Here is a 114,811-nt window from a genome sequence, read left to right as displayed (position 1 = left end):
ATCACCCGGATCCGCGGGGCCATGATCGACGAACTGCGGGCCCTGGACTGGATCCCCCGGTCGGTGCGGCAGAAGGCGCGGAACGTCGAGCGGGCGTACGCGACGCTGGAGGCACGGCTCAGACGTACCCCCACGGAGCCCGAGGTGGCCGCCGAGCTGGGTATCGAGGTCGACGAACTGCACGCGGTCTTCAGCCAGTTGTCACTGGCCAACGTGGTGGCGCTGGAGGAGATGCTGCACGCCGGCGGTGAGGGCGGCGAGCGGCTGACCCTGATGGACACGCTGGAGGACACCGATGCCGACAACCCGGTCGAGGTGGCCGAGGACCGCGAACTCAGACGGTTCCTGGCGCGGGCGATCAACACGCTGCCGGAGCGGGAGAAGACCGTCGTGACGCTCTACTACTACGAGGGGCTCACACTCGCCGAGATCGGCAACGTGCTCGGGGTCACGGAGAGCCGGGTCAGCCAGATCCACACCAAGTCGGTGCTGCAACTACGGGCCAAGCTGGCGAGCTTCGCCCCCAGAGCGACAGATTTGTAAAGTTGTCGGCGTGCCAAGGATTCGAGCGGCCTCCGTGGCCGAGCACCGGTCGATGCAGCGAGCCGCCCTCCTGGACGCGGCGCGGTCCCTGCTGTCCGAGGGCGGGACGGAGGCGCTGACCTTCCCCGCGCTCGCCGAGCGGACCGGGCTGGCGCGGTCGTCCGTGTACGAGTACTTCCGGTCACGGGCCGCCGTGGTCGAGGAGCTGTGCGAGGTCGACTTCCCGGTGTGGGCGGCCGAGGTGGCGGCGGCGATGGAGCGGGCGGACACTCCCGAGGGCAAGGTGGAGGCCTATGTGCGCCGGCAGCTGGACCTCGTCGGGGACCGGCGGCACCGGGCCGTCGTGGCGATCTCGGCGAGCGAGTTGGACGCCGGGGCGCGGGAGAAGATCCGCGCGGCCCACGGAGCGCTGGTCGCGATGATCGTCGAGGCCCTGGGCGAGATGGGGCACGCGGAGCCCCGGCTCGCCGCCATGCTGCTGCAGGGCGTCGTGGACGCGGCCGTGCGGCGGATCGAGCTGGGCGCCGCCGAGCACCCGGCCGAGATCACGGATGCCGCGGTGGGTATGGCTCTGCACGGCGTACGGGGCTGACGCCGGCCGCGCCGTCCGCCGGCGCTACCGGGGCAGCGGAACGCCGAGCACCGGCAGCAGTCGCGACGGGCCGCTGCGCAGCAGCCACGGCGGGAGCAGGGACAGCGGGTCCAGATAGGTGTGCCCGCTGAGCAGGCCCCAGTGCAGGCACCCGCCCCCGCAGTGTCCGCCCGTGGACTCCACCCTGCCCACCATCTCGCCCGCTTCCACCGCGTCCCCCTTCCGCACGGAGGGCGTCACCGGCTCGTAGGTCGTGCGCAGGCCGGTGCCCGCCAGCTCCACGGCCACCACCCCCCGTCCGGCCACCCGCCCCGCGAAGGAGACCCGGCCCGCCGCCACCGCCCGCACCGGAGCCGGAGCGGCGGCCGCCAGGTCCACGCCCCGGTGACCGGGGCCGTACACCGACGCCGGGGGCTCCCAGCCGCGTACCACCGCCGGCCGGGTGCCCACCGGCCAGGCCCGCCCGATCGCCGGGACCGGTGGCTCGGCGGCCGGGGGTCCAGTGGTGTCCGCCCGCGCCAGGGAGGACAGGGCCAGGGGAGACAGGGCACTCACCGTCAGAGCCAGTGGCAGGAGCAGCCACAGGCCCGCGCATCGTTTCACTCGCATGCGAGAACCGTCCCGCACCGCCGCCGGCCCCCGCCCCGGTCTGTGGACGGCACACGGGTTGTGGACATGGGCGTCACCCGGCGGCCCGCCGGTCCCGTACACTTCTTGTGGCGATCCGGGTCACCGGGTCGACTTCGCACGCCCCGACGCGAGGCGTGACCGGCGACGGTCCGTTCGTGTCAGCGCCCCTCGGTCCTCATGTGGCAACGGCGCATCGCGGGCGTCAGGCGCGGGAGCCGTCCGGCATCCGCGGCACAACCGAGAAATTCAAGGAGATACGGCCATGGCCGTCGTCACGATGCGGGAGCTGCTGGAGAGCGGCGTCCACTTCGGTCACCAGACCCGTCGTTGGAACCCGAAGATGAAGCGCTTCATCTTCACCGAGCGCAACGGCATCTACATCATCGACCTGCTCCAGTCGCTGTCGTACATCGACCGCGCCTACGAGTTCGTCAAGGAGACCGTCGCCCACGGCGGCACGGTCATGTTCGTCGGCACGAAGAAGCAGGCGCAGGAGGCCATCGCCGAGCAGGCCACCCGCGTCGGCATGCCCTACGTCAACCAGCGCTGGCTGGGCGGCATGCTCACCAACTTCTCCACCGTCTACAAGCGTCTGCAGCGCCTCAAGGAGCTTGAGCAGATCGACTTCGAGGACGTCGCGGCCTCCGGTCTGACCAAGAAGGAGCTGCTGGTCCTCTCCCGCGAGAAGGCCAAGCTGGAGAAGACCCTCGGCGGTATCCGCGAGATGCAGAAGGTGCCCAGCGCCGTCTGGATCGTGGACACCAAGAAGGAGCACATCGCGGTCGGCGAGGCCCGCAAGCTCAACATCCCGGTCGTCGCCATCCTCGACACCAACTGCGACCCCGACGAGGTCGACTACAAGATCCCGGGCAACGACGACGCGATCCGCTCCGTCACCCTGCTCACCCGTGTGATCGCCGACGCCGTCGCCGAGGGCCTCATCTCCCGCTCTCGCGTCGCCACCGGTGACAAGGGCGAGAAGGCCGCCGGCGAGCCGCTCGCCGAGTGGGAGCGCGACCTGCTCGAGGGCGAGAAGAAGGCCGACGAGGCCCCGGCCGCCGCCGAGGCCACCGAGGCCCCTGCCGCCGAGGCCCCCGCGGCCGAGGCTCCGGCCGCCGAGGCTCCGGCTGCCGAGGCTCCGGCTGCCGAGGCTCCGGCCGCCGAGGGCGAGCAGGCCTGACCTCAGCGTTGACGGCGGGGGCGGCATGAAGTCCGCCCCCGCTGTTCACCCGTAGGTCAGCACCGGGTCCGCGGTCCGCGGTACTTCAGTAGACCGCAGACCGCGCAGATCTCCGATCTCCCAAGACTTCGAGAAAGACTCACAGACTCATGGCGAACTACACCGCCGCCGACGTCAAGAAGCTCCGTGAGCTCACCGGCGCCGGCATGATGGACTGCAAGAAGGCGCTGGACGAGGCCGAGGGCAACGTCGAGAAGGCCGTCGAGGCGCTCCGCATCAAGGGCCAGAAGGGCGTCGCCAAGCGCGAGGGCCGCTCCGCCGAGAACGGCGCCGTCGTGTCCATCATCGCCGACGACAACTCCTCCGGCGTCCTGGTCGAGCTGAAGTGCGAGACGGACTTCGTCGCCAAGGGCGACAAGTTCCAGGCCGTGGCCACCACCATCGCCGAGCACGTCGCCAAGACCTCCCCGGCCGACCTCGACGCCCTGCTCGCCTCCGAGATCGAGGCCGGCAAGACCGTCCAGGCGTTCGTGGACGAGGCCAACGCCAACCTCGGCGAGAAGATCGTCCTGGACCGCTTCGCGCAGTTCTCCGACGGCTACGTCACCGCCTACATGCACCGCACGATGCCCGACCTGCCCCCGCAGATCGGTGTCCTCGTCGAGCTCGACAAGCCGAACGCCGAGGTCGCCAAGGGCATCGCCCAGCACATCGCCGCCTTCGCGCCGAAGTACCTCGCCAAGGAGGACGTGCCGGCCGACGTCGTCGAGTCCGAGCGCCGCATCGCCGAGGAGACCACCCGCGCCGAGGGCAAGCCCGAGGCCGCGATCGCCAAGATCGTCGAGGGTCGGCTGAACGGGTTCTTCAAGGACGCCACGCTGCTCGGCCAGCCGTATGCGCTGGACAACAAGAAGTCGGTCCAGAAGGTTCTGGACGAGGCCGGTGTCACCCTGAAGCGCTTCGCGCGCATCAAGGTCGGCATCTGAGTCCGTACCGCGATCGACGCGTGACCCTGGGGAAATCCCGATAGGGTCGACAGCAGTCGTCCGCGTACACCGTCACACCCGGGCATGTGGCGGACGACAGCAGATCTGACGAGGAGGCCATTGCCGCGCATGGGAGCGAGAAGCGACCCCAACCGGCAGTGGCCTTCTTCGCATGTGCACCACGTAACAGAGGCGGGATCCCCATGACCACCAAGGACCAGAAGAGCGACGACGGCAAAGTACACGGCCGGTTTCTGCTGAAGCTGTCCGGAGAGGCGTTCGCCGGCGGCGGGGGCCTGGGCGTCGACCCGGACGTGGTGCACAAGATCGCCCGTGAGATCGCGGCCGTCGTGCGCGACGGCGCCGAGATCGCGGTCGTCATCGGCGGCGGCAACTTCTTCCGCGGCGCCGAACTCCAGCAGCGCGGCATGGACCGCGCCCGCTCGGACTACATGGGCATGCTCGGCACCGTGATGAACTGCCTCGCCCTCCAGGACTTCCTGGAGAAGGAGGGCATCGACAGCCGGGTGCAGACCGCCATCACCATGGGCCAGGTCGCCGAGCCGTACATCCCGCTGCGCGCCGTGCGCCACCTGGAGAAGGGCCGCGTGGTCATCTTCGGCGCCGGTATGGGCATGCCGTACTTCTCCACCGACACCACCGCCGCCCAGCGCGCCCTCGAGATCGACGCCGAGGCGCTGCTCATGGGCAAGAACGGCGTGGACGGGGTCTACGACTCCGACCCCAAGACCAACCCGGACGCGGTCAAGTTCGACGCCCTCGGCTACGGAGAGGTCATCACCCGCGATCTGAAGGTCGCCGACGCCACGGCGATCACCCTGTGCCGTGACAACAAGCTCCCGATCCTCGTGTTCGAGCTGCTGGCCGAGGGGAATATCGCGCGGGCCGTCAAGGGTGAGAAGATCGGCACGCTTGTGGGTGATCAGGGCAGCCGGGCCTGACCGGACCACCCGGGACCTCGCCGGGGGATGGACAATGACCTGCCGGTCGGGAACCGTGCAGGAAGAAGACGCGACGCAGCCGGCCGCCGCCGCCAAGGAACCGCAGCCGGGCCTACTCAAGACACGCAGGAGCAAGTGGTGATCGAAGAGACCCTCCTCGAGGCCGAGGAGAAGATGGAGAAGGCCGTCGTGGTCGCCAAGGAGGACTTCGCCGCGATCCGCACCGGCCGAGCACACCCGGCGATGTTCAACAAGATCGTGGCCGACTACTACGGCGCGCCGACGCCGATCAACCAGCTGGCTTCGTTCTCCGTGCCGGAGCCGCGCATGGCGGTCGTGACCCCGTTCGACAAGACCGCGCTGCGCAACATCGAGCAGGCGATCCGCGACTCCGACCTGGGCGTCAACCCGAGCAACGACGGCAACATCATCCGCGTGGTGTTCCCCGAGCTCACCGAGGAGCGCCGCCGCGAGTACATCAAGGTCGCCAAGGGCAAGGGCGAGGACGCCAAGGTGTCCATCCGTTCCGTCCGCCGCAAGGCCAAGGACGCCATCGACAAGCTGATCAAGGACGGCGAGGTCGGCGAGGACGAGGGCCGCCGTGCGGAGAAGGAACTCGACGACACCACCGCGAAGTACGTCGCCCAGGTGGACGAGCTCCTCAAGCACAAGGAAGCGGAGCTGCTCGAGGTCTGATGAACGACTCTTCCTGGGGCGCTCCGCCGCACACCGGGCCACCGGCCGGGTACTGGGGGCCCACCGACCGGGGGCCGGTCCAGGGACCTGCTCCGGCGGGGCCCGCGTACGATGCGCAGGACGCGCAGCAGACTCGCCCCATGCCCAGCGTGCCCGACGTACCCGCGTTCGGCGGAGACCAGGAGACACCGCAGGCCCACCCCTACGGACCGTATGACATGCCGCGGACATCGCCCCACGGGGCGGCGCCGCAGAATCCGGAGCCCATGCCCGACGCCCCGCAGCCGGCGCCCGCGCCCGCGCCGCAGAAGAAGAGCGCGGGCCGGGACCTGGGTGCGGCCATAGGGGTCGGCGTCGGGCTCGGTGTGGTGATCGTCGCCTCCCTGTTCGTCGTCAAGGCCGTGTTCGTCGGCGTCATAGCGGTCGCCGTCGTCGTGGGCCTGTGGGAGCTGACCAGCAGGCTGCAGGAGCGCAAGGGCATCAAGGCGCCCCTGGTCCCGCTGGCGCTCGGGGGTGCGGCGATGGTCGTCGCCGGGTACCTGCGGGGCGCGGAGGGCGCCTGGGTGGCGATGGCGCTGACCGCGCTGGCCGCGCTGGTCTGGCGGATGACCGAACCGCCGGAGGGCTACCTCAAGGACGTCACGGCGGGCGTCTTCGCGGCGTTCTACGTCCCGTTCCTGGCCACGTTCGTCGCGATGATGCTCACCGCCGACGACGGCCCGTGGCGTGTGCTGACCTTCCTGGCGCTGACGGTGGTGAGCGACACCGGCGCGTACGCCGTCGGCTGGCGCTTCGGCAGGCACAAGCTCGCCCCGCGGATCAGCCCCGGCAAGACGCGGGAGGGGCTGCTCGGCGCGGTGCTGTTCGCCATGGTCGCGGGCGCGCTGTGCATGCAGTTCCTCATCGAGGACGGCGCCTGGTGGCAAGGTCTCGTTCTCGGCCTCGCGGTCGCGGCCAGCGCCACGCTCGGCGACCTCGGCGAGTCGATGATCAAACGCGACCTGGGCATCAAGGACATGGGCACGCTGCTCCCGGGCCACGGGGGCATCATGGACCGCCTGGACTCACTGCTGCCGACGGCTCCGGTGGTGTGGCTGCTGATGGTGTTGTTCGTCGGCTCGGCCTGAGCCGCGCGCAGGACCGCACGGGCCCCCGTACCGCACCGGTACGGGGGCCCGGACCGCGTAGCCGGCCAGCGTGAGGATCTCCAGCAACGCTTGGCGCAGCGCGGCCCGGATCCCCTCGTACTCCGCGGCCCTGCCGGTGGCGCAGCACGCTGATCCGGGCCCCGTCGGCGAGCACGGCCTGGAAATCGTGATGGCCGTGTGCCCGAGCTTCGAGGTGCATCCGCGAGCCGGTGGGCAAACGCACCACCGCGGCGGTCATGCCGGCCTGACGACCCCACCGGTGACATCAGCGGGCATCAGCCCTGACGGGCCGCACTGCACCGCCCGGCGCCGCGCGGGCGTGGTCATCGGGTGGTTGTTGGGCGGCGGGTGTGCGAGCACCGGGCGCGGTGGCTCGGTCAGGTGGGTTGGGGGCGGCCGAAGAGCAGGTCGTAGCCTGCGGGGAGCTGGAGCAGGACCTGGGCCAGGAGGTCGTCGTCGGCAGCGTCGGCGACGGCGCTGAGGACGGCGCTGACGTCCCAGGCTGCGGTCTGCTCGGTGGCCCCCTCGATCCAGGCTGCCGTCGCCCGCACGAACCTCTCCGGCGGCAGCGGCTCGGCGCTCTGCAGGGGGTTGAGCAGGATCAGGGCGAAGTCTTCGGGCAGGCACGCCGCCAGCTGGGCGCGCACCTCGCCGACCAGATGTGCGCCCAGCAGCGCGAGGACCACGCGCGCCGCGCGCTGTGCTTCGTGCTCGGTTTCGTACTCACCGCGTTCCTTCACCTGGTCGAGGAACGCTTCGCGGCGCAAGGCCACGTCTGCCACCACCCTTCTTCAGCTCCTTGGCTCCGGTGAGTGCGGGCGAGGGGGAGGCCAGGTGCCTCGTCCGTAGTCGTGGGGAGGCCCCAACGGCCGGTCGGCCGACGGCGCAATCTCCTCCCGCGGCCCGCTGAAGGCGATTTTGCTCTCCCTCCTCGTCCTCACCTCGTTCTTCGCCTCACCGGCCGGGAATCCACCGGACCGGACCCGCACGCAGCGGCGGCTCGCGGCGGATGGCCCCGAGCGCCGCGGTGTACCTCCACGCGGGACGACCGGGCACCGGCCCTGGCTGATGCGCGTGGCGCTGGTCGTAGGCTGCCCGCAGGGCCGGATCGCGCAGTGTCTCGTACGCTGCCCGCACCTCGCCGAACCGTGCGGCGGTGGCCGCGTCCACGCGGGTGTCGGGGCGCAGTTCCCGCACCCGGGCGCGGAAGGCGGAGGTGATCTTTTCGGGCGTCGCCGAAGGCTGCACCCCCAGCACCGCGTACAGGTCGGATTGCGGCTCCCGCACCGGCACGTCCGGCCACCCCCTCGCCCATTGTGAACTGCTGTTTCTCTTCTGACTTGCCTACCCTTTGAGATAAAACCTGAGCCTTGTCTTGTCAAGCCTGTGCGAGGTATAGGGGAGGTGTCAGGAGTGCTCCCGGGACTGCGGGACGCAGTGCCGGTGGCGAAGGGGTTGAACGAGACGGCTGGGCTTCCTCGCGGCGCACTGGGAGAACAGTTGGGCCGTGATGGAGATCAAAGGCGCCCTGGACGGGGCCACTGCCCGGGAACTGCGTGACTTCGCTGCCTCCGTCAGCCCGTTCACCCCTCCCTGGGCGCAGCCCTGTCAACGCCCCGAACCGCGCCACTACACCGGACGGGAGGTGCAGTGCAGTGATCACCGAACTCGCTGTCGAACGCGTGGAGTTCACCTGCGGCTCGTGCTGGCACAGCTGGAGCGTCGACTACGACGTGCAGCGCTACCGAGACGCTCTCGACGCCGAATGGGAGGTCTTCTACCGCGACAACACCGCCGTACCTTCCCCCTACACCCCGCAGGGCGCACCACCGTGCGAGCACTGCGGCCGCCGCTGGGTCGGGTGCCTGGTAGCGCGCCGGCCCGTGCCGCTGCCCGGTGACGCCGAGGCGCCCCGCAGCCGTGTCCCGGCCGAGGGCGGCCACCGTCGCGAGCGGCACAGCGCGCCGATGCTGCGTGCCGCCGGTCACCCCCAGCCGCAGTCCGGCACGACAGGTTCCCAACGGTCGACCCACTCGTCCCCAACCGGTCGTTGACCGGGCACGCGCTCAGGCGCTTCAGTCCCCTGCGCAGGGAGGCGTCGTGGTCGGGCGTGGGTGTGAGCTGCGGCATTGCCGCCCTTCTCGTCCGGCCCCACCATGGCCGGACGGGACGTCAAGGAAAGCAGCTCCTCATGGGTGATCATGTGCATGTGCGGCTCAGCCAGGGTCTGAGCGTGTCCGAGACCGGGGAACTTGTCGAGCACTCCCGCTGCCGGTGCGGGGCCACCTTCACCAGGGTGTTCGACGCCGACGGCGGGGAGCCGGAGCGTCCGCCCCGCTCGTGACTCACCGGCACGGCAAAGGAGATCCCCCGCATGGCCTGCACAGGGCAGCGGTCCTCAGCCGTCGGGGCCGCCTGTTCCCGGACGGCGCCGCTGAGACGATGATGTTGTCCCCCTCACCTGCCCTCAACGAACGCCGACCGGGTTGTGGCCGTGCACGGCTGGGCCAGGGCACGGTCACGGGGACCGTCGCCTTCCCGCGTCCTCGTGACCGACGGTTGGTTGTTCCCGGGCGGGGCCAGGGACGGTTTCAGGGCCTCGGACTGCTGCCCGAGGCCCTGAGGCAGTGGTGTTGCTGTGGCGTCAGCCGCCCAGTTCCTTGTGGTCGCTGCGGCCGCTGATGGCGATCTTGCGGGGCTTGGCCTGCTCGGCTACCGGGATGCGCAGCTTCAGCACACCGGCCTCGTAGGAGGCTTCGATCTTCTCGGTGTCGAGGGTCTCGCCGAGGAACAGCTGCCGGCTGAACGCCCCCGCGGGCCGCTCGGTGACCACCGTTTCGGTGTTCTGGCCGTACGCCGGCTTGCGTTCGGCCTTCACCGTCAGGACGTTGCGCTCGACATCGAGATCGATGGACTCCGGGTCCACGCCCGGCAGGTCCAGCTCCACGAAGAACGTCTCACCCTCACGCCAGGCGTCCAACGGCATGCCCGCCGGGTGTGCGGCCGTGCCCCAGACCCGCTCGACGAGCCGGTCAAGCTCGCGGAAGGGATCCGTACGCATCAGCATCTTGAGTTCCTCCTTGGTGTCTCTCTCGCTCTCGCGTCCTTCGCTCTCCTTCTGATGTACCACTACGCCGGAAAGTTGACAACTGTGGGCTCAACTTTCTTTCCCGGCCATCCTGCGCCGACCACCAGACCGCCCCGGCGTCCGAAGCCGTCGGCGCAAACCAACACTCACAGCACGGGCAGGGAATTGAGCCTGCCATTGTCAACTTCATGCAGCCAACACTTGTCAGACAATCTTCTGAGGGGTTATACGAATGGTGGTACTCAATCGTGGGGCCGCAGTTCCTGCGCGGCTGCCTCAGGGAGGGAGAAATTGGACATGCTTGCGCGTCCGGGCGTTGTGGGTGATCTCGACTTGCTCGTGAATCAGCTCGCGCATGTCGGCGCATCGGCCGACAGCGTCATCCCGGCGGATGCCTGGCGTGACGACGAAGCGCTCTACCTGCAGTTCGACCTGCCCGGCATGGACCGCTCCACCATCGAGCTGACCACGCAGCAGCACACGGTGACCCTGACCGCCGAGCGGCCCTCCCCGATCCCGGTCGACGCCCGGCCCGTACTCACCGAGCGGCCCACCGGCCGCTTCGCCCGCCGCCTGGCCCTGTCCGACGCACTGGACACAGCAGCCACCGAGGCGGCCTACGACAACGGCGTCCTGACCCTGCGCATCCCGCTGGCCGCACACGCCAAGCCCCGCAAGATCGCCATCTCCGGCGGCGCACCCAAGCAGCTGAGCCCCTGAGAACTGCCTGTCTGCCCGACCGTCCCATCTCATCGAGGGAGGGTGAAGCCGTGGGCGCCCTGCTGTGGCTGCTCATACCGCTCGTCGCCGGCATCGCCGCAAGCGTCTGGGCCTGGGGCACCGGACGCCGTAACCCCAGCCCGCCCGACCACGACACCTGGGAAGACCTCGGCCGCTATCAGCGACTGCGGACCGTCCTGAGCACCAACGGTCATGGGGCTCGATGGTGACGGTGGGCAGGACCTTTATCCCGGCGGCGGTCACGGCGCGCTGCTTTTCGCCGCCACAGCAGTTCGGCCGAAGGCACGCCCTCATGCGTGGTAAGTGCGCCCTTCTGGAGCGGGAGTTGGGGGTCAGTCGGTGTCAGTGGGTCCCGGCATGATCGCGGTATGACCACTTCGATCGTGGAAGAGCTCGTTCTCCGGACGGCCGCGAGGCATGGCGTTCCCGGGCCGGTCGCACAGGAGCTGCTCGCCGGCTCCCGACCGTGCCTCCACCTGGTCGCTTTCCACGGCCTGACGCTCGCCCAGCGGGAAGAGGCCCGTCCTGCCGCGCGCACGGGAGGCCTCCCCTTCCTGCCGGACGGCGTCGACTGGCCCGATGGGCGCAACCCTCTGGTGCTGACCGTCGATTGCGCGGCGCTCCCTCGTGCAGCCCTGGACATCGAGCTGCCGTCAGACGGGAGCCTGTTGTTCTTCACCCAGATCGAGTACGAGCCGGAGTCGTCGGTGGTGCTCCACGTTCCCGCCGGCGTGCGGACCACGGAACGCTCGGCGACGTACGAGCTCGACGGGGAGCCGGAGCAGGTCAGGGTCTACCAGCCGGATGTTCTGTATCCGGTGCCGGGACTGACCGTCTCACCCGATTGGCGCGACTCCCCGGCGACCAGCGCGTTCCTGGACGGTGGCGCGGACCGGGACGACATCCTGGACGATTTCGAGGACGCCGTGCGGAGTGCGGCAGCGGGCGGCGCCTCATACGGAGTCGCCGTCCAACTGGGCGGTTTCTCCAGCCCTTGGCAGTCGGCTCCGGACGAGGGCGATCTCGTCCTCCTCGCGCAGATACACGGTCAGTCGATCGACCGCGACGTCTACACCCAGACGCTGATCGTCGGCACCCACGAGGACATCGCAGGGCGCCGGTACGAAGCCTTGGAGTTCGAGCAGCAGGTCTGAACAGCCACCGGTTTCCTCACCGCGGCTCTGGCTCCTTTCCTTCCGGTGGTGGCCGGTTCTGGTGTTCGCCACGGACCGGCGGGTTCGGGGTCCGTCGGTGCTCACCTGGGCCGTCGGCCGAGGATGCCACCTGGTGTCCCGGCCGGCCGTCCTGCGGGGACTCAGCGTGACGACCGGCGTCGTCCCGATCGGCCTGGGCGCCGCAGTGACAGCGGGAGTCTGAGCGCACCAGCATCAGCAGTTCACCCGACCCCCGATGATCACGCGATGGCCGTACCCGTTCCCCGCCGGGTCCGCGGCAAGATCGCGAACCCGGACCGAGGTATCAGGAGTGATCGAACAGAGTGACTGCGCTCTGCGGTGCCTCCCGGCCGAAAAAGACTTCCAGGTTCTGCGCCGAGCGCTCGGCGGCGTGGCTACTGCGAGGGAACAGCCGCTCTTCGTAGGCGCTGAGCGCGACCTCGATGTCGGGTTGCTCAACCAGCTCGCCGGCCAGGTCCGCGCCGTCGTACATGGCGAGGTTCGCGCCCTCGCCGGCGAAGGGTGACATCAGATGCGCGGCGTCGCCGACGAGCGTCACTCCGGGCACCCTGTCCCATGTGAGTCCGACGGGAAGGGCGTAGATGGGGCGGAGCCACGGCTGCGCGTCGCTCTCTGTCACGAAGGCGGTGAGCAGCGGCGACCAGCCGTCGAACTCGCCGGCAAGTTGGCGGAGGCCCGCGGACGGGTCGCCGAAGTCGATCGACCCCATCCACTCCTCGGGCTTGTTCAGCGCCACGTATCCGCGCACGCTCCCGTCGGCGTAGCGATGGGCGATGATGCCTTTGCCCGGCGCGACGGCCATCAGCGTGCCGCTGCCGATCGCAGCCACGCTCGCCCGGCGGTTCTGGCCGCCCGAGGCGAGGGCGATCTCGATGAAGCAGGTTCCGCTGAAGAGAGGCTCGGCGGGCGTGAGCAGCGGACGCACCTTCGACCAGGCGCCGTCCGCGCCGACGACGATGTCGGCGCGCGTGGCGGAACCTTCCGCGAAAGTGAGGACGTAGCCGCCCTCCGGACGGTGCCGGACCGAGGCGACTTTGTGACCCCACCTGATCGTCCCGGGCGCCAGCGAGTCGATGAGCAGGCGCCTGAGTTCGCCACGATCCACCTCAGGACGGGCTGAACCGGGGTCCGCGGGCATGTCGAACAGGATCGTGCCGTGACGGTCGACCACACGCTTGGCGTCCTCGCCCGGGCGGACCAGAGTGAGGAACTCGTCGTACAGACCAGCCGCGCGAAGCGCGACCTGTCCGGTCTCCTCGTGGATGTCGAGCAGGCCGCCCTGTGCACGGGTCGTCGCCGAAGCCTCACCCTCGTAGATCGTCGCGGCGACACCGTGAGCCTGAAGCACCCGGGCGAGCGTCAGCCCGCCCAGTCCCGCTCCGACGATGGCGATGGTCTTCTGCATGCTGCGCTCCCTGGGTAGCGCCGACACGCGTCGGCGATGGTCAGCGCCGTGAGCGGACGGGGTGTCCGGTCTCGGCAGGAGACGCTCACCGATCAGAACCATCTGCGTCGATGTATGTGCGACGCCCGGCGGGTGGACCCGCGAGACATCGTTTTTCGCGACCCCGCGACTATAGCCCGGCATCCGCCTCGCAGTGGCCGGGGCCGGGTCTGGGCCGTCCGAAGCCGACCAACGCTGACAGACAGCACCCACGGGTGACCGTCCCCACCCCGCTCCGGCCCGGGCCGCCGGAGTTGATCTGCGACACTGGAGGGGTTATGCCTGCACCCGGAGAACTCACTTTCGTCGCCCCGCGCGGAGCCAAGAAGCCGCCGCGGCATCTCGCCGACCTCACGCCTGCCGAGCGCAAGGACGTGGTGGCCGAGATCGGGGAGAAGCCGTTTCGTGCCAAGCAGCTCTCGCAGCACTACTTCGCGCGGTACGCGCACGACCCGGAGCAGTGGACCGACATCCCCGCCGGGTCGCGTGGCAAGCTGCGGGAGGCGCTGCTGCCGGAGTTGATGACGGTGGTGCGGCATCTGTCGACCGACCAGGGGACCACCCGCAAGACGCTGTGGCGGCTGTTCGACGGGACGCTCGTCGAGTCCGTGCTGATGCGGTATCCGGACCGGGTGACGATGTGCATCAGCTCGCAGGCGGGGTGCGGGATGAACTGCCCGTTCTGCGCGACCGGACAGGCGGGGCTCGACCGGAACCTGTCGACCGCCGAGATCGTCCACCAGATCGTCGACGGGATGCGCGCGCTCAGGGACGGCGAGGTCCCCGGTGGCCCGGCGCGGCTGTCCAACATCGTCTTCATGGGGATGGGGGAGCCGCTCGCCAACTACAAGCGGGTCGTCGGCGCCGTCCGGGCTCTCACCGACCCCGCGCCGGACGGGCTGGGACTGTCCCAGCGCGGTATCACCGTGTCCACCGTCGGGCTCGTCCCGGCGATCCACCGGTTCGCCGACGAGGGCTTCAAGTGCCGCCTCGCGATCTCGCTGCACGCGCCCGACGACGAACTGCGCGACACCCTCGTTCCCGTGAACACGCGCTGGAAGGTGCGGGAGGTGCTCGACGCCGGGTTCGAGTACGTCGAGAAGTCCGGCCGCCGGCTGTCCATCGAGTACGCGCTGATCCGGGACATCAACGACCAGGCCTGGCGCGGTGACCGGCTCGGGCGGCTGCTCAAGGGCAGGCCCGTGCACGTCAACCTCATCCCGCTGAACCCCACGCCCGGGTCGAAGTGGACCGCCTCCCGGCCGGAGGACGAGAGGGCGTTCGTGGAGGCCATCGCCGCGCATGGCGTGCCCGTCACCATCCGGGACACCCGGGGGCAGGAGATCGACGGGGCCTGTGGTCAGCTGGCGGCCACGGAGCGATAGGATCTGGCCACATCACATCTTCATATTCCGACAGGGGAGCGCCACAGCGCTGAGAGTGCGGCAGACGGGCCGCAGACCCTCTGAACCTCGCCCAGGTCATTCTGGGTAGGAAGTTCGGTCACCCACTCAAGCTGTTGTGCCCTGCCCGGACGTTCCGGGCGGGGCCGCGTTCTTCCTGGCCTACCCCAGGAGGACATCCAGTGCACCGCAAGACGTTCGTGGCCGCGGCCGCCGGGCTCGGCCTCGTGGCGCTGTCCGCTCTGACGGGGTGCGGGTCGTCCGGCGCCAAGGGGGCGGCGGACTCCAGGACCGTCACCCTCGTCAGCCACGACTCGTGGGCCGTGTCCAAGAGCGTGCTCGCGGACTTCGAGAAGAAGTCCGGGTACAAGGTCAAGGTCCTCAAGAGCGGCGACGCCGGACAGGCCGTCAACAAGGCCATCCTCACCAAGGACAACCCGCAGGGCGACGTCTTCTTCGGCGTGGACAACACCCTGCTCTCACGGGCCCTCGACAACGGGCTGTTCCAGTCCTACCGGGCCAAGGGACTGGACACGGTGGGCGCCGGATACCAGCTCGACAAGGGCAAGGACCGGGTCACGCCGGTCGACTACGGCGACATCTGCGTCAACTACGACAAGGCGTACTTCGCCCGGCACAAGCTGGCCCCGCCCCGGTCCTTCGCCGACCTGGCCAAGCCCGAGTACAAGAACCTCCTCGTCACCGAGAACGCCGCCACCTCCTCGCCCGGCCTCGGGTTCCTGCTCGGCAGCGCGGCGCAGTTCGGCGACCAGGGCTGGCAGGGCTACTGGAAGAAGCTCAAGGCGAACGGCGTCAAGGTCGTCGACGGCTGGGAGCAGGCCTACTACCAGGAGTTCTCCGGCTCCTCCGAAGGGAAGAAGGCCGGCGGCGACAGGCCGCTCGTCGTGTCGTACGCCTCCTCCCCGCCCGCCGAGGTGATCTACGCCAAGAAGCGGCCCAGCACCGCCCCGACCGGTGTGTCGACGGGCACCTGCTTCCGGCAGATCGAGTTCGCGGGACTGCTGAGCAACGCCAAGAACACCAAGGGCGGCAAGGCGTTCATCGACTTCCTGCTCTCCAAGGAGTTCCAGCAGGACATGCCGCTGAACATGTTCGTCTACCCGGTGGTGAAGGGCGCCGCCGTGCCCGCCGAGTTCACCGAGTACGGGCCGCCCGCCGCCGATCCCGAGACCATGGCCCCCGGCAAGATCGCGGCCAACCGTGACCAGTGGGTCAAGTCGTGGACGTCACTCGTACTGCGGTAGCACCCCGCAGAGGCGCGCGCGGGAACGCGGTGCGGCTCGGCCTCATGGCCGTGCCCGTCGCGTTCTTCGCCGTGTTCTTCGCCTGGCCCGTGGCCGCGATCGTCGCGCGCGGGCTGAAGGTGGACGGCGCCTGGCGGTTCGGGCGGATCGCGGACGTGGTCAGCCAGCCCGACATCCGGCACGTGCTGTGGTTCACCGTCTGGCAGGCGCTCGCCTCCACCGTGCTCACCCTGCTGCTCGCGCTGCCCGCCGCCTACGTCTTCGCCCGGCTCGACTTCCCCGGCAGGCAGGTGCTGCGGGCCGTGGTCACGGTGCCGTTCGTGCTGCCGACCGTCGTGGCCGGAGCCGCCTTCCTCGCGCTCGTCGGACACGGCGGGCTGCTCGACGACCTGTGGGGCGTGCGGCTGGACACCACCGTGTGGGCGATCCTGCTGGCCCACGTCTTCTTCAACTACGCCGTCGTCGTCCGCACGGTCGGCGGGCTGTGGGCGCAACTCGACCCACGGCAGGAGGAGGCCGCCCGGATGCTCGGCGCGTCGCCGCTGCGTGCCTGGCGGAAGGTCACACTGCCCGCCCTCGGGCCGGCCGTGGCCGCCGCCGCGCTGATGGTGTTCCTGTTCACCTTCACCTCCTTCGGCGTGGTGCAGATCCTCGGCGGGCCCGCCTACTCCACCGTCGAGGTCGAGATCTACCGGCAGACCTCCGAGATCTTCGACCTGTCCACGGCCGCGGTTCTGACGCTGGTGCAGTTCGTGGCGGTGGGCGCGATCCTCGCCGTGCACGCCTGGACGGTGCGGCGGCGGGAGACCGCCCTGCGCCTGGTGGACGCCTCGGTGACGGCGCGACGGCCGCGCGGCGTGGGCCAGTGGGCGCTGCTGGCCGGTGTCCTGGCCACCGTCGCCCTGCTCCTCGTCCTGCCGCTCGCCGTGCTCGTACGGCGCTCCCTCGACGCTCCCGGCCTCGGCTACTACCGGGCGCTGACGGACTCCGACGGCGGAACCTTCCTGGTGGCGCCGCTGAACGCCGTGTGGACCTCACTGGAGTACGCCGCCGCCGCCACCGCCATCGCCCTGGCCGTCGGCTCCCTGGCCGCCGCCGCGCTGGCCCGCCGGGACGCGGGGCGGATCGTGCGCGGCTTCGACGCGCTGCTGATGCTGCCGCTCGGCGTGTCCGCCGTGACCGTCGGCTTCGGTTTCCTCATCGCGCTGGACAGGCCGCCGCTGGACCTGCGCCAGTCCTGGATCCTGGTCCCGCTCGCGCAGGCACTGGTCGGCGCGCCCTTCGTCGTACGGACCATGCTGCCCGTGCTGCGGGCCGTGGACGGGCGGCTGCGGGAGGCGGCGGCCGTGCTCGGGGCGTCGCCCTGGCGGGTGTGGCGGGAGGTCGACCTGCCGATGGTGCGGCGGGCGCTGCTGATCGCGGCCGGGTTCGCCTTCGCGGTGTCGCTGGGGGAGTTCGGGGCGACCGTGTTCATCGCGCGGCCCGACAACCCGACGCTGCCCGTCGCGGTGGCGCGGCTGCTGTCCCGGCCCGGCGATCTCAACTACGGGCAGGCGATTGCCCTTTCCACGATTCTGATGCTGGTGTGCGCGACGGCCCTGCTGGTACTGGAGCGGCTGCGCACGGACCGGACGGGGGAGTTCTGATGCTGCTGAGCCTCGATGCCACGACCGTGCGCTTCGGCGGACGGGCCGTGCTCGACGCGGTCGGCCTGGACGTCGCCGAGCACGAGATCGTCTGCGTGCTCGGGCCCAGCGGCAGCGGGAAGTCGACGCTGCTGAGGGCGGTCGCCGGGCTGCAACCCCTCGACTCGGGGCGGGTGTTGCTCGACGGGCGTGACCAGAGCGGGGTGCCCGCGCACCGGCGCGGGGTGGGGCTGATGTTCCAGGACCACCAGCTCTTCCCGCAGCGGGACGTGGGCGGCAACGTGGAATTCGGGCTCCGGATGCACGGGATCCAGAAGGCGCAACGGGACACCCGGGTGCGGGAGTTGCTGGACCTGGTGGGCCTGCCGGGCGCGGCCCGCCGGGCCGTCGCCGGGCTGTCCGGCGGTGAACAGCAGCGTGTGGCACTCGCCAGGGCGCTCGCGCCACGGCCCCGGCTGCTGATGCTGGACGAGCCGCTCGGGCAGCTCGACCGCTCGCTGCGGGAGCGGCTGGTGGTGGAACTGCGGGAGCTGTTCGGCCGGTTGGGGACCACCGTGCTCGCCGTGACGCACGACCAGGGAGAGGCGTTCGCGCTGGCCGACCGGGTGGTGGTGATGCGGGACGGGCGGATCGCCCAGTCGGGCACGCCCCTTCAGGTGTGGCAGCGGCCGGCCGACGAGTTCGTGGCCCGCTTCCTCGGCTTCGACAACGTGACCGACGCGACGGTCGCCGGGGAGGCCGCGGACACGCCTTGGGGCAAGCTGCCGGTGCCGCAAGGAGCGCCGCAGGGGGCCCGTACGGTACTCGTCCGGCCCGCCGGGGTCCGGCTCGTCCCGGCCGGTGAGGGCCTGCGCTGCACGGTGACCGCCCGTACGTTCAAGGGCACCCATGTCGCCGTCCACCTCCAGCCCGAGGACGCCCCGCGCCTGGAGGCGGCGTGTGCGCTGAGGGACGCGCCGGAGGTCGGCGGCGCGGTCGGCGTGGAGTTCGACGCGGCCGAGATCGTCGTGCTGGACGGGGAACCGTCCGCGGACTAGGGGGTGTCTTGTGGATCAGGCCGGTTGAGACCGGCGGCGTCTTCCAGCCGACCCGAGCGGGGGCGATGGGGGTGCCCCCGCGCGAGTCTGTTCGAGCGTGGGGGAGTCGGGGACCGACGACAACGCCGGTGGGGGCCCCTCCCGCTCGAGCGAAGTCGAGAGTGGGGGAGTGCGTGCCGGACCCCGCGACCCCGGCGTGATCCACAAGACACCCCCTAGGGCCGGTCCGGCGGGTCAGGTCGCAGGAAACGGGCGGTGCCTCATCGCCGCGGATGGGCGTGCCGAGCCCCGCGTCTGCGGCATGATCCGCCGGACAGGCCCTTGACGCCAGTGGCCCGCCCCCGGAACGACGGGACGGGCCACGGAGGCGGACCGGAACTGAGAGGTCAGCGGCCGCTGTGCGAGCCGCGGCGGCGCATGCCGTAGAACACCGCGCCGCCGCCGACGAGTACCAGGGCGGCCGCGACACCGGCGATCAGGCCGGTGTTGGAGCTGGCACCGGTCTCGGCGAGGTTCGACTCGCCGACCGCCGGGGACGGCGCGTTGTCCGAGGTGCCGGCCGGGGCGGTGCCCGCGCTCTCCGACGCCGACGCCGAGACCGTCGCCGTGGCCGAGGGGCTCGCGGACTTGGCGGGGGCGGGGGCGTCGGCGGATGCCGACGCCGATGCCGACGCGGTCTCCGTCGCGGTCGCGGTCGGCTTCTCCGACTCCTCGGTCTTGCAGGCCGTGGAGGGGGTGGTCAGGTTGGGCGTGATGTCCTTGTCGACCTTGTTGCCGGCCTTGACGTGGACGCGGTACGTCGCGTTCGGCTTCCAGTCCTCCGCGAAGGTGACCGGGGTGCCCGCGGCAGAGCCCTTGACCTCCGTCGGCTTGCCGACCTTCTTCACGTCGGCGCCGTTGTTCTCCAGGAACACGGTGATGACGGCCGGGGTGCCGCCGGCGTCCTTGTCCGTGACGACGATGACGCCGTTGCTGCCGTCGCAGGTGGCCTCGGCGGAGAAGTCACTGATGTCGCAGGCGAGCGCGGTGCCCGCGACACCCAGCGCCAGAGCGGCGGTTGCGGAGGCGACACCCAGGACGCGCACGGAACGGCGAGAGCTGCGGCGAGTTTTGGACACGTTTGTCCTTTACAGATTGCATAGCTGCGGGGGGCTGGGCGGGAGATGGCGCGACGGCGGCATCGTGAGCCATCGTCAGCATCATCAACCCCTAGAGGCTCACAGGTTTATAAGCGCTCCATAAGTAGTGTCAACGCATCAGCATTCTACACGCGTTGGCTTTGCCCGCTTATTAACCGGCGAGACGTTTCAACGCCTCCGGAGCCTCCTCGATCCGGTCAACAAGGGCGATTCGGGACTCCATCGGCCGGCCCTGGCCGAGCGCCCGCAACAGGGGCCACACCGGCAGCCGCTCCGTCCAGTGCGTCCGGTCCACGAGCACCATCGGCGTGGGCTCGCCCCGCGACTCGTAGTAGTTCGGGGTCGCGTTGTCGAAGACCTCCTGTACGGTCCCGGCGGCGCCCGGCAGGAACACCACCCCCGCGTTGGAGCGGGCCAGCAGGCCGTCCTCGCGGGTGGCGTTGGCGAAGTACTTGGCGATGTGCGCGGCGAAGGCGTTCGGCGGTTCGTGACCGTAGAACCAGGTCGGGATGCCCACCGACGCGCCGCCCCCGGGCCAGCGGTCGCGGACCTCGAACGCGGCGTGCGCCCAGTCGGTCACGGACGGCCGGAACGAGGGGGCCTTGGCGAGGAGCTGGAGCGCCTCCTTGAGCATCCCGTCGTCGAAGGGCGCGGCGTACGCACCGAGGTTGGCCGCCTCCATCGCCCCCGGCCCGCCACCGGTGGCCACCGTGAACCCGGCCCGCGCCAACTCCCGGCCGAGGCGGGCCGCACCGGCGTACTCCTCGGTGCCGCGCGCCATCGCGTGGCCGCCCATCACGCCCACCACCCGCTCTCCGGCGAGGAGTTCGTCCAGCGCGTCGGAGACGGCGTCGTCGTGGATCGCGCGCAGCATGGACGAGTAGACGTCCCCGTCGGCCTTCGTCCGCTGGAACCAGACGTACGCCTGGGCGTCCGGCGTCGCCTCGTACCCCTCGTCGAGCGCCTCGAACAGCTCGTCGGGGGTGTAGACGAAACCCCGGTACGGGTCGAAGGGCAGGCCCGGGACGGGCGGGAACACCAACGCCCCGGCTGCACGCACCCGGGCGGTCGCTTCGGGGTCCATCGGGCAGCCGAGGAAGACGGCGCCCGAGGCGTCCAGGCGGAGCAACTCACTTGTACGGCCCGTCAGGTCGACGGCCTGCACACGGAACCGGGCGAGGGTGCCGTGCTCGGCGACCACCTCGTCGAACTCGGCGAGGGACTCGATCTCGTGGTCGTGGGCGGCGCGGTGGGGCTGGGCGGGTGTCGGATGCACCCGCCCATGCTGGCACAACCGCCCGCGCCCGGCTCCGGGTTCTCCGGTCTCAGCCCTGGACCGCCGCCGGGTCCATCCACATGATCTCCCAGGTGTGTCCGTCGAGGTCGTCGAAGGCGCGGCCGTACATGAAGCCGTGGTCCTGCGTCCGGCCCGTGTCGGTGCCGCCCGCGGCCACCGCCCTGTCCACCAGCTCGTCGACCTTCTCGCGGCTCTCGGCGCTCAGACACACCAGCACCTCGCTGGTCTTCGTCGCGTCGGCGATCTCCTTGTCGGTGAACGTCGCGTAGAACGGCCTGGTGAGCAGCATCGCCACGATGGTGTCGCTGATCACGACGGAGGCCGCGTTGTCGTCGCTGAACTGCGGGTTGAGCGAGTAACCCAGCTCCGTGAAGAACTTCTTCGAGGCGTCGAGGTCGTTCACGGGCAGGTTCACGAAGATCATCTGCTGGTACATGCCGGGTCTCCCGTCGGGGTGCGGTGCGCGTTACGGGGATGTGGACCGGCGACCGACGCGGAACTCATCGGCGGTCGGAAAATTTTCTTCCCGGCTTTCTCAGCTCTGTCAGCTCTGCTCAGCGCGCCAGGGGAAGCGCGGCGAGACCGGCGACCACCAGGGTGAGCGGGCCGAACAGGGCGAGCAGCGCGCCCGCGCGCAGGGCCGCGGCGGCGCGCAGCACCGTGGCGCGGGCACCGAGCCGGAGCAGCGCGGCGGTGGTGTCGGCGCGGGACTCCCTGGCCTCCACGGCCGCCATGAGCAGCGTGGCCATCGTGCAGCCGGCCACCAGGAGGGTGCCGAGACGGGTCAGCGGACCGAAGGACGCCAGGTCGCGGTCGTACCGTGCCGTCATCGCGTACACACCGGACACGACGGCGCAGACGACGCCCAGGGGGCGGCCGATACGGGGGGACTCCGCCATCAGACCGCGGCCGGCGAGCAGCCTGAGCGCGCCGGGGCGGACCGCCTGCAGCAGGCGCCCGCACAGGTGGGTGAGGCCGGGGGCGGCGAGCCGGAGGCCCAGGGCGGTGAGGATCCAGCCGGCGAGTACCGCCGCGGGGCCCTCCGGGAGGGCGGCGGTGGAAGGGGCGGCGTAGGACTCCACGGCAAGGCCTGCGGCCAGCACGGCGATGCCCCAGGGGAGGCCGCCGGGGGCTTCTCGGGGCGGCGGGTGGCTGCCGGGGGCGTCGGTCCGGTAGGCGCCCGGGGCCGGTGTCTCGGGGTCGGTCACCTCGTCCGGGGACTGCTGTGCGCCGTCGGCGATGGCGGGGGCACCGGGCGCGCGACCCGGCACTGACAAGGGGCCGCTGCGCCCACCCTCCCCCACTCCCGGCTTCGCTCGAGCGGGGGTACCCCCATCGCCCCGGGCGGCACGACTGCCCGCAGCTACGGCAGTTGCGGCAGCTACGGCGGCATCGGCGGCAGCCGCGGGCGAGGACACCCGGACCCGGGCGTCCCGGGGCCGCAGTACCAGTGCCACCACCGCCGAGGCGGTGACCGGGATCAGGGCCAGCAGGGTGAGGGCGGCCGGGACGGGCAGGGGGCGGTCGGCGGCGAGGAAGGCGGTGGCGCCGTCGAAGGGCGTGCCCGGCAGGTCGCCGCGCAGGTGCAGGAAGAGCACGAGCGCCGTCGTCGAGCCGAGCGTGCAGGACAGGGCGGTCGTCAGGGCGGAGACGGCCATCAGCCGGGCCGGACCCAGCCCCAGCGCCGACAGGCCGGTCCGGGGCCTGGTGCCGGGATCCGCGCGGGCGACGGCCACCGCGAGCTGGACGGTGGCCGCCAGCGGGAGCGCGCACCAGCCCAGGCGGAGGAGGAGCGAGGTGGGCGCCGCGTCCGGGTGGCCCAGCGCGTAGCCGAGGGTGCACAGCAGCAGGAACCCCGTGCCCGCGGCGGCCGCCGCCACCAGGAGACGCCGCAGCTGGACGGCGGGACGGGCGAGCCGGGTCAGACGGACAGCGAGCACGCGGCCCGGCCTTCCGCCTCGGGCGAGCCCGGCAGGTGCACGGTCTGCACGCGCCGCCCGTCCAGCAGCGCCACCGTGCGGTCGGCGAGGGCCGCGGTGTCGGCGTCGTGGGTGGCCAGCACCACCGTGATGCCGTGCGAGCGGGCCGCGGTGGTCAGCGTCCTGAGCACATGCCCGCGATCGGCGCGGTGCAGGGGAGCCGTCGGCTCGTCGGCGAAGAGGACCGTCGGCGCGGGGGCCAGCGCCCGGGCGATCGAGACGCGCTGGCGTTCGGACTGCACCAGCTCGTGCGGACGCTTGCGGGACTTGTCGCCGACGTCCAACCGCTCCAGCCACTCCTGCGCGGCCGCCTTGGCCCGGCGGCGGCCGGTGCCGCGCAGCATCAGGGGGAGGGCGGTGTTCTCCCAGACGGTCAGCTCGGGGACCAGCACGGGTGCCGGGTCGATCCAGCAGAAGCGGTCCCGGCGCAGCCGCTCGCGGCGCATGGGACCCATGGTGTGCACCGGCACGCTGTTGAACCAGACCTCCCCGGCCTGCGCCCGCAGCTCGCCCGAGAGGCAGCGCAGCAGGGTCGTCTTGCCGCTGCCGCGCGGACCGCTGACGGCGAGGATCTCGCCCTCCCGCACACCGACCGAGACACCGGCCAGCGCCGGCGAGCCGTCGGGGTGCGTGTACTGAAGGGAGCGTGCCCAGAGCACGTCGTTGTCCGGCGGGGCCTCCATGGGCGTACACCTCGGTTCTGATCCTCGATTCCCGTGCCAAGTCCCTCGTACGGGGGAACGAAGGCGGGGACGATCGGTCACTCGGCACGCTAGGCAGTGCACCGGGGGAGGCCGGACAGCACACGGCCCCGGGCCGCCCTTTCTCACTCGAACGGGCGGCCCGGGGCCGTATCTGATCACACTGTCAGCCGATCACAGCTTGGTCCACGCCTCCGTGAGCGTCGCGCGCAGGATCTGCTCGATCTCGTCGAACGTCCCCTGGTCGGAGATCAGCGGCGGGGCGAGCTGGACGACGGGGTCGCCGCGGTCGTCGGCACGGCAGTACAGGCCGTTGTCGTACAGCGCCTTGGAGAGGAAGCCGTACAGGACGCGCTCGGTCTCCTCCTCGTCGAAGGACTCTTTGGTGTCCTTGTCCTTCACCAGCTCGATGCCGTAGAAGAAGCCGTTGCCGCGGACGTCGCCGACGATCGGCAGGTCGTGCAGCTTGCGCAGCGTGCCGAGGAACGCGGCCTCGTTGTCCAGCACGTGCTGGTTGAGGTTCTCCCGCTCGAACAGGTCCAGGTTGGCGAGGCCCACCGCGGCCGACACCGGGTGACCGCCGAAGGTGTAGCCGTGCAGGAAGGTGTTGTCGCCCTTGTAGAACGGCTCGGCCAGGCGGTCGGAGACGATGCAGGCGCCTATCGGGGAGTAGCCGGAGGTCATGCCCTTGGCGCAGGTGATCATGTCCGGGACGTAGCCGAACTTGTCGCAGGCGAACATCGTGCCGAGCCGGCCGAAGGCGCAGATGACCTCGTCGGAGACGAGCAGCACGTCGTACCGGTCGCAGATCTCGCGGACCCGCTGGAAGTAGCCGGGCGGCGGCGGGAAGCAGCCGCCGGCGTTCTGCACCGGCTCCAGGAAGACCGCGGCGACCGTGTCCGGGCCCTCGAAGAGGATCTGCTGCTCGATCTGGTCGGCGGCCCAGCGGCCGAAGGCCTCCGGGTCGTCGCCGAAGATCGGGGCGCGGTAGATGTTGGTGTTCGGGACCTTGTGCGCGCCCGGCACCAGCGGCTCGAAGGGGGCCTTCAGGGCCGGCAGGCCGGTGATCGACAGGGCGCCCTGCGGGGTGCCGTGGTAGGCGACCGCGCGGGAGATGACCTTGTGCTTGGTCGGCTTGCCGACCAGCTTGAAGTACTGCTTGGCGAGCTTCCAGGCGGTCTCGACCGCCTCGCCGCCGCCGGTGGTGAAGAAGACCTTGTTCAGGTCGCCGGGCGCGTAGTCGGCGAGCCGCTCCGCCAGCTCCACGGCCTTGGGGTGGGCGTAGGACCACACCGGGAAGAAGGCCAGCTCCTGCGCCTGCTTGAAGGCGGTCTCGGCGAGCTCCGTGCGGCCGTGACCGGCCTGGACCACGAACAGACCCGCGAGACCGTCGAGGTAGCGCCTGCCCTTGTCGTCGTAGATGTAGGTGCCCTCGCCGCGCACGATCGTGGGGACGGGGGAGTTCTCGTACGAGGACATGCGGGTGAAGTGCATCCACAGGTGGTCGTACGCGGTTCGGCTGAGGTCCTTCTGGCTCACGGTTATCGGGTTCCCCACATGTAGGTCTGCTTCTTGAGCTTGAGGTAGACGAAGCTCTCGGTGGAGCGCACGCCGGGCAGCGCCCGGATGCGTTTGCTGATGACGTCCAGCAGGTGGTCGTCGTCCTCGCAGACGATCTCGGCGAGGACGTCGAACGAACCCGCCGTCATCACCACGTACTCGACCTCCGACATGTCGGACAGCGCGTCGGCCACGGCCTCGACATCGCCCTCGACGTTGATCCCGACCATCGCCTGCCGGCGGAAGCCCACGGTGAGCGGGTCCGTGACGGCGACGATCTGCATCACGCCCTGGTCGAGCAGCTTCTGGACGCGCTGGCGCACGGCCGCCTCGGACAGGCCCACGGCCTTGCCGATCGCGGCGTACGGCCGGCGGCCGTCCTCCTGGAGCTGCTCGATGATGGCGAGGGAGACGGCATCCAGCTGGGGGCTGCCGTTCCTGGACTCGCGGGAGTCCCTCTGGTCTGCGCTTCGACTGGCCACGAGCTCACTGTGCACGACGTCTCGACAGTTCCGCAAGGCTCGATCGATGAAATTCGTTGTTTACGCGCCTGAAGCCTGCGGATTCCGTACTCACGCCGCGACCGGGGGTGTTGAAAACGTCGGCCGTCGGATTAGTGTGGGTGTCTCAGTCAATGGACACCCAACCTTGGAGGGCCGGCAGTGAGCACCGAGCTGCGTCGTCTGCGCAACTACATCGACGGTGAGTTCCGGGACGCCGCCGACGGACGGACCACCGAGGTGGTCAACCCGGCGACGGGCGAGGCGTACGCGACGGCGCCGCTGTCCGGGCAGGCCGACGTCGACGCCGCGATGGCGGCCGCCGCCGCGGCCTTCCCCGGCTGGCGGGACACGACCCCGGCCGAGCGGCAGAAGGCCCTTCTGAAGATCGCGGACGCGTTCGAGGAGCGCGCCGAGGAACTGATCGCGGCCGAGGTGGAGAACACGGGCAAGCCGGTCGGGCTGACCCGCTCCGAGGAGATCCCGCCGATGGTCGACCAGATCCGGTTCTTCGCGGGCGCGGCCCGGATGCTGGAGGGCCGCTCGGCCGGTGAGTACATGGAGGGGCTGACCTCGATCGTCCGCCGCGAGCCGGTCGGCGTCTGCGCCCAGGTCGCGCCGTGGAACTACCCGATGATGATGGCCGTGTGGAAGTTCGCCCCGGCGATCGCCGCGGGCAACACCGTCGTCCTGAAGCCGTCGGACACCACGCCGACCTCCACCGTCCTGATCGCCGACATCATCGGCTCGATCCTCCCCAAGGGCGTCTTCAACGTCATCACCGGCGACCGCGACACCGGCCGCCTGATGGTCGAGCACCCGACCCCCGCGATGGCCTCCATCACCGGCTCCGTCCGCGCGGGCATGTCGGTCGCCGAGTCCGCCTCCAAGGACCTCAAGCGCGTCCACCTGGAGCTGGGCGGCAAGGCCCCGGTCGTCGTCTTCGAGGACACCGACATCCCGAAGGCCGTCGAGGACATCTCGGTCGCGGGCTTCTTCAACGCCGGTCAGGACTGTACGGCCGCCACGCGCGTCCTGGTCCAGGAGTCCATCCACGACGAGTTCGTGGCCGCGCTCGCGAAGGCGGCGGCGGAGACGAAGACGGGGCAGCCGGACGACGAGGACGTCCTCTACGGCCCCCTGAACAACCCGAACCAGCTCAAGCAGGTCTCCGGCTTCATCGAGCGCCTCCCCGCCCACGCCAAGGTGGAGACCGGCGGCCACCAGGTCGGCGACAAGGGCTACTTCTACGCGCCGACCGTCGTCTCCGGCCTCAAGCAGGACGACGAGATCATCCAGAAGGAGGTCTTCGGCCCGGTCATCACCGTCCAGTCCTTCTCGGACGAGGAGCAGGCGGTGGAGTGGGCCAACGGCGTCGAGTACGCCCTCGCCTCCTCGGTGTGGACCAAGGACCACGGCCGCGCCATGCGGATGTCCAAGAAGCTCGACTTCGGCTGCGTGTGGATCAACACCCACATCCCGCTGGTCGCCGAGATGCCCCACGGCGGCTTCAAGAAGTCCGGCTACGGCAAGGACCTGTCGGCGTACGGCTTCGACGACTACACGCGGATCAAGCACGTGATGACGTCCCTGGACGCGTAGGCCTCCGGCGGTCCGGCAGGACGGTGCGGCCGCCCGGCACCGGGCGGATTGGCCGCACGCGGAACGGCACGGCATGCTGCCGTGGTGCCTGCTTCCCCTCTGCCCTCCCGCCGCTCCGTCCTGCACGCGCTCGGCGGCACCGCCGCGCTCGGCGCCCTCGCCGGGTGCGGGGTGCCCGCCGCGTACGTCGCGCCCGGGGACCGCGCCGCCCCCGACTCCTCCGCCACCGACAAACGGCTGACCTGGGCGAACTGGCCGCTGTACATCGACACCGACGACGACAACCCGGGCAGGCGGCCCACGCTGGAGGCGTTCGAGAAGCGCACCGGCATCTCCGTCGACTACGTCGAGGAGATCAACGACAACGACGAGTTCTTCGGCAAGATCAGCCCCGCGCTGATGAACCACCAGTCCACGGGCCGCGACCTCGTCGTCATCAGCGACTGGATGTGCGCGCGCTTCGTACGCCTGGGCTGGGTCCAGGAGATGGACCGCGCCGGCCAGCCGAACGTGGCCGGGCACCTCGACCCCCTCCTGCGCTCGCCCGCCTTCGACCCGGGACGGAAGTTCACCGTGCCGTGGCAGTCCGGCATCACCGGGATCGCGTACAACCGCCGCAAGCTGGGCCGCGAGATACGGCACGTGAAGGACTTCTGGGCGAGCGACCTCAAGGGCCGCGTGACCCTGCTCTCCGGCCTGGACGAGGCGTTCGCGCTGCTGATGCAGGGCAACGGGGTGGACGTCACCAAGTGGACCGCCGACGACTTCCACACCGTCTGCGACCAGGTCGAACGGGAGGTCCGCCGGGGCCAGATCCGCCGCTTCACCGGCAACGACTACACCAAGGACCTCGTCAGCGGCGACGTCCTCGCCTGCCAGGCGTACTCCGGCGACGTCATCCAACTGCAGGCGGACAACCCCGACATCCGCTTCGTCGTCCCCGAGGAGGGCGCCGAACTCTGGTCGGACTCCCTGATGATCCCCGACCGCGCCCACCACAAGGCCAACGCCGAGCGGCTCGTCGACTACTACTACGCCCCCGAGGTCGCCGCCGAACTCGCCGCCTGGGTCAACTACGTCTGCCCGGTCCCGGCCGCCAAGGAAGTCCTGGCCGCGTCCAAGGACAAGGACACGGCCGCCCTCGCCGACAACCCCCTGATCTTCCCCGACGCGACGATGCGCGAACGGCTCGCCATCGCGCGGGACATCACCTCCACGGAACGACTGGAGTTCGCGAAGCGGTGGAACCGGATCGTGGGGTTGTAGGCCCGCAGGGCTGCACTGCGCAACGAGTGGGGGGGAGCGGCGTTGCCGCTCCCCCCCCCGTGCCGCGACCGGTGTCAACGGCTGGGCAGGCCACTGGAACGCGGTGCTGGGGAATGGACCCGGCCGCGTGTGGGTCGGTCCGCGAAACAGGCCGGCCGGCAGGATCCCGGCCCGCGCACCATGGCTGGACGGGGTCCGGAGGTGTCGTCGCCGTCGTACAGCGCGTCGGCCACGACCTTGGTGTAGAAGCCCCCGTTCGCCTTGGCGGCGGGAATCGTGAGCGGATCGGCCCGCCAGCGTCCGTCCACCCATTGGAGGGGGAAGGTGTGGCGACGGGAGCCCCCCAGCCTGAGCAGTATCTCGACCGAGGTACGGTCACGGCTGACCTCACCGATCGACGAGGTGACCAGCAACACCGATCGGCGGGCGTCTCCGTGCGCCGCGAAGTTCCGCTGCATGTCGCTCACGCAGTCTTTGGAACCGGGATCGGCGAGCAGGCACCAGCTTGTGCCGGCACCCCGGTACTCGGCGATCTGGATCTGCAGAGCGGTCTCGTAGGCGCCGCCGGGCCCGGGACGTTCGAAGGCCGAGGAGTCGAGCTCGCCGTCCCGGACGCCGCCCGCAGCGAGACCGGGGGGGGAAGCCACAGCAGTTGGGGCCCGATGCGAACCGAAACCGTGGGAGAGCCCGAAGACGCTGAGGAAGGCGACCGCGACGGCCGTGAGGGACATCCAGTAGCGGCGTGTCCGCACGAGCGTTTCCGAGCCGCTCTGTTCCGCTTCGGTGTCGTCGAAGGACTCCTGGTCGATGACCCCCACATTCGACCGGGTCTCCTGGGAGGGAAGCGATCCCGCCGATGCCTGCCTCCCGCCGGCGACCGAGGCCCTCAGGGAAGACGCTGTCCGGGTGTCCACCTCCTCCGGTGCCGTCGGCTCCCCGGGGGGCAGCGTCGCCATGAGGTCCGCCACGAGAGCCACCTGGGAGCGCCTGCGTTCGAGTTCCTCCGGCCCCCAGGTCGCGGGCCCGGGCCCGAGTGCCGCCAGCAGTTGCCGGTCACGGCGCCGGCGGGCCGCGATCCGCTCGGCCGCGTAGATCTTCTCGGCCGCCCGCACCTCCCGTCCCATCCGGGAGAAACGCCACCGCCACGCCCTTGGGTCGAGCAGGATCCTCAGCGCCGACGTGATCCGGACGTTCATCATCGGACCCCCTTCGTGACCTTGTGGGTCAGGCTCTGCCGCAGTTCGCTGTCGCAGGCACGGTCGAACTCCTGCCGGGCCCGGTGCAGGCGCTGACGGATGGTGCCCGGCCTCTCTCGGAGCAGGGCAGCGATCTCCTTCGGGGTGTGGCCTGCGTATGTCATGATCAGCACCTCCTTGTGCTCGGGGGCCAGTCCGTCCATGACCTTCAGGGATCGCTCGACCAGATCGTCACTGACGGCCAGCTCTTCCGGAGCGGGTGCCGGGTCGGGCAGGTCCACGGAGAACCCCCGGCCGTCCGGTGACATCTGCTGGAGCGGAATCGTGTGAGGGCGAAACGTGCGCATGCGCGAGATGCGGGAATTCACGAGTGCGCGCCGGGCATAGGCGACCGCCGTGGACGGGTCGATGGTGTCCCAGCTGATCTTTATCCTGGCGAGAATCAAGTTCATCTCGCTCTCACCGTTGAACTCGACACCGTCGTAGGACAAGTAGCGCGCATATCGGTACAACTGTTCGGCGGAGGCGGTGAAGAAGTCGTCCCACGTCTCAAAAGGTTTGTCGCGCACTCTCTTACGGGGCGCTGGAGTCATGGGCGCGTTGCTCCTCGCTTCGTGAATTCCGTCTGACTCCACTCATGACGTCTTCGCCCCTGGAGGCGTCACCAAAGCCGCTCCTTCTCACCCATTCGGGCTAAGGGGCCGGTGGGGTGGGCAGCCCAGCCCTCGGTGACGCGATTCGGGCCTGCCTCGTCTACGAAATGGGGGACCACCGGACCGAGGACGGAAGGAAGTGCGGGACGATGGGAAGGTTCGGCCCAGTCGTGAAGAAGTGGCGAGAGAGGTGGCGTGAGTTGAAGGCCGCGATGGTCTGGGCTCTCCTGGCCGCCGTTGCCGTCGAGCCGCTCTGGCACGTACTGACGTACGTGCTGCACGGCATGGGGCTGCAGTGGCCGTGGGAGCTCTATCTGCCGCTGGACTGAGCGCACTTGGAACGGGCCCGGCCTACCGACGAACACGATGTCCGTGAGCCGGGCCCGTCGTCGTCGCGTGCGTCAGTTGCCGTGCGACGGGCCGAAGAACTCGATCTCCGCGATGGCCACCTGCTTGCTCGCGGAGGTCTGGTAGGCCGACTCCAGGGTGAAGCGGACCGCGGTGACCTCGCCGACGCGGAAGGGGCGGCGCTGGGCGCCCGCGCCCTGGTCGAGGGTGAGGTCCACGGTCCTGGTCTTGCCGGCGGCCGTGGTGACGCGGGCCTCGACGCGGTGCGGGAGCGCGGACTTGGAGAGCTGGTCGGCGTGGGTCGACGTCCCCGGTGTGATGATCACGTCGAGGAGCCGGGTGGGCTCGTCGAAGCGCGCCTCGATCCACTGGCCCTGGCCGGACTCGGACACCCCCGGCCCCCACCAGGTGTTGTTGAGCTTGTCGAAGGCCAACTCGGGCTTGTGGCCGGGGTAGGAACGGGACGCGGCGACCTTGTCCGGGGCGACCGGGGCGCGCTTGGCGAAGTGGTCGCGGGTCGCCTGGACGCCCGCCGGGATGTTGATGGCCAGCACGATCAGCAGGGCCAGTACGACCGCCGCCGCGAGCCAGCCCAGGACGCGGTCGAAGGTGCGGCGCAGGCGGGGGCGGTCGCCCGCCCACGGGGCCTCCCGGTCGCCGGAGCGCAGCAGCCGCCGCCACCAGGGCAGCCGGCCCGGTGTCTGTCCGTCCCCGGCCATGGGCATGGCGCACCGGGCGCAGTAGTGCCGCTCGGGCCGGTTGCGCGTGGCGCACCAGGGGCACGGGATCCCGCCGTCCGCGCCGAGTTCCTCCCCCGGGGCGCGGACGGCCTGCGGGCGCTGGGGAGCCGGACGGCCGGGCAGCACCGGGGCCACGGCGGGATCCGCCGCGGGGCGGGGCTCGGGGTCGGTGACGGGGACGAGGAGGCGGCGGGCGCGGTCCGTCATGCCCTCCGGGTCGGCGGCGGTCCGCGCCGCGGAAGCGTCGGGGGCGGGCCCTGCGGGGACCGGTTCGGTGGGGGCGGTCTCGTCCACTGCGGAGGTGTCGCCGGCGGTGGCTTGCGGCGCGCTCTCGCTCTCGTCGTGGCCGTCCGGGGCGGTGTCCGTCCCGCCGTTCGCGGTGGCCGAGCCCAGCAGGTCCCGTGGGCTGCGCGCCAGGCCGGTGCCGCCGTCCCGGCGGGAGAAGGCGTCCCAGCCGGGACCCGCGTCGGGGGCGGCCGGTTCGGCCGGGGACGACGCGGTGGGCCCGGAACCGCTCGCCGGGCCGTCCTCCCGGGCGTCCGCCGGATCGTCGCCGGAGACGGCCGGCGTGCCGGGCCGGGTGGCCACCGCGTTGCCGGAGTCGCCCGCCGCCGCGTCACCGGAGCGGGGTCCGGACCCGCCGGCCGACGCCGTCACGGCGCCGCTCGTCACCCGGGCGCCGGCCCGGTCCGTCCAGCCGAGCACCGCCCCGCAGGCGTCGCAGAACGACTGGCCCGGTTCCGCGCGGGTGCCGCATTCGGCGCAGTTCTGGGTTGTCGTCATCTCTCCGGGTTCCTCTCGGCGGGTGGGGCGGTGTCCGCGGCGGTCACCTGGACCGTGTACGGCATGTGGGCGGGGCGGGCGGCGGCCACCAGGGTGTCCAGCCGGTGGTGGTCCGCGGGGGTGGGGGCGGGCAGCCGCAGGTGGACGTGCAACCGGGGGCGGCGCTCGCCGGGGACCGGGCCGAGCGGGCGGGCGCTCCAGTCGGCGCCCCCGCTCTCGCTGATCTCCGGCTCCACGCCGAACGCCAGCCGCACCGCCTCGGCCAGCCCGCGCCGGGTGCCGCGGATACGGTGCAGATGCGCGGCGGCGGCCACGGCGGCCCGCAGCAGCGGTTCGGGTTCGGTGCCGTCGGTCTCCGCGCCCACCCAGCCGCCCAGCCAGCGGGCGAAGTCGAGCGGGGCGAGGGACGGCCGGAAGTAGGTGTCGAGGCAGTCCAGCACGCTGTGGATCGGCGCGATCACCTCGTCGAGCCCGGCGACGAACCGCTGCGCGAGGTCGTCATCGGCGAACACGGCGGGCAGCATCACACCGATCGGGGCGGAGGAGCCGAGACCGTCGATGGAACCTCTCATCAGGAGCCGTCCCCGATCACCCGGACGCGGTGGTCGAAGGAGAACACCAGCGACGGCGGCGACAGGTCGATGCGGTCCGTCGCGTCCCCGCGTTTGCCGGTCAGCGGGTCGGCGGGGTGCAGGACCACCTGGTCGACGAGTTCCACCCCGGGCACGCGCTGCAGCACCGCGAACACCTCGCCGGCCTGCACGGGCCGCCCGAACGGCCAGCCCTTCCCGTCCGCGCCTCCGGTGAGCGGATCGAGGTGCCGGTAGAGCGCGTCGTGGGCCTCCCGCCGCACCCGGTCGGTGTCGGTACCCCGGAAGGCGTGCACCGTGGCGACCACCGTCACGCCCTGGTAGTACGGCGGCCCCACCGCCAGCCGCGTCCCGATCAGCCGCCGCTCGTCCAGGTGCCGGGTGATCCGGTCCAACAGGGCGTCCCCGGGCACCAGTTGCTCGAAGCGCAGCCGGCCGCCCGGGTCCGCCACCGCCTGCGGCACGACCAGGACCCGTACCGCGTACGCCCCGTGCTCGCTCTCCTCGCCCTCCAGGCAGGTGATGCGCGCGGTCTCCGGGGCGGCGCGGCGGGCCAGTTCCTCGTAGTCGCGCAGGGTCACCGCCCGCTCCTGGGCGCGCAGGGTGATCGGCGCGCGGACCTTCGCCTCCTCCACCGTCTCCCCGTCGACCCCGCCGCGCGCGGCCTCACGGTTGACGACCTCGGAGACGTACGGGATGGAGGTGCGCAGGATCCGGACGGCGCCCCGTGCCACGTTGCCCGCGCGTCCGCCGCCGGTGCGGTAGCGGCGGGCGCGGACCGGGGCGCCCTTGGGGGCTACCGTGCCGTACTGGCGCAGGGAGCCGTCGGGTTCGCGCACGGCCGGGCCGAAGGCGATCTCGCCGGTCGTGGCGTCGAGGGTGATGTGCCGGTCGTACGGGCCGGAGGCCGCGAAGTTCGGCACCACCCGCCAGTCCACCCAGCCCTCGTGCTCGGCGGTCTGCAGCAGTACCGGCGGGTCGTCGCCGACCACCGGGGCGTGCGCCAGGCGCAGCCGCTGCCCGGGCAGCCCGGTGGACTCGCCGAGCGCCTCGTCGTAGACGGTCTCCGCGTGCACGGTGGAGGTGGTGCCACCGATCGTGAAGGCGTCGGCGGCCCGGACGGTGGGGGAGGTGGTGTAGAAGGGCTGGCCCGGGAGCGGGTCGGTGACCCGGCAGCGGATCCAGCCGGCCTCGTGGCCCGCGTTGCGCGACAGGACGTGCCCGCCGGGAACGTGCAGGACCACCTCGCCGGGGCGGTTGAGGCCGCCCGTGCCGTCCCGGTCGACCTCGCACGGTTGCCAGCCGTCGGCGGTCCACGCCTCCCACACCAGCGGCGGCTGCCGCGGGTCCACGCCGACACCGTCCACCCGGCTGTCCAGGTCGAGGGCGAGCGCGCAGTGCGGTACGGCCGCGGTCAGGCCGAGCAGCATGCAGTCACCGGGGTCGGGGGACTCCGAGAAGCACAGCAGGTCCTTGTCGTCCTCGGTCAGCTCGTGCGTCCGTTCCACCGCGGCCTCGCCCTGATGCTGCACCAGCAGATGCCGCAACTCGCAGGGCACCATGGTCAGTTCCCGCTCGGTGGCGAAGACGACCGCCTCCTCCGTCTCGGTGCGCATGGTGGCGACCTCGGTGCCGACCGGCACCGCGACCGGCTCCTCCTGCGGCGCCGACAGCCAGAACGTCACGTCCGTGCGGGCGGCGGACGGCGGGAACAGGGTGATGCCCACCAGGTCCAGGAACGCCAGGTGGTTCTTCTCCGGCACCCGGTTGAGCCGGTAGACGATCTGGTCGGCCATGTGCGCGACCGTCTCGACGAGGGTGACGCCGGGGTCGGACACGTTGTGGTCGGTCCACTCCGGGGCACGCTGCTGGATGTAGCGCTTGGCGTCGTCGACGAACTGCTGGAAGCGGCGGTCGTCGAGGTTGGGGGAGGGCAGGGCCATCAGCGGTCGCTTTCCGGAGCCGGGGAGGTGCCGTCCGGCTCGTCGTGGGACGGAATGACGTAGAACGGGAAGACCAGACTGCGCGGGTTGTTGGTGCCGCGGATCGAGTAGCGGACGTCGATGTAGAGCACGCTCTGGTCGGTGCCGGCCGAGACCTCCACGTCTTCGACCTCGATGCGCGGCTCCCAGCGGTCCAGGCTGGCGTACACCTCGTGCTGGATACGGCCCGCGGTCTGCTCGTTGACCGGCGCGAACACCAGGTCGTGGATCGCGCAGCCGAAGTCCGGCCGCATCGGACGCTCGCCCGGCGCGGTGGACAGCACCAGCCGGATCGCCTCCTCGATCTCCCGCTCCCCGCTGACCAGGGCGATCCCGCCGGTCGGCCCGATGCGCAGCGGGAACGACCAGCCGGAGCCGACGAACTGTTCGGCCATCAGAACCACACCCCGCCTTCCGGGGCCACGGAGACGGTCACGGGATCACCATCGGCACGGGGATGGTGGTGACCCCGAACGTCGGGGACGCCACGAAGAAGTTCGTCCCCTTGACGGTCGTGTTGACGGCAGCCGTGATCTGCACGGTGGCCAGGGCGCTGAGATTCGCGGCGCCCACGGCGCTCAGGTTCAGGGCACCCTCCGTGTTCACCCCCACCTCACCCGCGGCCTGCACGTTGACCGTGGCGCCGCCCTCGATGCTGAGCGGGCCGCCGCTTTTGATGGTGAGTCTGCGCCGCGCGCTCAGCGTGAGATCCGTGCCGGCCTCGACCGACACCGACCGGCTGCCCTTGATCCTGACGTCGCCCTTGCTGTCCACGACGATCTCGGTCTTCGTCCGGTCCAGGAAGACGGTGAGCTGCTTGTCGCCGGACACCAGCCGCACGCCCTGCTTGCGCCCGCCGGTCTGCTGGCTGAGCAGGTCCATGCGGTTGCCGTCCCGGTCGGAGACCGTGTGCCGGCTCGCCTTCTTGCGTACGGTGTCGTGCAGCGGCACGTCACTGACGACGGTCGGTCTGTCCTTCCCGTTGTACAGCCCGCCGATCACGAACGGATGGTCGAGGGCACCCCGGTCGAACGCCACCAGCACCTCGTCGTTGACGTCCATCGGGAACACCCCGCCGCCACCGAGGCCGCCCAGCTGCACGGTCCGCGTCCAGTCGCTGACGTAGGTGTCGTCCAGCCACGGAAACTGCAACCGGACCCGGCCCTGCTTGAGCGGGTCGTTCACGTCGGTGACCAGGGCGTTGGCTACGCTGGGCAGCCGGGGCGCGGTGTCCGTTCCGCCGGAACTGAGCCCGTACAGCGAGCGCCACTGCCGGCCGCTGACCGTCACCCACGCCTCGTAGTGCTTGCCGTCGCCGAAGACGTGCCGTACGGAGGTGACGGTGTACTTGCCCTCGAACGGCTTGCCCACGTCCGCGAGCGCCACCGGGACACCCGGCCGCAGCTTGGGGTTTCCGCGCGCGACGACCTCCAGCTCGGCGAAGGAGGAGGTCACGTCGTCGGCGAGGGCGTCGGCGGCGAACTTCACCTCGTTCTGCTTGTCGTAGGGCGTGCCCGTGTCGACCAGCTTGGCCGCCTTGAACTTCCCCGCCGCGGCGCCCGGCGTGGTCCCGATGCCGATGCCCGGGTTGGAGGCGGCGGGCGCGGTGGCGGTGAGCTTCTTCTTCGTCGTCACGTCCCACCCGCGCGACTCGACCTTGGCGACCTGGTCGGCGGCCGTGACCGCGGCCCGCAGCCGCAGGATGTCGTGCCCGGCCTGGAGCACGAACGGGCTCTTGTCGCCGTCGGTGCTCGGCGAGGGCGCGCCGGAGGCCGACTTGGGCTTCACGAACTGGAACTTGCCGTCCGCGTCCACCGACATCACCATCTCGTTCTCGTCGGCGAGCCGCGCGAGGAAGTCCCAGTCGGTGACGTTGGACTGGCTGATGAACTCGTACACCGTCCTCGTCGACTCGATCCGCCCGACCGGCACCCCGTCCTGGGCGGCCAGCTTCCGGGCGATGTCGGAGGCGCTCTGGTTGCGGTAGGCGGCCACCCGGCGCTGGCGCAGCAGGCGGTGCCCGAGGTCGTAGCCGCGTACGACGGTGAAGGTGCCGGTGCCGTCGTAGTCGGCCTCCAGGGCGGTGACCTCGCCGGTCAGCAGCGGATCGGAGGCCCCCTGCCCGTCGGCCACCGGGGCCAGGACCACCGGGGTGCCGAAGGTGATGCCCAGTTTGCCGAGGATCAGCCGGTAGGGGTCACGGAAGGTCAGCCGGAACGCGGCCGGCACGCCGACGCCCTGGTCGACGTAACTGTCGACGAGGGCACGGGCGAACTCGGGCGGCAGCTTGGCGCCGCCGATCCGTACGTCGATGACGTTGGAGAACGCGGATCGCACCATCAGGCACGCACCTCCTCGGCGGCGGGCAGCACGAGTTCCGTGCCGGTCGGCAGGTGCCCGGGATCGTCGATGCCGTTGGCCTCGGCGATGGCCCGCCAGGCTGCCGCGTCCCCGTACTCCCGCCAGGCCAGCGACTGCAACGAGTCGCCCGCCACGACCCGGTGCACGCGCTGCGCGGTGAGCGCGCCCGAGGTCGGGTTCTGCCCCTTCGTCCGGCTCGGGATCTCCTGCAGTTGCAGCCGGCAGGTGGCCCGGATGGGCACGCCGGTCGTCCCGAACAGGGTGTACGTGGCCTCCACGGAGCTGACGTAGGCCGTGAACCGGGCGGTGGAGAAGGACCCCCACTGGAGCACCACCCAGGGCGGTGAAGGCTGTTTGGCGGCGATGCTCTTCGTCGTCACCTCGCAGCAGTCGAGCAGCGACTCGACCTTCTTCAGCACGGTGTTGCTGGTCGGCTCGTCGGAGGAGTCGAGGAAGATCTCCACGCTCATCTCCCGGGGCCGGGACCCCATGAACTCCGGCAGGGAGCCGTCCCGTTCGATCTGCGCGGGGGTGGTCTTCCACTCGGCGTGCCGGGTCAGCGACAACTGCGCCGGGTTGAAGTCGAAGCCGAACGTCCTGATGATCCCGCCGGGTGTCGTGCTGCCCCCGACGGGGGGCTCGTGGATCGCGAGCGTCGCGCGTACGAGGCTCTTGCCGGCGCCGCCCTTGCTGCCCTTGGCCATGCTGGGTCCTCCCCTCGGTCCGTTCAGTCCGCTCAGTCCGTGAACCCGTGGTGGGCGATCTCCAGCACCTCGGTCGCCACGGCCGGGTTGCCGGGGTCGAGGGTGGGACCGGTCCAGCTCACCGGCAGCACGTCGATCAACCCCCAGCGGGCCACTTCGGAGCCGTCCGCACGCAGCGCCGCGATCTGGGCGGTGGGCCGCTTGATCCCCGTCTGCACGGAGGAGATCCACTTGGCCACCTTGGTGGTGTCCGGGGTGAGCGGGCGGGTCAGCCGGATGGTGGAGAACGTGACACGGGTCGGCAACTGCCAGACGAAGCCGTTGTTGCCGCCCTCCTGGCGGTGCTCGACCTCCACCTGCGACGACAGCCCCTCGCATCCGTTGAAGTAGCCGAGGCTCTCGCCGTCGATGCTGAGGCTGAACCAGATGGTGGAGCCCGGGTCCTGGCGGGACATCGCGGGTGGGCCTTTCTGTCGTTCCTGATCGGTGTTACTGGTCGGTGTCGGACGTCGGGACGCGGTCAGCGGCGGGGGTCGCGGAGCTTGCCGATCCGCTCGCGGTCCAGGCGGAGTTCGGTGCGGATCAGCCGTGTGATGCGGCCGATGATCCGGTGCACGAGTTCGTCCAGCTGGAAGTCGGTCAGCTCCCTCGGGTCGAAGGCACCCGGGGGAATGGCCGCGTACTCGGGCGGGGGCGGTTCGCCGGGAGGCGGGGTGCGCGGGGTGTACGGGGGCGGGGAGCCGGCCTGGGGGGTGTACGGGGGCGGCGGGGCCTCGGCCCTGCGGGTGGTGGGCGGCCTGGACAGGGTGTCGGCGACGGTTGCCGCCGCGGCGGCCGCGAGGGCCCCGGTGGCCGGGCTCTTGGCCGGCTTCTTCGTCCCCCACCCGAGGCGCTGGACCACGGGGAGAGGCGCGACCGGGGTGGTGGGTGTGGCGGTGCCGGGCGGCGGGGGCGGCGTGAGCGGGGCTACCGGGAGGGCGGTGCCGCCCGTGGCGAGGGGCCGTGCGGAGGGTGCCCGGCGCTGGACCGCGGTGGCGCCGGGAGGTGCCGAGGGAGCCGCGGGGGTGTCGGCGGGCCGGGCAGCGGGGGAGCCGAGGGGCGTCGCGTCGGCGGACGGGGTGTGCCCGGTGGTCCGCTGGACGACCGGCGCGGGGACCCCGGTGGGGGCGGCCCGGAGCGTGGGCGACACGGCTGGGGCCGGCGGGACGGGCTGGTCCGGGGAGGTGGAGGGCGGGGCGGAGAGGGGCGCACCCAGGCCCGGGCGGGGCTTGCGGCGGGCCGCACTTCGCTGGACGGGCACGGCGGAGCGCCGCGTCGGCTCGGCGGCAGGTCGGGCGGGGCGGTCAGCCGGGCGCTGCGGGGGAGTGGGTGCGTCGGCGGAGTGCGTCGTGGTCCGCGGAACGGGGGGCGTGTGGCCGGCCGGTGCGGGCGTCGGCGTGTTCGTGGGGAGCGCGGCCCGCTGCACGGCCGTCACCGGCCGCGCCCGGGGGACGTCCACGTCGGCGGAAGGAGCGGGGCGGGCGCCCGACGGAGGCGGCACGGCCGGTTCGTCGGACGGCGCGGGCGCGGGACGGGCAGTCAGCGGACGCCCCAGGCCGCCCGATACGCGGGCGGGATCGGACGGCGCCGTGCGGTGCGGACGGCTCGACCCGGTGGCCGGTTGCCGCTGGACGGCGGGTGCCGTCCCGCTGGACCGGCTGCCAGGGGCGGGCCCGGCCGGGGCCTTTGACGGGGGCCGGGAGGCATCGGCCGCCGTGGCGCCGGGCCGGGAGCCGTCGGTGGCCGACTGCCGTCGGACGACGGGCGGCGCCGGAGCGGGGCCCGCCGTCGGCCGGCGCGGAGCGGGGGAGACCTCAGCGACGGAGGGCACCTCGGCGCGGTCGGTTTCCACGCCACGGGACTGCGGAGCGGCCCCGGGCCCGGAGATGTCGGTGGGCGCGGCGGTGGTGGTCCCGGTGGCCCCGGTCAGCGATCGCTGTACGGGCGCCGTGCCGGCCGCCGTGTCACCGGACGCCCTGACCTCGCTGGGCGACGCCGCCGCCCTCCGGACGCCGGGCGGGGCCGCGGCGCGGCGGTCGGCCTCGACGGCCGGGCTGCTGTCGCCCGATGCCGTGGGTGCCCCGCTCGTCCGCCGTGCCACCGTGGCGCCGTCAGCAGGTACGGCCACGGGCGCGTGAGCCCCGGCGTCGTGACGGGCGTGCGCCGACGTGGTGGGCGCCGTGCTCGCGTGCCGTGCGGTCGTGGTCGGTTCGGGTGCGGGGGCGCCGGCGGGGGAGCCCTGGATGCGCTGGACCGTGGGTCCGGTTCGGGTGTGGTCGGCTGCGGCACCGCTCCGCGCGTCGGCTGTCGTCTGCGCGGGTCCGGGGGCGCTGGTGGGGGTGGCGTGGAGCCGCTGGACCGCTGGTGCGGTCGCGGTGTGGGGGGCTTCGTCGTCGGGGGTGGTGAGTCGCTGGACGGTGGGTCCGGTTCGGGTGGGGTGGGGGGCGTCGGTCGGGCTGTTGTTGGTCGGTGTCGTGGGTGAGCCGTTGGTCTTGCTTGCCGCCGGGGCTCCGGGCGCGGGAGGTCGCCGCTGGACCGCTGGTGCGGTCGCGGTGCGGGGGGCTTCGGCGTCGGGGGTGGTGAGTCGCTGGACGGTGGGGCCGGGTTCGGCGTCGGGGGTGGTGAGTCGCTGGACGGTGGGGGCGGCTTCGGCTTCGGTGTCGGGGGTGGTGGGGCGTCGCTGGACCGTGGGACCGGCTTCGGCCTGGGGGGTCGCGTCGTCTGGGCTGCTGACCGTCGAGGGCGTGGGCCGGCCGTTCGCTGTCTTGGCCGTCGTGGGCACGGGTGCCGCGTCGCGCACGGATGTGGCGTGGCGTCGCCGCACCGGGGGCCCGGTTCCGGCGTCGTGGGCCGTGCCGTCCGGGCCGTTGTCCGCCGGGGCGCCCACCGAGCCGGCGGTCTCCTCGGTGCTCGGGGGTGCCGATGCCGTGCCGCCGGTGGGCATGGGGAGCCGCCGTGCCGCCGGCAGCGTCCGCCGTTGCACCGCGGTGGCCCCGGCCCGGGCCCGCGTGAGGGACGCCGGCCGGGGTGAGGAGGCCGCCGGGACGGGTGTCAGCCGGAGCCCGGGGACGGGGAGCGGCGCGTGCGCCACCGGGGCCGACGGCGGCTCGGGCGACACCACGGGGACGTCCGGACCGGTGACAGCGGCAGCCGAGGCCACCGCGGTCGGCACGGAGCCGCCGGCGCTCGCCCGCTGGACCGAGGGCGGCTGCCCGCCCGCCCCGCCGGACAGCGGCGGGGAGAACGAGGGAGCGGACGCGGCCGGCCCGCCCGGAGCCGACCCTGACGGGGTGCTCGGCACGGTCCCCACGGGGCGGGCCGGCGCGAGCGGGGAAGCAGCCGTACCCGGGCCCCTGCCCGTGTCCCCCGGCACCCGGGGCGGAAGAAGCCGCAGCGGTACCACCGGAGCGCGCTGCACCGGCGGTTGCTCGGCCGGGCCGGCCAACGGCAGGGCACCGGCCGGGTGTTCGAGGCCGGAGACGGGACGCGCCGCCGACGAGCTGAACGTGCCGCCGAGCATCGCGCTCGACCGTCCGTCCAGCACCGCATGGGACGCCGCACCCATGAACGACGGGTTCTGCCACGTCGGCAGCCGCCCCCCGAACCGGGCATCGGAGACCCCGGCCGGGCCAGGGTCCATGGCTCGCTGGATCGGCGGCAGCACCGGCCAGGAGGCCGCCACCACCGGCCGCCCACCTACCGGGCCGTCACCACCCACCGGCGCGTCACCGCCCGCCGACTCAGGGGCCGCCGAGCCCCCGGCAGGCGCCTGCTTCCGGAACCGGTCCAGGAAACCCACCGCTCAGCCCTCCGCCCCGGCCCGCGTCACCAGGGACGCGATCTGGTCCGTGTAACGGCGTCGGTCCTGGTGTTCCAGGTCCAGGATCTCCTCCAGGCTCCAGTGGAAGTGGTAGGCGACGTACGCGATCTCCTCGTGCAGCCGGTCGGTCGCGTACGTCACGATTCCCCCAGGCGGCTCCCGCCGAGTTCCACTTCGAACGGCTCCGCGCAGTGCGGGCACCGCACGGCGGCGCGGGTGTGGCCCTCCGCGTTGATCTGGCGGTAGAAGTCCTGCAGGAAGGCCAGGTCGGAGGCGAACATGTTCTCCACGATCCCGTCGTGGACCATGGGCAGCGTGCCGAGCCGGGTGATGACCCGGCCCAGCAGCACCACCGACAGGAACGCCGGGTTCTCCTGCACCCGCACATCGCGCAGCGGGACGAGTTCGTCCCGGGCCGTCGACAGCCGCATCACACCGTCCCGGTGGACGGTGCCCGACTCGTCGACGTACCCACGCGGCAGCTGGAAGGGGAACTCGGTGCGCAGTGACTCCTGTTGCTGCGCGGGGGCGGGTCCCGGGGCCGGGGCCGGCACCGGCTCCGGCCCCCGCGCCTGCGTATCCGCCACCGCACCCGCCTCCGCCCCCGGCGCCTCCGCGCCGGTGTAGGAGACGGCGCCGCCGGACCTGGCAGCCGTACGCCGCATTACTCGATGACCAGTTCTTCGAACGCGATGGTCACCGTCTCGGTGAGGGCGGACGCCTCACCGGCCTTCACCGTGCTCGCGTCGATCTTGTTGCACCAGGCGTTGCGCAGGTGGTAGCGCTTCACCGGGTTGTTCTGGAAGTCCATCATGATGATCGACGCGTTCTTGCGGGCCGTCGTCATCTGGCCCGAGATCGACTCGTTGATCCACTGGGTGAACGAGGCCGACTGGGTCATACCGCGGACGACCGTGCAGGTGCCGTTCTTCTTCACTCCCGGCAGGTTCTTGACCACGTTCTGGCCGTTGGGAGTGTTCTGCTGGTAAGTGATGACGTCCTGCTCGATGCTCAGACCGCTGACCTCGGCCAGGTACTCGACCATCACGCCGTCGATCTGCAGGCCGAAATTGTGTGAGGTGAGGGCGTCACCCGGCTGGAGACTCATGTGCTCGCTGTCCTTCTATGGATCTGGAAATGGGCGTACGGAGGCGACGGCGGTGCCTACTCCTCCAACTCCCCGTTGCCGCTGGAGAACTGCGCCAGCCGGAAGATCACGAACTCGGCGGGCTTGACCGGCGCGATGCCGATCTCGCAGACGACCCGGCCGACGTCGACCGACTCCGGCGGGTTGGTCTCCTCGTCACACTTGACGTAGTACGCCTCCTCGGGCCGCTGGCCGAACAGGGCGCCGCTGCGCCACTCGTTGACCAGGAACGCCGAGATGTTGCGCCGGATACGGGCCCACAGGGCGTGGTCGTTCGGCTCGAACACCACCCACTGGGTGCCGATGAGGATCGACTCCTCCAGGTAGTTGAAGTACCGGCGGATGTTCAGGTACCGCCAGGCCGGGTCGGAGGACAGCGTGCGCGCGCCCCACACCCGGATGCCGCGGCCGGGGAAGGCGCGGATGCAGTTGACGCCGATCGGGTTGAGCAGGTCCTGCTCTCCGCGGGTGATCTGGATCTCCAGGTCGACCGCGCCGCGCACCACCTCGTTGGCGGGCGCCTTGTGGACGCCGCGCTCGGAGTCGTTGCGGGCCCAGACACCGGCGACGTGACCGCTCGGCGGGACCAGCCGGGACTGGCCGCTCGCCGGGTCGAAGGACTTGATCCACGGGTAGTACAGGGCCGCGTACTTGGAGTCGTAGCCCGCCGTCTCCTGCCGCCAGACCCGGATCTGACGGGCGTTCATGCTCGGCGGCGGGTCGATGATCGCGACGCGGTCGCCCATCAGCTCGCAGTGCGCGATCAGGCCGAGCTGGACCGCCTTGACGGCCTCCAGGTCGATCGCGCCCCGCTGGTAGGCGGCCATCAGGTCGGGCACCGCGACCATGGAGACCTCGTCGATCGCCTCCAGGCCACCGAAGCCGGTGCGGTCGGCGGAGTCGCCGAGGTACGTCGCCGGGCCGGGGTGCGACTCGTCCGACGCGTCCGAGGACGGTACGGCGGGGGCGGCGGCCGGGGAGGGGAGGGCCACCGTCTGGTTGTCCGGGCGGGCCAGTTGCGCGGCCGGCGCGGCCTCGGTGACGGTGATGAGCTTGGAGCGTTCCTTGACCTGGGTGACGACGTAGTTGCGGCCGCCCTTCTTGGCGGTCACGTCGAAACTCTCGACGGGCTTGTCGCCGTCCTTGACGATGAGCCGGAACCGCTCGGCCGGCCCCTCGCCCTCCGGGTCGGCGACCTCGACGCTGAGCGAGCCGCTGCTGCCCGGGGCGATGGCCGTCACGGTGAACGTGCCGAGCTGTCGCGGCTCGGCCGCCGGCAGTGCGGCGGGAGCCGGGGAGCCGGTCACGGCGGCGGGGGCGGTGCCGGCCGTGCCGTCGACGGGGGCGCCTTCGGCGGAGCCGCCGACGCGGACCACGTAGGCGGCCGTTCCGCCGTTGTTGAAGAAGCCGTAGACGGAGTGCGCGAGGTAGTACCCCTCGGTGAACTCGCCGAAGGAGGCGACGTACTGGCTCCAGTTGGTGACCAGTGTCGGCTCGTTCAGCGGACCGGTCGGCGCGAGCCCCACGAAGGCCGCGACCGACGTGCCCACCCCCTCGATGGGGCGCGAGCCGCTGGCCACCTCCTCGACGTAGACGCCGGGCGACAGGTAGGACGGCATGCTCTGCTCTCCTCGGGGTACGAGACAGGAACGCCCCCCAGCCTCACGCGCGCGCGGCACCCCGGGAAACGGCCGCCGGTTCCCTTCCGGGGGCACCGCCGTTGCCCGCGCACGTGCCCGATGGGGCAGCTCCGGCTCCGGAGTGCCCCGGGGGCTGCCCTTCCGGCCCTTGTCCGCCCGCACCCCGAGCCGTACCCGTAGAGGATGCCGAGTACTCGCAGCCAGTGGGATGCCGGCCGGGCAGACGTCGTCACCGCAGGGTCGAGAGGCAGTTCATGTACGCACCGGAGGACCGCAAGCAGACCACCCCGAGCGCGGCTCCCCGGCTCCCCGCCGGACCGGTCGCCTCACCTGCTCCGTTGAGCGGCACCGCCGCCGGCCTGCTCGCCCTCCAGCGGACCGCGGGCAACGCGGCCGTGGCGCACGCGGTGGCGCAGGAACGGCACGAACACGACGCGGGCTGCGGGCACGTGCCGTCGGTGCAGCGCCGCGCCCTGGTGCACAGGGTGCTGGCATCCCCCGGGCAGAAGATGGACCCGACGATCCAGCGCGAGATGGAGGCCCGGTTCGGCGGCGCCGACTTCAGCCACGTGCGGGTGCACACCGGCGCCCTGGCGCGGGAGTCGGCAGCCGAGTTGCAGGCGAAGGCGTACACGTCGGGGAACAACGTGGTGGACGGCGGCACCATGACCAAGGAGGACTGGGCGCACGAGCTGACCCACGTAGAGGACCAGATGGCGGGTCCCGTGCCCGGCACGGACACCGGCTTCGGGGTGCGCATGTCCGAGGAGGGCGACGCGGGCGAACGGCACGCGGTGGAGAACGCCCGCCGGGTGATGAGCGGTCCCGTGCCCGTCCAGCCGGTCCGTGACCCCGGGGCGGCCACCGCGGCCCGGCCCGCGGCCGGGACCGGACGGGGCGGACCGATGATCCAGCGCACCGTCTGGGAGTTCGTACCCGGCTCCAGCTTCCAGGACCCGCTGGGCGGCGCCCAGGTCCGCTGGCAGAACGAGACCAACCCCGCCGACGTCCGCACCTCCGCTCAACTGGGCGTCGCCGCCGGTGTCACACCGCGTCCGGGTGACAAGTACGACGACGTGACCCGTGAGCACCACAGCAGCGGTAACGTCACGTTCTCCAAGAAGGGGACGATCCCGGACCGTGATTACCCGGGTGTGGAGTCCCGGACCCGCCGGGCCGTCGTCGAGGCCAAGCAGAAGATCGCGTCGGTGCTGGCGATGCTGCAGGCGGCGGGCGGCAACCCCGGCGGCGCGCTGCTGGCCGGCCTCCACTCGGGCTTCCCCGCCTTCCGCTCCGCGACGCCGCAGCAGATCGCGACCTTCCTGCCCCGGATCATCGAGGTCGTGCGCCGCATCCAGGCCGGCCTGAACTCGGCGGGCGCGGAGATCGCCCTGGTCGGTGCGGGCACCGGCACCCCGAACGACGTCGCCGGCTGGGTCGCCCCCAGCACACGTGACATCGCGGGCCGTGTGCTCAACCCGAACCAGCAGAAGAGCGAGGACCTGCCCACCATGGACGTGGGGCGCTCCGGTCCGATCAACCTGACGCCGCTGGGCCAGAACGCGTGGTACGTCATCCACGAGGCCACGCACCGGTTCGCCGGCACCCTGGACTACCAGTACAGCCCCTACGACCAGGAACTGGAGGAGGAAGGTTACGAGGCGCAGCTCGCCACGATCATGCCGGGTGAGGCGGCGGCGCGGGACGCGGCGATGCTCGGCAAGCGTGCCGTGCGCGACCCCGGCGCCTACACCGGCAAGGACGAGCCCTCCCCGGCCAAGCAGCCGAACTGGTACGCCATGGGCCGGCGGGCTCTGATGAACGCCGACTCCTACGCGCAGTTCATCCTCACGGCCACCGGAACGCGGGCGCCGCGGACCTGAGAGGCGCCGCAGGGTGCCCGCGAGGGCAACACCCCGCCCCTTGTGCCGTCGAAGGCTGCCCATACGTCCGCTGCACCGGCACCGCGCCCCAACTAGCGTCGCGGCGTGAGCCTGTGGACTTCTCTGGAACCGGCCTCCGCGACGGTGGATCCGGGTGGCAGTACGCGTGTGCGGCTGCGGCTGCGCAACACCGGTGACGTGGTCGACGAGTACCGTTTCGAACCGGTGGGGCCCATCGCTCCGTGGACGACGGTGGAGCCGCAGACACTGCGGTTGTACCCGGGGACGACGGGGACGGTGGAGCTGACGTTCGCGCCTCCGCGCACACCGGACGCCACCGCCGGTCCCCACCCGTACGCGGTGCGGATCACGCCGACCGAGCATCCGGAGGCGACGACCGTCCCGGAGGGCAACCTCACCATCACCCCGTTCACCGAGGTCCGGGCGGAGCTGGTGCCGCCGACCGTGAAGGGCCGTTTCCGGGGGCGTCCCCGCCTCGCTGTCGACAACCTCGGCAACACGAAGCTCACCGCCTCCGTCAACGGCAGTGACAACGGCGATCAGCTCTCGTACGACATCCATCCGAGCAACGTGCAGATCGAGCCCGGCCGGGCGGCGTTCGTGAAGACGACGCTGAAGCCGCGCAGGATCATCTGGTTCGGGGCGAAGGAGCAGCGGCCGTACACGCTGTCCGTGCTCCGGTCCGGGGCGGACCCGATGCCCGTCGAGGGCACCTACGTCCAGCGGGGTTTCCTGCCGCGCTGGCTGGCCACCTTCTTCGGTGTGATCACGGCGCTCGCGGTCACCTTCGTGATGCTCTGGATCGCCTACAAGCCTAACGTGACCTCCGGTGCCGACGAGAAGGTCGCCGAGGCCGGCACCACGCTCGCACCCAGCCCCTCGGCGAGCCCGCCGCCGGCACTGCCTCCGGCTCCCACCATGACCAGCGCACCGCCGGCCGCCGCACCCGGCACCGACGCCGGGGCGGGCGGCGGGTCCGGCGGGGCAGGAGGGGGCGGCGCCAAGGCCACGGTGACGGCCAAACCCAAGGCGGACACGGCGGCGACCGCCGTGCACCGGCTGGCAGCGCACGTTCCCAGTGGACGGCACGTCTGCTACCGCGCCTACGTCCAGGGCGACGGCTGGCAGAAGCCGGTGTGCGACGGCACGGTCGCCGGCACGGTGGGACAGGGCAAGGCGGTCAAGGCACTCAACGTCGCCGTGTACGGCGTCCAGGGTTCCGCCGGCAACGCCATGGTGTACAACCCCCAGTCGACCAACGGCCAGGGGAACTGGAAGCCGGACTGGACGGCCATCGTCGCCGACGGCAAGGACAACTACATCGGCAGCACCAAGAAGAACGACCCGTACATGGTGACCTTCGTCTGGAACGTCGGCTCCGGGCAGGCCTGCAGCGTGGTCAAGATCAGCGGCCAGGACTGGGACGGCCAGACCTGCAACAACGCGCGCCCCGACCTCAACACGGCCGGCCACTTCGACAACTCCCGCTTCGTCGAGGCCATCAAGCTCACCGTGTGAGAACGGCCCCGCCGCGAGAGCGGCGGGGCTTGCCCACCACTGCGGGCAGCACCACACGTGCGGGGCCGTTACCAGGCGCCCTCGCCCGGCAGCAGCCGTCCCGCCTTGCGGTACTCCCGGCGGGCACCTTCCAGGAGGTCGGCGCTGGTGACGAGGCCGTCGCGGCCGGCCGCGAGGTACGCGGCGGTCACCACGGCGCTGCGGATGGAGCCGCCGGCCAGCTCGAAGCCGGCGGCCACCGCGCCGAGTTCGACGTCCTCGGCGCCGGGCACGTGGGACAGGCTGTGCCGCCACAGGGCGAAGCGCTGCTCGGCGTCGGGGAAGGGGAAGTCGACCACCAGGTCGAGGCGCCGGGTGAACGCCTCGTCGATGTTGGCGCGCAGGTTGGTGGTGAGCAGGGCGATGCCGTCGAAGGACTCCAGGCGCTGCAGCAGGTAGGCGCTCTCCATGTTGGCGTACCGGTCGTGCGAGTCCTTCACCTCGGAGCGCTTGCCGAACACCGCGTCGGCCTCGTCGAAAAGGAGCACGGCGTCGGTGCGGTCGGCCTCGGTGAAGATGCGCTCGAGGTTCTTCTCGGTCTCGCCGACGTACTTGTCGACCACCGACGACAACTGCACCACGTAGAGGTCCAGGCCCAGTTCGGCCGCGACCACCTCCGCGGAGAGGGTCTTGCCGGTGCCGGACTCGCCCGCGAACAGCCCGAGCACGCCCCGGCCCCGCCCGCCGCCCGCGCTGAGCCGCCAGTCGCCCAGGACCCGGTCGCGGTGGCGGGCGCGCAGGGCGAGCTCCCGCAGCTGGGTCAGCGGGCGGTCGGGCAGGACGAGGTCGGACCAGTCGACGGCGGGACGGATCCGGCGGGCGTGCTGTTCCAGGCCGGAGGCGGACTGCTGGCGGGCGGCGAGCCGCAGATGGGCGGGGGAGAGCGGGGCGCCGTCGAAACCGGCGAGGCCCTGGGCGGCGCGGGCCGCGCGGGCGATGCGGTCCTCGGACAGGTGGTACGGGGCGACGACGGCCGCCAGGTCGAAGCCGGGCTCCTCGCCGAGCAGGGCCGACCAGGTGCGCACCGCCCCCGCCGGCCGCCGGGGCACCTCCAGGACGAGGGGGTCGCGGTCGCACCAGTGGGGGTCGTACGGGCGGGGCCCGGCCACCAGTACGGTGACATCGGACGCCGCCACCAACTCCCGGACAAGCGAGCCGGGTTGATCCGGCAGTCCGTCGACGACGACCGCGCACCCGACCAGCCGGGCCTCCCGCAGCAGCTCGGGGACGCGCTCCGTGGGGCCCGAGAACCGCAGGGCGGGGACGCCCGCCGATCGCAGCGCGGCGGCCACACACGCGAGCCCGTCGCCCTCCCGGCCCTCGCGGAGATAGGCGGCGAGCGGGGGACCGGCGGCGAGCCGTGCGGCCAGCCGGTGCACGGCGAGGGCGAAGTCACCCTCGCCGTCGGCGGGTTCGTCGTGCGGCGTCAAAGGGGCGGGCAGCGGGTGCAGCTGCCCGGCCAGCGCGGCGTCCGGGGTGTCGTCACCGAGCAGATGCGCCACGACCCGGTCCGGTACGCGCAACGAGCGGCCAAGGAAAGGGCGTTCGGGGTCCTCCACCGTGAGCAGTCCGAGCGCGGGCAGCGGTGCCGTCGAGTGCAGCCGGGCCCGGGCGGCCGACGAGTGGGCGGGGATCCCGCACAGGTCGAGGGCGAGGGCGACGGTGGCCCGCCGCCTGCTGACGTCGTCGTTGAGGTAGCCGTACAGCGGCTCGAAGGTGCGGTCCAGGTCGGGGGCGAGGGCCACGAGCAGGAGGGTGGCGTCGAGTTCGGTCAGACCGAGCCGGACGGACAGGGCCGCCAGCCGGTCGTCCGGCGGCTCGGCGGGATCGGGCGGCGCGACGGACGGCATCTGCGGTGCCGGGCGCAGCAGATGCCGCACCGCCTCCTCCGACAGGTACAGGCCGCGCAGGGGGTCGGTGGCCGTGGGGTCGTCGGCGGAGCGGTGCTCCACCAGCAGGGCGACCCGCTCGCGCAGGGCGGCGAGGCGGACGAGGAGCGGGGCGGCCGGGTCGGACGCCGTCACGTCGTGCGCCGGGGTCCACGTGATCACTTCGCCCGGCCCGCCCCACCGCGCCGCATCGCCGCCTTCCGGGCGGCCCGGGCCGCCGCCACCTGCCGGGGACGGTGCGCGCGTTCCTCCACCCCGGCCGCAGTGCCGTCCAGGGCGCGTACGCGGACCGCCGCGCCCTCGGTGACCGGCGGGCCGGCGTCGTACTCGGGGTAGGCCGGGAAGGGGGCGGTGACCACCAGGTCCAGGGACGGCTTCAGTTCACCGCCGAGCGCGGACCAGATCTCCGCCAGAGAACGCGACTCGGTCTGGATACCGGCCACCGACAGCGGCACCGTCATGCCCAGGGCACCCAGTGCGCCCGGCAGTTCGGAGGGCGGGAGCAGCTCGCGCGGGATCAGGGTGGCCAGCACGGCGGACAGCAGTCGGTGTTCGTCCCGGGGCTGCTTGGTCCACGCCGTCACCAGGTAGGACAGCCGGAACCAGCGCGGCGGCTGACGGCGCTTGACCACGACGTCGCGCTCGTCGTGGACCGCGATGTGCCCGCGCTGGCGGCGGCCCACGTCCTCCCGGATGTCGTACAGATAGGCGTTGATCGTGGGCGCGTTGCGGCGGGCGGCCCAGTCACGGGTGGGGGCGTCGAAGGCGACGTCGATACCGGAACCGGTCAGCGCGCCACCGCCGAGCAGGGACTTGAGGACCTCGTCCACCTCGTGGATCACCGTTGTGCTCCCGCCCTGCCGTGCCCGGCCTCGCCCGTCCGCCTGCCGCCGTGACCGATCCTGCCCTCCGGGCCGGCCGTCCCCGCAGGCACGCCGGGGACGACCGCGGGGCAGACCGGATGACCGGAAGGGCCGGTACCGCATGCCCGTTCGATCAGATGTAGCCTTCCCGCAGGGCATGCGCCACGGCGTGCGCCCGGTTGCGAAGGTGCAGCCGGGTGGTCAGCCCGTGCATCACGTTCTTGACGGTCCGTTCGGAGTAGGACAGCTTGCCGGCGATCTCTCCGGTGTCGAACCCCTCGGCGACCAGCCGCAGTACGTCCACCTCACGCGGGGTCAGCCCCGAGGTGGGCGTGCCCGAGCGGCCGGCCGCGCTGCGGTGCAGGGTGCCCACCTGGTTGATCAGCCGGCCGAGCAGGTCGGCGGGCAGGTCGCCGTCGCCGCGGGCCGCCGCGAGGACGGCCTGCACCAGACGGGTCGCGGTCGCCTCGTGGCGCCACACGATGGCGCCCACCCCGCACTCGATCACGTCGAGCAGCTCGGCCTCCCGCAGCGACCTCACCACGAGCACCGCCCGCGACCCCTCGCTGCGCACCAGCCGGCGCAGCCGGGTCAGCGCGGTCTCGTCGAGCACGTCGTCGACGAGCAGTGCCACCGTGCCGGGGCCCGACGCGCTCTCCTCCCGGAGTTCGACCTCCGGGTACCGGCGCAACTGGCCCAGCACCCCCTCGCGCAGGATCGGGTCCGGGGCGTGGACCGCCACCGGTATCCGGTCGGCGGAGTCGGCCGTACCGGGGCGTGTGGTCCGCGATGAGCTGAGCAACCGTCTCCCCCAAGTCCGCGTGCCAGCCACCTCTGCGGGACCGGGGCCGGGCGTGTGTTCCTCACACTCATGCGGCCGGAGGGGCCCGCGCAATCGTGGAGCACCACGAGCGGCACCACGAGATCGGCGGTACCACGACCACGACGTGTGTGACGTGCACGACCCCCGTGAGGTGCGCGATCTCTGCGACGACCACGACGACCACGACGTCTACGACGGTGACCCGTCCGAGCAAGGAGGCAGGGATGTCCCGACCGCTGGGTGACCCGCCGCGCGAACACCGCGAGGCCGCCGCGCTGATCGCCGCCGGCGTGGCGCGCGCCCGGGCCGGAGCGGGCGGCCTGGTGCTGCTGCGCGGGGCCACCGGCACCGGCCGGACCACCGCCCTGGAGGCTGCCGCCGAGCACGCCGCCGACCAGGGCATGCGGGTGCTGCGGGCCCGCTGCTCGCCCGGCGACTCCACCGTGCCGTTCGCCACCGTGCTGCAACTGCTCGGCCCCGTCCAGTGGTTCGGGCAGCCAGAGGGCAACGGCAGTGAACGCGAGCAGGGCCTGCTGCTGTGGCGGGTCCTGCGCGGATACGCCGACGAGTCGCCGCTGCTGATCGCCGTGGACGACGTCCACCTCGCCGACGCCCCCTCGTACCGCTGGCTGGTGGAGTCCGCCCGGCACGTGGACCGATTACGGCTGCCGATCCTGCTGGCGGTCACCGAACGCGCCCAGTACGACGTCGACCCGCCCGGCCCGGGCTTCACCCACACCCTGTCGCCCGCCCTGGTCCACACCCACACCCTCGCTCCGCTCACCGCGGAAGCGGCCACCGGGCTGGTGCACACCCGGGTCCCGGCCGCCACCGAGGAGTGGGCCGACAGCTGCGCGCGGGCCGGCGCGGGCATCCCGATGCTGCTGCGCGCCCTGCTCGACGACCTCGGCGGCCCGGACCGGCACCCGGACGTGCCGGACGCGTCCGCCGCGCTGTACCCGGGCGCGTACCAGGCGGCCGTGTCCTGGTGGCTGGACAGCGCCGGCGCCGGCACGACCGAGGTCGCACGGGCGCTCGCCGCCCTGGAGGAGGGCTGGGACGCGGGAGGCGGCACGGACCCGGGCTGCTCCGCCGAGGGCCTCGGCGGGCTGCTCGCCGAGCTGGCGGGCGCGGACCCGGCCCGGGTGACGGGCTGGCTCACCGCGATGACCGGCCTGGGGGTGCTGCGTCCCGCCCCGGACGGCCGCCCCCGGTACGCGCACCCCCTGCTGCGGGACGCGGTGCTCACCGGCGTGCCCGCGGCCCGGCGGCGCGCGGCGCACCGGCAGGCCGCCGAGACGATGCTGCACCGCGGCGCCCCCACCGACGCGGTCGCCCGGCAACTGCTGCGCTCCGGCCCGGTGGGCGAGCCGTGGTCGGCGGGCGTGCTCCAGGACGCCGCCGCCCACGCCCTGCGCGACGGCCGGGCCGACGACGCCGTCGCCTTCCTGCGCCGGGCCCTCGACGAACCACTGCCCGACGAGCGCCGCCAGCGGCTGCTGACCGGGCTCGGCTCGCTGGAGTGCGCCGATCCGGGTGCCGCGTCCGGGATCTCCCGGCTCACCGAGGCCATGCGGCTGCCCGGCACACCGCAGGACCGGGTGCGGGCGGCCGTCGCCCTCGGCACCGCGCTGGCCGGACGCGGCAAGGCCCGTGTCGCCGTGGAGGTGCTGCGCACGGTGGACGGCCAGTTCACCGACCGCCCCGAACTGACGGGCCTCGTGCACAGCGCGTCCGCCGTGCTGTCCGACCAGGACCAGACCGTGCGCCGCGATGTGTACCGGCGGCTGAGCGACACCGCCGCGCACGCGCCCGAGCAGGTCGGCCCCGCCGCCAGGGCCCTGCTGATACGGCGCGCGGCGACCGCCGGGCTGGCCTCGGCGGACGACGCGATGCGCCAGGTGCGCACCCTGCTCGCCGAGCCCGCCGACCCGCTGACCGAGCCGTTCCTGCTGGGCACCGCCGCCGCGGTCGCCCAGTGGGCCGACGAACTCGACGAGGCGGACCGGCTCGTCGACCGCGGCCTGGCCGGGCAGCGGCCCGACCTGCTGCACCCGATGCACGAGGCGCTGCTCAACGTACGGGCCGACATCTGGGCGGCCCGCGGCGAGTACGGGCGGCTGCCGGCCGAGCCGCCCGTGACCGCGGACGCCGGACCCGCCAACGCGCACGCCCACACCCTGATCGCGCTCGTGGAACTGGGCCGCACGGACGAGGCACGGCGGTTCGCGGACGGCTTCGACCTGCGGGCGGCGCCCGACTCGTGGGAGCTGAACCGGTTCCTGTACGCGCGGGGCGTGCAACGGGCCGCCGCGGGTGACCCGGCCGGGGCGCTGCACGACTTCCTGGAGTGCGGCCGCCGCCAGTCGGCCCGCGAGGTGGTCAGCCCGGTCGTCACCCCGTGGCGCTCGGCCGCCGCCGAGTGCCGGCTCGCCCTCGGCAGCCCCCGGGAGGCGCTGGCGCTCGCCGAGGAGGAGCTGCGCCTGGCCCGGGTGTGGGGGACGCCCCGGACGGTGGGCCGCGCCCTGCGGGTGCTCGGCACGGTCACCGGCGGCCGGCGCGGTCTGGAACTGGCCGAGGACGCCGTACGGCTGCTGCGCGAGGCACGGTCCGGCACGGAGCCCGAACTGGTGGCCGCGCTCGTCGCGCGGGGCCGGCAGCTTGCCGCCGCCGGGGACCGCGCCCGGGCCCGGGAGGGGCTGCGGGAGGCGGCCGAACGCGCCGAACGCCTTGGCGTACCGCGACTGCGCGAGCTCGCCGAGGAGGCCCTGCGCGAGAGCGGCGCCCGCCGTGCCGGCACCGCCCGCACCGGATCCGGTTCCCTCACCGGCAGCGAGCGCCGCATCGCCCAACTCGCCGCCGACGGCCGTACGAACACCGAGATAGCCACCCTGCTGCACCTGGCCCGGCGCACCGTGGAGACCCACCTCACCAACGCCTACAAGAAGTTGGGCATACGGCGCCGGGCGGAACTGCGGGAGGCGCTCGGCGGCCAGGCTCTGCCTAGGGAGTCGGTGCCGCCTTCCTGAGGCCGAGCCGGTCGTCGGGGTCCTGGAGTTCGGCGGGGTGTGCGGTCAGCAGGCGGCGGACCGCGGGCTCCGGCATGCGGATCACCACCGGTGCCGGGAGGGTGATCTCCCGGACGGCGGTCGATGCGCGGCCGGAGCGCACCCGGTTCGTCACCTCGGCGACCACCCGGACGTCCAGCGTGAACTGCACCAGCACCGATGTCGTCTTGGGCTTGTGCAGCGGCATGGAACCGGAGGAGTTCACCGCCGCGTCGGTCGCGCCGCCCGCGCCGCCGGTGCTGCCCATCAGCTGGTTGAGCCGGAACTCGTCGGCGTTCAGCAGACCGGCGCCGAACAGTCCGCGTGCCTGCCTGCCGTGGTCGGCGGAGCTCTGGCCGTCCGTCTGGGTGGGGCGGGGGGCGTCCAGGTGGCTCTGGCCGACCGTCTCGAAGGTCATCTTGTCGCCCTTGCCCAGCACCCGCCCGGCGCGCAGCCGGGCGTGCAGACGGGCACGCAGGTCCTGCCCCTCGACACCGGTCGCGTGCACCGGCGGCAGGTCGGCCCCGGCGGAGGTCAGCAGCGGCAGCGCGGCGATCAGCCACTCGGTGGAGACCGCCTCGTTCAGGGCGTACGCGGCGGCCTGGCCCCTGTCCCGGAACCGGTCGCCGCCGCCCGCCGCCCGGACGGCGGCGTTCACCAGCTCCCGCACTCGGGGCGCTCCCCGGAAGCCGTTGACCTGTGCCTCCATGGGCAGGCGCACACCACCCGCCCGCCACGCGCCGACGTCGGCCGAGGCACCGCTCGGCCCCCGGGCGGCACGCAGCGTCTCCGCCCGGGGCGCGACCACGCGGCCGAGCGCCTCCAGGTCCTTCTCCAGGACACGATGGGTCAGCGCCAGCCCTTCCAGCCGGGCCACCTCGACCCGGGTGCCGCCCCGGTACAGCTCCAGGCTCGCCCGGATCGGCACGCGCATCCTCGCCGACCTCGCGGTCTTGGCCTCCGCGACCGTCTTCATACCGAGCTGGCCCCGGCTGACGGTGCCGTCGCGCCGCGAACCGGCGGAGGCGGCGCCGAGGCCGGCCGCGCCGCCCATGCTCTTCAACTGGCCAGCCCCGCCGTCCGGTTTGCCCGAACCCGCGAGGATGCCCTCGACGCCGGTGACCGCACCCTCGTCGCGGGAGGCGGCCCGCTGGGCGACGGCCGAGGTGATGTACTCCATGTCCCGGCCGTCGGCCGCCGTGCCCTCGGACACGCCGTCGCGGACCCGGTCGACCCTGAACACCGCCCAGTACGGGGTCCGGCGCCCGTCGAACAGTTCCACCGTGACCCCGCCGTCCATGGCACCGGACAGCAGCCCGGCCGAACCGTCCCGGTCCAGGACCCGAAGCAGCCGTTGCACGTTGTCGTTGCGGTCCTTGAGCTGCTGCCTGGGCAGCAGGTCCTCGGCGAGGTCCTGTCGCCGGTTCTGTGCCAGCCGGGTGCGCAGCCGTTCCAGCAGCGGCACGAAGCTGGGCAGCTTCTCGATCATGCCGAAGCCGAGGGGGAGTCCGTGGGCCAGGGACGCGCTCGGCCGCACCGGCGCGGAAGAGGAGGACCCGGCCGTGTCCGTGGCGGTGCCCCGCTCCCGGCCGGCACCCCGCTCGGCAGCCGTCCGGGAGCTCTCCGCCCTGGTCTCCCCCCGCGCGGAGGACGACGCCGGTACCGGTTCCTCGTCGAGCCCGAGCTGCCGCCGTATGGCCGCCGGCAACTGCCGCTCGGTGAGCCACACCGCCGCCGCGCCCGGCAGGGTCCGGACGCCCTTCGCCACGTAGGGGCCGCCGCCGGTCACCTCGACCTCCGCGACCATGTTCACCAGCAGATCGCACTGGACCAGGTAGAGCGGGGCCTTCTTGGGGGTGTGGGCGTTGCGCTCGACCGTGCCGGACACCACGGAGGCCTCGGCCTCGCCCTGACTCCCGGTGCGGTACGCGGACAGGCCCTGGCCGGTGCGCCACTCGGGGCCGTTCTCCGAGCCGGTCGCCCCGAACTGCACCGAACTGGTGGTGCCCCGTCCCTGCTGTCCGGCGGCCTGGTGGCCACCGAGCACGAAGGTCTCCGTGCCGGGGCCCGTGGCCTTGTGCACGAACCTGGGGTTGGCCAGGGTGAGCCGGGTGCCGACCGCTCCGTTCAGTGCGGCCAGGCGGCGCGGGTAGCGCAGGTTCTTCACCACCCACCCCGAGGACGCGGCCTGCCGCAGGGACGCCGTGATCGCCTGCGGGCTGAACCGTTCCTCGACGGCCAGCCGCGGGGCGAGCCCCTCCGTCGCGAGCGCGGGGTCCTCACGCAGCCCCTTGTCGCGGGCGGCGGCCCGGGAGAGCAGCTGGAACGCGAGGTCCCGCACCGGCTGTCCGTCGCCGACCGTCTCCACCAGCTGCCAGTCCCGCAGCGCCCGCCCGGTGGCCGGCCGAGGGGTGAGCGCGGCCAGGTCGCCGATGCCCGCGGCGGCGAAGTCGTGCTCCGGAGCGGAGGCCTTGGCCATACGCCGCTCACGCACCGCCTCCTGCCGCCGCTTGCCCTCCTCGTCCAGCGTGAACTCCGCGGGCGTCAGCAGCCGTACGTCCTGCTCGTCCGTGCTCAGCCCGGCCAGCAGCCTCGCCTCCGGCGCGTCCTGCCCCGGGGAACCCGGGGTGAGGCTCCGGGCGAGCTTGCGCTGCCGGGAGGTCATGGTGACGTCGACGTCGAGACGCAGCGCGGCCCCGAAGACGCTCGCCTTCTCGGAGCCGTTGGTGAGGACGTCCGTACGGGTGGTGGGACCGGCCTGGTTCCGGCGGGTCCCGGCGCTGTGCCGCTCGTAGCGGGCGGAACCGGTCAGTGCGCCGGGCACCAGCCGGGCCTGCGCGAGGACCAGACCGCCGATCGAACGCGAACTGCCGCGCCCGCTCTGTGTGGTGGAGCCGACGCCGGAGTGGCTGCGCACCAGCCAGTCGTCGACGTCACCGAGGTAACCGGTCTCGCGCAGCGCGCCCTTGACCCGTAGCTGCACGTCGTGGGAGTGCAGGGTGGTCTTGCGGCGCAGCCGCACCCGGATTCCGGTGGACAGCAACTGGTCCTTGTTGACCCGCAGGTTGGTCTCCGACAGGGCGGCCATCAGCTCCCGGTGGTTGCGGCGCTGGACCTCGGCCTCCTCCCGGGAGGTGAACGCCGCGGGAGGCGTGGTGCCGAACGCGGGCAGATAGCCGGCCAGCCGCGGATCGGTCGCGAACAGCTCCTGCACGGCCTTGCGCATGGGGCCGGTGTCCAGCCGGCTCAGGGCCACACTGGATCCCATGCCGCCGAAGGGCAGATGGCGTTCGGCGTCCTTCCCGTCCGGTTTCCTGATGAACTCGCCCGCCGTCACGCCGGGTGGCAGCGGCAGCCCGAGCGCCTGCGCCTCGTCGGCGCGCAGGGACAGCCACACGTTCATCGAGTGCTCGGCGACCCGGGCCCGCGGATCCAGCACCATCCGGGCCGAGCGCGGCCCGGTGCCCTCCACGGTGAACCGGACGGTCCCGGAGTAGAGCACCTTGTCGCCCCGCACCTCCGCGCCCTGTCTGCCGGACACCGTCTGCTCGGCCACGGTGAACCGCGCGCCGCGGGCCGCCGCGACCGGCATGGCGGTGCCCCGTACGACGGCCGCGTTCCCGGTCGCGCCGACGCCGATCGCCGGGCCGAGCCCGGCCGTGACCGCCCGCCCCTTGCCCGCGGACTCCGTGACCGAGTGCTGGGTCTGCTGGTGGGTGCGCAACTGGGTGCCGCCGGTGCCCCAGGCGGGGGAGAGGCCGGTGATCGCCGCCCGCATGCGGTAGCCGCCCACCGTGCTGCCGTCCTTGGAGGGCAGGTCCACGCTGGTCACGCCGTCCCGCAGCAGCCGGGGCAGGTCCTCCAGGACGGTCGCCGTGGAGGTCGCCTCGTACAGCCGGGCGCGGCCGGGCGCGCCGGGAGCGGTGAGCGAGGGGTGCAGGACGGAGGCGACCGCGTCGAAGAGTCCGCCGCCGCCCTGGTGCGGGGCGGCGCCGTCGGTGACGCCGAGGGGGGCCAGGGAGTCGGCCAGCGACACCTGCCGGGCGGTCTCCGCGCGGACGGGCTTCGGCGGGCGGGGCGCCCCGGTGCCGGCCGGGACCAGATGCTCGGTCGGCACCCGCTGGGTGAGCGTGCCGAAACCCTCGGAGCTCTGCTCGTCCCGCGCGCCGTGCCTCTTGATCCGCACCCCGTACCGCACCCTGCGCTCCACCTCGACCGAGCCCTTGTCGCTGCGCAGCACACGCGGCTCGGCCACGTTCCGCTGGTGGCGTGACTCGCGCGAGGACTGCCAGGGCTGGACGGCACCGGTGGCGGCGCCGCCCACCCACAGCCCCGGCGCGACGGGCGCGAGCCCGAAGGCCATACCGCCCGCGCCCTTGTTGGAGGAGCCTGCGGCCGTGGTGCTCACGGTCGCCGCGGTGTTGTGCTGCACGTCGACCTTGGTGTCCTTGCCCTCGGCGTCGTCCAGCCGGGCCAGCGGCGTCCCGTCCGGGTCCGGTCCCACCTCGCCCAGGACGTTCCCGGGGTGGAAGACCGGCGGCCGGTCGTCGGGCGCGGGGGAGAGGGTGACGGTGACGTCGAACCACTCCTTGCCCTTCGCCCCCCGCACCGCGAAGGCACGGCCCTGCCCGAAGAAGCTCTCCGGGCGCCCGGCGAGTTCGGCCGCGATGTCGGCGACCGTGCCGTCGCCGTGCCCGACGGCCGCGGCGACGGTGTCGCGCACGAAGCCGTGACCGGTCAGCCCGTGCGCCGTGGACAGCCCGGCCGCCGTCAGGTCCGCCAGGTACGGCGGCAGGGCGAAACCCCGCTCGCTCTCGTCGATGCCGGGCGGCACGGCGACGGGACGCCGCCGGGCCAGGGGCCGGGCCGGTCCGTCCTGCCGGTGACCGAGCGCCCGCGTGGTAGCCGCGTTCCCCGCGGACTGCTGCATGGCGAGCAGGGGATGTGGAGGGGGGCCGGCGGTGCGAGGTGCCAGGGGCGCCCGCTGGGAGCCCTGAATCGGGCCGTCCCCTGACTGCTGTGGTGTCCGCACGGCCCAAAAGTAGCCACCGGGACGACGACGGGCGGGCGGTCGATCCACACCGGTCGCATTCGCCGCTCCCGCCACACCGGTACGTCAACTCCCGTTAACCGCACGGCCGCAGGCGACACACCCCGAACGGTTTTGCCATCTCTTTACAACCTGTTCCCTCGCTGCCTCGTCTCTCCGCTCGATCCGTGACACGGCCCGCCCGCTCACCGGGCGGGCCGACCTACGAAAGAGAGCGATCCATGCGCCGAACTGTCCTCAGTGCCGCGGCACTCGCCTGCGTTGCCGTACTGGCGGGCACCGTGCCCGCGTTCGCGGACGGCACCCCGAGCCCCGCCCCGTCCGCCCGCCCGACTCTCGGTGCGTCGCCTTCGCCGACCACGGGCGGGCGCGGCAGCGCCACCCGGGAGCCGAGTCTGCGGCCGAGCCCCGTCCCGACCAAGGTGCGGGACGGGGGCCAGGTGGCCGTCGTCCCCCGGGGCGCCGCGAACACCGGTGTGGCCTCCGGGTCCGACAGCTCCGGAAACGACGGAGCGCTGATCGGCGGGGGCGTCGCCGGAGCCGCCGCCCTGGGCGGTGCGGCGTTCCTGGTGATCCGCCGCCGACGGGTGACCGGGGCGTGAACCAGCTCTCCAGGCGCGCGTTCGCCGGTGCGGCGGCCGCCGCGCTGCTCACCGGCTGCGCCGGCTCGCACTCGCCGGCCCGGACGGAGGCGGACCGCTCCACCGGAACGCCCCGGCCCGCGCGGCACTCGGCCCACCCGGTCCGCGCGGCGGCCCGTTCGGTGCCGGTGCGGCTGCTGGTCCCGGCCATCGGGGTCGACACCCCGGTCGTCAAGCTGGGGCTGGCCCAGGACGGCACGGTGCAGGTACCCGCGGTCGAGACCCACGACCGGGCGGGCTGGTACCGGTACTCGCCGACGCCCGGCCAGACCGGTCCGTCGGTGATCCTCGGTCATGTGACCGTCGGTGCCTACGGGGACGGCGTCTTCCGGCACCTCGACCGGCTGCGCCGGGGCGACCGGATCGTCGCGGGCCTGGAGAACGGCACCTCGGCGAGGTTCGAGGTCACCGGCGTACGGACCGTCGCCAAGGCCGACTTCCCGACCAAGGCCGTCTACGGGGACGTGGACCGGCCGGAGTTGCGGCTCATCACGTGCGGCGGCCCGCGCACCGGGGACGGCTACCGCGACAACGTGATCGTCTTCGCCGTGCTGAGCCCGGGCGCCTGACCCCGCCAGGCCGGAGAACACCCGGACCACGGGCCGACGGAACGCACAACGGCGGCCCGGGGTCTTCCCCACGAGTGCCCGACCCCCGATGGAGAGCGTTGAAACGGTCCCGCGAGAAGGCAGCAGCCGAGCTGTTCGCCGCCCTCTACCCCCGCCTGGCCGGCTGGTGCCGCCGTCTGGTCGACGACGACGGGACGGCCCACGAGATCGCCTCGGAGGCGTTCACCCGGCTCTGGGCCCGCTGGACGACCGTGGCGGAGCCCCGGGGTTTCCTCTACGTCACCGCCGCCAACCTCGTACGGGATCACTGGCGCAAGCTCGAGCGCGAGCGCAGGGCCGTGCACCGGGCCGGGATCGAAGCGGCGGTCCGGCCGCCCGCCGAGCAGGCCGACCCGTCGGTCCGGCTGCTCGTGCAGGCGCTGCCGGAACGGCTGCGCACGCCGATCCTGCTGCACTACTACGCTGACATGCCGATCCGGGAGGTGGCCGTGCTGACCGGGCGCAAGGAAGGAACCGTCAAGGCCGACCTGCACGCGGCCCGCGAACTGCTCCGCGCCCACCTGAGGAGAAGTCTTGATCACACACTCTGACGACGGTCCGGACTTCGACCCCGACGACCCCCTCGCCGTCATCCTGCGACCCTCCTCCGGTCATCTCGCCCCGCCCCCCGGCCGGTTCGAGGAGATCCGCCGGGGCGCGGCCCGCCGCCGGCTGCTGCGCACGGCGGCCGGGGTCGGTGCGTCGTGCGCGGTCGCCGCGGTCCTGGCGCTGCCGCTGCTGCGCACGTCCCACGAACGGCCCGCCTCCCCGGTGGTCCCGCTCGCCCCGCCATCGGCGAGCAGTCCCTCGGCCGAGCCGACGTCGCCGACGGCCGTGCCGTCGTCCCCCTCGGCCGTGCCGACATCCCCGTCATCCCTGTCGGCCTCGCCCGGCCGGGGTCGGACCACCGCCCCGGAGGGCCGCCCCGTTCCCCGTCCCTCCGGAGCGAGTCCCACCAGCCGTCGCGGGGCCCCCGAGAAGGCCCCCTCCGCCGCGCCCAGCGCGGAGGAGTCGCCGCCACAGGACGCACCCACCACCGAACCGTCGGTGCGGCGGCGGAGGTGACCGGGGCACCCCACTTTTGAACACGTTCAATTCGCGGCGTAGGCTCCTGTCATGAGCGACAGAGCCGCCCAACTCAAGGGCATCCGCGTATGGCTGGCCTGCTTCGTCGTGTGCCTCGTGCTCAGCGGGGCCACCGCCTTCCCGCTCGTCCACGAACTGCGCTGGACCGAGGACCTGCTGCGGTGGCTGCCCGTGCCCGACCACCTGCCGGGGCTCGCGGACTGGATCTCGCGGGTACGGCAGGGCGTGGACACCGCCGACGCCGCATACCCCTTCCTGCTGTACGGCACGGACTGGCTGGCCTTCGCCCACCTGGTCATCGCGGTCGCCTTCTACGGGCCGTACCGCGACCCCGTCCGCAACGTCTGGGTCGTCGAGTTCGGGATGATCGCCTGCGCCGGAATCATCCCGCTCGCCCTGGTCTGCGGGCCGATCCGGGGGATTCCCTTCTGGTGGTCGGTGATCGACATGTCGTTCGGGGTGTTCGGGGTCGTCCCGCTGTACGTCGTGCGGCAGAAGATCAAGCGGCTGGAGGCACTCAGCCCGTCGAACCCGCCGAACCCGCCGAAGCCTTCGAACCCGGCTCCGGCTGCCGCTGCTTGAGCGCCGCCAGGGCGATCCGCTGGGCCACCGGGTTCATCTCCTCGCCCTTGGCGTCCGTCGAGCCGACCGAGTAGACGAGGGTGCGACTGAGGTTCGCGGTCGCGGCGATCACGGTGTTGTAGCCGTACCGGCCCCCGGACTTCATCCAGTACTCCCGACCCTCGTACGTGAAGCGCTGCAGCCCGGCGCTGTGGGTGGCCCCCTCGATGCCGGCCGGGACGGTGAACATCTCCCGCAGCTGCGGCCCGGGCACGATGCGGCCGCCGAACAGCGCGTGGACCAGCCGCTCCAGGTCGGCGGTCGTGGAGATCATGTCGCCGGCCGCCCACCGGTCCGCCTGGTTCCACTCCGTCACGTCGACGAACTCCGTCGTCCCGTCGGCCCTCGTCACCTTCTGGTAGCCGTGGTTGTGCGGTCCGCGGATCCGCGGATCGGTGCCCGGGAAGTACGTGTCCCGCATGCCGGCCGGGCGCAGCACCAGCCGGGTGGCCTCGGAGGCGTACGAGCGCCCGGTCACCTTCTCGATCAGCATGCCGAGGATCGTGTAGTTGATGTTGAGGTAGTCCTGCTTCTTCCCCGGGCGGAACTCCGGCCCCTTCGCCACCGCCGACTTCACGACCTGGGCCGAGGTGAGGGTGTCGAAGCGGTGCGCGTACTGGTCCTCGAAGGAGTCGCCCCAGCCGTCACCGGCCTGGATGCCGCTGGTGTGGTTCAGCAACTGCCGTACGGTGACCGGCTCGCGGAACTTCGGCCCGAGCAGTCCGGGAAGGTAGCGCTCGATCGAGGCGTTCAGGTCGACGCGGCCCTCGGCGGCGAGCCTCAGCACGGCCGCCGCCGTCACCACCTTCGTGGTCGACCCCGCCCGGAAGCGGGCGTCCGGGTCCGCCGCCCGGTCGCTCGCCAGGTCGTGCACCCCCGCGCTGCCCCGCCAGGTGCCGTCGGTGCCGCCCACCCTGACCAGCGCGACGGTCGCGTCCGCGTCGGGCAGACCCGCGATCGCGGCGCGCAGCGCGTCGGCGTCCACGGTGGACGCGGGGTGTGCGGAGGCGGCCGGTGCGGAGGCGGCCGGTGCGGACGCGGCGAGGGCGGGTAGGGCCAGCGGGCCCGCCGTCAGGGCCAGGACCAGGGCGGCGGTGAGTGCGGTGGTGCGGCTGCGTACGCGCATCGAGTGCTCCTGGGATGGCGGGGCGGGAACGTTGTGATCATCCTCGCGTCGTGCCACGGCCCCGGGAATCGTCGTCGAGGAGGGCGCCGACCCTGGCCCGACCCCCACCAACTGCCCTGCCGTGCCCGGAGGTTGTCGGGGTTGGCCCCTAGGGGGTGTCTTGTGGATCACGCCGGGGTCGCGGGGTCTGGCACGCACTCCCCCACTCTCGACTTCGCTCGAGCGGGAGGGGCCCCCACCGGCGTTGTCGTCGGTTGCCGACGCTCCGCGTCGACGCCCTCCTCCGCCTTGCAGCTGCACGCTCCCCCACGCTCGAACAGACTCGCGCGGGGGCACCCCCATCGCCCCCGCTCGGGTCGGCTGGAAGGCGCCGTCGGTCTCAACCGGCCTGATCCACAAGACACCCCCTAGGAGGCGATCGCGCCCCCGGTGGAGTTCGCCGGTCAGGCCGTACGCAGGGCGCACAGCAGGTCGATGCGGTTCGTCGTGATCGAGTCGACGCCGAGGTCGAGGAGGCGGCGCAGGGAGCGGCGGGTGTCGGGGGTCCACACGGACAGCAGCAGGCCGTCGCGGTGGACGCGTGCCGCGACGGTGCGGTCGACCAGCCCGAAGCGGTAGTTCAGCCAGCGCGGGCGCACCGCGTCGAGCAGACCGGCCCGGGGCGGTGCGAGCGTCGTCCAGGTCAGGGCGATCTCGGCGGACGGATCGGCGGCCCGCACCGCCAGCATCATCTCGGCGCCGGCGCAGTAGTAGACGCGGTCCCGCGCCCCGCAGTCGCGCACCACGCCGACGATCGCGTGCACCGCCCGGGCGTCGGCCCGCCCGGGCAGGTCGATCATCACCCGGGCGCCGTCCGCCGCGGCCAGCGCGTCCGCCAGCGTCGGCACCCCGCCCGCCGTGAGCCCGCGCACCTCGTCGGACGACAGTGAGCGCAGCGGGCGGTCGTGCCCCCACAGCCGCTTCAGCGTCTCGTCGTGCAGCAGCACGGGGACGCCGTCACGGGTGAGCCGTACGTCGATCTCGACGGCGTCCGCGCCCTGGGCGAGCGCGGACCGCAGGGAGTCGAGGGTGTTCTCGCGGAAGCGGTAGGGGTCGCCGCGGTGGGCCACGGCGGTCACGGTCTGCATGCGCCCATTGTGGCGGTGCCCGTCTTGGCGGCTGTCAGGAGGCCGTCCACGCGGCGGTGTAGGTGTCGATCTCCTGTGTGATCCGGGCCTTGCCCGCGGCGTCCAGGAAGGAGGCCTCGACGGCGTTCTTCGCGAGGTCGGCCAGGCCGTGCTCGTCCAGGTCGAGGAGGCGGGCGGCCACCGCGTACTCGTTGTTGAGGTCGGTGCCGAACATGGGCGGGTCGTCCGAGTTGACGGTGACCAGGACCCCGGCCTCCACGAACTGCCGGATCGGGTGCTCGTCGAGGGTGCGGACCGCGCGGGTGGCTATGTTCGAGGTCGGGCAGACCTCCAGCGGGATGCGGTGCTCGGCGAGGTGGGCGAGCAGTTTCGGGTCCTGGACGGAGCTGGTGCCGTGCCCGATGCGCTCGGCGCCCAGTTCGGTGAGGGCGTCCCACACCGTCTGCGGGCCGGTGGTCTCGCCGGCGTGCGGCACCGAATGCAGACCGGCCGCGATCGCCCGGTCGAAGTATGGCTTGAACTGCGGCCGGGGCACGCCGATCTCCGGGCCGCCGAGCCCGAAGGAGACCAGCCCCTCCGGGCGCAGCCGGTCGTCGGTGGCCAGCCGGGCCGTCTCCTCCGCCGACACCAGGCCCGCCTCGCCGGGGATGTCGAAGCACCAGCGCAGCACGGTCCCGAACTCGGCCTCGGCCGCCTTGCGCGCGTCCTCGACGGCGTCCATGAACGCGGCCTCGTCGATGCCGCGCCGGGTCGAGGAGTACGGGGTGATGGTCAGCTCGGCGTACCGCACCTGCTGCCGGGCCAGGTCGCGGGCCACCTCGTAGGTCAGCAGCCGGACGTCCTCCGGGGTGCGGATCAGGTCCACGACGGACAGGTACACCTCGATGAAGTGCGCGAAGTCGGTGAAGCTGAAGTAGTCGACCAGGGCCCCGGGGTCGGTGGGGACCTTGGAGTCGGGGTGGCGCGCGGCCAGCTCGGAGACGATGCGGGGGGAGGCGGAGCCGACGTGGTGGACGTGCAGTTCGGCCTTGGGCAGTCCGGCGACGAAGGCCCGCAGATCGCGGTCGGTGGTGCCGGCGGCGGGTACGGCTGTCTGGTCGGTCAAGGTTCCTCCCCGGAACGGCGCCCACGGACCGTGGCCCGGGCGCGGGTGATCGGCTGATCGATGACTCGGGGATCATCGTAGGCCGGGGCCTGTGCCGGGTACGGCCCGGCCTTAACATGACGGGACGCCAGGGGAAGGGGACCGCGCACCATGTCCGAAGAGGAACCGGGGTCCCTCCGGGGGCACGGCACGGACGACACCGCACGGAACCCGTGGGCACCGCCCGCCGACCGCGTTCCCGGTGACTCGGGGCCCGGGGTGACCCTGGACAAAACGGGAGCCCCGGCAGGTCCCGGGCCCGCGCCCGCTTCCGGGCCCGCGCCCGCTTCCGGGCCCGCGCCCGGCGGGGCTCCGCCCGCCTCCCCCTGGGCCGCGCCCGCACCGGCCGATGCCCCTCGGGCCGACCCCGGCCCCTGGGCACCCCCCGTCCTCCACCCCGGCCCGCATGGCACCCCCGCACCGCCCCCGGCCTGGGGTAACCCCTTCGCCCCGCCTGCGGTGGCCGCCCCGCAGCCCCAGTACGCCCCCGTCCCTCCGCCCCCCATATCCCCCGACGGCCCCGGACAGCTCCCGTACGGCTACCCGGGCCAGCCGGGTTACGGCTATCCGGCCGGGCACGGCTACGGCTGGCCCGGGACGCAGCCGACGCCGAGCAACGGGATGGGCACGGCGGCGCTGTCGCTGGGCATCCTGGCCGCCCTCTGCTTCTGGCTGTGGCCGCTGGCCATCGTGCTCGGCGTACTCGCGGTGATCTTCGGCGTGATCGGCCGCGGCAAGGCCCGCCGCGGCGAGGCGACCAACGGCGGTCAGTCCCTGGCCGGCATCATCTGCGGCGCCGCCGGCCTCGTCCTCGGCCTGCTCATGACCGTCGTGTTCATCACGACGTCCTGAGCCCGGGCCGCCCTCAGCCCTCCTGCGCCAGCCGCTCCCGCGCGGCCATCAGCGCGAACCCGAGCAGGTTCGGCCCCCGCCACCGCTCGGGGTCGGCCGCCGCCTCGTCGTCCGCCGCGAGGCCGATGCCCCAGACCCGGTCCACGGGGCTCGCCTCCACCAGGACCTTCCCCCAGCCTCCGGCCGGGGGGACCCCCATCTCGCTCCGCTCGCCGGTGTTCAGCAGGAACTCCCGCAGCTCCGGGTGGGCGGAGAACTTGTGGACGCTGCCCTCGACCACGATCCGGAAGCGCTCGCGCTCCCATATCGTCTCGTCGAAGCCGCGCACCAGCCGTCCGGCCTTCTTGGCCTGCGAGGGGTGCCCCGCCGCCAGCACCTGGCGCTCCGCCTCCGGGTCCTCGAAGAGCCGTGCCTTGCCGGCCATCATCCAGTGCTCCGCCGTCGCGTACTCCACCCCGTCCACCACGAACGGCGACGGCCACCACTGGCTCAGACAGCTCACGCCGACCCGCCCGTCCGGCCGCGGCCGGTGCCCCCAGAAGTGCAGGAACTTCACCCTCGCCCCTGCCCGGACCTCCGTGATCAGCGCGTCCACGCCGTCGATCTTCCCCATGCACGCGAGTCTGGCACGCACCACTGACACTCCGTCCTGGCTTTTCCGGCCCCACTCGACACCTGGTCGACAGATTCCGTTGCGTAACCAAAAGGCAACAACGGAATCACTTGTTGGACGCCCCTCCCTCTGTCAGGATCGGCACTCAATTCGAGCTGGAGCTACGCCACCCGCCCCCCGGGGCGGGACGACGGCGGAGGAGAGCGACATGCACAGACCGGGTACCGCCACCCCGGAGCGATTCCCCGCGCGGGAGCGCCTCGGGGACGGCGCGCAGTTCGTCGCCGGACGCCTGACCGAGGGCACCTCCGGCCGCACGTACGCCGTGGTCGACCCGGCCACCGGCAAGGAGGCGTACACGTACGAGCTGGCCGGAACGGACGACGTCGACGCGGCCGTGGCCGCCGCCCGCGAGGCCTTCCCGGGCTGGTCCGCCGCCACCCCGGGCGAGCGCTCCGACGCCCTGCACCGCTTCGCCGCAGTCGTCGCCGACCGCGCCGAGGACTTCGCCCGCGCCGAGTCCCTCCAGTGCGGCAAGCCGCTCAAGCTCACCCGCGAGTTCGACGTCCCCGGGACCATCGACAACACCGCCTTCTTCGCGGGCGCCGCCCGGCACCTGCAGGGACAGGCCGCCGCCGAGTACTCCGGCGACCACACCTCGTACGTCCGCCGCGAGCCCATAGGCGTCGTCGGCTCGATCGCACCCTGGAACTACCCCCTCCAGATGGCCGCCTGGAAGATCCTCCCGGCGGTCGCCGCGGGCAACACCATCGTGCTCAAGCCCGCCGAGCTCACCCCGTTCACCTCGCTGCTCTTCGCGCAGGCGGCGACCGACGCCGGCATCCCCGACGGGGTGATCAACATCGTCACCGGCACCGGCAGGGTGGCCGGCGAGCACCTGGTCGGTCACCCGGGCGTGGCCATGACCTCGTTCACCGGCTCCACCGCCGTCGGCAGACGGGTCGCCGAGATCGCCACCGCCACCGTCAAGCGCCTCCATCTGGAGCTCGGCGGCAAGGCTCCGTTCGTGGTGTTCGACGACGCCGACCTGGAGGCGGCCGTCCATGGCGCCGTCGCGGGCGCGCTCATCAACACCGGCCAGGACTGCACCGCCGCCACGCGCGCGTATGTGCAGCGCCCGCTGTACGAGGCGTTCGTCGAGCAGACCGCCGCCCTCATGGAGAGCGTCCGGCTCGGCGACCCCTTCGCGCCCGGCACCGACCTCGGCCCGCTGGTCTCGCACGCCCAGCGCGACCGGGTCGCCGCCTTCGTCGACCGGGCGCGCGGCTACGCGCGCGTGGTGGCCGGCGGCGAGGCGCCGCAGGGGGACCTCGCGAACGGAGCCTACTACCGGCCCACCCTGATCGCCGACGCGCCGCAGGACAGCGAGATCGTCCAGGCGGAGATCTTCGGCCCGGTACTGGTCGTCCTCCCCTTCGACGGTGACGACGAGGGCATCCGGCTGGCCAACGACACCCCGTACGGTCTCGCCGCCTCCGCGTGGACCCGGGACGTCTACCGTGCGGGCCGCGCCACCCGCGACATCAAGGCGGGCTGCGTCTGGGTCAACGACCACATCCCGATCATCAGCGAGATGCCGCACGGCGGCTTCAAGCAGTCCGGCTTCGGCAAGGACATGTCGGCGTACTCGTTCGAGGAGTACACCCAGGTCAAGCACGTAATGTTCGACAACACGGCGGTGGCCCGCAAGGACTGGCACCGCACGATCTTCGGGGACCGATAGCGAAGACCGGCCACCGCCGCGACCACGGCGGCCGAACCCATCCTCCCGAAAGGGCACCACGCGCATGGAGCAGTACGAGCCCGGCCGCCTGTCTCCGGTCCAGGTGGCCGCGATACGGCGCAGCCTACGAAGCGGCCGCGCGGCCATGACCCGCCGTTCGCTGCTGCGGGCCTCCGCGGGCGGCGCGCTCACCGTGGGCGGTCTCGGGGCGCTGAGCGCCTGCGGGATCCCCGCGGCCGGCAAGACGCAGGGCGGCACGTCCGCCGAGGACCACTCGGCCGCGGAGAAGGTCGTCGACTTCTCCAACTGGACCGAGTACATCGACGTCGACGACAGCGGCAAGCACCACCCGACACTGGATACGTTCCGCAAGCGGACCGGCATCCAGGTCAGGTACACCGAGGACATCAACGACAACGACGAGTTCTTCGGCAAGATCAAGCCGCAGCTCGCCGCCGGCCAGGACACCGGCCGCGACATCATCGTCCTCACCGACTGGCTCGCCGCCCGGCTGATCCGCCTGGGCTGGGTGCAGAAACTGGACCCCTCGCACCTGCCGCACGCCTACACCAACCTGTCGGCGCAGTTCCGCGACCCCGACTGGGACCCGGGCCGCGCCTACTCGTACCCGTGGCAGGGCATCTCGACCGTCATCGCCTACAACAAGAAGGCGCTCGACGGCATCGAGGTGAAGTCGGTCTCCGACCTGCTCGACAACCCCAAGCTGAAGGGCCGCGTCGGCTTCCTCTCCGAGATGCGCGACACCGTCGGCATGACAATGCTCGACATGGGCAAGGACCCCGGGAAGTTCACCGACGACGACTACGACGCGGTGATCGCCCGTCTCCAGAAAGCCGTCGACAAGGGCCAGATCCGCCGCTTCACCGGCAACGACTACACGTCCGACCTCACCAAGGGCGACTTCGCGGCCTGCGTCGCCTGGGCCGGTGACGTCGTCCAGCTCAAGGCGGACAGCCCGGACGTCGACTTCGTCATCCCCGACAGCGGCTACATGACGTCGACCGACAACATGCTGATCCCCAACAGGGCCCGTCACAAGACCAACGCCGAGCTGCTCATGGACTTCTACTACGAGCCCCAGCAGGCCGCCGAGCTCGCCGCCTACATCAACTACGTGACGCCGGTCGACGGTGTGAAGCCCTGGCTTGCGAAGATCGACAAGGCTGCGGCGGACAACCCGCTGATCATTCCCGACAAGGCCATGCAGGCCAGGTCCCACGCCTTCCGGTCACTGAGCCAGAAGGAAGAGACGGCCTACGAAGAGAAGTTCGCGAAGCTGACAGGGGCGTGACGACGATGAGGACGACAGAGACGACGGACTCGGGCGGCGACGTCCGCCTCTCGGGGATCGGCAAGACCTACGGCTCCTTCACCGCCGTGCACCCGCTGGACCTGACCGTCCCGCAGGGCTCCTTCTTCGCCCTGCTCGGCGCCTCGGGCTGCGGCAAGACCACCACCCTGCGCATGATCGCCGGCCTGGAGGAACCTTCCTGCGGCACTGTGCACCTCGGCGACCAGGACGTGACCCACCTGCCGCCGTACAAGCGGCCGGTGAACACGGTCTTCCAGTCGTACGCCCTCTTCCCGCACCTCGACATCTTCGAGAACGTCGCCTTCGGCCTGCGCCGGCGCGGCATCAAGAGCGTGAAGAAGCAGGTCGAGGAGATGCTGGAGCTCGTACAGCTCGGCGAGCAGGCGCGCAAGAAGCCGCACCAGCTCTCCGGCGGCCAGCAGCAGCGCGTCGCGGTCGCCCGGGCGCTCATCAACCACCCCAAGGTGCTCCTCCTCGACGAGCCGCTCGGCGCCCTCGACCTCAAGCTGCGCCGGCAGATGCAGCTCGAGCTCAAGCGGATCCAGACCGAGGTCGGCATCACCTTCGTCCACGTCACGCACGACCAGGAGGAGGCCATGACGATGGCCGACACGGTCGCCGTGATGAACGCGGGCCGCGTCGAACAGCTCGGCTCGCCCACCGACCTGTACGAGAACCCGCGGACCACGTTCGTCGCGAACTTCCTCGGCACCTCCAACCTGATCGAGGCCGAGGTCGACTCCGGCAGCGGGGACGACATCGTCCTGAAGGCGGGCGGCGGCAAGCTGGTGCTGCCCCGGGCGCGGTGCTCCGCCCCGGCGACGGCCGGCGGAAAGGTGCTGGTGGGCATCCGCCCGGAGAAGATCTCCCTCACGCACGCCGACGACGCGGGGGAGATCCCGCAGGGCCGCAACCGCATCTCCGGAAGGATCGCGGACTCCAGTTTCATCGGCGTCTCCACGCAGTACGTGATCGACAGCCCGGTCTGCCCCGAGTTCGAGGTCTACGCCCAGAACATCGACCGCGACGCCCGTCTGGTGCCCGGCACCGATGTCGTACTGCACTGGAACCCGGCGCACACCTTCGGGCTCGACGCGGCGCAGTCCCTGCTGGCCGGGACAGTGGGCTCCGCCGGCACCGAGGAAGAGGCCGCCGCCTGATGTCGACGCTCACCGAGGCGCCCCCGCCCCTCGCCCCCGCCGAGCCGGCGAAGAAGCCCCCGCGCCGACGCGGCCGCCTCACCCCGTACTGGCTGCTGCTGCCCGGCATCCTCTGGCTGATCGTCTTCTTCGCCCTGCCGATGATCTACCAGGCGTCCACCTCCGTACAGACGGGCTCCCTGGAGGACGGGTACAAGGTCACCTGGCACTTCGCGACCTACTGGGACGCGCTGGCCGAGTACTGGCCGCAGTTCCTGCGCTCGGTCCTCTACGCCACCGCCGCGACCGTGCTGTGCCTGCTGCTCGGCTACCCGCTGGCCTATCTGATCGCCTTCCGCGCGGGCCGCTGGCGGAACCTGATCATGATCCTGGTGATCGCGCCGTTCTTCACCAGCTTCCTGATCCGCACCCTCGCGTGGAAGACGATCCTCGCGGACGGCGGCCCGGTCGTCGGCGCCCTGGGCGCCCTGCACGTCCTGGACCTCACCGACTGGCTCGGCTGGACGGCGGGCGACCGTGTGCTGGCCACTCCGCTGGCGGTGGTGTGCGGCCTCACGTACAATTTCCTGCCGTTCATGATCCTGCCGCTGTACACCTCGCTGGAGCGGATCGACGGGCGGCTGCACGAGGCGGCCGGCGACCTGTACGCCAGGCCCTGGACCACCTTCCGCAAGGTCACCTTCCCGCTGTCGATGCCCGGTGTGGTCTCCGGCACGCTGCTGACCTTCATCCCGGCGGCCGGCGACTACGTCAACGCCGAACTCCTCGGCTCCACCGACACCCGCATGATCGGCAACGTCATCCAGACGCAGTTCCTGCGGATCCTGGACTACCCGACGGCCGCCGCGCTCTCCTTCATCCTCATGGCCGCGATCCTGCTCATGGTCACGGTCTACATCCGCCGGTCCGGGACGGAGGACCTGGTCTGAATGCCACTCGTCACCTGGCTCAAGCGCCATCTCGTCGTCATCGCCGGACTGCTCACGCTCGCCTATCTGCTGCTGCCGAACGTCGTCGTCACGGTGTTCTCCTTCAACAGACCGAAGGGGCGCTTCAACTACGCGTGGCAGCAGTTCTCCCTGGACGCCTGGAAGGATCCCTGCGGCGTCGCCGACATGTGCGGCTCGCTGTCCGTCAGCCTCCAGATCGCCGTGTGGGCGACGATCGGCGCCACGCTGCTCGGCACGATGATCGCCTTCGCGCTGGTCCGCTACCGCTTCCGGGCGCGGTCCGCCGTGAACTCGCTGATCTTCCTGCCGATGGCCATGCCCGAGGTCGTCATGGCGGCCTCGCTGCTCACCCTGTTCCTCAACATGGGTGCGCAGCTGGGCTTCTGGACGATCCTGATCGCGCACATCATGTTCTGCCTGAGCTTCGTCGTCGTCGCGGTCAAGGCCCGCGTGATGTCGATGGACCCGCGCCTGGAGGAAGCCGCCCGGGACCTGTACGCCTCCCCGGTGCAGACGTTCCTGCGGGTCACCCTGCCCATCGCGGCACCCGGGATCGCCGCGGGCGCGCTGCTGTCCTTCGCGCTCTCCTTCGACGACTTCATCATCACCAACTTCAACGCGGGCTCGACCGTCACCTTCCCCATGTTCGTGTGGGGCTCGGCGCAGCGCGGAACGCCCGTCCAGATCAATGTCATCGGTACGGCCATGTTCCTGGTCGCCGTCCTGCTCGTGCTGACCTCGATGGTCATCACCAACCGCCGCAACCGGCACAAGGCATGACCCCAAGAATCGGAAGACCTCTGTAGGGAGTTGAAATCATGGCCCCGAGCGCCATGACCCGTTGGATCACGTCTCTCTCCGAAGCACAGCCGGTCCCGTACTGGCTCGAAGACCCCGGCAAGCCCCACCCCGAGCCCGCCCTCACCGGCACCGAGACCTGCGACCTGCTGGTCGTCGGCGGCGGCTACAGCGGACTGTGGACCGCGCTGAACGCCAAGGAGCGCGATCCGCAGCGGGACGTGGTGCTGCTGGAGGGCCGTGAGGTGGGCTGGGCCGCCTCGGGCCGCAACGGCGGTTTCTGCGCCGCCTCCCTCACGCACGGACTGACCAACGGCCTCACCCGCTGGCCGGACGAGATCCACACCCTGCAGAAGCTGGGCGAGCGCAACCTCGACGAGATCGAGGCGGCGATCGCCCGGCACGGCATCGACTGCGACTTCGAACGCACCGGCGAGATCGACGTCGCCACCGAGACGTACCAGGCGTGGGAACTGCGTGACTGGCACAAGGAGCTGCGGGACAAGGGCCTCGCCGACGGCATCGAGTTCCTGGACGCGGACGCCGTCCGCGAACAGGTGAACTCGCCGACCTTCGAGGCGGGTCTGTACGACCGCCGGGGCGTGGCCATGCTCCACCCGGCCAAGCTCGTCTGGGGCCTCAAACGGGCCTGCGCCCGCCTGGGCGTGCGGGTCTACGAGCACACGCCGGCCCTGACCCTCAAGCCGTACGGCGCCGGCATGGCCGTACGCACGCCCTACGGCTCGGTCCGCGCCCGCAAGGTGGCCCTCGGCACGAACATCTTCCCGAACCTCCTGCGGCGCGTCCGCTCCTACACCGTCCCGGTCTACGACTACGCGCTGATGACGGAACCCCTGTCCGCCGACCGGCTGGCGGCGATCGGCTGGAAGAACAGACAGGGCCTCGGCGACTCGGCGAACCAGTTCCACTACTTCCGGCTGTCCGCCGACAACCGCATCCTGTGGGGCGGCTACGACGCCGTCCACCACTACGGCGGCCGTGTCCGCGCCGAGTACGACGACCGCCCGGAGACCTACGCCAAGCTCGCCGGGCACTTCTTCACCTGCTTCCCGCAGCTCGAAGGCGTCCGCTTCACGCACGCGTGGGGCGGCGCCATCGACACCTGCTCACGTTTCTCGGCGTTCTTCGGCACCGCCCACCAGGGGAAGGTGGCGTACGCGGCGGGCTACACGGGCCTCGGTGTCGGCGCCACCCGGTTCGGCGCCGACGTGATGCTGGACCTGCTGGACGGGGAGCGCACGGAGCGGACGGAGCTGGAGATGGTCCGCAAGAAACCCCTGCCCTTCCCGCCCGAACCGTTCGCCTGGACCGGCATCGCCCTCACCAAGTGGTCCCTGGCCCGCGCGGACGCCCAGGGCGGCAGACGCAACCTGTGGCTGAAGACCATGGACCGGCTGGGGCTGGGCTTCGACAGCTGACCCCGTCCCCTTCCTCAGGCCCGGGCCGCCGTGCTGCCGTCGGCCCGGGCACGCGCGTCGTCCGCTTCCTCGGGGGTGCCGGTCCGTTCGTAGGCGGCCGCGGCGGGCAGCCAGGTGGCACGTACCTCGCTGTCCGGGGCGCCCGCCGCTGCCTTCGTCCTGGCGAGCTCCGTCAGCGCCTCACCGGTGCGGAAGAGGTCCCCCAGCTCCTCCAGCATGGCGGCCGACCGTTCACCGGCGGCCAGCGCCTCGTCGAAGCGGCGCAGTTCCCGCCGCCCGAGGGGATTCAGCCCAACCAGAGACGTCCTGGCGCTCCCGGGCGGGCTCGGATCCGCTCCCCTCGGACATGTGTGCCACCGGACGGGCCGGGCACGTTCAGCGATCCGGTTCGGCCGGAGCCTGCGACGAACGGGGCGGCGGCGATCCCGACCGGAGGAGGGGACCGATGAGGAGCCGCAGCGAGCAGAGCAGCACCGTGGCGAGGCACCAGCTGGCCAGCACGTCCAGTGGCCAGTGGTAGCCGTGCCGGACCAGGCCGAAGGAGACGCCGAGCACGAGGGCGGCACAGGCGGCGACGAGTGCGCGGCGCCCGAGCGGCGAGCGGAGCCGGGGCAGGAGGAGCAGGGCCGCCGAGCCGTACGCGATCGCCGCCGTGGCCGTGTGACCGGACGGGTAGTAGCCGACGCCCGGCGGTACGACGGGGGTGCCGGGACGGGCGGTCCAGTGCTTCAGCGGTACGACGACCGCCGGGACCAGCGCCATCAGGGCCGCCGCGGCGGCCGACGGCTGCCACCAGCGGTCCGTACCGGTGGCACGGGCCCGCCAGGCCGCGTAGCCCAGCACCACCGCCAGCACCGGCACGGCGATCTGGGTGTTGCCGAGATCGGCCAGGAACTGCGAGGTGCCGTCCGGGTGGACCAGGGTGCCGCTCAGCCGCTCGTCGAGACGCTCCAGCGGGCCGCCGGTGACGATCTGCCAGGTGATGAGCACGAAAAAGAGGGCCGGCAGGCCCAGGAGAAGGAGGAGAAGGAAGGAGGTCGGCCGCCCCGGAACAGGGGGGGTGGTTCCGGGGCGGCCGTCCGGACCGGAATGTCGCGCGCCCCGGGGGGTTTGGGGCGAGCGACCGTCCGATCGGTGAGGAGATCCGGAGCCGGAGGCACCGGTTGTGTGCGCGAGGGCACGACCAGGTCGAAGCTGGGGAGGCCCCGGCCTGATGTCGCCCACAGTCCCCTGTGGGCGGGGTGTATCTCTCATCTGAAGAGAACCTACGACAGGGGGTGGCGTCAGGACAGACGGAATCGCGTCCCGACATCCACCTCGCACACGTTCTTCACACCGCCTGCCGTACCCGTGGCCTCGCTGTCCGTGACGGGTGCGGACCCGTCGCTCAGATGCGCGCGAACGCCTGCTCGATGATGTCGAGACCCTCGTTCAGCAGGTCCTCGCCGATGACCAGCGGCGGCAGGAAACGCAGCACGTTGCCGTAGGTGCCACAGGTCAGGACCAGCAGGCCCTCCTGGTGGCAGGCCTTGGCGAGCGCGGCGGTCGCCTCGGGGTTCGGCTCCTTGGTCGTACGGTCCTTGACCAGCTCGATCGCGATCATCGCGCCCCGGCCGCGCACGTCACCGATGACCTCGAACTTCTCGGCCATGGCGGTCAGGCGGGACTTCATGACCGACTCGATGTTCTTCGCCTTCGCGTTGAGGTCGAGCTCCTTCATGGTCTCGATGGCGCCGAGCGCACCGGCACAGGCCACCGGGTTGCCGCCGTAGGTGCCGCCGAGGCCGCCGGCGTGCGCGGCGTCCATCATCTCGGCGCGGCCGGTGACGGCGGCGAGCGGCAGACCGCCCGCGATGCCCTTGGCGGTGGTGATCAGGTCCGGGACGATGCCCTCGTCCTCGCACGCGAACCACTGGCCCGTGCGGCAGAAGCCGGACTGGATCTCGTCCGCGACGAACACGATGCCGTTGTCCGAGGCGAACTTGCGGATCGCGGGCAGGAAGCCCTTGGCCGGCTCGATGAAGCCGCCCTCGCCGAGCACCGGCTCGATGATGATCGCCGCCACGTTGTCCGGGCCGACCTGCTTGGTGATCTGGTCGATGGCCTGCGCAGCGGCCTCCGGGCCGGCGTTCTCCGGGCCGGTCGGCCAGCGGTAGCCGTACGCCACCGGCACCCGGTAGACCTCGGGCGCGAACGGGCCGAAGCCGTGCTTGTACGGCATGTTCTTCGCGGTCAGCGCCATCGTCAGGTTGGTACGGCCGTGGTAGCCGTGGTCGAACACGACGACCGCCTGGCGCTTGGTGTACGCACGCGCGATCTTGACGGCGTTCTCGACGGCCTCGGCGCCGGAGTTGAACAGCGCGGACTTCTTCGCGTGGTCGCCGGGGGTGAGCTCGGCGAGGGCCTCGGCGACCGCCACGTAGCCCTCGTACGGGGTGACCATGAAACAGGTGTGGGTGAAGTCCTGCAGCTGGGCGGTGGCCCGGCGGACGACGGCCTCGGCGGACGCGCCGACACTCGTCACCGCGATGCCGGAACCGAAGTCGATCAGACGGTTGCCGTCGACGTCCTCGATGATGCCGCCGCCCGCGCGCGTGGTGAACACGGGCAGCACGGAGCCCACACCCTGCGCGACCGCGGCGGTACGGCGGGCCTGCAGCTCCTGCGACTTCGGGCCGGGGATGGCGGTGACGACGCGGCGCTCCTGCGGAAGTGCGCTCATGAGGGGCTCCTGGTGGTTTCGCGGCCTTGACTTGCCTCGACGGCTCTTGCCTTCTTTTCTCGCAGGCTAAGTCGGGTGGCCGGGGGCGGGCACGCTCCATGGGGGCGTGGTCGGGAATCCTTGTTGTCCGTGGTGGACATGGTGGTCCGGGAAACGCTCGACCCGGCACTCGAAAGTCGTCTGTCCGCTCTCTCGGCCGCGTAAGCGGTGAACTCCCCAGAGCCGGGCGTTAGATTGACTCGCTGATGGTGGACGGAACGGCTGGTCAGGGGGCAACGGCGATGGACAGCGACGGGACGCACGACGCGCAGGGCACGCATGCGGATCCCGTGCCGCGTCCGGCGCGGCCACAGGACGTCCCCACGGTGCCGCCGCGGCCCGCGCGGCCCCCGCGGCAGACGGGTTCCCACGGATTCGAGCAGCAGGCCCCCCGGCGGTCGGCCGTCGTCGAATGGCTCGACGAGCCGCGCCCGGCCACCGGACTCGGCATCTGGCGGTTCGGGTACCGCCCCCCCAAGGGGGCGCAGTCACCGGACCGGCTCCCCGGGATCACGGTCGTCGGCCTGCTGATCCCCCTGGTCGTGGCCCTGCTCCTGTGGTCCCTGTGGCGTCACGGCGGCGTTCCCTACCAGTGGGCACTGCTGAGGCTGTTCACACCGGACGACTGGTGGTGGGCCGGCACCACGTCCCCCAAGGGGATGCAGGGCCGTGAGGCCGCCGTGGTCTACGACGGCGTCTTCTTCGCCGTCCTCGTCTACGGGGTCGCCCGGCTGGGCGGCTGGCCCGAGGTCGTACGGCACGTCGTCGGCCGCCGCCCGCAACCCGCGCGGGCCCTGCTCGCCGCCCTCGGCGCGCTCGGTGCGCTGAGCCTGGTCTTCCCCGACGCCTTCGGCGCCGGCTGGGACGCCCTGCCGGTCGTCGACCCGCTGTTCTCCCTCGTCGTCCTGATCACGGGCGGCTACGAGGTGTTCACCTCCCAACTGCTCACCGACGGGCTGTACGCGCTCATCACCCTGCTGGTCCTGTGGCCCTTCGCCCGCGTCGGCGGCTGGTGGGGGTACGGGAGGGAACTAGCGGCCCGCCGCCGCGCCACGGCCGACCCGACGGCGCCACCGGCCCCGGACCTGCCACGCTCGCAGTGGCCCGAGCTGCGCCACGCCGGGCAGCACCAGGCGGCCGACGTGCTGACCGCCGAGGTGGCCGGCGGCCGGATGAACGACGTGGACTGCGCCCGGATCGAACGCGTCTTCGCGGACTGCCGGAGGGAGGCCCGGCTGGCCCACTTCACGGAGACCGTGCTGCGGGAGGGCGCGGCGGCCTGGACGCATCCGTCCGGGGCCCGTGACCTGCCGTACCGCACCGCGCGCCACGATCTGCTCGACGGCCAGGTGCGCATCGGGCGTTTCGTGCCGGGGGAGCGCACGCCACGCGCCTACCACGGCGCGGGCGCGGCCGTCGGCCCGGACGTCCTCGGCACCTCCCTCCTGCTGGTCGGACCGCCGGGCGCGGGCAAGACCCGGCAGGTGATCGAACCGGTGACCGAGGCGCTGGCGCTGCAGGCGCTCACCGGCCGGTGCGCGGTGGTCGCGGTCCGCACCACCGCCTCCTCGCCCGGCCCGGACCCGGCCTTCGACGTCGTCGTCCGGATCGGCGACCCGGCTTCCGTCCACGACCTCGACCCGTACGCGGGAGCCGAAGACGCCGACGAGGCCGCCGGCTTCCTCGCCGAGGCCCTCGCGGGCGACCTCGACACCGTCAGCGCGCAGAGCGCCGCCACCGCGCTCGCCCAGCTGCTCGGCCCGTACCGCGCCGCGCACGGACACTTCCCGCCGCTGCCGGCACTGCGCGACCTGCTGGAGGGCGACCGGGCCGCGCTGTCCGCCCTGCGCGACGCGCTCAGCGGTGACGGGCACGCCGTGATGCGCCGCGAACTCGACGCCCGGATGCGGCAGACCGGGGGCGCGGCCGATGTCGGCCCCGTTCTCGCCGGCCGGCTCGCGCTGCTGGACCGGCCCGTCTTCGCCGAGTTCTTCGGTGCGGGCGACCAGATCCGCCCCTTCTCGCTGCGCGCGGTCGCCCACCATCCGCTGCGCGTCCGCATCGACCTTCCCGAGCGCGGCCACGAGGAGGCCGCCCGCCTGCTCACCCGGCTCGTCCTCGCCCAGTTCAGCACCGTCGTACGGGAGAACCGGCCCGGGCACTTCGCCTGCCTGGTCCTGGACGACGCCACCGGCACGATCACCGGGGAGTCGGTGCGCCGCATCCAGCGCCTGCGCTCCCTGAACGCCGGCGTCGTCCTCGCCCTGCGCACGATCGCCGACGTGCCCGAGGCGCTGCACGGCCCGCTGCTGGGCGCCGTCGGCTGCCGCATGGCCTTCTCCGGCGTGACCACCTGGGACGGCAGCAGGTTCGCGCACGCCTGGGGAACCGAGTGGGTGGAGACCAAGGAGGTCGCCAAGCACACCGTCTTCGCCGACCAGCCGATGACCCGGGCCATCCACGCGCTGCGCAAGCTCGTCACCGGGAAGGCCGTGACCACGGACGCCGTGACCGTGAAGCAGGTGGAGCGGGAGCGCTGGTCGGCCTCCCAGCTGGCCCATGAGGTGCCCCCGGGCCACGCGGTGCTGTCCCTGACCGACGTCAAGGGTGAGCACGCCCCGCCGCTGCTGGTCGATCTGCGAGGTTAGGGACTCTCGAAAAGGGCGGACACAGGGTCAGCACGCGACCGTACAGTGAGGCAGAATCGGCAGAGGCCGTTCATACGCGGCGGCCAAATGATCACAACGGTCACCTGATCTCCCCAGACCTGAAGGCCCCATGCCCCCGACGCTCGCCTCGCTCGTCCACCACTCCGCGCTCAAGCTCACCGTGCGCGCCGGCGAGGACCGTCTCGACGTGCCCGTCCGATGGGCACACGTCAGCGAACTCGCCGACCCCGTGCCCTACATGGAGGGCGGGGAACTGCTGCTGATCACCGCGCTGAAGCTGGACGCCGAGGACCCCGAGGCGATGCTGCGCTATGTGAAGCGGCTGGTCGGCGCGGGCGTCGTCGGGCTCGGTTTCGCCGTCGGGGTCAACTACGACGAGATCCCGGGGGCCCTCGTCGACGCCGCCGAGCGGGAGGGCCTGCCGCTGCTGGAGGTGCCCCGCCGCACCCCCTTCCTCGCCATCAGCAAGGCGGTGTCCGCGGCCATCGCCGCCGAGCAGTACCGGGCGGTGACCGCCGGGTTCGCCGCCCAGCGGGAGCTGACGAGGCAGGCGCTCAGCACCGGCCCCGAAGGGCTGCTCGCCGCGCTCGCCGCACAGGTCGACGGCTGGGCCGCGCTGTACGACGCCTCGGGCGCCGTGGTCGCCACCGCGCCGGACTGGGCGGGGCGGCGGGCCGCCCGGCTCACCGCCGACGTGGAACGGCTGCGGGACCGGCCCGCGCCCGCCTCGTCGGTGGTCGGCCTCCCCGACCACGACGACCGGGTCGAGCTGCACACCCTCGGCACCGGGCGGCGACCGCGCGCCGCCCTCGCCGTGGGCACGGCCGCCGCCCTCGGCACGGCCGAGCGGTACGCCGTCCACTCCGCCATCGCCCTGCTCACCCTCACCACCGAACGGTCCCGGTCGCTGCAGGCCGCCGAGCAGCGCGTCGGAGCGGCCGTGCTGCGGATGCTGCTCGCCGGCCAGCCGGACCACGCCAGGGCCGTCGCCGGCGACCTGTACGGCGGACTCCTCGACGCGCCGTTCCGGGTGATCGTCGCCGCGTCGCTCGCCACCGACGCCGGCGCGGACCCGCTGGGCGCGCTGGCGGAGACGGTGGAGTCCGCCGCGGCCCGCTCCGGCGAGGCCGTCCTGGTCGTGCCCGAGGGGGAGCGCCTGGTGGTGCTCGCCGCGGACGGGGGCGCCGCGGTGACCGCCTGCGCGGAGCACGCGGCGGCGCTGGAGGCGGCGCGGAGCGTGCCGGAGCAGGGCGGCGGCGACGAGGGCGAACTGGTGGCGGGCCTGTCGGCGCCGGCCGGCCCGATCGCCGCCGCGGCCGCCTACAAGCAGGCCGAGCAGGCACTGTCCGTCGCGCGGCGGCGGGGCCGCGTGATGGTGGAGCACGAGCAGCTGGCGGCGGGATCCGTGCTGCCGCTGCTGGCCGACGACGCGGTGAAGGCGTTCGCGGACGGGTTGCTGCGGGCGTTGCACGAACACGACGCCACCGGCCGCGGCGACCTGGTCGCCTCCCTCCGGGCCTGGCTCTCCCGTCACGGCCAGTGGGACGCGGCGGCGGCGGACCTGGGGGTCCACCGCCACACGCTGCGCTACCGGATGCGGCGCGTCGAGGAGATCCTCGGCCGCTCCCTGGACGACCCGGACGTCCGGATGGAGCTCTGGCTGGCGTTGAAGGCGACGTCGACGGAGTAGCCGAGCCGGGGGAAGGCAGGGTTCCTCGCCTTGCCCTCCCCCGCGGGGATGTCAGGCGGATTCGGTGGGGAGACCGGCATCCACCCAGTCCTGGATGCCTTCCCGGTACTTGCGGACGTCGGTGTAGCCGAGAGCGGTGAGCCGGTCGGCGACCTGTCCGCTGTTGGGGCACGCCGGGTTGGAGCAGTAGGTGACGATCGCGGCGTCGCGGTCGGGGAGCAGCGCGGACGCCTGGGCGTCGACGTCGGCCAGGACCAGCGGGAGCGCGCCGGGCAGGTGCTGCTTGGCGTAGTACTCGCCGCCCAGCGCGTCGACGACGGTCACGCCGCCCGCGTCGATCGCCGCCTTCAGCTCTTCTCGTGTGATGAGTGCGGTCATGCCACTACCTCTCAGATATCGGACTATAGTCCGTTCGTGACTCACGACGATAACGGACTGCAGTCCGATTCTGCAACGCTGTTGGAACTGCTCCGCACTCCGCCCCCGAAGGAGCAAGCGCGCTCGGCGCGCAACCGGGCCGCTGTGCTGGACGCGGCTGCCAGGCTGTTCGCCGAGCACGGGGTCGAAGCCGTCTCCATGGACCAGGTGGCCGCAGCGGCCGGGGTCGGCAAGGGCACCCTGTACCGTCGGTTCGGCGACAAGTCCGGGCTGGCCGCGGCACTCCTGGACGCCCGGGAACGCGTGCTGCAGGAGGCCGTCCTGTACGGACCGCCACCGCTCGGCCCCGGAGCCGCTGCCGAGGAGCGGCTCACCGCGTTCATCAGTGCCTACTTCGACTATCTGCTGGAGAACCTGACGCTCATCCGCACCTCGGAGACCGCGTCGGTCGGCGCCCGGTACCGGATCGGGGCCTACCGGTTCTGGCACCGCCACACAGCGATCCTGCTGGGCGCCACCCCCGACCCCGAACACACCGCCCACGCCCTGCTCGCCGGCCTGGCCGCCGAACATGTGGCCGCTCTCCTGCCGGAACTCGGGGAACAACGGATACGGGCCGGTCTCATTCGCCTCGCCCGCTCCGCGACACAACTCCCCGGCTCGTAGGGCGATGGGCCGATCACGAACCTCACCTGCCCGCGGGCCCTACCGCGCCGATCCGGCGTACCGCCAACCCCCACCACTACGACTCGGACAAGTCCGATCCCGCCGCCCCCGCCCTACCGTGGACCCGAACGCAAGTACACCCGCACCACGGAAGGGCCGGAACCCCACATGACTTCCACCACCGCCTTCTGGCTCGCCGGCCGCCAGGTCACCGGCGAGGACACCTTCGACGTCACCTCCCCGTGGGACGGCCGACTGGTCGGCAAGGTCAGCGTGCCGACGGACGCCCAGGTGGAGGAGGCCGTGGCCGCAGCCCACGCCGTCCTCGAGGACTTCGCCGCCACCCCGGCCCACGTCCGCGCCGCCGCCCTCGACCACGTCAGCAAGCGCCTCGCCGAGCGCACGGAGGAGATCGCCCAGCTGATCTCCGCCGAGAACGGCAAGCCGATCAAGTGGGCCCGCGGCGAGGTCGGCCGCGCGGTCTCCGTGTTCCGGTTCGCCGCCGAGGAGGCCCGCCGCTTCAACGGCGGCGAGGCGCAGCGCCTCGACACCGACGCCGGCGGCCAGGGCCGCCTCGCGCTGACCCGCCGCTTCCCCAAGGGCGTCGTCCTCGGCATCGCGCCGTTCAACTTCCCGCTGAACCTGTGCGCCCACAAGGTGGCCCCGGCCATCGCCGCAGGCGCGCCGATCATCCTGAAGCCGGCCCCGGCCACCCCCCTCTCCGGGCTGATCATCGGCGACCTGCTCGCGGAGACCGACCTCCCGGCCGGCTCCTGGAGCATCCTCCCGGTCTCCAACGACCGCATGCCCGCTCTCGTCCAGGACGAGCGCCTGCCGGTGATCTCCTTCACCGGGTCCGAGAAGGTCGGCTACGCGATCATGGACTCGGTGCCGCGCAAGCACTGCACCCTGGAGCTCGGCGGCAACGGCGCCGCGGTCGTCCTCGGCGACTACGCCTCCGACGCCGACCTCGACTGGGCCGCGACCCGCATCGCCACCTTCTCCAACTACCAGGGCGGCCAGTCCTGCATCTCCGTGCAGCGGGTGATCGCCGACGCCTCCGTGTACGACCGGCTGCTGCCGCGCATCGTCGCCGCCGTGGAGGCCCAGGGCACCGGTGACCCGGCCGACGACAAGACCGATGTCGGCCCGCTGGTCAGCGAGGACGCCGCCAAGCGCGTGGAGTCGTGGGTGAAGGAGGCGGTCGAGGCCGGCGCCACCCTCCTCACCGGTGGTGACCGCGACGGCGCCTCCTACGCGCCGACCGTGCTCACCGACGTACCCGCCGATGTGACGATCTCCTGCGAGGAGGTCTTCGGACCCGTCCTCACGGTGCAGAAGGTGGACGGTGAGGCCGAGGCGTTCGCCGCCGTCAACGCGTCCAAGTACGGCCTCCAGGCGGGCGTGTTCACCCACGACCTCCAAGTCGCCTTCCGTGCCCACCGCGTCCTGGAGGTCGGCGGTGTGGTCGTCGGCGACGTCCCGTCCTACCGCGCCGACCACATGCCGTACGGCGGCGCCAAGCAGTCCGGCGTGGGCCGCGAGGGCGTGAAGTTCGCGATGGAGGACTACACCTACGAGCGCGTGCTGGTGCTCACCGGTCTCGCTCTCTAGGGTGCCGTGACCGCGAACGTTCACGACGTCGGCGGCCATGCCGTTGGCCTGCCGGTGTGGCGGTGGGAGTTCAGCCGACCTCGTCGCGGACGGCGGTGTCGAGGTCGGTGGCGGTCAGGCGAAAGGTGTCGGCCGTCTCCGTCGCGTCCATGTGGAACGGCGCGTACCACTGGTAGTCCATCTCGGCCATCTCGCGGGCGATCGGCACCATCAGGCCGGCCGTACGCAACACGAAGCGCGGTATCTGGATCAGTTTGATCGGTGGCCGGCCCGCCGCGACGGCGTAGCGCCGCGCCAGCTCGCGGATGGTGACGGCCGGCGGGGACGGAACGTGCCAGGGCCGGCCCCACGCGCGTTCTTCCGTGGCCAGCGTGACGAGGGCCTGTGCCATGTCGCCGTTGAAGGTGAACGTGTGAGGCATGTCCAGGTGGCCGGGGATCCAGGCCGCGCTCCCCTTCCTCAGGGCCGGCTCGATGAGCAGGGAGTAGATGCCGTTGGCGTCCTTGCCGATGTAATCGGCGCCGCGGACCTCGACGGTGCGGATGCCCGCGGCGAGGGCCTGTTCCCACATGCGTCTGCGCAGACGGCCCTTGTGCCCGACGGCGGCCATGGGGGTGTGTTCGTTCATCCGGCCACCGGGCTGCGGGCCGTAGGCGTAAAGGCTGCCGGTCAGCGCGAGGACGGCGTCGTTCGCCTCGGCGGCGGCGATGGCCGCCGTCTGCAGGGGCGGCAACAGGCGTTCCCACATCGTGTACGACGGCGGATTGGCGCAGTGGTAGATCACTTCCGCGCCGCGGGACAGCTCGGTCAGGCGGGACGGGTCGGACGCGTCCGCGGCGACCCGGTCGATCAGCCGGTGCTCGGGGCCGGAGCCGCTGCGGGTGACGATCCGGACGCTCTGACCGCGCTCGGCGAGCAGACGGGCGACGTTGGTACCGATGGAACCGGCGCCGATGACGACGTGCTTGCCCATGACGGTTTCTCCTTCTCCGGGATCTCGGTCAGGCGTCCACGCCGGAACCGATGTAGGTGGGCACGTCGGCGAGCATTCCGGCGATCTGCGGGTTGAGCTCGTTGCGGCGCCGGTGCAGTTCCTGGATCTTGGCGTTCAGGTCGGGGTCGTCGTCGTCACTGACGTCGAAGATCTCCAGCCGTTCGACCAGGTTCAGTCCCAGGTGGTCGGTCTGGTAGGTGGTCGGGTGCGTCAGGTAGGCGAAGAGCCCGTCGAGGTCCTCGACGACGAAGACCGCGCTGTACGTGTAGTCGCCGCCGTGGTCGCGGCCGACGAGGAAGGACTTGATGGCGGGGTTCGACCGGCCCTGGTCGCGCCAGCTCTCCAGCGCCGTCTCGATCTGCTCGGGCGTCGCGGTGGCCTTCATCGTGACCCGGTTGATGTGGTGAATCATGACCCGTCCCACGTTCCTAACGTCGTTAGATTTCTTAACGACGTTAACTATGGGATGTGTTTTCGGCGCGGTCAAGGGCGGTGACTAGTGTTCGAGGACACCATCGAAGCGAAGTGACGGACCATGCCGACCAGCACGAGACGAGCCCGCGAACGGGCGAACACCCGGGAGCGGATCATCGAGGCCGCGCTGCACGTCCTCGAGACCGAGGGCGTCGCGGCCCTGACGATCCGGCGCATCGCCACCGACGTCGAATATTCCGCACCCGTCGTCTACCAGCACTTCGCCAACAAGGACGCGCTCGTGCTGGAGCTGGTCGCCCACGGCCACCGCCTGATGCTGACCGAGTTCCGCCAGGCCGCACAGGAGCCGGACACGGACCGGCGCATGATGCGCATCGCGTCAGAGTACGTCCGGTTCGCCGGCGAGCACCCCCACCTCTACCAGGTCATGAACGACCCGGTGGTCGACGCGGACGAACGTCGGCGCGTCGCGGAACCGGCCATCGACGTCCTCAAGGAGTTGCTCACCACCTGGTCGGCCGCACACGACGTGGTCCTGGCCGATCCGGACCAGGCTTGCGAGATCCTCTGGGGCACGCTGTACGGCATCGCGTCGCTCAGTCACCTCGGCAACGTGGGCAACGATCGCGCTCGCCGCCTCGCCGAACAGGCGCTCCGCGCGATCCTTCTCGGCTGGCGGGCCGAGGCACCGGCGAACGGCCGGCCGACGAGCAGCTAGTAGGACTCCGTTAGGTGTGTTTGCGCCTTGTGTCCGGTCTGGGGCGCGGTGTGGGTATGGACATGCGGCAAGTGGAGGACGTGCGGGCGGAGTTAGCCCGGTTCGTGGCGGATGTGTTCGCATCCGTTCCTCGGCGGGACCAGCGCGCCAAAGGTGACTGTTACCTGCGGGGGCTGATGCTGGACGGCCGGCGCAAGTCGATCGCTGCTATGGCAGGCCGGTTGCCGGACGGCGAGGAGCAGAATCTGCAGCAGTTCGTGAACCGGTCGCCGTGGGATCCGCAGCCGGTACGGCAGCGGATCGCTGAGCGGATGGTGCCACTGATCGGCCCCGATGCCTGGGTGATCGACGATGTGTCCTTTCCCAAGGACGGCCGGATGTCGGTGGGCGTGGCGCATCAGTACTGCGGAGCGCTGGGCAAGCAGGCGAACTGCCAGGTCGCGGTGAGCGTGCACGCCGTCACCGATGCCGCGTCCGCCCCCTTTGGGCTGGCGGCTGTTCCTGCCCAAGGACTGGGAGCAGGACTGCGAGCCTCACCGAGCAGCGATTGTCCCCAAAAGCCGACACACCGGACTCACCCTCTACCAGACCCTCGACGCCCTCCAAGACCTGCTGAACTGCTGGAGCGGCACCTGTGCCACCTGTCACCAGCCCCTGCCCCACACCCGGACCAGACACCGCGCAGCGACCTAACGGAGTCCTACTAGTGCTCTGACCGTGAACGTTTGAGCTGTTGGGGTCAGGCTGTCCGGGGGACGGGTCGGCCCCAGCGTCGCTCAAATGTCCTTGAGGTGCTCGCCGTGGACGTCGAGTTCCGGTAAGACGACGCGTCAGCGGCTGGTCTTCTCCGCGATCCACCGCTCAAGCGCGGCCTGCTCCTCGAACGTGGCGTACTTGGCGGCGTAGCTGCGGACGACGTCGTAGAGCCTGCCCTGCAGCTCGCCCATCTCGTCGAAGCGGGCGAGGACGGCCCGGGAGAACTCGCCGATGGAGACGTCGTCCTGCTCGCCGGCTTTGGCGGCAGCGTCGTGGAAGGCGGCCACCACGAGCAGGTGCGCGGTGGCTTCGTCGTCGGGACTCGCGTGCATACCGGACTCCCTACCCCAGGTGAGAAGGAGGGTATCCAGGGCAGGCGCCGGGATCCCCCGGCCTGGCGCCGCGTCAACCCGTCCTCGTCCGAGCACGTGGAGGCTGCGTCCTCGAAATGGCGCGTGAGGACGCTCATCAGGGAAGGGCGCACGCGGGCGGCCAGAGCGCGCGGGGTCGGTCCGGACGGGCCATGTCCTACCCGTCGTCGGCCGAGCCGCGCGATGCGGCGGTTATCGCCCCGAACCGTCGCGAGACGGTCGCCCCTTCGGCCGTGCCACGCCCGCTCGCGCGCAGGGGTCGGCCGCAGCGTTCTCACCTGGCCGTTCCCGTTGTCCGTCGACCGGCCCCGATGCCGGACAACACTTCCCTTTGTTTTCTTTCGGAGCCTCGCTACCGGTCAATGTCCCGGGCTGCTCGACTGGCTGCGGACCGGGTCCACGCCGGCACCCTGCGGCGACCTCGCCCCGCCGGGGGAGGCAGGCCACCGGCCCGGCCCGATCGGTTCGGCTACCAGGAGGAAAAACGTGCAGCAGCCTGCTATTCGCCCACGGACGCGCTGGGGCCTCGCCTTCGACGCCACCTGCCGGCAGATCAAAAGGGCTGCGGCCCGCACGGCCATGGTGGTCGCGCTCGGAGCCGCTGCACTCACCGTCGCCCCCAGCAGCGCCTCCGCGGCCCAGGCCCGGCCCGCGGAGCGGACAGCCGCAGCCCCCGCCGTGGTCTGCGGTTACAACGACAACGTCGACGGCTGGGCTGAGTGGGTCAACTGCGCCGACTACAGCCACCTGATCGAGACGTGGGCCCTGGGCGTCAGCCAGAGCTTCCAGTGCGTGGCCGCCCACTCGACCTACACCTTGGGGCCCACCTGGTTCATCAGCAGCTCGAAGTACGCCGGCGGGGTGGGTTGCACGCCGTGATGACGCCTGTCCATCGCCGGAAAGACGCAACCGCTCATCGGAGGAACCACATGCGCAGGACACTCGCGACGCTGGGCTCTGCCGCCGCCCTCGTTCTGACACTGGCCACGGCCTCCGCCCAGACCGCGCAGGCGGCTCCCGCGGCCGGCTGGAGCCGTTGTCCCAACGGATACTTCTGCATCTTCGACGGGGTCGACGGGACCGGCACGATGGCTTGGTTCGCGTCCGGCTCCCCCGACCTGCGGGGCCAGTCGATGGACAACCGGACCTCGTCGTACTGGAACCGCAACAGCGAGGCATTCGCCCTGTACGACGGGTACGACTACAGCGGCGAATGCTGGACGGTCTTCGCCGGTACACAGACCAACCTGCCGTCACGCTTCCCCGAATGGGACAACCGGTTCAGCTCGATCACCAAGTTCTCCTGCGGCTGAGCTCGCCCACGGCCACTCGTCGGCGAGGGTCCCACCGCCGGTGTCCTGTCGCTCACCCGCCCGAAAGGGCCCGGCACCGGTTCACCGCCGGTGCCGGGCCCCTTCCCTGTGGCGGCTTCGTCCGGACCCTCAACCGGAGAAGCCGACGCGCGCGAGCCGCAGCGGGCCGCGCAGCCTGAGGTGCACGTCGTGCACGCCCTCGGCGACGATGCCGGCGTCGAGCGAGGTGTAGTCGTACGGGCCGGCCGTAGGCTCCGCCGGCGTCAGGGCCGCCAGTACCGGGCCGCCGTCCAGGGACAGCTCGACCTTGCCCTCACCGGCCACCTCCACGGTCACCTCCGTCACGCCGTCACCGAAGTCGCAGTCCCGGTACACGAGTTCACCGATGCCCTCGCCGACGGGTGTCACCGCGTCACCCGACACCTTCGTACGGTCCACCAGAGCCACGCCGGACTGCTCGTCGAAGTCGGCCGCCTCCAGGCCGTACCGCAGGACCGGGCGCGGCGCGGCGGCATCCCCGTCGAGGTGGACGGTCGCGCGCAGCCGGACGTCCTCGCTGGAGGCGCCGACGAGGAGGTCGTACGGCCCCTCCTCCATCAGCCACCGACCCCGTGCCACGTCCCAGAACCCGAAGGCCGACAGCGGGACTTCGAAGCCCAGCTCCGTCCGGGCGCCCGGGGCGAGCGTGATACGGCGGTGGGCGGCCAGCTCACGGCGTGGCCGGACGGCCGACGGGTCGACCGCGCGTGTGTAGAGCTGGGCGACCTCGTCCGCCTCGACGGTGCCGGTGTTGGTGACCGTGAACGACACGTGCACCGTGTCGTCCGCCACCCGGACCGCCAGGTCGGCGTAGGAGAAGGTCGCGTACGACAGGCCGTGGCCGAAGGGGAACAGGGGCGTGCCCTCGTAGTAGAGGTACGTCTGACGGGCCCCGATGACGTCGTAGTCGAGCAGGTCCGGCAGTTCGGCGTCGGCCGCGTACCAGGTCTGCGGCAGACGGCCCGCGGGAGCGACGTCGCCGGCCAGCACCCGGGCCAGGGCGGTGCCCGCCGCCTGGCCGCCGTGCGCCGTCCACAGCACGGCGGGCAGCGAGGCGACGTCCACCGCGTAGGGGTACGCCGAGACCAGCACCAGCACCGTGTTCGGGTTCGCGGCCCGCGCCGCGCGCACCAGCCGCTCCTGGTGGGCGGGCAGGGCGAGGGTCGTACGGTCCTCGGTCTCACGGCCGTTGATGTGCGGGTCGTTGCCGGCCACCACCACGACCGCGTCGGCCGCCGCGGCCACCCGGGTCACCGCGTCCTCGCCCCGCTCGGCGAAGACGACCTCGAAGACCTCGCCGCTCTCCCCGTCCTCCCTGTCTTCCGCGGCAACCTTCACGCCGTCGGCGGCCACACAGACGTGGCGACCCGTACCGAGGTGTTTCAGGAGGTGACCGTTCGGGTGGGGTTCGAGGCGGAACGTCTCCTGGACGACCCAGCCGCCCGGCTGGTCGGCGGAGGCGCGGACGTAGCCGTCGTCGGCGACCGACAGATAGCGGCCGTCGGGTGCGCGGAGGGTGAGGACGCCCTCGCCCCAGTCGACGAGCGCGAACTCGGTACCGGTGGCGTCGGTGGTGAGCGGGGGCAGGTCGGTGCGGCCGGCGAGCAGGGCCGGGTCCAGCGCCCCCTCGGCGCCGCGGGCCTCGTCGGGGGCCTCCGGGGCGGGCGCCGCGTGCAGGAACGTGCCGGCGGCCGTCTTCAGCAGGACCCGGTCCACACCCTCCGCGAACTCCACCCGCTGTGCGCCGAACCGCTCGTACAGGCCCTCCAGCGGAGTGGACCGGTGCAGGAGGGTTCCGCTGTACCAGTCGAGCTTGCACTCGTCGGCGAGCAGGCCGACGACGGCGACACGGGTGTCGGGGGCGAGGGGCAGCAGGTCGTCTTCGTTCTTGAGCAGCACCACCGCCTGTTCGGCCGCCTCCTGGGCGAGCGCGCGGTGTCCCGGGGTGTCGAACTCGCCGGTGCTCAGGTGGGGATCGTAGTGCGGGTCGAACTCGCCGAGCCGGAAGCGCACCGACAGCTGGCGGCGGACGGCGGTGTCGACGTCCGACTCGGTCAGGAGACCCTGGTCGAGGGCCCCGCGCAACCGGGCGACGATCTGCGAGCTGTCCGTGCCGTGGTCGGTGAAACTGTCGATGCCGGCCAGCAGGGCGGCCGCGGTGGCCTCCTCGTGGGTGTCGAAGTAGTGCTCGAAGTCGACCAGGTTGGACGGCGCGCCCGCGTCCGAGCAGACCAGGAGATCCTCGTCGGTCCAGGCACGCAGGTGCTCGCGCAGATACGGGGAGACGTGGTTGGGGCGGCCGTTGACCAGGTTGTAGGCGGGCATCACCCCGGCCACCGCACCCGCCTCCACCGTCTCCTTGAAGGCCCGCAGGTCGTACTCGTGCAGCACGCGCGGACGGACGGAGGCCGAGGAGGTGGCCCGGTCCGTCTCGTTGTTGTGCGCCAGCCAGTGCTTGAGGACCGGAGCGGTGCGCCAGTACGTCGGATGGTCTCCGCGCAGGCCGTGCGTGTACGCCGTGGCGATCGCCGAGGTCAGCTTCGGATCCTCCGAGTAGCCCTCCTCGTTGCGGCCCCACAGCGGATGGCGCAGCAGATTGACGGTCGGGGACCACACGTTGAGGCCGACCCGCTCGTCCCGGGCGCGCATCGCCCGGACCTCCTTGGACACCGCCTCGCCGACCCGGCGGACCAGCTCCGGGTTCCAGGTCGCGCCGAGACCCACCGCCTGCGGGAACACCGTCGCCGGGCCCATCCAGGCCACGCCGTGCAGCGCCTCCTGGCCGGTGCGGAACGCGTCGATGCCGAGCCGCTCCACGGCGGGCACGAACTGGTGCAGGAAGGCGATCTTCTCGTCCAGCGTGAGCCGCGCCAGCAGATCGTCGATGCGCTTCGCGAACGGCAGTTGCGGATCGCGGAAAGGCGGCGCGGATGGGAGGCGTTCGGTCACGGGCAGGTCCCCTTGCGATGGAGCGACGAGGCGCTTTCGAAGCGCTTCGATGCTGATTCGACAACCCTGGAGGTGTCAAGACACCCCGGCACAACAAGTCGGAGTCCTCACCGATATTTCAGAGCGGACACGAGGCTCAGCGGTTCGCCGCGCACCCGCAGGAATCTTGGGGACGACCCTTGTGCGCCCTCAGGGCTTCACTTAACCTCACAGCAACATCGAAGCGCTTCGACGAACGACGAACCGCCACGAGCCGCTTCAGCTCAGCCAGTTCCACTCGAGACACCGCAGCCGACGGCCTCCCGCCGGGTGTCCTGGTGCGCCATGAAGGGTTGACGCAATGACGCCGAACGCCGCCTCCGGATCCTCCGCCCCCAGCCGGAGAAGCTTCCTCGCCTCCACGGCGGTCGCCGCCGCAGCGGTGACCGGAGGGATGCCGTTGCTGGCCGCCTGCGGCGGGTCGGACAGCGGGTCGCGGGACGGGACAACGTCGGGCAAGGCCGCGAAGAAGATCCTGCCCGCCCACGTCGCCGGCAACGCGGTGCAGCCGGACATCCCGTCCAAGAACGGTTCGGCGATGGGCTTCACCGCCAAGCTCGACGTGGACACCCTCAAGACCTCGGTGCCGAAGAAGCTCGGCAAGGGCGGCAAGGTCACCATCATGGCGCCGTTCTGGGGCTCGCCGCCCAAGCAGAACAACGCCTACTACACGGCGATGAACGATCTGACCGGCGTCGACGTCCAGTGGCGGAACCAGGACGGCAACACCTACGACCAGAAGCTCGGCGCGGTCCTCGCCTCCAGCGACATCCCGGACGTGGTGGTGATCCCCGGCTGGAACATGACCGGCCGGATACCCAGCGCCATCATCGGCAAGTTCGCCGACCTCGGCCCCTATCTGTCGGGGGACAAGGCCAAGGAGTACGCGAACCTCGCGGCCATCCCCAGCGACGCCTGGCAGCGCTCCATCTTCGGCGGCAAGCTGCTGGGCCTGCCGATGCCCGCCCCGTACGTCCAGAACATCGTGCCCCTCTACCGTCAGGACATCTTCGACAAGGAGGGGTACAAGGTCCCGAAGTCCGCCGACGAGTTCACGGCCCTGTGCAAGGAGATCACCAGTCCCAAGGCCAAGCGGTGGGCCTGCGGCGACATGAAGTGGACCGCGTTCAACACCTTCGGCGTGATCAGCGGCGGGGAGAAGCCGCTCGGCTGGACCGTGGTCGACGGCAAGATGATCAACCGCATCGAGACCCCGGAGTACCTGGAAGCGCTGGAGTGGGCGCGCAAGCTGATGGCCGCCGGCTACGTCCACCCGCAGTTCAGGCTGGGCAAGAGCCAGATCGGCGACCCGACCCCCCTGTTCGCCAAGGGCGAGTTCCTGATCTGGAACGACGACATCTCCAACTGGTACGGGCGACAGGCCGCCCAGATGACCCAGAACCCCGACTTCAAGGTCTGGGGCATGGACCTGTGGGCCCATGACGGCGGCACCCCGACGTTCTGGGCCGCGAACCCGGCCGGCATCTTCGCCTTCGTCAACAAGAAGGCCTCGGAGTCAGTCATCCACGACGTGCTGGCGGTCGCCAACGTCACCGCGGCGCCGTACGGCACCAAGGAGTGGATGATGACCAACTACGGTGTCGAGGGGACGCACTACACGGTCAAGAACGGTCTGCCCGTCAAGAACGACAAGGGCAACAACGAGGTCGTCAACGCCTTCGTCATGGTCGCGAGCCCCGCCGCGACCATCGCGCACCCCGACCTCCCGGACTACACCAAGGCAATGGTGGAGTGGCAGCAGCGGGTCGGCTCCTTCACCAAGAAGTCGTCCTTCTGGGGCCTGCAGGTCACCGAGCCCTCCCGCTACACCAACCTCGCCGACAACTTCGAGCAGCTCGAGGACGACATCGTCCGCGGCCACAAGAAGATCAGCGACATGCAGCAGGCCATCTCCGACTGGAAGAGGAAGGGCGGGGACAAGCTGCGCGACTGGTACCAGAAGCTGCTCGACGAGAACGGCTCGGCGGCGAGCTGACCAGGCTCTGAGGCAAGGAGAACAACCGTGTCCCACAGCACGGTGCCTCGGAGCAGCGCCGAGGCCAGCACGCCGGCGAAAGCCCCGGTGGCGTCCCCAGACACCACCGGCACCCGGGAGCGGCGCGGCTCGGGCAAGCTGGGCTTCCGGCTCAGGTTCAGACGCGACCGCGTCCTGATCCTGATGACGCTGCCGGCCGTCCTGCTGCTGGTGGTCTTCAACTACCTGCCGATCCTCGGCAACGTGGTCGCCTTCCAGGACTACGACCCCTACATCAGCGACAACGGCATCATCTCCATCCTGCACAGCCCCTTCGTCGGCCTGGACAACTTCCAGCGGATCTTCCAGGACCCCGACTTCTGGAGCGCGGTACGGAACACACTGGTGCTGTTCTTCCTCCAGCTCGTGCTGTTCTTCCCGATCCCGATCCTGCTCGCGCTGCTCATCAACAGCGTGGTGCGACCCCGGGTGCGGGCCGTCGCGCAGGCCGTTCTCTACCTGCCGCACTTCTTCTCCTGGGTGCTGGTCATCGCCGTCTTCCAGCAGATGTTCGGCGGAGCGGGCATGCTCGCCCAACTGCTGCGGCAGCACGGGTACGACGGCTTCGACATCATGACCGACCCGCACACCTTCCCCTTCCTGGTCACCGCGCAGAGCGTGTGGAAGGACGCCGGGTGGGGGATCATCGTCTTCCTCGCCGCGCTGGCCTCGGTCCCCCAGGACCTCTACGAAGCCGCCGCGATGGACGGCGCGAGCCGCTGGCGCCGCATGTGGCACGTCACGCTGCCCGCTCTGCGTCCGGTGATCGCCCTGCTCCTGGTGCTGCGCGTCGGCGACGCCCTGACCGTCGGGTTCGAACAGATCCTGCTGCAACGCGACGCGGTCGGACCGGACGCCGGGGAGATCCTCGACACCTTCGTGTGGTGGAACGGCGTGCGCAACCAGGACTTCGGCTACGCGGCCGCAGCCGGCCTGATCAAGGGCGTGGTCAGCATCGGCCTGGTCCTCGCCGCGAACAAGGTGGCCCATCTCATGGGCGAGCAGGGGGTGTACAAGAAGTGACCACCGTCATCGACAAACCGGCGAGCAGGCCGAGCAGGTGGGCCGCGCCCGCGCGCCCGGCGTGGGAGGAAGAGCCCTCGAAGGCCGGCCTCGCGGGCAAGGGCCTGGCCCTGTCGTTCGCCTGCCTCGCCGTCCTCTTCCCGCTGTGGATCGTGGTCGTCACCAGTCTCTCCTCGCGCAAGACCATCGACGAGGCGGGCGGCCTGGTGATCGTGCCCAAGGGCATCACCTTCATCGCCTACCAGGAGTTGCTCAGCGGCGGCCAGGTCACCCGGGCCACGATCGTGAGCATCCTCGTCACCCTGGTCGGCACGCTCTTCTCCATGACGGTGTCCGTCCTGTGCGCCTACGGCCTGTCCCGCAGCGGCTCGCTCGCCCACCGCTGGATCCTGATGACGCTGCTGGCGACCATGTTCTTCAGCGCCGGGCTCATCCCCACCTATCTCCTGGTGCAGTCCCTCGGCCTGTCGGACAACTACCTCGCGCTGATCCTGCCGAGCGCGGTGAGCGTCTTCAACATCCTGGTGCTGCGCGGCTTCTTCATGGGCATCTCACAGGAACTCACCGACAGCGCGCGCATCGACGGCGCCGGTGACTTCCGGATCCTCTGGCAGATCGTCATGCCGCTGTCGCGCGCCGTCATCGCGGTGATCACGCTGTTCTACGCCGTCGGGTACTGGAGTGCCTGGTTCAACGCCTCGATCTACCTGAACGACCAGGACAAGATGCCGTTGCAGAACGTCATGATCCAGCTCGTGCAGCGGCAGCAGCAGCCGGTCGGTCTGGGCCAGGCCATCCGGACCGGCCAGTTGTCCGGGCTGGCCATCCAGATGGCGGTCATGGTGATGGCGCTGCTGCCGGTCGCTGTGCTTTCGCCCTTCGTCCAGAAGCACTTCAAGAAGGGGATGCTGACCGGCGCCGTGAAGGGCTGAAGCCCGGCTACTCGCCGTAGGGGCCGGCGGTTCCGGGTGCTGCGGCTGCGTCGTGGCCGGTCGCGCCCACGCGGCGGAGCCGCAAATCGACACCGCCCCGCGCCCCTGGGCGTTGCAGTTGCCGCGCATGCCCGAGCTGCGGGCAGTCGTGCCTCCCCCAGTGCCTCAAGGGCCTGGGGGGACCCCCAGGGCGGCACGGGTGGGCGCAGCGGCACCCCGCCAGCGCCGGGCTGCGCGTCCCCCCGCCCCCAGCACCAACCCCGCCCCTCCAACCCACCGAGGTCCCCCATGCCCGCCTCCCCCCTCAACCGCAGAGCCGTACTCGCCGGGACGGCAGCCGCAGCCGCCCTGGCGGCGATCCCCGCGCTCCCGGGCAACGCCCAAGCCGCCCACGCCGCCGAAGCCCAGCGGCAGCGCCCCGCGTACCGCTGGCGCAACGCAGTGATAGGCGGCACCGGATTCATCACCGGCGTCCTCTTCCACCCCACCGTCCGCGGTCTCGCCTACGCCCGTACCGACATCGGCGGCGCCTACCGCTGGGATGACCGGGCCGCCCGCTGGATCCCGCTCATCGACCACATCGGCTGGGACGACTGGAACCTGCTCGGCGTCGAGGCAGTGGCGGTCGACCCCGCGCACCCCGACCGGCTGTACCTCGCCCTCGGCACCTACACCCAGTCCTGGGCGGGCAACGGCGCCGTCCTGCGCTCGGAGGACCGCGGCGCCACCTGGACCCGCACCGACCTGTCGGTGAAGCTGGGCGCCAACGAGGACGGCAGGGGAGCGGGCGAGCGGCTGCTGGTCGACCCGCGCGACAGCGACACCCTGTGGCTGGGCACCCGGCACGACGGACTGCTCAAGTCGACTGACCGGGGCGCCACTTGGGCGGCGGTCGACGGTTTCCCGGCGACCCCGAACCCCTCCGGGCAGGGCGTCACCTTCCTGGTCGCCGCGGGGCGGGCCGTCTACGCCGGCTGGGGTGACGGCGGCGGCACCACCGCCGGCCTGTACCGCACGAGGAACGGCACGACCTGGGAGGCGGTCCCCGGGCAACCCTCCGGCACGTCCGCCGGCGTGCCGATCCGGGCCGCGTACGACCGGCACGCCCGTGAGCTGTACGTGACGTACGCCGACGCCCCCGGACCCAACGGGCAGACCGACGGCGGCGTGCACAAGCTGAACACCGTCAAGGCCACGTGGACCGAGGTCACCCCGGTGAAGCCGCAGGGCGCGGACACCTTCGGCTACGGCGGGGTCGCCGTCGACGCCCGCCGGGCCGGCACCGTCGTGGTCTCCACCAACAACCGCTGGGCGACCGTGGACACCCTGTTCCGCACCACGGACGGCGGCCGTACCTGGGAGTCCCTGAAGGACAGGGCGGTCCTCGACGTCTCCGAGACCCCGTTCCTCACCTTCGGCGCGGACGAGCCGAAGTTCGGCTGGTGGATCCAGGCGGTGGCCGTCGACCCGTACGACTCGAAGCACGTCGTGTACGGCACCGGCGCCACCCTCTACGGCACCCGCGACCTGAAGCACTGGGCGCCGCGGACCCGCGGCCTGGAGGAGACGTCCGTACGCCAGCTGATCTCCCCGCCGACCGGGACGGCACATCTGATCAGCGGGTCGGGGGACATCGGCGTGCTCTACCACGAGCGGCTCACCGCATCCCCGTCGCGCGGCATGGCGACCCATCCCGTGTTCGGGACGGCGACCGGGCTCGCGCAGGCCGCGCGGAAGCCGTCGTACGTCGTCCGCACGGGCTGGGGCGACCACGGCAACGGCGCCTTCTCCGACGACGGCGGGAAGACCTGGGCCCCCTTCGCGGCCCAGCCCGCCATCGCCAAGGACGCTCCGGGACCGATCGCCGTCAACGCCGACGGCAGCGTGCTGCTGTGGACCTTCGTGCACTGGGACGGCACCAGGTACCCGGCGCAGCGCTCGACGGACAACGGTGCGACCTGGGCCGAGGTCTCCTCCTTCCCCAAGGGCGCCACACCGGTCGCCGACCCGGTCGATCCGACGCGCTTCTACACGTTCGACGCCGACACGGGCACGGTGTACACCAGCTCCGACAGCGGCCTGACGTTCAGCAAGGGCGCCGCCGGACTTCCGTCCGGGGACAGCCAGTTCAAGCTGGCCGCCGCGCCCGGACGCTCCGGTGACCTGTGGCTGAGCACCAAGGGGAACGGGCTGTACCGCTCCACCGACGGCGGCGCGGGCTTCACCAAGGTCGGCAGTTGCCGGGCCTCGTACGTCCTCGGGTTCGGCAGGGCCGCCGACGGCGCCCGCTACCCGGCGGTCTACCAGGTCGGTGCCACCGGCGACAGCACCGCGGTCCTGCGCTCCGACGACGAGGCGAGGACCTGGGTACGGATCAACGACGACGCCCACCAGTGGGGCTTCATCGGCGACGCCATCACCGGTGACCCGCGCATCCACGGCCGCGTCTACCTGGCCACGAACGGGCGCGGCATCCAGTACGGGGAGCCCGCCTGATGCCGGACCTCGGTGCCGCCATCGGGGGGCGGATCCTCTTCGGCGGCGACTACAACCCGGAACAGTGGCCGGAGGAGACCTGGCACGAGGACGTCCGCCTGATGAAGGACGCCGGGGTCAACTCGGTGACCCTCGGTGTCTTCTCCTGGGCGAAGCTCGAACCCCACCCGGGGGCACGGGAGTTCGGGTGGCTGGACACACTCATGGATCTGATGCACGACAGCGGCATCGGCGTAGTCCTCGCCACCCCCACGTCCTCGCCCCCGCCGTGGATGGGCCGGCTGCACCCCGACACCCTGCCCCGCGCCGAGGACGGCCGTACCGAGTGGTGGGGCGGCCGCCAGCACTTCTCGCACTCCAGCGCCACCTATCGCCGCTACGCCGCCGCGATCACCGAGGACCTGGCCGCCCGCTACGGCGGCCACCCGGCCCTCAGGATGTGGCACATCAACAACGAGTACTGCACCACCGACCACGGCGACGAGGCGGCGGCGGCCTTCCGCCGCTGGCTGCGGGAGAAGTACGGCACGCTCGAAGCGCTCAACACCGCCTGGGGCACGGCCTTCTGGAGTCAGGGCTACGACAGCTGGGACGGCATCCTGCCGGCCCGGCAGCCCCACTACCTGAAGAATCCCGCCCAGGTGCTGGACTTCCGGCGCTTCACCTCCGACATGCTCCTGGAGTGCTACGTCGCCGAGCGGGACATCGTCCGCCGGCACACCCCGCACCTCTCGGTCACCACCAACTTCATGCCGCTGTGGTTCGGGCAGGACGCGTGGCGCTGGGCCGAGGAGGAGGACGTCGTCTCCGTCGACCTCTACCCCGACCCGCGCGACCCGCTCGGCGCCCAGCACGGCGCACTGGTGCAGGACATGACCCGCTCGCAGGCCCGCGGCCCCTGGATGCTCATGGAGCAGGCGGCGGGACCGGTCAACTGGCGGGGCGTGAACCACCCGAAGCCCAGGGGACTCAACCGGCTCTGGTCCCTGCAGGCCGTCGCCCGGGGCGCGGACGCCGTCTGCTACTTCCAGTGGCGCCAGTCCCGGCAGGGCGCGGAGAAGTTCCACTCCGGGATGATCAGCCACGCGGGGGAGGAGGGCCGTACCTTCCAGGAGGTCAAGCGACTCGGCGCCGACCTCGCCCGCATCGGCGAACACGTGACCGGCACCGCCGTCCGGGCGGACGTCGCGATCCTGCACGACTGGCACGCCTGGTGGGCCGGCGCCCAGGACGGCCGGCCGTCCAGTGAGGTCGACCACCCGGCCCTCCTGCACGCCTGGCACCGCGCCCTGTGGGAGTCCGGCCTCACCACGGACTTCGCCCACCCCGAGCACGACCTGTCCGCCTACAAGTGCGTCGCCCTGCCGCGGCTGTACCTCCTCACGGACGCGGCGATCGGCAACCTCCTCGGCTACGTCCACGGTGGCGGAACCCTCGTCTGCGGCTTCCACACCGCGGTCGCCGACGAGGACGACCGGGTGCGCCCCGGCGGCATGGACGCCCGGCTGCGCGAACTGTTCGGCATCCGCACGCTGCACGAGTGGTGGCCGCTGGACGCGGGGGAGAGGGTCGAGTGCGAGGGCTTCCACGGGACGCTGTGGTCGGAAGAGATCGAGGCCGCCGGCACCGCCGACGAGACGATTCCGTACAAGGGCGGCGAACTCGACGGACTTCCGGCCGTACTGCGCAGGGGCCGCGCCTGGTACGTCTCCACACTGCCGGAGCCGGAGGCGCTGCGCGCCCTGCTCGCCCGGATCACGGCCGAGGCAGGGGTCCGCCCGGTGCTCGACGGTCTGCCCGAAGGGGTGGAGGCCGTGCGGCGCGGCGCGTTGCTGTTCCTGCTCAACCACCGGCGTGATCCGGTGAGCGTCGAGGTGCCCGGCACCCACCACGACCTGCTCAGTGGTGGGACGATCAGCGACCGGATCACACTCGGACGCTACGGAACGGCGGTGCTGCGACCATGACCCACGAACCCGTGCACGGAACCTGGGAACCCCTCCCGGCCGCCCGCTGGGAGGACGGGTTCCTCAGCGGCAACGGCCACCACGGCGCCCTTGTGTGCGGAGACCCGGACGACGACCGGGTCGTCGTCACCCATCACGCCCTGGTCCGCCCCAACGGCAGCGAACACGCCCGCCCGCCCCGGCTCGCCGCGCAACTCCCCGCCTTGCAGGACAGGTTGCTCGCCGGTGACCTCACCGCGGCCGAGGACTTCACCGACGGCCGCCCACTGCAATGGGTGCAGCCCTTCCATCCCGCCTTCCAGACCCGGCTGCGGCGGTCCACCGACGAGCACGCCGACTTCCGCACCGGTTACCGGCGCTCCGTGGACTTCACGACCGGCGAGACGACGGCCGTCCACGCGGACCGGACCAGCCGCGTCTTCGTCTCCCGCGCCGACGATGTCGTGGTCCAGTGCGTCACGGCGCCCGGCCGCACCCTCGACATCGGCCTGGACCCGCGGCTGCCGAACGCCCCCGCCGGACTGGTCGTCGACGACGGCGCCCTCCTCACCGCCGAGGGCGCCCTGCTCACCCTGCGCGTCCGCTACCCGGACAGCGACCGGGCCTACACGGGGCTGACCCTCGTCGCCGTCACGGGCGGCACGACGGCCCTCGCCCCGTCCGGCGTGCGGGTCACGGGCGCAGCGTCGGTCCTGCTCCTCACCCGGGTCCACCGCTCCACGGGGGAGGAGCCGGACCCGGCGGCGCGGGCCCAGGAGCTCAGGGAGGTGTGGGGCGGGCAGTCCTACGACGCCCTCCTGGCCCGCCACCTCCCCCCGCACCGCAGCGCCTACGACCGCGTCACCCTCGACCTCGCCGCCGACCCCGCCGAACGCGCGCTGCCCGGGTCGGAGCTGCTCGGGCGGCCGGGCAGCGCCGCCCTCCTGGAGCGGCTGTTCGCGGCCGGCCGCTACCACCTGCTGTCCGCCTCCGGTATGAACCCGCCCCGGCTCACCGGACTGTGGACCGGCGACTGGGACACCGCCTGGTCCGGGGCGTTCACCAACGACGCCAACGTCAACCTCCAGACCGCCTCCGCACCGGCCGCCGCTCTGCCGGAGGTGACCGAAGCGCTGGCCGGTCTCATCCAGCGGCAACTGCCCGACTGGCGGGAGAACGCCCGCGCCGTCTTCGGCGCCCGCGGTGCCGTCGCCCCCGCGCACACCGACGGCGAGTCCGGGCTGACGTACCACTTCGACCGCGAGTACCCGCTGCACCTGTGGACCGCCGGCGCCGACTGGCTGCTCAAACCCCTCGTCGACCACGACGAGATCCGAGGCGAGCGCGACCCGCGCACCGCGGCCGTCCTCGCCGAAGTCGCCCGTTTCTACGAGGACTTCCTCACCCGCACCGACGACGACGGCCGGCTCGTCGTCGTCCCCTCCTACTCGCCCGAGAACCGGCCCGCGAACGCCAGTTGGGGCGCGATCAACGCGGCCATGGACCTCTCGGCGGCCCGGCACGCCCTGCTGACGGCGGCCGACTACCACCCGGGAACACCCGACGCCGAGCGCTGGCACGCCCTCGCCGAGCGCCTCCCGCCCCACCGGATCAACACCGACGGCGCCCTCGCCGAATGGGCCTGGCCGGACCTCGACGACAGCTACGACCACCGCCACCTCAGCCACCTCTACGGCGTCTGGCCCCTCGACGAGATCACCCCCTACGACACCCCGCGGCTGGCGGACGCCGCCCACCGCGCCCTCGAACTGCGCGGCGCCGAGAACGACTCCGCCCACGGCCATCTCCACCACGCCCTGATCGCGGCCCGGCTCCGCGACGGCGAACGCGTCGCCCGCGCGCTCGCCGCCGTGCTGGAGGGCGACTTCTTCCACGCCTCCCTGATGAGCGCGCACTACCCGAACCGCGACGTCTACAACGCGGACGCCGCACACACCCTGCCCGCCGTGCTGATCGAGATGCTCGTGCAGTCCACCCCCGACCGGCTCGTCCTGTTGCCCGCCCTCCCGGCGGCCTGCCCCGAGGGGGAACTCCGGGGCGTGCGAACCCGGTTCGGAGCCGAGCTCGACCTCACATGGAACCGCGAAACGGCCACCGCGGTGCTGCGCCCCACCCGCACCCACCGCATCGAACTCAGGACTTCCTCCGGCGCGCAGCCGCTCGACCTCGTCGCCGGAGAAGACCGCGTCCTCACCCTGGGGGCGCGGTAACCCCCAACATCCCCCCACCCATGGAAGGGACACCATGGCAACACGCACGCTGAGCAGGGCCGTCAAGGCCCTGCTGGCCCCCGCCCTCGCCCTCGGCGCCACCGTCGGCCTCGCCTCCGCCCCCGCCTCGGCCGCCGTCTGGAACTCCTGCGAGCAGTACGGCAACACCAGCCTGAACGGCTACACGCTCTACAACGACATCTGGGGCTCCGGCGCCGGCAGCCAGTGCATCTGGGCCAACTCCGGCACCAACTGGGGCGTCTGGGCCAACCACCCGAACACGGGCGGCATCAAGTCCTACCCCAACGCCAAGAAGGTGATCAACAAGTCGATCACCTCCCTGTCCTCGCTGAGCAGCAGCTACAACGTCACCGTCCCGTCGTCCGGTTCGTACAACACCTCCTACGACATCTGGGACACCAACCACGCCTACGAGATCATGCTCTGGGTCAACAAGACCGGAGCCGTCGGCCCGCTCGGCACCTCGCAGGGCACCGTGACCCTCGGCGGCTCCACCTGGAACGTCTACAAGGGCAACAACACGGCCAACGACGTCTTCTCGTTCGTCCGGACGTCGAACTCGTCCTCCGGCACCGTGAACATCCTGCCGATCCTCAAGTGGATCAAGGACACCAAGGGCTGGTTCGGCAACGTCACCATAGGTGACCTGCAGTTCGGCTTCGAGATCACGTCCTCGTCGGGTGGCCTGAACTTCACCACCAACAGCGAGAGCGTCAGCAGCGGCTGATCCCGTCAGGCCCGGTCGACCTCCGCCCGGAGGGCGTCGTAGTCCGCGAAGGCCGCCGCGACGTCGTCGCGGGTCAGGCCGTACCGGGCGAGGTCGTACCGGTGCGGCCGGGCCCTCCCGGGGCGGGCGGTGACCGCGGACAGCCGGGCCGCCTCGGAGTCGGTCCACGCGGCACCCATGGCCGCGTAGAGCTTCGGGGCGCCCGTGGCCGGCTCACCGGCGAGCCAGGAGTAGGGCACGTCCACCAGGGCCTCGGGAGGGATGGCGGCACGGGAGGCGAGGCCGCGGGCCGCGCTGCGGCTCAGCAGCTCCAGCCACGTCGCGCCGATCCAGTACAGGTCGACAGGGCTGGTGCTCACGGCCATGCCGTGTTCCACCAGGCTGCAGAACGACGCCACGACGGTCTCCGGGTCGCGATGCGTCCACACGATCGTGGCGTCCGGGAAGACCGTGCGCAGCGCGTCCAGGTTCTCCAGGTGCAGGGGCGACTTCAGCACCCAGCGGCGGCGGGGACGCCCGTACTGGAGCACCTGGTAGACCCGCTTGAGATGACGGTAGTCGGGCACGAAGTCCCGGGCGCGGTGCCAGGCCAGATACCCGGGGACCCGCGCCTGGGACAGCGGCATCACGGTGTGCGGCAGCGCGAAGGTGCACTCCTCGGGGCCCTCGGGGAGCAGCCGGTGGATGTCGCGGAAGTGCGGCGCGAACAGGTCGATGGAGCCCACCAGCCGGCGCGCCGCCGTGATCGCCCGGTCCCGCTCGCCGGGCTCCCGGTACAGGCCGGGCGTGAGCAGCTCCCAGAGCATCGGGCAGCGGTGTTCCCCCGAGAGCGACAGCACGCCGTGGGTGAGCGTGGTGGCGGTACGGGGCAGACCCACCACGAACACCGGGCGTTCGATCGGCTCCTCCTCGATCGCCGGGTTCTCCGCGATCAGCCGCCGGATCCCGGCCCGGCCCGCGAGGTGTCTGCCGACGTGTCGCCGCGCGGACAGCCAGCCCACCGGTGTGAGGTCCTCGGCGTCCGCCCAACATCGCAGCAGGAACCGGAAGTCGTCGACGAACTGCTCGTCGCCGTACGCCCGCCCGGCCTCGGCCAGCAGTCGGTCGAACGCGCGGTCGGGCGTACGGCGGGAGCGGGCGCCGGGCCGGAGCAGCAGATTGGCCAGGCCGAGGGCGAGGGGACCGGAGGACATGGGGGCGGACTCCTGTCACGGGGGACCGGGGGGAGCGAACCTACCCCCGGTAACCGCCGTGCGACCCAGCGGAGTTGAGACAATTCCGCCCGGGGCCTGCTACGCCTGCGCCTGCTGCTCCTGCTCCTGGATGGGCAGTGTCGCCCCGTCCCGCAGGAACAGCGGGATGCGGTCCAGGGGGGCGTCGACCGTCACGGTCGTACCGCCGTCGTACGACTCACCGGTCCACGCGTCCGTCCAGCGGGCGCCCGCCGGGAGGTACGTCGTGCGGGCGGTGGCGCCGGACGTCAGCACCGGGGCGACGAGCAGGTCCCGGCCGAAGAGGTAGGCGTCGTCCACCGACCAGGCCGTCCGGTCGTCCGGGAACTCCAGGAACAGCGGTCGCATCACCGGCAGTCCCTCCTCGTGGGCCTCCCGCATGATCCGCAGCACGTACGGCCGCAGGCGCTCACGCAGCCGCAGGTACCGCTCCAGGATCGCGCCGGCCTCCTCCCCGTACGACCACACCTCGTTCGGGCCGCCGGTCATCTCCGGCCCCAGTTCCATGCCCGGGTCGCGGAAGCCGTGCAGGCGCATCAGCGGGGACAGCGCCCCGAACTGGAACCAGCGGACCATGACCTCGCGGTACGCCGGGTCGTCGGGGTCGCCGCCGTGGAAGCCGCCGATGTCGGTGTTCCACCAGGGGATGCCGGACAGCGCCGTGTTGAGGCCGGCCGCGATCTGACGGCGCAGGGTCGGGAAGTCGGTGCCGATGTCACCGGACCACAGGGCGGCGCCGTAGCGCTGACTGCCCGCCCACGCCGAGCGGTTGAGGGTGATCACCTCGTCCTCGCCGGACGCCAGCAGACCCTCGTGGAAGGCGCGGGCGTTCTCGGCCGGGTAGATGTTGCCGACCTCCAGGCCGGGGCCCGCCCAGTAGCGCAGATTCTCCGCGAAGCCCGGCTTCAGTTCGGGCTCGCAGGCGTCCAGCCAGAAGGCCGTGATGCCGTACGGGTCGAGGTAGTTCTCCTTCACTCGGGACCAGACGAACTCCCGGGCCTCGGGGTTGGTGGCGTCGTAGAAGGCCACCTGGACCGTGGCGGCGACCTCCTTGTCCGGCCAGTCGGCGTGCGCCATCGGACCGTACTGGGTGCCGATGAAGTAGCCGCGCTGCTCCATCACCGGGTGGTTCTCCGACAGCGGGGACACCGAAGGCCACACGGACACCACCAGCTTGACGCCCATCTCCTCCAGTTCACGGACCATCGCAGCCGGGTCCGGCCACTCCTTCGGGTCGAACTTCCACTCGCCCAGGTGGGTCCAGTGGAAGAAGTCGCAGACGATCGCCGACAACGGCAGCCCCCGCCGCTTGTACTCCCTGGCCACCGCGAGGAGTTCGTCCTGGGTGCGGTAGCGCAGCTTGCACTGCCAGAAGCCCGCGGCCCACTCCGGGAGCATCGGCGTACGGCCGGTCACCGCGCTGTAGCGGCGCTGGCCGTCGGCCGGGCTGCCCGCGGTGATCCAGTAGTCGATCTGGCGGGCGGAGTCGGCCACCCAGCGGGTGCCGTTGTGCGCCAGCTCCACCCGGCCGATCGCCGGGTTGTTCCACAGCAGGGTGTAGCCGCGGCTGGAGGACAGCACCGGGATGCCGACCTCGGCGTTGCGCTGCACCAGATCGAGGACCAGGCCCTTCTGGTCGAGGCGGCCGTGCTGGTGCTGGCCCAGGCCGAACAGCTTCTCGTCCTCGTACGCGGCGAAGCGCTGCTCGAGGCGGTGGTGGCCGTTGCCGACCGCCGTGTACAGGCGGGAGCCCGGCCACCAGAAGTGGGCGCGTTCCTCGGCCAGCAGCTCGGACAGGTCGTCGGTGCGCAGGAACCGGATCAGGCCCTCGGCGTCGACCTCCACGGTCAGCGCGCCGACCGTCAGGCGGGCCTCCCCGTCGCCGATCTTCACGGTGCTGTCGCTCGGCGGCGGAGTGTCGCGCAGGGCGCCGGGGAGGGAGTCGAGCACGGGACCGCCGAGCCGGGCGCGCACCCGGACCGCGTCCGGACCCCAGGGCTCGATGCGTACCGTCTCCTGGCGGCCGCTCCACTCCAGTGCCCCGTCCCGCTCGCGGAACGTGCCGACGGTGGGGGAGGACTGCGCGAGGCTGACCTTGGGCCGCGCTGCGGCAGGCTGGGTTTCGGCAGGCTGGTTCACGGGGCTGGCTCCTGGGATGCGGACGGGCATGCCGACGGGCATGCGGGCATGGGGGTGCCTGGGCTCGCGGGGTGTTGCGGGGGGTGATCCGGTGGATCAGGAACCGGACGGCGCCGGGCCGGAGCTGGCCCGGGCGGTCAACTCCGGTGCGATCAGCACGACTTCGTCGCTGCCACGGCCGTCGAGCTTGGCCACCAGGTGCTCCACGGCGTACCGGCCCATCTCCTGCGCGGGGATGGCGACCGACGTCAGACGCACCGAGGCCTGCACGGCGACCTGCTCCGGGCAGATCCCGACCACCGACACGTCCTCGGGCACCGCCCGGCCCTGCTGGCGCAGCAGGGCGAGCAGCGGCTCGACTGCGGACTCGTTCTGCACCACGAACCCGGTGGTGCCGGGGCGCTCGTCGAGGATCCGGGCGAGCGTGACGGCCATCGCGTCGTACCCGCCCTCGCACGGGCGGTGCAGCATCCGCACGCCCAGCTCCCGGGCGCGGGTGCGCAGACCGTCGAGGGTGCGTTCAGCGAAGCCGGTGTGCCGTTCGTAGACCGCGGGGGCCTCGCCGATGACCGCGACATCACGGTGGCCGAGCTTCGCCAGATGCTCCACGCACAGCGCGCCGGTCGCCGCGAAGTCCAGGTCGACGCAGGTCAGGCCGGAGGTGTCGGCGGGCAGGCCGATGAGGACGCAGGGCTGGTCGGTCTGGCGCAGCAGCGGCAGCCGCTCGTCCTCCAGCTCGACGTCCATCAGGATCATCGCGTCGGCCAGCCCGCTGCCGGTGACCCGGCGCACCGCGTCGGGGCCCTCCTCGCCGGTGAGCAACAGGACGTCGTAGCCGTGGGTGCGGGCGGTGGTGGCCACCGCGATGGCGATCTCCATCATCACCGGTACGTACATGTCGGTGCGCAGCGGGATCATCAGCGCGATGATGTTCGACCTGCTGCTGGCCAGGGCGCGGGCGCCCGCGTTCGGGTGATACCCGAGCTCCCGGATGCTCTGCTCGACCCGCTGCCGGGTGGTGGCGGAGATGGACCGCTTGCCGCTGAGGACATAGCTCACCGTGCTCGCCGAGACTCCGGCGTGCTGGGCGACCTCGGCGAGGGTGACCATCCAGCTCTCCAAGCTTTGTGAAGCGCTTCGACAGTGCGCGTGGTTGACAAGGGCGAGTGAGGGTGTATCGACAGTAGCTTCAGCGGGGGTGGGTGTCCATAGTCCGTCGAAGCGCTTCGACACCGATTTGCAGCCCGACGCGAGCAGGCCAAGCGGGGGCAACCTTCCGTCCGAACGCCCCCGCCCGGGGGCGGTACACGCACCGTCCCCCCGCAGGAACCCCGGATGCAACCCCACGGACCGCACCGCGACGGGGTCCGGGGGCGCGGTGGCCTCCGGCGGGATTCCGGGGGCGGAGCCGCGCGGGGGGCGGGGGACGTGGCTCTGGTGGGGTGCGGGGCGGAGTGACGTGGTGGTTCCGGGCGTTGGCCCCGTGGGGTGCAAGGGTGGAACCCCGGGGGCCGGGGTTCGGCAGCCCTGTTGGGGTGCAGAGGTGGAGCCCTGGGGGGCTCGGGGGGGGGGCGTGGTCCCCGTGGGGTGCAGGGGCGCAGCCCCGCGGGCGTCCGGGGGCGCACCCCCGGTGGGGTTGAAGGGGCGGAGCCCCTGGGGACGGGAAGGGTGGGGGCGGCGGGGGCGAGGAAACGCACGCCCTGCCTCAAGTCGCCGGGCCGGCGTAGCCGAGCGGCCCGTGTGGGCCGAACGGACGCGCCAGGACTGGTGGGGGCGGCCCGTTTCGGGTACGAACGATCCAGTAGCACTGGTCGGTAACGAACGGTCCGCAATCATCCCTCTTCGCGGCGAGGTGAGCCTCATGTCCGCCCCCACCACCAAGAAACCCACCGTCACCGAACGCGAGGCCCGCCAGGTGGCGGAGGCCGCCCGGGAACAGGACTGGCGCAAGCCCAGCTTCGCCAAGGAACTGTTCCTCGGCCGCTTCCGGCTCGACCTCATCCACCCGCACCCCCTCCCCGCCGACGAGGACGCCCAACGCGGCGAGGAGTTCCTCGCCAAACTGCGCGACTTCTGCGAGACGAAGATCGACGGCGCCCGGATCGAGCGCGACGCGCAGATCCCGGACGAGGTCATCGACGGGCTCAAGGAGCTCGGCGCGTTCGGCATGAAGATCGACACCAAGTACGGCGGCCTGGGCCTTACCCAGGTCTACTACAACAAGGCCCTCGCCCTGGCCGGCTCCGCCAACCCGGCGATCGGCGCGCTGCTGTCGGCCCACCAGTCGATCGGCGTACCGCAGCCCCTCAAACTGTTCGGCACCCAGGAGCAGAAGGACACCTTCCTGCCCCGCTGCGCCCGCACCGACATCTCCGCCTTCCTCCTCACCGAGCCGGACGTCGGCTCCGACCCCGCCCGGCTGGCCACCACGGCCGTCCCCGACGGCGACGACTACGTCCTCGACGGCGTGAAGCTCTGGACCACCAACGGGGTCATCGCCGACCTGCTCGTCGTCATGGCCCGCGTGCCGAAGTCCGAGGGGCACAAGGGCGGTATCACCGCGTTCGTGGTCGAGGCCGCCTCGGAGGGCGTCACGGTCGAGAACCGCAACGCCTTCATGGGCCTGCGCGGCATCGAGAACGGCGTCACCCGCTTCCACCAGGTGCGCGTCCCGGCCGCCAACCGCATCGGCGAGGAGGGGTCGGGCCTGAAGATCGCCCTGACCACCCTCAACACCGGCCGACTGTCGCTGCCCGCGATGTGCGCCGGCGCGGGCAAGTGGTGCCTGAAGATCGCCCGCGAGTGGTCGGCGGCCCGCGAGCAGTGGGGCAAGCCGGTCGCGCTGCACGAGGCCGTCGGCTCCAAGATCAGCTTCATCGCGGCCACCACCTTCGCACTGGAGGCCGTGCTGGACCTGTCCAGCCAGATGGCCGACGAGAACCGCAACGACATCCGCATCGAGGCCGCCCTCGCCAAGCTGTACGGCTCCGAGATGGCCTGGCTGATGGCCGACGAACTGGTGCAGATCCGCGGCGGCAGAGGTTTCGAGACGGCCGCGTCGCTCGCGGCCCGTGGCGAGCGCGCCGTCCCCGCCGAGCAGATCCTGCGCGACCTGCGCATCAACCGGATCTTCGAGGGCTCCACCGAGATCATGCACCTGCTGATCGCCCGCGAGGCCGTCGACGCCCACCTGTCGGTCGCCGGTGACCTCATCGACCCCGACAAGACCCTCTCGGACAAGGCGAGGGCGGGCGCGAACGCCGGAGTCTTCTACGCCAAGTGGCTGCCGAAACTGGTCGCGGGCCCGGGGCAGCTTCCCTCCTCGTACAGCGAGTTCAAGCACGAGGTCGACCTCTCCGGCCATCTGCGCTTCGTCGAGCGGCACGCCCGCAAGCTCGCCCGGTCCACCTTCTACGCCATGTCCCGCTGGCAGGGCCGGATGGAGACCAAGCAGGGCTTCCTGGGCCGGATCGTGGACATCGGCGCCGAGCTGTTCGCGATGAGCGCCGCCTGCGTCCGGGCGGAACTGCTGCGCGGCCAGGGCGACCACGGCCGCGAGGCCTACCAGCTCGCCGACGCCTTCTGCCGCCAGTCCCGCATCCGGGTCGAGGAACTCTTCGGCCGGCTCTGGAACAACACCGACGACATCGACCGCAAGGTGGTCAAGGGCGTCCTCGGCGGCGCCTACGAGTGGCTGGAGCAGGGAGTCATCGACCCGTCCGGGGACGGCCCGTGGATCGCCGACGCGAGCCCCGGACCGTCCCGGCGGGAGAACGTGCACCGTCCGGTGCGTTAGGGCCTGTCCGGCGGATCAGATCGCAGGGCACGGGCGGTGCCTCATCGGCGCTGGTGAGCGGGGCTTGGTGCGTCCGGCTGCAAGGCGGAGGAGGGCGTCGACGCGGAGCGTCGGCGACCGACGACAACGCTGCAGGTGGGCGTGCCAAGCCCCGCGTCTGCGGCATGATCCGCCGGACAGGCCCTAGCCCGCCGGACGGGACGGGTCAGCCGGACGGGGGCAGTCGTACCCGACGGTCAGCAGTACTTGTCGCTCGGGTCCCGCGTCGTCCAGGAGCAGGAGTCGACCTTGGTGCCGCTCGCCTTGGTCAGCGTGGCCGTGTCGCTGGTGTTGTTCCAGACGTAGGCACGGCGGTCCTGGTACTTGTTCGACGCGGTGTCCGAGCCCTGGCCGGTGTGGACCTTCATGGTCTTGCCCGCGCCGATCTTGACGTTCGGGAACACGTACTTGTGGTTGGAGGCGTCCTTGAGGATCCAGCCCTTGAGGGAGACCGCCGAACCGCTGGTGTTCTTGATCTGCACCCACTCGGCGTTCAGGCTGGCATTGGAGCGGTTGTCCGGGCCGGGGCTGTCGAACCAGACGTGGTAGATGCTGACCCCGCCGGCGGCTTCGGCGGGCGTGCTGAGCAGGGTGCCGGTGAGCACGGCGGCGCCCGCGAGCGCGGGCAGAGCGGCGCGTATGCGCATGGAGAATCCCCCCAGGGTGTCGTCCACGGCCGGGCGAAGCTCCGTATCGCCGCCCGGCCAGACAGAAGTGTTATCACACGATCTTCACCGAGACTTCACATCGGCGAATCCGTCCCATCCGGCGATGAGAGCTGATAAGGCACCCGCCCGAGGGACGCGCTGTCCAGCGGGCCGCCGGTTGCGGCAACAATGGAGGGATGACCGACAGTCCCGCCAGTCCGGCGCCCCTCGCCGACCCGCACCTCGTCTACGACCCTCTCGCGGGGGACGGTCCCAAGGACGTGGTGATCCTCGGCTCCACCGGATCGATCGGCACCCAGGCCATCGACCTCGTGCTGCGCAACCCCGACCGCTTCCGGGTGACCGCCCTCTCCGCGAACGGCGGCCGGGTGACCCTCCTCGCCGAGCAGGCGCACCGGCTGCGGGTGCGGACCGTCGCGGTCGCCCGCGAGGACGTCGTACCGGCACTGCGCGAGGCGCTCGGCGCCCGGTACGGCGCCGGGGAGCCGCTCCCCGAGATCATCGCCGGACCCGCCGCCGCCACCCAGGTCGCCGCATCCGACTGCCACACCGTGCTGAACGGCATCACCGGCTCCATCGGCCTGGCGCCCACCCTCGCCGCCCTGGAAGCGGGCCGCACCCTCGCGCTCGCCAACAAGGAGTCGCTCATCGTCGGCGGCCCGCTGGTCAAGGCGCTCGCCAAGCCCGGCCAGATCATCCCGGTCGACTCCGAGCACGCCGCGCTCTTCCAGGCGCTCGCCGCCGGGACGCGGGCCGACGTGCGCAAGCTCGTCGTCACCGCCTCCGGGGGCCCCTTCCGCGGCCGTACGAAGGAGCAGCTCGCCGACGTCAGGGTCGAGGACGCCCTCGCGCACCCCACCTGGGCCATGGGCCCGGTGATCACGATCAACTCCGCGACACTGGTGAACAAGGGCCTGGAAGTCATCGAGGCGCACCTCCTCTACGACATTCCCTTCGACCGCATTGAGGTGGTCGTGCATCCCCAGTCGTATGTCCACTCGATGGTTGAGTTCACGGACGGATCGACACTGGCCCAGGCGACGCCCCCGGACATGCGCGGGCCGATCGCCATCGGCCTCGGCTGGCCCGAACGGGTGCCCGACGCGGCGCCCGCCTTCGACTGGAGCAAGGCTTCCACCTGGGAGTTCTTCCCGCTCGACAACGACGCCTTCCCCTCGGTGAACCTGGCGCGCCGCGTGGGAGAGCTCGCGGGCACGGCCCCGGCGGTGTTCAATGCGGCCAACGAGGAGTGCGTCGAGGCGTTCCGCACCGGCGCGCTGCCGTATCTCGGGATCATGGAGACCGTCACCCGGGTGGTGGAGGAGCACGGCACCCCCCGGACGGGAACCTCGCTCACGGTGTCGGACGTCCTCGAGGCGGAGACCTGGGCCCGGGCCCGGGCCCGTGAACTGACAGCGCAGACGGCGACCGCGGAGGCGCGTGCATGACGACCCTGATGTTCATCCTCGGCATAGGCGTCTTCGCGCTGGGGCTGCTGGTCTCCATCGCCTGGCACGAGCTGGGACACCTCTCCACCGCCAAACTCTTCGGCATCCGCGTGCCGCAGTACATGGTCGGCTTCGGCCCGACCGTCTGGTCGCGCAAGAAGGGCGAGACGGAATACGGGTTCAAGGCGATCCCCATGGGCGGCTACATCCGCATGATCGGCATGTTCCCGCCCGGCGACGACGGCCGGATCACCGCGCGCTCCACCTCCCCGTGGCGCGGCATGATCGAGGACGCCCGCTCGGCCGCCTACGAGGAGCTCCAGCCGGGTGACGAGACCCGCCTGTTCTACACGCGTGCCCCGTGGAAGCGGGTCATCGTGATGTTCGCGGGCCCCTTCATGAACCTCGTCCTCGCGGTGGTGCTGTTCCTCACGGTGCTGATGGGCTTCGGCATCACCCAGCAGACCACCACCGTCAGCTCGGTCTCCAAGTGCGTGATCTCCCAGACGCAGAACCGGGACACCTGCAAGAAGTCCGACCCCGTCTCCCCGGCCGCCGCCGCGGGCCTGAAGGCCGGCGACAAGATCGTCTCCTTCGACGGGGTGAAGACGGACAACTGGAACAGGCTCTCAGACCTGATCCGCGCCAACCCCGGCAAGACCGTGCCCATCGTCGTCGAGCGGGGAAGCCACGAGGTCACCCTGAAGGCGACGCTCGTCGAGAACCAGGTCGCGAAGAAGGACTCCCACGGGCAGCTCGTCAACGGCTACACCAAGGCCGGCTTCCTCGGCTTCAGCGCCGCCAACGGCGTCGTACGCCAGGACTTCGGCGAGTCGGTGACCTGGATGGGCGACCGCCTCGGCGAGGCCGTGGACTCCATCGCCGCGCTCCCCGGCAAGATCCCCGCCCTCTGGAACGCCGCCTTCAACGACGCCCCCCGCCAGCCCGACTCCCCGATGGGCGTGGTCGGCGCGGCCCGCGTCGGCGGAGAGATCTTCACCCTCGACATCCCGCCCACCCAGCAGCTGGCGATGTTCGTCATGCTGGTCGCCGGCTTCAACCTCTCCCTCTTCCTGTTCAACATGCTCCCGCTGCTCCCGCTCGACGGCGGGCACATCGCGGGAGCCCTGTGGGAGTCGCTGCGCCGGCACGTGGCGAAGGTGCTGCGCCGGCCGGACCCGGGCCCGTTCGACGTGGCGAAGCTGATGCCGGTGGCTTACGTGGTGGCCGGGATCTTCGTCTGCTTCACGATCCTGGTCCTGATCGCGGACGTGGTTAACCCGGTCAAAATCTCGTAGTCGCGCGGCGTTTTCCGGCGGCCTGGGCCCTGAGGTCCGGGCCGCCTCCTATTGAGTGGGTTTCCGGGTGGGATGTGCTGACGCGTTCGCCGGTGCCGTAATCTCGAATCCTGGAGCCCGATGCCTGAACGGGACCGGATCATGATCCACGACTTGGGGTTGCACAGCAGATGACTGCGATTTCTCTCGGCATGCCGTCCGTTCCGACCAAGCTCGCCGAGCGCCGGAAGAGCCGGCAGATCCAGGTCGGAACCGTGGCGGTCGGCGGGGACGCGCCGGTGTCGGTGCAGTCGATGACGACGACCCGTACGTCCGATGTCGGGGCGACGCTGCAGCAGATCGCGGAGCTGACGGCGTCGGGTTGTCAGATCGTGCGGGTGGCGTGTCCGACGCAGGACGACGCGGACGC

The 114,811-nt window shown here is 71.8% G+C and carries 97 protein-coding genes, 3 pseudogenes and 1 riboswitch (1 of these 101 cut by a window edge); of the genes and pseudogenes, 54 read left to right on the top strand and 46 right to left on the bottom strand.

Annotated elements, in window-relative coordinates; all coding sequences use genetic code 11:
* A protein-coding gene (gene whiG / locus ACFY0F_RS21630) for an RNA polymerase sigma factor WhiG (protein ID WP_388796535.1) crosses the window boundary here: on the top strand, positions 1 to 543 show its 3' portion. It extends 315 nt beyond the left edge of the window; the window shows 543 of its 858 coding nt (coding positions 316-858); its start codon lies beyond the left edge, outside the window; its stop codon occupies positions 541 to 543.
* Positions 544 to 577: 34 nt separating this feature from the next.
* Complete coding sequence (locus tag ACFY0F_RS21625; RefSeq protein ID WP_388797065.1) at positions 578 to 1,135, top strand: TetR/AcrR family transcriptional regulator; 558 nt, start codon at positions 578 to 580, stop codon at positions 1,133 to 1,135.
* A gap of 24 nt (positions 1,136 to 1,159) precedes the next feature.
* Here ACFY0F_RS21625 and ACFY0F_RS21620 read toward each other — a convergent pair whose 3' ends face one another.
* On the bottom strand, positions 1,160 to 1,744 hold the full coding sequence (locus ACFY0F_RS21620; protein ID WP_388796532.1) for a peptidoglycan DD-metalloendopeptidase family protein: 585 nt from the start codon (positions 1,742 to 1,744) through the stop codon (positions 1,160 to 1,162).
* Positions 1,745 to 2,027: 283 nt separating this feature from the next.
* On the opposite strand from ACFY0F_RS21620, the gene rpsB reads away from it, so the two are divergent.
* The 6 genes and pseudogenes from rpsB to ACFY0F_RS21590 all read left to right on the top strand — a co-directional run.
* The gene (gene rpsB, locus ACFY0F_RS21615) at positions 2,028 to 2,945 is read left to right on the top strand and encodes a 30S ribosomal protein S2 (RefSeq protein WP_388796529.1); all 918 of its coding nucleotides are present in this window, start codon (positions 2,028 to 2,030) and stop codon (positions 2,943 to 2,945) included.
* Between the two features lie 149 nt (positions 2,946 to 3,094).
* The gene (gene tsf, locus ACFY0F_RS21610) at positions 3,095 to 3,931 is read left to right on the top strand and encodes a translation elongation factor Ts (RefSeq protein WP_388796526.1); all 837 of its coding nucleotides are present in this window, start codon (positions 3,095 to 3,097) and stop codon (positions 3,929 to 3,931) included.
* A gap of 203 nt (positions 3,932 to 4,134) precedes the next feature.
* The gene (gene pyrH / locus ACFY0F_RS21605) at positions 4,135 to 4,893 is read left to right on the top strand and encodes a UMP kinase (protein WP_388796523.1); all 759 of its coding nucleotides are present in this window, start codon (positions 4,135 to 4,137) and stop codon (positions 4,891 to 4,893) included.
* 138 nt (positions 4,894 to 5,031) lie between these two features.
* A complete protein-coding gene (gene frr, locus ACFY0F_RS21600) occupies positions 5,032 to 5,589 on the top strand; it encodes a ribosome recycling factor (RefSeq protein WP_064537659.1) in 558 nt (185 codons plus the stop codon).
* Entirely contained in the window at positions 5,589 to 6,716 is a 1,128-nt protein-coding gene (locus ACFY0F_RS21595) for a phosphatidate cytidylyltransferase (protein ID WP_388796519.1), read from the top strand. The genes frr and ACFY0F_RS21595 overlap by 1 nt, the downstream gene beginning before the upstream one ends.
* Positions 6,717 to 6,843: 127 nt before the next feature.
* A pseudogene (locus ACFY0F_RS21590) lies at positions 6,844 to 6,985 on the top strand (ATP-binding protein); the annotation flags it as partial.
* 129 nt (positions 6,986 to 7,114) lie between these two features.
* On the opposite strand, the gene ACFY0F_RS21585 reads toward ACFY0F_RS21590, so the two are convergent.
* Positions 7,115 to 7,510: a DUF2267 domain-containing protein gene (locus ACFY0F_RS21585; protein ID WP_388797062.1), complete on the bottom strand. Its 396-nt coding sequence runs from the start codon at positions 7,508 to 7,510 to the stop codon at positions 7,115 to 7,117.
* Positions 7,511 to 7,691: 181 nt separating this feature from the next.
* Entirely contained in the window at positions 7,692 to 8,024 is a 333-nt protein-coding gene (locus ACFY0F_RS21580) for a J domain-containing protein (RefSeq protein WP_388796516.1), read from the bottom strand.
* 368 nt (positions 8,025 to 8,392) lie between these two features.
* On the opposite strand from ACFY0F_RS21580, the gene ACFY0F_RS21575 reads away from it, so the two are divergent.
* Both ACFY0F_RS21575 and ACFY0F_RS21570 read left to right on the top strand, forming a co-directional pair.
* Positions 8,393 to 8,791, top strand: coding sequence for a hypothetical protein (locus ACFY0F_RS21575; RefSeq protein ID WP_388796513.1), 399 nt, complete (start codon positions 8,393 to 8,395; stop codon positions 8,789 to 8,791).
* 137 nt (positions 8,792 to 8,928) lie between these two features.
* Positions 8,929 to 9,081: a hypothetical protein gene (locus tag ACFY0F_RS21570; RefSeq protein ID WP_388796510.1), complete on the top strand. Its 153-nt coding sequence runs from the start codon at positions 8,929 to 8,931 to the stop codon at positions 9,079 to 9,081.
* Positions 9,082 to 9,381: 300 nt separating this feature from the next.
* Here the strand turns inward: ACFY0F_RS21570 and ACFY0F_RS21565 are convergent, their stop codons facing one another.
* A complete protein-coding gene (locus ACFY0F_RS21565; RefSeq protein WP_388796507.1) occupies positions 9,382 to 9,804 on the bottom strand; it encodes an Hsp20/alpha crystallin family protein in 423 nt (140 codons plus the stop codon).
* Positions 9,805 to 10,164: 360 nt separating this feature from the next.
* On the opposite strand from ACFY0F_RS21565, the gene ACFY0F_RS21560 reads away from it, so the two are divergent.
* The 3 genes from ACFY0F_RS21560 to ACFY0F_RS21550 all read left to right on the top strand — a co-directional run bounded on the left by ACFY0F_RS21560 (position 10,165) and on the right by ACFY0F_RS21550 (position 11,720).
* Positions 10,165 to 10,545 carry an Hsp20/alpha crystallin family protein gene (locus ACFY0F_RS21560; RefSeq protein WP_388796504.1) on the top strand — a complete coding sequence of 127 codons (381 nt, stop codon included), beginning with the start codon at positions 10,165 to 10,167 and terminating at the stop codon, positions 10,543 to 10,545.
* A gap of 50 nt (positions 10,546 to 10,595) precedes the next feature.
* Positions 10,596 to 10,775, top strand: a complete 180-nt coding sequence (locus ACFY0F_RS21555) for a hypothetical protein (protein ID WP_388796501.1) — start codon at positions 10,596 to 10,598, stop codon at positions 10,773 to 10,775.
* A 159-nt stretch (positions 10,776 to 10,934) separates the two neighbouring features.
* Positions 10,935 to 11,720: a DUF1963 domain-containing protein gene (locus tag ACFY0F_RS21550; protein WP_388796498.1), complete on the top strand. Its 786-nt coding sequence runs from the start codon at positions 10,935 to 10,937 to the stop codon at positions 11,718 to 11,720.
* A 325-nt stretch (positions 11,721 to 12,045) separates the two neighbouring features.
* On the opposite strand, the gene ACFY0F_RS21545 is transcribed toward ACFY0F_RS21550, so the two are convergent.
* The gene (locus ACFY0F_RS21545) at positions 12,046 to 13,167 is read right to left on the bottom strand and encodes an FAD-dependent oxidoreductase (protein ID WP_388796495.1); all 1,122 of its coding nucleotides are present in this window, start codon (positions 13,165 to 13,167) and stop codon (positions 12,046 to 12,048) included.
* A 317-nt stretch (positions 13,168 to 13,484) separates the two neighbouring features.
* Here ACFY0F_RS21545 and rlmN point away from each other — a divergent pair, with 317 nt between their 5' ends.
* The 4 genes from rlmN (at position 13,485) to ACFY0F_RS21525 (ending at position 18,557) form a co-directional block, all read left to right on the top strand.
* A complete protein-coding gene (gene rlmN, locus ACFY0F_RS21540; protein ID WP_388796492.1) occupies positions 13,485 to 14,591 on the top strand; it encodes a 23S rRNA (adenine(2503)-C(2))-methyltransferase RlmN in 1,107 nt (368 codons plus the stop codon).
* 22 nt (positions 14,592 to 14,613) lie between these two features.
* Positions 14,614 to 14,721: riboswitch (TPP riboswitch) on the top strand.
* A 70-nt stretch (positions 14,722 to 14,791) separates the two neighbouring features.
* The gene (locus ACFY0F_RS21535; RefSeq protein WP_388796489.1) at positions 14,792 to 15,874 is read left to right on the top strand and encodes a thiamine ABC transporter substrate binding subunit; all 1,083 of its coding nucleotides are present in this window, start codon (positions 14,792 to 14,794) and stop codon (positions 15,872 to 15,874) included.
* A gap of 44 nt (positions 15,875 to 15,918) precedes the next feature.
* Positions 15,919 to 17,520 carry an ABC transporter permease gene (locus ACFY0F_RS21530; protein ID WP_388796486.1) on the top strand — a complete coding sequence of 534 codons (1,602 nt, stop codon included), beginning with the start codon at positions 15,919 to 15,921 and terminating at the stop codon, positions 17,518 to 17,520.
* Positions 17,520 to 18,557 carry an ABC transporter ATP-binding protein gene (locus ACFY0F_RS21525; protein WP_388796483.1) on the top strand — a complete coding sequence of 346 codons (1,038 nt, stop codon included), beginning with the start codon at positions 17,520 to 17,522 and terminating at the stop codon, positions 18,555 to 18,557. The genes ACFY0F_RS21530 and ACFY0F_RS21525 overlap by 1 nt, the downstream gene beginning before the upstream one ends.
* A gap of 386 nt (positions 18,558 to 18,943) precedes the next feature.
* Here ACFY0F_RS21525 and ACFY0F_RS21520 read toward each other — a convergent pair whose 3' ends face one another.
* The 7 genes from ACFY0F_RS21520 to ACFY0F_RS21490 form a co-directional block, all read right to left on the bottom strand.
* On the bottom strand, positions 18,944 to 19,675 hold the full coding sequence (locus ACFY0F_RS21520; RefSeq protein WP_388796480.1) for an LAETG motif-containing sortase-dependent surface protein: 732 nt from the start codon (positions 19,673 to 19,675) through the stop codon (positions 18,944 to 18,946).
* A 172-nt stretch (positions 19,676 to 19,847) separates the two neighbouring features.
* Entirely contained in the window at positions 19,848 to 20,972 is a 1,125-nt protein-coding gene (locus tag ACFY0F_RS21515) for an LOG family protein (protein ID WP_388796477.1), read from the bottom strand.
* Positions 20,973 to 21,021: 49 nt separating this feature from the next.
* Entirely contained in the window at positions 21,022 to 21,429 is a 408-nt protein-coding gene (locus tag ACFY0F_RS21510) for a VOC family protein (protein ID WP_388796474.1), read from the bottom strand.
* A 118-nt stretch (positions 21,430 to 21,547) separates the two neighbouring features.
* Complete coding sequence (locus tag ACFY0F_RS21505) at positions 21,548 to 22,933, bottom strand: hypothetical protein (protein ID WP_388796471.1); 1,386 nt, start codon at positions 22,931 to 22,933, stop codon at positions 21,548 to 21,550.
* Positions 22,915 to 23,655 (bottom strand): ABC transporter ATP-binding protein, encoded by a 741-nt coding sequence (locus ACFY0F_RS21500; RefSeq protein WP_388796468.1) that lies wholly within the window; start codon positions 23,653 to 23,655, stop codon positions 22,915 to 22,917. The genes ACFY0F_RS21505 and ACFY0F_RS21500 overlap by 19 nt, the downstream gene beginning before the upstream one ends.
* A 192-nt stretch (positions 23,656 to 23,847) precedes the next feature.
* A complete protein-coding gene (locus ACFY0F_RS21495; protein WP_388796465.1) occupies positions 23,848 to 25,230 on the bottom strand; it encodes an aspartate aminotransferase family protein in 1,383 nt (460 codons plus the stop codon).
* Entirely contained in the window at positions 25,215 to 25,730 is a 516-nt protein-coding gene (locus ACFY0F_RS21490; RefSeq protein WP_388796463.1) for an Lrp/AsnC family transcriptional regulator, read from the bottom strand. The genes ACFY0F_RS21495 and ACFY0F_RS21490 overlap by 16 nt, the downstream gene beginning before the upstream one ends.
* A 165-nt stretch (positions 25,731 to 25,895) precedes the next feature.
* Between ACFY0F_RS21490 and ACFY0F_RS21485 the strand changes: the two genes are divergently transcribed.
* A complete protein-coding gene (locus tag ACFY0F_RS21485; RefSeq protein WP_388796460.1) occupies positions 25,896 to 27,335 on the top strand; it encodes a gamma-aminobutyraldehyde dehydrogenase in 1,440 nt (479 codons plus the stop codon).
* An 81-nt stretch (positions 27,336 to 27,416) separates the two neighbouring features.
* The gene (locus tag ACFY0F_RS21480) at positions 27,417 to 28,601 is read left to right on the top strand and encodes a spermidine/putrescine ABC transporter substrate-binding protein (protein WP_388796457.1); all 1,185 of its coding nucleotides are present in this window, start codon (positions 27,417 to 27,419) and stop codon (positions 28,599 to 28,601) included.
* 74 nt (positions 28,602 to 28,675) lie between these two features.
* On the opposite strand, the gene ACFY0F_RS21475 is transcribed toward ACFY0F_RS21480, so the two are convergent.
* Both ACFY0F_RS21475 and ACFY0F_RS21470 read right to left on the bottom strand, forming a co-directional pair.
* Positions 28,676 to 29,800 (bottom strand): hypothetical protein, encoded by a 1,125-nt coding sequence (locus ACFY0F_RS21475; RefSeq protein ID WP_388796454.1) that lies wholly within the window; start codon positions 29,798 to 29,800, stop codon positions 28,676 to 28,678.
* Positions 29,797 to 30,390 carry an RNA polymerase sigma factor gene (locus ACFY0F_RS21470; RefSeq protein ID WP_388796451.1) on the bottom strand — a complete coding sequence of 198 codons (594 nt, stop codon included), beginning with the start codon at positions 30,388 to 30,390 and terminating at the stop codon, positions 29,797 to 29,799. The genes ACFY0F_RS21475 and ACFY0F_RS21470 overlap by 4 nt, the downstream gene beginning before the upstream one ends.
* Before the next feature lie 230 nt (positions 30,391 to 30,620).
* Between ACFY0F_RS21470 and ACFY0F_RS21465 the strand changes: the two genes are divergently transcribed.
* Positions 30,621 to 30,779 (top strand): hypothetical protein, encoded by a 159-nt coding sequence (locus ACFY0F_RS21465; protein WP_388796448.1) that lies wholly within the window; start codon positions 30,621 to 30,623, stop codon positions 30,777 to 30,779.
* Positions 30,780 to 30,851: 72 nt separating this feature from the next.
* Here the strand turns inward: ACFY0F_RS21465 and ACFY0F_RS21460 are convergent, their stop codons facing one another.
* The 12 genes from ACFY0F_RS21460 to ACFY0F_RS21405 form a co-directional block, all read right to left on the bottom strand.
* Positions 30,852 to 32,321, bottom strand: a complete 1,470-nt coding sequence (locus ACFY0F_RS21460) for an NADase-type glycan-binding domain-containing protein (protein WP_388796445.1) — start codon at positions 32,319 to 32,321, stop codon at positions 30,852 to 30,854.
* Positions 32,318 to 32,893: a phage tail protein gene (locus ACFY0F_RS21455; protein ID WP_388796442.1), complete on the bottom strand. Its 576-nt coding sequence runs from the start codon at positions 32,891 to 32,893 to the stop codon at positions 32,318 to 32,320. Before ACFY0F_RS21455 ends, ACFY0F_RS21460 begins: the two co-directional genes overlap by 4 nt.
* Positions 32,893 to 34,854, bottom strand: a complete 1,962-nt coding sequence (locus ACFY0F_RS21450; RefSeq protein WP_388796439.1) for a putative baseplate assembly protein — start codon at positions 34,852 to 34,854, stop codon at positions 32,893 to 32,895. Before ACFY0F_RS21450 ends, ACFY0F_RS21455 begins: the two co-directional genes overlap by 1 nt.
* A complete protein-coding gene (locus tag ACFY0F_RS21445; RefSeq protein ID WP_388796436.1) occupies positions 34,854 to 35,288 on the bottom strand; it encodes a GPW/gp25 family protein in 435 nt (144 codons plus the stop codon). Before ACFY0F_RS21445 ends, ACFY0F_RS21450 begins: the two co-directional genes overlap by 1 nt.
* A 37-nt stretch (positions 35,289 to 35,325) precedes the next feature.
* A complete protein-coding gene (locus ACFY0F_RS21440; RefSeq protein ID WP_388796433.1) occupies positions 35,326 to 37,233 on the bottom strand; it encodes a VgrG-related protein in 1,908 nt (635 codons plus the stop codon).
* Positions 37,233 to 37,958 (bottom strand): LysM peptidoglycan-binding domain-containing protein, encoded by a 726-nt coding sequence (locus ACFY0F_RS21435; RefSeq protein WP_388796430.1) that lies wholly within the window; start codon positions 37,956 to 37,958, stop codon positions 37,233 to 37,235. Before ACFY0F_RS21435 ends, ACFY0F_RS21440 begins: the two co-directional genes overlap by 1 nt.
* A 32-nt stretch (positions 37,959 to 37,990) precedes the next feature.
* Positions 37,991 to 38,413, bottom strand: a complete 423-nt coding sequence (locus ACFY0F_RS21430; protein ID WP_355928903.1) for a phage tail protein — start codon at positions 38,411 to 38,413, stop codon at positions 37,991 to 37,993.
* A gap of 65 nt (positions 38,414 to 38,478) precedes the next feature.
* Complete coding sequence (locus tag ACFY0F_RS21425; protein WP_388796426.1) at positions 38,479 to 41,796, bottom strand: hypothetical protein; 3,318 nt, start codon at positions 41,794 to 41,796, stop codon at positions 38,479 to 38,481.
* 3 nt (positions 41,797 to 41,799) lie between these two features.
* On the bottom strand, positions 41,800 to 41,958 hold the full coding sequence (locus ACFY0F_RS21420; RefSeq protein WP_167359181.1) for a DUF6760 family protein: 159 nt from the start codon (positions 41,956 to 41,958) through the stop codon (positions 41,800 to 41,802).
* Positions 41,955 to 42,482 carry a hypothetical protein gene (locus ACFY0F_RS21415; RefSeq protein ID WP_388796422.1) on the bottom strand — a complete coding sequence of 176 codons (528 nt, stop codon included), beginning with the start codon at positions 42,480 to 42,482 and terminating at the stop codon, positions 41,955 to 41,957. Before ACFY0F_RS21415 ends, ACFY0F_RS21420 begins: the two co-directional genes overlap by 4 nt.
* Positions 42,482 to 42,925, bottom strand: coding sequence for a phage tail protein (locus ACFY0F_RS21410; RefSeq protein ID WP_132856017.1), 444 nt, complete (start codon positions 42,923 to 42,925; stop codon positions 42,482 to 42,484). Before ACFY0F_RS21410 ends, ACFY0F_RS21415 begins: the two co-directional genes overlap by 1 nt.
* A gap of 56 nt (positions 42,926 to 42,981) precedes the next feature.
* On the bottom strand, positions 42,982 to 44,583 hold the full coding sequence (locus tag ACFY0F_RS21405) for a phage tail sheath family protein (protein ID WP_388796419.1): 1,602 nt from the start codon (positions 44,581 to 44,583) through the stop codon (positions 42,982 to 42,984).
* Between the two features lie 275 nt (positions 44,584 to 44,858).
* Between ACFY0F_RS21405 and ACFY0F_RS21400 the strand changes: the two genes are divergently transcribed.
* Entirely contained in the window at positions 44,859 to 46,487 is a 1,629-nt protein-coding gene (locus ACFY0F_RS21400; protein ID WP_388796416.1) for a DUF4157 domain-containing protein, read from the top strand.
* Positions 46,488 to 46,592: 105 nt separating this feature from the next.
* On the top strand, positions 46,593 to 48,026 hold the full coding sequence (locus ACFY0F_RS21395; protein WP_388796413.1) for a hydrolase: 1,434 nt from the start codon (positions 46,593 to 46,595) through the stop codon (positions 48,024 to 48,026).
* Between the two features lie 68 nt (positions 48,027 to 48,094).
* Here the strand turns inward: ACFY0F_RS21395 and ACFY0F_RS21390 are convergent, their stop codons facing one another.
* The 3 genes from ACFY0F_RS21390 to ACFY0F_RS21380 all read right to left on the bottom strand — a co-directional run bounded on the left by ACFY0F_RS21390 (position 48,095) and on the right by ACFY0F_RS21380 (position 51,619).
* Positions 48,095 to 50,116, bottom strand: coding sequence for an ATP-binding protein (locus tag ACFY0F_RS21390; RefSeq protein WP_388796410.1), 2,022 nt, complete (start codon positions 50,114 to 50,116; stop codon positions 48,095 to 48,097).
* Entirely contained in the window at positions 50,113 to 50,796 is a 684-nt protein-coding gene (locus ACFY0F_RS21385; protein ID WP_388796407.1) for a DUF4255 domain-containing protein, read from the bottom strand. The genes ACFY0F_RS21390 and ACFY0F_RS21385 overlap by 4 nt, the downstream gene beginning before the upstream one ends.
* 154 nt (positions 50,797 to 50,950) lie before the next feature.
* On the bottom strand, positions 50,951 to 51,619 hold the full coding sequence (locus tag ACFY0F_RS21380) for a LuxR C-terminal-related transcriptional regulator (protein ID WP_388796404.1): 669 nt from the start codon (positions 51,617 to 51,619) through the stop codon (positions 50,951 to 50,953).
* A gap of 245 nt (positions 51,620 to 51,864) precedes the next feature.
* Here ACFY0F_RS21380 and ACFY0F_RS21375 point away from each other — a divergent pair, with 245 nt between their 5' ends.
* Positions 51,865 to 54,669: a LuxR C-terminal-related transcriptional regulator gene (locus ACFY0F_RS21375; protein WP_388796401.1), complete on the top strand. Its 2,805-nt coding sequence runs from the start codon at positions 51,865 to 51,867 to the stop codon at positions 54,667 to 54,669.
* On the opposite strand, the gene ACFY0F_RS21370 is transcribed toward ACFY0F_RS21375, so the two are convergent.
* The gene (locus tag ACFY0F_RS21370) at positions 54,644 to 59,617 is read right to left on the bottom strand and encodes a hypothetical protein (protein WP_388796398.1); all 4,974 of its coding nucleotides are present in this window, start codon (positions 59,615 to 59,617) and stop codon (positions 54,644 to 54,646) included. The two genes, ACFY0F_RS21375 and ACFY0F_RS21370, sit on opposite strands and share 26 nt — an antisense overlap.
* A gap of 341 nt (positions 59,618 to 59,958) precedes the next feature.
* Between ACFY0F_RS21370 and ACFY0F_RS21365 the strand changes: the two genes are divergently transcribed.
* The 5 genes from ACFY0F_RS21365 (at position 59,959) to ACFY0F_RS21345 (ending at position 62,654) form a co-directional block, all read left to right on the top strand.
* Positions 59,959 to 60,339 carry a sortase-dependent protein gene (locus tag ACFY0F_RS21365; RefSeq protein ID WP_388796395.1) on the top strand — a complete coding sequence of 127 codons (381 nt, stop codon included), beginning with the start codon at positions 59,959 to 59,961 and terminating at the stop codon, positions 60,337 to 60,339.
* Positions 60,336 to 60,947, top strand: coding sequence for a class F sortase (locus ACFY0F_RS21360; RefSeq protein ID WP_388796392.1), 612 nt, complete (start codon positions 60,336 to 60,338; stop codon positions 60,945 to 60,947). Before ACFY0F_RS21365 ends, ACFY0F_RS21360 begins: the two co-directional genes overlap by 4 nt.
* 98 nt (positions 60,948 to 61,045) lie before the next feature.
* Complete coding sequence (locus ACFY0F_RS21355; protein ID WP_388796389.1) at positions 61,046 to 61,537, top strand: RNA polymerase sigma factor; 492 nt, start codon at positions 61,046 to 61,048, stop codon at positions 61,535 to 61,537.
* The gene (locus tag ACFY0F_RS21350; RefSeq protein WP_388796386.1) at positions 61,521 to 62,051 is read left to right on the top strand and encodes a hypothetical protein; all 531 of its coding nucleotides are present in this window, start codon (positions 61,521 to 61,523) and stop codon (positions 62,049 to 62,051) included. Before ACFY0F_RS21355 ends, ACFY0F_RS21350 begins: the two co-directional genes overlap by 17 nt.
* A 51-nt stretch (positions 62,052 to 62,102) precedes the next feature.
* Positions 62,103 to 62,654, top strand: a complete 552-nt coding sequence (locus tag ACFY0F_RS21345) for a hypothetical protein (protein WP_388796383.1) — start codon at positions 62,103 to 62,105, stop codon at positions 62,652 to 62,654.
* Here the strand turns inward: ACFY0F_RS21345 and ACFY0F_RS21340 are convergent.
* The 3 genes and pseudogenes from ACFY0F_RS21340 to ACFY0F_RS21330 all read right to left on the bottom strand — a co-directional run bounded on the left by ACFY0F_RS21340 (position 62,590) and on the right by ACFY0F_RS21330 (position 66,182).
* Positions 62,590 to 63,819, bottom strand: a complete 1,230-nt coding sequence (locus ACFY0F_RS21340; protein WP_388796380.1) for a serine hydrolase domain-containing protein — start codon at positions 63,817 to 63,819, stop codon at positions 62,590 to 62,592. The genes ACFY0F_RS21345 and ACFY0F_RS21340 overlap by 65 nt on opposite strands.
* 443 nt (positions 63,820 to 64,262) lie before the next feature.
* A complete protein-coding gene (locus ACFY0F_RS21335) occupies positions 64,263 to 64,946 on the bottom strand; it encodes a glycerophosphodiester phosphodiesterase (protein ID WP_388796376.1) in 684 nt (227 codons plus the stop codon).
* A gap of 34 nt (positions 64,947 to 64,980) precedes the next feature.
* Positions 64,981 to 66,182, bottom strand: a pseudogene (locus ACFY0F_RS21330) (adenosine deaminase).
* A 367-nt stretch (positions 66,183 to 66,549) separates the two neighbouring features.
* Here ACFY0F_RS21330 and ACFY0F_RS21325 point away from each other — a divergent pair.
* Positions 66,550 to 66,942, top strand: a complete 393-nt coding sequence (locus tag ACFY0F_RS21325) for a DUF4190 domain-containing protein (RefSeq protein WP_388796373.1) — start codon at positions 66,550 to 66,552, stop codon at positions 66,940 to 66,942.
* A 13-nt stretch (positions 66,943 to 66,955) separates the two neighbouring features.
* Here the strand turns inward: ACFY0F_RS21325 and ACFY0F_RS21320 are convergent, their stop codons facing one another.
* Positions 66,956 to 67,555, bottom strand: coding sequence for an NADAR family protein (locus tag ACFY0F_RS21320; RefSeq protein WP_388796370.1), 600 nt, complete (start codon positions 67,553 to 67,555; stop codon positions 66,956 to 66,958).
* Between the two features lie 208 nt (positions 67,556 to 67,763).
* On the opposite strand from ACFY0F_RS21320, the gene ACFY0F_RS21315 reads away from it, so the two are divergent.
* The 6 genes from ACFY0F_RS21315 to ACFY0F_RS21290 all read left to right on the top strand — a co-directional run bounded on the left by ACFY0F_RS21315 (position 67,764) and on the right by ACFY0F_RS21290 (position 74,979).
* Positions 67,764 to 69,299, top strand: coding sequence for a gamma-aminobutyraldehyde dehydrogenase (locus ACFY0F_RS21315; RefSeq protein WP_388796367.1), 1,536 nt, complete (start codon positions 67,764 to 67,766; stop codon positions 69,297 to 69,299).
* Positions 69,300 to 69,363: 64 nt separating this feature from the next.
* Positions 69,364 to 70,611: a PotD/PotF family extracellular solute-binding protein gene (locus tag ACFY0F_RS21310; protein ID WP_388796364.1), complete on the top strand. Its 1,248-nt coding sequence runs from the start codon at positions 69,364 to 69,366 to the stop codon at positions 70,609 to 70,611.
* Positions 70,612 to 70,616: 5 nt separating this feature from the next.
* Positions 70,617 to 71,792 (top strand): ABC transporter ATP-binding protein, encoded by a 1,176-nt coding sequence (locus ACFY0F_RS21305; protein WP_388796360.1) that lies wholly within the window; start codon positions 70,617 to 70,619, stop codon positions 71,790 to 71,792.
* Positions 71,792 to 72,721, top strand: coding sequence for an ABC transporter permease (locus ACFY0F_RS21300; RefSeq protein ID WP_388796357.1), 930 nt, complete (start codon positions 71,792 to 71,794; stop codon positions 72,719 to 72,721). The genes ACFY0F_RS21305 and ACFY0F_RS21300 overlap by 1 nt, the downstream gene beginning before the upstream one ends.
* Entirely contained in the window at positions 72,722 to 73,522 is an 801-nt protein-coding gene (locus tag ACFY0F_RS21295) for an ABC transporter permease (RefSeq protein ID WP_388796353.1), read from the top strand.
* Between the two features lie 38 nt (positions 73,523 to 73,560).
* Positions 73,561 to 74,979, top strand: a complete 1,419-nt coding sequence (locus ACFY0F_RS21290) for an NAD(P)/FAD-dependent oxidoreductase (protein WP_388796350.1) — start codon at positions 73,561 to 73,563, stop codon at positions 74,977 to 74,979.
* A gap of 14 nt (positions 74,980 to 74,993) precedes the next feature.
* On the opposite strand, the gene ACFY0F_RS21285 is transcribed toward ACFY0F_RS21290, so the two are convergent.
* The 3 genes from ACFY0F_RS21285 to gabT all read right to left on the bottom strand — a co-directional run bounded on the left by ACFY0F_RS21285 (position 74,994) and on the right by gabT (position 77,701).
* Positions 74,994 to 75,197, bottom strand: coding sequence for a hypothetical protein (locus tag ACFY0F_RS21285; RefSeq protein WP_388796347.1), 204 nt, complete (start codon positions 75,195 to 75,197; stop codon positions 74,994 to 74,996).
* A gap of 157 nt (positions 75,198 to 75,354) precedes the next feature.
* Positions 75,355 to 76,203: a phosphatase PAP2 family protein gene (locus ACFY0F_RS21280; RefSeq protein WP_388797059.1), complete on the bottom strand. Its 849-nt coding sequence runs from the start codon at positions 76,201 to 76,203 to the stop codon at positions 75,355 to 75,357.
* Positions 76,204 to 76,366: 163 nt separating this feature from the next.
* Entirely contained in the window at positions 76,367 to 77,701 is a 1,335-nt protein-coding gene (gabT, locus tag ACFY0F_RS21275; protein ID WP_388796344.1) for a 4-aminobutyrate--2-oxoglutarate transaminase, read from the bottom strand.
* A gap of 281 nt (positions 77,702 to 77,982) precedes the next feature.
* On the opposite strand from gabT, the gene ACFY0F_RS21270 reads away from it, so the two are divergent.
* Together ACFY0F_RS21270 and ACFY0F_RS21265 are read left to right on the top strand one after the other, a co-directional pair.
* Entirely contained in the window at positions 77,983 to 80,388 is a 2,406-nt protein-coding gene (locus ACFY0F_RS21270; protein ID WP_388796341.1) for an ATP/GTP-binding protein, read from the top strand.
* A gap of 130 nt (positions 80,389 to 80,518) precedes the next feature.
* The gene (locus ACFY0F_RS21265) at positions 80,519 to 82,099 is read left to right on the top strand and encodes a PucR family transcriptional regulator (protein WP_388796338.1); all 1,581 of its coding nucleotides are present in this window, start codon (positions 80,519 to 80,521) and stop codon (positions 82,097 to 82,099) included.
* Positions 82,100 to 82,150: 51 nt separating this feature from the next.
* Here the strand turns inward: ACFY0F_RS21265 and ACFY0F_RS21260 are convergent, their stop codons facing one another.
* Positions 82,151 to 82,477 (bottom strand): rhodanese-like domain-containing protein, encoded by a 327-nt coding sequence (locus ACFY0F_RS21260; protein ID WP_388796335.1) that lies wholly within the window; start codon positions 82,475 to 82,477, stop codon positions 82,151 to 82,153.
* A gap of 36 nt (positions 82,478 to 82,513) precedes the next feature.
* Here ACFY0F_RS21260 and ACFY0F_RS21255 point away from each other — a divergent pair, with 36 nt between their 5' ends.
* On the top strand, positions 82,514 to 83,143 hold the full coding sequence (locus ACFY0F_RS21255) for a TetR/AcrR family transcriptional regulator (protein WP_388796332.1): 630 nt from the start codon (positions 82,514 to 82,516) through the stop codon (positions 83,141 to 83,143).
* Between the two features lie 168 nt (positions 83,144 to 83,311).
* The gene (locus ACFY0F_RS21250; RefSeq protein WP_388796329.1) at positions 83,312 to 84,757 is read left to right on the top strand and encodes an aldehyde dehydrogenase family protein; all 1,446 of its coding nucleotides are present in this window, start codon (positions 83,312 to 83,314) and stop codon (positions 84,755 to 84,757) included.
* Between the two features lie 70 nt (positions 84,758 to 84,827).
* Here ACFY0F_RS21250 and ACFY0F_RS21245 read toward each other — a convergent pair whose 3' ends face one another.
* Positions 84,828 to 85,730, bottom strand: coding sequence for an NAD-dependent epimerase/dehydratase family protein (locus ACFY0F_RS21245; RefSeq protein ID WP_388796326.1), 903 nt, complete (start codon positions 85,728 to 85,730; stop codon positions 84,828 to 84,830).
* A 28-nt stretch (positions 85,731 to 85,758) separates the two neighbouring features.
* Complete coding sequence (locus ACFY0F_RS21240) at positions 85,759 to 86,163, bottom strand: Dabb family protein (protein WP_388796322.1); 405 nt, start codon at positions 86,161 to 86,163, stop codon at positions 85,759 to 85,761.
* Between the two features lie 123 nt (positions 86,164 to 86,286).
* On the opposite strand from ACFY0F_RS21240, the gene ACFY0F_RS21235 reads away from it, so the two are divergent.
* Both ACFY0F_RS21235 and ACFY0F_RS21230 read left to right on the top strand, forming a co-directional pair.
* Positions 86,287 to 86,904 carry a TetR/AcrR family transcriptional regulator gene (locus tag ACFY0F_RS21235; protein WP_388796319.1) on the top strand — a complete coding sequence of 206 codons (618 nt, stop codon included), beginning with the start codon at positions 86,287 to 86,289 and terminating at the stop codon, positions 86,902 to 86,904.
* Positions 86,905 to 86,960: 56 nt separating this feature from the next.
* Positions 86,961 to 87,459: pseudogene (locus tag ACFY0F_RS21230) on the top strand (transposase); the annotation flags it as partial.
* Positions 87,460 to 87,734: 275 nt separating this feature from the next.
* On the opposite strand, the gene ACFY0F_RS21225 reads toward ACFY0F_RS21230, so the two are convergent.
* Positions 87,735 to 87,992, bottom strand: coding sequence for a hypothetical protein (locus ACFY0F_RS21225; protein WP_388796316.1), 258 nt, complete (start codon positions 87,990 to 87,992; stop codon positions 87,735 to 87,737).
* 525 nt (positions 87,993 to 88,517) lie between these two features.
* On the opposite strand from ACFY0F_RS21225, the gene ACFY0F_RS21220 reads away from it, so the two are divergent.
* Both ACFY0F_RS21220 and ACFY0F_RS21215 read left to right on the top strand, forming a co-directional pair.
* Positions 88,518 to 88,910, top strand: a complete 393-nt coding sequence (locus ACFY0F_RS21220) for a hypothetical protein (RefSeq protein ID WP_388796314.1) — start codon at positions 88,518 to 88,520, stop codon at positions 88,908 to 88,910.
* A 50-nt stretch (positions 88,911 to 88,960) separates the two neighbouring features.
* Positions 88,961 to 89,344, top strand: a complete 384-nt coding sequence (locus ACFY0F_RS21215; RefSeq protein ID WP_388796311.1) for a peptidase inhibitor family I36 protein — start codon at positions 88,961 to 88,963, stop codon at positions 89,342 to 89,344.
* A 129-nt stretch (positions 89,345 to 89,473) separates the two neighbouring features.
* Here the strand turns inward: ACFY0F_RS21215 and ACFY0F_RS21210 are convergent, their stop codons facing one another.
* Positions 89,474 to 92,332 (bottom strand): glycoside hydrolase family 3 C-terminal domain-containing protein, encoded by a 2,859-nt coding sequence (locus ACFY0F_RS21210; RefSeq protein ID WP_388796308.1) that lies wholly within the window; start codon positions 92,330 to 92,332, stop codon positions 89,474 to 89,476.
* Between the two features lie 340 nt (positions 92,333 to 92,672).
* On the opposite strand from ACFY0F_RS21210, the gene ACFY0F_RS21205 reads away from it, so the two are divergent.
* The 7 genes from ACFY0F_RS21205 to ACFY0F_RS21175 all read left to right on the top strand — a co-directional run bounded on the left by ACFY0F_RS21205 (position 92,673) and on the right by ACFY0F_RS21175 (position 103,782).
* Entirely contained in the window at positions 92,673 to 94,367 is a 1,695-nt protein-coding gene (locus ACFY0F_RS21205) for an extracellular solute-binding protein (RefSeq protein WP_388796305.1), read from the top strand.
* A 27-nt stretch (positions 94,368 to 94,394) separates the two neighbouring features.
* Positions 94,395 to 95,429: an ABC transporter permease gene (locus ACFY0F_RS21200; protein WP_388796302.1), complete on the top strand. Its 1,035-nt coding sequence runs from the start codon at positions 94,395 to 94,397 to the stop codon at positions 95,427 to 95,429.
* On the top strand, positions 95,426 to 96,361 hold the full coding sequence (locus tag ACFY0F_RS21195) for a carbohydrate ABC transporter permease (protein WP_388796299.1): 936 nt from the start codon (positions 95,426 to 95,428) through the stop codon (positions 96,359 to 96,361). Before ACFY0F_RS21200 ends, ACFY0F_RS21195 begins: the two co-directional genes overlap by 4 nt.
* A gap of 288 nt (positions 96,362 to 96,649) precedes the next feature.
* Entirely contained in the window at positions 96,650 to 98,857 is a 2,208-nt protein-coding gene (locus tag ACFY0F_RS21190) for a 1,4-beta-glucanase (RefSeq protein ID WP_388796296.1), read from the top strand.
* Entirely contained in the window at positions 98,857 to 100,824 is a 1,968-nt protein-coding gene (locus tag ACFY0F_RS21185) for a beta-galactosidase (RefSeq protein WP_388796293.1), read from the top strand. Before ACFY0F_RS21190 ends, ACFY0F_RS21185 begins: the two co-directional genes overlap by 1 nt.
* Positions 100,821 to 103,034, top strand: coding sequence for a glycoside hydrolase N-terminal domain-containing protein (locus ACFY0F_RS21180; protein WP_388796290.1), 2,214 nt, complete (start codon positions 100,821 to 100,823; stop codon positions 103,032 to 103,034). The genes ACFY0F_RS21185 and ACFY0F_RS21180 overlap by 4 nt, the downstream gene beginning before the upstream one ends.
* A gap of 34 nt (positions 103,035 to 103,068) precedes the next feature.
* Positions 103,069 to 103,782: a hypothetical protein gene (locus tag ACFY0F_RS21175; RefSeq protein WP_388796288.1), complete on the top strand. Its 714-nt coding sequence runs from the start codon at positions 103,069 to 103,071 to the stop codon at positions 103,780 to 103,782.
* A 5-nt stretch (positions 103,783 to 103,787) separates the two neighbouring features.
* On the opposite strand, the gene ACFY0F_RS21170 is transcribed toward ACFY0F_RS21175, so the two are convergent.
* The 3 genes from ACFY0F_RS21170 to ACFY0F_RS21160 all read right to left on the bottom strand — a co-directional run bounded on the left by ACFY0F_RS21170 (position 103,788) and on the right by ACFY0F_RS21160 (position 108,263).
* Complete coding sequence (locus tag ACFY0F_RS21170) at positions 103,788 to 104,975, bottom strand: sulfotransferase family protein (RefSeq protein ID WP_388796286.1); 1,188 nt, start codon at positions 104,973 to 104,975, stop codon at positions 103,788 to 103,790.
* 99 nt (positions 104,976 to 105,074) lie between these two features.
* Positions 105,075 to 107,153, bottom strand: a complete 2,079-nt coding sequence (locus tag ACFY0F_RS21165; protein WP_388796284.1) for a TIM-barrel domain-containing protein — start codon at positions 107,151 to 107,153, stop codon at positions 105,075 to 105,077.
* A gap of 96 nt (positions 107,154 to 107,249) precedes the next feature.
* Positions 107,250 to 108,263, bottom strand: a complete 1,014-nt coding sequence (locus ACFY0F_RS21160; protein WP_388796280.1) for a LacI family DNA-binding transcriptional regulator — start codon at positions 108,261 to 108,263, stop codon at positions 107,250 to 107,252.
* 751 nt (positions 108,264 to 109,014) lie between these two features.
* On the opposite strand from ACFY0F_RS21160, the gene ACFY0F_RS21155 reads away from it, so the two are divergent.
* Positions 109,015 to 110,949: an acyl-CoA dehydrogenase family protein gene (locus ACFY0F_RS21155; protein WP_388796277.1), complete on the top strand. Its 1,935-nt coding sequence runs from the start codon at positions 109,015 to 109,017 to the stop codon at positions 110,947 to 110,949.
* 236 nt (positions 110,950 to 111,185) lie between these two features.
* On the opposite strand, the gene ACFY0F_RS21150 is transcribed toward ACFY0F_RS21155, so the two are convergent.
* Complete coding sequence (locus ACFY0F_RS21150) at positions 111,186 to 111,635, bottom strand: lamin tail domain-containing protein (RefSeq protein ID WP_388797056.1); 450 nt, start codon at positions 111,633 to 111,635, stop codon at positions 111,186 to 111,188.
* Positions 111,636 to 111,832: 197 nt separating this feature from the next.
* Between ACFY0F_RS21150 and dxr the strand changes: the two genes are divergently transcribed.
* The 3 genes from dxr to ACFY0F_RS21135 all read left to right on the top strand — a co-directional run.
* Complete coding sequence (gene dxr, locus ACFY0F_RS21145; protein WP_388796274.1) at positions 111,833 to 113,104, top strand: 1-deoxy-D-xylulose-5-phosphate reductoisomerase; 1,272 nt, start codon at positions 111,833 to 111,835, stop codon at positions 113,102 to 113,104.
* 8 nt (positions 113,105 to 113,112) lie between these two features.
* The gene (locus ACFY0F_RS21140; protein ID WP_388797053.1) at positions 113,113 to 114,402 is read left to right on the top strand and encodes a M50 family metallopeptidase; all 1,290 of its coding nucleotides are present in this window, start codon (positions 113,113 to 113,115) and stop codon (positions 114,400 to 114,402) included.
* Positions 114,403 to 114,572: 170 nt separating this feature from the next.
* On the top strand, positions 114,573 to 114,811 hold a 239-nt coding region (locus ACFY0F_RS21135), incomplete at its 3' end, for a flavodoxin-dependent (E)-4-hydroxy-3-methylbut-2-enyl-diphosphate synthase (RefSeq protein ID WP_388796271.1).

Origin of the sequence: Streptomyces sp. NPDC001544 (genome assembly GCF_042894285.1) — a bacterium.
Classification (GTDB): domain Bacteria; phylum Actinomycetota; class Actinomycetes; order Streptomycetales; family Streptomycetaceae; genus Streptomyces.
This window is presented reverse-complemented; position numbering and strand designations above follow the sequence as displayed.

Coding starts and splice junctions, on each gene's coding strand:
- ACFY0F_RS21525 (WP_388796483.1), top strand. CDS start 17,520: ATGCTGCTGAGCCTCGATGCCACGACCGTGCGCTTCGGCGGACGGGCC.
- ACFY0F_RS21455 (WP_388796442.1), bottom strand. CDS start 32,893: ATGAGAGGTTCCATCGACGGTCTCGGCTCCTCCGCCCCGATCGGTGTG.
- ACFY0F_RS21260 (WP_388796335.1), bottom strand. CDS start 82,477: ATGACCGCACTCATCACACGAGAAGAGCTGAAGGCGGCGATCGACGCG.
- ACFY0F_RS21410 (WP_132856017.1), bottom strand. CDS start 42,925: ATGAGTCTCCAGCCGGGTGACGCCCTCACCTCACACAATTTCGGCCTG.
- ACFY0F_RS21155 (WP_388796277.1), top strand. CDS start 109,015: ATGTCCGCCCCCACCACCAAGAAACCCACCGTCACCGAACGCGAGGCC.
- ACFY0F_RS21445 (WP_388796436.1), bottom strand. CDS start 35,288: ATGGCCGAACAGTTCGTCGGCTCCGGCTGGTCGTTCCCGCTGCGCATC.
- ACFY0F_RS21460 (WP_388796445.1), bottom strand. CDS start 32,321: ATGACGACAACCCAGAACTGCGCCGAATGCGGCACCCGCGCGGAACCG.
- pyrH (WP_388796523.1), top strand. CDS start 4,135: ATGACCACCAAGGACCAGAAGAGCGACGACGGCAAAGTACACGGCCGG.
- ACFY0F_RS21290 (WP_388796350.1), top strand. CDS start 73,561: ATGGCCCCGAGCGCCATGACCCGTTGGATCACGTCTCTCTCCGAAGCA.
- ACFY0F_RS21310 (WP_388796364.1), top strand. CDS start 69,364: ATGGAGCAGTACGAGCCCGGCCGCCTGTCTCCGGTCCAGGTGGCCGCG.
- ACFY0F_RS21430 (WP_355928903.1), bottom strand. CDS start 38,413: ATGTCCCGCCAGGACCCGGGCTCCACCATCTGGTTCAGCCTCAGCATC.
- ACFY0F_RS21530 (WP_388796486.1), top strand. CDS start 15,919: ATGGCCGTGCCCGTCGCGTTCTTCGCCGTGTTCTTCGCCTGGCCCGTG.
- dxr (WP_388796274.1), top strand. CDS start 111,833: ATGACCGACAGTCCCGCCAGTCCGGCGCCCCTCGCCGACCCGCACCTC.
- ACFY0F_RS21170 (WP_388796286.1), bottom strand. CDS start 104,975: ATGTCCTCCGGTCCCCTCGCCCTCGGCCTGGCCAATCTGCTGCTCCGG.
- ACFY0F_RS21550 (WP_388796498.1), top strand. CDS start 10,935: ATGACCACTTCGATCGTGGAAGAGCTCGTTCTCCGGACGGCCGCGAGG.
- ACFY0F_RS21440 (WP_388796433.1), bottom strand. CDS start 37,233: ATGGTGCGATCCGCGTTCTCCAACGTCATCGACGTACGGATCGGCGGC.
- ACFY0F_RS21345 (WP_388796383.1), top strand. CDS start 62,103: ATGAGCGACAGAGCCGCCCAACTCAAGGGCATCCGCGTATGGCTGGCC.
- ACFY0F_RS21340 (WP_388796380.1), bottom strand. CDS start 63,819: ATGCGCGTACGCAGCCGCACCACCGCACTCACCGCCGCCCTGGTCCTG.
- ACFY0F_RS21235 (WP_388796319.1), top strand. CDS start 86,287: ATGCCGACCAGCACGAGACGAGCCCGCGAACGGGCGAACACCCGGGAG.
- rlmN (WP_388796492.1), top strand. CDS start 13,485: ATGCCTGCACCCGGAGAACTCACTTTCGTCGCCCCGCGCGGAGCCAAG.
- ACFY0F_RS21270 (WP_388796341.1), top strand. CDS start 77,983: ATGGACAGCGACGGGACGCACGACGCGCAGGGCACGCATGCGGATCCC.
- ACFY0F_RS21315 (WP_388796367.1), top strand. CDS start 67,764: ATGCACAGACCGGGTACCGCCACCCCGGAGCGATTCCCCGCGCGGGAG.
- ACFY0F_RS21205 (WP_388796305.1), top strand. CDS start 92,673: ATGACGCCGAACGCCGCCTCCGGATCCTCCGCCCCCAGCCGGAGAAGC.
- ACFY0F_RS21435 (WP_388796430.1), bottom strand. CDS start 37,958: ATGGCCAAGGGCAGCAAGGGCGGCGCCGGCAAGAGCCTCGTACGCGCG.
- ACFY0F_RS21185 (WP_388796293.1), top strand. CDS start 98,857: ATGCCGGACCTCGGTGCCGCCATCGGGGGGCGGATCCTCTTCGGCGGC.
- ACFY0F_RS21265 (WP_388796338.1), top strand. CDS start 80,519: ATGCCCCCGACGCTCGCCTCGCTCGTCCACCACTCCGCGCTCAAGCTC.
- ACFY0F_RS21140 (WP_388797053.1), top strand. CDS start 113,113: ATGTTCATCCTCGGCATAGGCGTCTTCGCGCTGGGGCTGCTGGTCTCC.
- ACFY0F_RS21175 (WP_388796288.1), top strand. CDS start 103,069: ATGGCAACACGCACGCTGAGCAGGGCCGTCAAGGCCCTGCTGGCCCCC.
- ACFY0F_RS21415 (WP_388796422.1), bottom strand. CDS start 42,482: ATGCGGCGTACGGCTGCCAGGTCCGGCGGCGCCGTCTCCTACACCGGC.
- ACFY0F_RS21215 (WP_388796311.1), top strand. CDS start 88,961: ATGCGCAGGACACTCGCGACGCTGGGCTCTGCCGCCGCCCTCGTTCTG.
- ACFY0F_RS21545 (WP_388796495.1), bottom strand. CDS start 13,167: ATGCAGAAGACCATCGCCATCGTCGGAGCGGGACTGGGCGGGCTGACG.
- ACFY0F_RS21375 (WP_388796401.1), top strand. CDS start 51,865: ATGTCCCGACCGCTGGGTGACCCGCCGCGCGAACACCGCGAGGCCGCC.
- ACFY0F_RS21320 (WP_388796370.1), bottom strand. CDS start 67,555: ATGGGGAAGATCGACGGCGTGGACGCGCTGATCACGGAGGTCCGGGCA.
- ACFY0F_RS21225 (WP_388796316.1), bottom strand. CDS start 87,992: ATGCACGCGAGTCCCGACGACGAAGCCACCGCGCACCTGCTCGTGGTG.
- ACFY0F_RS21510 (WP_388796474.1), bottom strand. CDS start 21,429: ATGTACCAGCAGATGATCTTCGTGAACCTGCCCGTGAACGACCTCGAC.
- ACFY0F_RS21595 (WP_388796519.1), top strand. CDS start 5,589: ATGAACGACTCTTCCTGGGGCGCTCCGCCGCACACCGGGCCACCGGCC.
- ACFY0F_RS21305 (WP_388796360.1), top strand. CDS start 70,617: ATGAGGACGACAGAGACGACGGACTCGGGCGGCGACGTCCGCCTCTCG.
- ACFY0F_RS21405 (WP_388796419.1), bottom strand. CDS start 44,583: ATGCCGTCCTACCTGTCGCCCGGCGTCTACGTCGAGGAGGTGGCCAGC.
- ACFY0F_RS21620 (WP_388796532.1), bottom strand. CDS start 1,744: ATGCGAGTGAAACGATGCGCGGGCCTGTGGCTGCTCCTGCCACTGGCT.
- ACFY0F_RS21500 (WP_388796468.1), bottom strand. CDS start 23,655: ATGGAGGCCCCGCCGGACAACGACGTGCTCTGGGCACGCTCCCTTCAG.
- ACFY0F_RS21400 (WP_388796416.1), top strand. CDS start 44,859: ATGTACGCACCGGAGGACCGCAAGCAGACCACCCCGAGCGCGGCTCCC.
- ACFY0F_RS21365 (WP_388796395.1), top strand. CDS start 59,959: ATGCGCCGAACTGTCCTCAGTGCCGCGGCACTCGCCTGCGTTGCCGTA.
- rpsB (WP_388796529.1), top strand. CDS start 2,028: ATGGCCGTCGTCACGATGCGGGAGCTGCTGGAGAGCGGCGTCCACTTC.
- ACFY0F_RS21250 (WP_388796329.1), top strand. CDS start 83,312: ATGACTTCCACCACCGCCTTCTGGCTCGCCGGCCGCCAGGTCACCGGC.
- ACFY0F_RS21335 (WP_388796376.1), bottom strand. CDS start 64,946: ATGCAGACCGTGACCGCCGTGGCCCACCGCGGCGACCCCTACCGCTTC.
- ACFY0F_RS21470 (WP_388796451.1), bottom strand. CDS start 30,390: ATGACTCCAGCGCCCCGTAAGAGAGTGCGCGACAAACCTTTTGAGACG.
- ACFY0F_RS21300 (WP_388796357.1), top strand. CDS start 71,792: ATGTCGACGCTCACCGAGGCGCCCCCGCCCCTCGCCCCCGCCGAGCCG.
- ACFY0F_RS21245 (WP_388796326.1), bottom strand. CDS start 85,730: ATGGGCAAGCACGTCGTCATCGGCGCCGGTTCCATCGGTACCAACGTC.
- ACFY0F_RS21475 (WP_388796454.1), bottom strand. CDS start 29,800: ATGATGAACGTCCGGATCACGTCGGCGCTGAGGATCCTGCTCGACCCA.
- ACFY0F_RS21565 (WP_388796507.1), bottom strand. CDS start 9,804: ATGCTGATGCGTACGGATCCCTTCCGCGAGCTTGACCGGCTCGTCGAG.
- tsf (WP_388796526.1), top strand. CDS start 3,095: ATGGCGAACTACACCGCCGCCGACGTCAAGAAGCTCCGTGAGCTCACC.
- ACFY0F_RS21150 (WP_388797056.1), bottom strand. CDS start 111,635: ATGCGCATACGCGCCGCTCTGCCCGCGCTCGCGGGCGCCGCCGTGCTC.
- ACFY0F_RS21180 (WP_388796290.1), top strand. CDS start 100,821: ATGACCCACGAACCCGTGCACGGAACCTGGGAACCCCTCCCGGCCGCC.
- ACFY0F_RS21450 (WP_388796439.1), bottom strand. CDS start 34,854: ATGGCCCTGCCCTCCCCCAACCTCGACGACCGCCGCTTCCAGCAGTTC.
- gabT (WP_388796344.1), bottom strand. CDS start 77,701: ATGAGCGCACTTCCGCAGGAGCGCCGCGTCGTCACCGCCATCCCCGGC.
- ACFY0F_RS21285 (WP_388796347.1), bottom strand. CDS start 75,197: ATGCTGGAGGAGCTGGGGGACCTCTTCCGCACCGGTGAGGCGCTGACG.
- ACFY0F_RS21370 (WP_388796398.1), bottom strand. CDS start 59,617: ATGCAGCAGTCCGCGGGGAACGCGGCTACCACGCGGGCGCTCGGTCAC.
- ACFY0F_RS21240 (WP_388796322.1), bottom strand. CDS start 86,163: ATGATTCACCACATCAACCGGGTCACGATGAAGGCCACCGCGACGCCC.
- ACFY0F_RS21190 (WP_388796296.1), top strand. CDS start 96,650: ATGCCCGCCTCCCCCCTCAACCGCAGAGCCGTACTCGCCGGGACGGCA.
- ACFY0F_RS21160 (WP_388796280.1), bottom strand. CDS start 108,263: ATGGTCACCCTCGCCGAGGTCGCCCAGCACGCCGGAGTCTCGGCGAGC.
- ACFY0F_RS21570 (WP_388796510.1), top strand. CDS start 8,929: ATGGGTGATCATGTGCATGTGCGGCTCAGCCAGGGTCTGAGCGTGTCC.
- ACFY0F_RS21295 (WP_388796353.1), top strand. CDS start 72,722: ATGCCACTCGTCACCTGGCTCAAGCGCCATCTCGTCGTCATCGCCGGA.